Source organism: Rhodoferax sp. U2-2l (assembly GCF_020594515.1).
Lineage (GTDB): Bacteria > Pseudomonadota > Gammaproteobacteria > Burkholderiales > Burkholderiaceae_C > Rhodoferax.
Genome location: NZ_JAJCTH010000008.1, coordinates 1 through 113937 on the forward strand (window position 1 = coordinate 1; position 113937 = coordinate 113937).

A 113937-nucleotide genomic window follows, 5' to 3' on the forward strand; every position below is an offset into this window, starting at 1 on the left:
TCCACTTGCTCCACCACCGACAGCTTAAAAGCCAACGTGTAGTCGCGCTGTGTGCGCTTCACTCCTGTATCCATCACACCTGCCCTTTCTTGACGGCAAATGTGTCAACTTCTGGCAGGACGGGTCACGCCCAACAAAAAAAGCACCGGCTGCTATGTGGCGTAAAAGTGCTACTAATTGCGCGTGAGTGAGTAAATTCAATAACTTATCAATAGTAAGCATACTAATAGTCGCTGAGAAATCAGTGGCTATTTTTCTTTGGTGCGCCCGGCAGGGCGCACCTACTGGGAGACGAAAGTCCTCTACTCGCCCGGCAAGGAAAAGAGTTAGCCGACGGCAAGGGTTTCGCGGGCGACTGCGAGTCTGAAGGAAGCCGGATGGCAAAGCGCTGGCCTGACGAACAGGCAGCGGAAACGAGGCATCGCATCGGGGTGAGGTGTCCGAAATCATCAAAGCCCGAAACTTGCACGGAACGATGCGGCGTATAACCGACAGGTACAAGCGTGAAGGTGACCCAACGTGTCGCGCATCAGACTCTGAATCCGAGTGTCAGTTTGGCAACTGGTACATTAGATTGCTGCAAGCCAGTTCTTCGACGGAGATGCTGCAGAACCTGCCGGGGTACTTTTTGCCGGACATGGTTTCGAAGATTTCGGTGGGTATCGACTGATCTTCGAACATCTCGTGGCCTTGCCATACAGCACGCAGTCGCTCCATTTGCCAATTGCGGCTACCGTTGACGTGATCAGGTGTAACGATTTGCACTGAAATAAGTTTTGTGTTGCTGGCCTGCCCTGATTGAAGAAGTGGCTCAATGCTTTTGAAGTCACTCACGAGGATGGTGCTAACACGTGTGAATTCATCTTCAACATCCTCTATGACCCCCAGATTCACGACGAACCAGATTTGCTGTAGCGCGAGTTCGGCTGCATCCCATATTTGCTCGCCGCTGCTGGCGAACATGGCTGAGACGGGAGACTGGTAGGTGCTTCTGGTGATAAACATAATGTTAAGAAATGAACACTATAGATTGTAGCCCTATAGTATTCATTATTAGTTAATTGGAGGCATGACCAATGCTTCCCACCCCATCCATAACTTCGCCAAAGCTATTCGTCTCGTTCGCAGATCAAAAGGACTTAGCCAGGAAGATTTCGGGGTGATGTCGAGTAGAACCTATGTCAGCACCCTGGAACGAGGCTTGAAGTCGCCAACTCTGAGCAAGATTGACACCCTTGCCCAAGTCATGGAAGTCCATCCCCTAACCTTACTGGTATTGTCGTATGTGGAGGTCCATGATCCTGAGGCGTTGGGCAGGATGCTTGAGCTTATTGCCAGCGAGATTTCAGCTATCGAATAAACAGCGCAGTGCGCAGTCCGATGTCTATGACTGTTGGCACCGATTGAATTTCGACGGTGCAGGGGTGCGGCGGTGGAATTCTTGAACTACTTAGAGGTAGTTCATGTGGTGAAGCCTGGGCCTTTCAGCGCCCTAGTGAGTCACCGCTGCGAATTCCGCATGTATGGCATGCTCTTCTGACTCAAGCTGATGAAAGAAATTCTTGAACTGTTGCGACTTCAAGCGACGGAAGGCTTCCGACATTGATGCTGTACTTTATACCTGTCACCCCAAGTGGGGGAATGTAATCATCGGGAAGCCTGGGAAACGTGCCGGTGACCTCAAAAACATGCACATCTCGGAATGTGAACCTCAGTAGCGCGCCGGTCTGTCGCAGGCCTTCATGCCATCCTAGTTGCGCCAAGCGTGAATCGAAGACATCGAGCGCATGTCCATCCGATTCGAGCTTCTCCCGAATTTCATCGACGCGGTCAGCCAGGGTTTCTTCACCGCCCAGGCTTTTCTCCAGCATAACGCTGACGAACAGGAGTCGTTTGTTGATGGGTGGCTTTAGCTGATCGATGCGGGAAATCTCATGTCTCGGCTCAGACCGGGTGGTGGTTTTTACCTCGACATGAACTCCCTGCCCGACGAAATCGTGGCGTTCGCTTTCCGGGCCACTCCATAGATGGCAGACCCGCGTGCCGAGGGTTGGGAACATCACATTCGACAGCACCCAGAGTTCACCGAACAGGCCGATCTGCTCCGTCGTGCCGAGGTCGGGTGCGAGTGGGCGCAGCGCTGCGCGCATGTCGTCGATGATCCGTTCTACCGAGACCGCAGGATCGCGACCTTCGATGCGAATGGCATGGAGGACCTTGTTGGCAACGAGCGTCAGTAGTTCTTCGTGGTGGCTTCGGGCGGAGACATCGATCCATATCTGTCCGCCATCCAGGATGCGTACCTGAAGGCTTTGCAGATCTGGCGGCAGGGTGTGCGGGGCGACATCGATGGCCAGCAGCAGGTGCAGTCGTCCGTCGTCTGAAACACCTATCAGTGCAGCTTCGAGATCTTCGATCGCCTGTTCGTAGATATCCTCGTATGGAAGCCGCTGCTCGCGCAGGAGTGTCCAGCGTTCCGGTGTGATCTCACCCATGGTGGACCCCCCGGTTTACGACAAACGGCTGGTCGCCATCCGTTGTCCGGGGGAGAGATAGCGCGAGGCCCAGCACGGCCTGGGTCGGAGCGCGCAGCGGCTCAGGATCGAGAGGGTAGAGCAGTAGCAGCCCTTGTTGAGCAGGGCGCTCTTCGCGCATTGCCCGGGCATTGAAGCCTGACGCGGCGCGGTAGTTGTCCGGTCCGCCATTCAGATCTACGCCTTCGTGGCGGGGATCGATCAGGATCCCGATCGATTCATTGGCCTGTAATGAACGTCGCACAAGGCCGAAAGGCCTTCCGCCCAGAAGGACCTGCCTCTCCCGCTGCGGGTTGGCCACAAACACCGTCCAGTTGGTCAGCTCTCCCGCTTCGGCTCGCTCCAGGATCCAGTCGGCAATCTCGGCGCCCAGAAACGCAATGCTGTTTGGGTGTCCTTCGTAGCGCCGTAGGAACAGTGCGATGTCTTCTGCCGGCACATCGTGCGCAATGGCACCACCATAAGCATCCTGTGTTGGCGGATGCTGTCTCAGCAGCGCCGATGCCAAGTCAATGTTCCGCTCCAGCAGTTCCCTATCCTTCATGGGAAACAGGATGGTCTGCGGGTTCTCGCCAGACCATGACCGCGCGTCATCCGTCTGCATCTTGCTCTTGTTCTTGCTGGTGAGCAGGAGCTTTGAATGAGCGCGCATTCGGATGGCCATCTGGTCAGGCCGGCGGCCGGCCTTGTTTAGCGCTGTGATCGAGTCACGCAGAGACTCTTCAACCAGCGCCAGCTCCACAAACCATTGCGCGATGCCTTCAGTTGTCCAGATACGGATCAGGTCCTCGTATCCTGCGCGGAAGCCGTACCAGCGGGCCATCTGTAGCAAGGCGTCAGCCAGCGTCGTCGTACGCAGGAAGTAGGCTATCGTCAGGCCCTCAAGCGTCAAGCCCCGTGAGAGTCGATTGCCGCCGACTGCGACAAGCTGCCGGTCCGGCTTGGCGTCATATTCCAGTTCATCGCCCGTCGTGCTGTTGAGCACGACGACAACCAGACGGGCCAAGTTCGTCACTGCCTCTTCGAGGAGAACCTCTTCGCTGCAGGGCATATCGACCGATCCCAGTCCTGCGAGTGTTGACCGGAACATCTTTCTGAGTACGCCGGGTTCAGCGCTTTCGTGATGAAACCAGCCGCGGATCTGTTCTTCGATCGCTTCGCCTATGCGAAGCTGGTCCTGCTGAAGTTGCGATACGTGCACCAGCATCGTGTTCGGCTTGCCCAACTGTCCGCGTAGCAACCTGATGGCGCCGGCCAATGCAAACGTCAGAAGGGCATCGGCGAGCGATTGGGGCAGGTCCAGCGGCCCCCGTGCAACGATCGCCTCGCTCTTTTTGCGCTGCTTCGACTTCAAAGCCTTCACATCTGCAGGGTCGACAGGACGCAGCACATCGCGTCCTTGCGCGCTGGTGCCGAACAGCTCCTCGGTCCCTGTGTATCCGTCCGGTCGAGGAAGCTGGACAACGAAGTCCTTTGGGAACAGGTCCTCGCCGACTTGGTTGTCGCTGGCGTCGGGGTCGATGAGGATGTTTGCGAATGGTGTTGCCGTGTAGGCGATATATGTGGCCCGCGGAATCTTCCTGAGAATGTCGCGGATAAGTGCGTTGGTCAGTGACGGGGCCGTGTCTTCGTCCGGTGCAGTGTCCGCGTCGATACTTGGATCACTTCGATTGCCGCGTGTATTAATGGATGCCTGATCCGCTTCGTCATCGATCAGAAGAACTGGTACATCAGCGAGCCGGCCTTCGAGTTTGCTGAACCATTGATTGAGCCGCTTCAGGATAGGCGTGATCTTCTTTGCAACGATCAGGACGGTACCGGACGATGCAAATCCGTCGGCAACCTCCGGCTCGCGAAAGTCGGTGGCCTCGTCGGTCAGCGTGATCCAGTCGACGCCTGTCCCGGCCAGCTCCAGGTCCAGGCGCTTCTGCGTCTGGTTCCGCAGTGAATCGTGAATGCCGGACAGAACGATGATCAGGCGGTAGCCGACATCGGCTGCGCGTGCCGCCACAGCCGTGAAGTTAGCTGTCTTGCCAGACTGAACATAACCGACGACTAGACCGCGGCACTGGAACTCCGGGCGACTTATGGGTGTGGTCTTTGAGATGATTCGCAGCGACTCCTCGGCGACTGAGGCAATCTGATGCGGCTTCCATTTGGGCTGGGAGCGGAGATACGCTTCGTGCCGGGACCAGTTGGCCCAAGCGGTTCCGTCTGTCCACAGGGCCAGCCTGGGCTTTAGAGTGAGGGGCAGCGGAAGTCGGACCTGCATTAGGCCTTGTCCGTCAGTTGGTCTGGAACACCGGCCGCCTCCAGCGCGCGAAGGAATTCAGAGAGGGCGGCTTTGGCATCGGCATCTTTGTCGATGAGCTGCACGAGCGTCACCAGCGTCGGCATCAACGGGGTGACTTCGACTTCCTCCCCCTTGAATCCGGTCTTGCGCTGCCATGGCTTGTCGCCACTGCTGACAAGGCGGATCGAGGCCTTTTCCTTCTTTACTGCGGGGGATGGAGCACGGGGCGCCACAGTAGTGCCTCCTGATGCTGTCGTTGGCGGCACAACGCCATTAGGCGCCGGCGTGCCTGTAGTCGAAACATTCTTGTCACCGCCTGTCGGCACCGGCGCAGGTTTTTCCTTCTTGTTGTACCGGAGGCGGGCTGCTGCGCGAGGGGCCTTGATCAAGCCTTCCAGGGGCTTGGTGATCGCAAACGGCAGGCGAACGAGTTGCTTGCTGATATCTACCTGTAGTTGCTCATCTGCGAGCCTGTCGAAGTCAATGGCAACACGAATCAGCTTGGTGTGCTCATCTTTGGTGAAGAGATCCTCCCAGCCGCCCCATTTAATTAGGCGATCAAGGCGGTAGAAGTACAGGCCCTGGGTATCATTGGCCCGGCCGTTCAAGGTGTGCCGATCCCGTTCGATACGCTGCTCACGCGGAGGTAGTGGCTTGATGTACTCATCGAACTCTGCCTCGTTTGGCGTGACATACGCGCGGACATAGAGGGCCGGCGTCTTGTCCGGCGTGGGGCTCGGAAGCTCGATGCGGTGCTGGTCGTACTCCTTGGTCAGCGGATGCCCCATGGGATTGTTTGCGCGCAGAGTGTCATCGTTCAGCCTGATGATGACCTTCTCACGCCCGCGTGCCTTGCCTTCGAGGTACCGATGGAACACAAGTTCGAGGTGCGACTTGATTGCAGCAAGCTCCTGCGCATAGGGGGAGTCTGCCTTCCCCCTCGCCGGTTCCATCGAGGGACGCATCTGCGTGAGCAGCACGGCTGTGCCAGAGTCTCCGATGTGAACTGCCGCAGCATGCTCTTGAGCCACCGGGTCGTTCAGCAGCGCCCAGCGGCGCGTTTTGGCGAGGTGGTCCTTGTCCCAAGTGAGGGTCGTGCTCTGGTTTCCGGCAGCCTTCGACACCACAGTTAGGCGATCGGCTTGGGACCAAGCTGCACCCTTCAGTCCATAGCCAAACTTGCCCAAGTCGCCGTCGTCGTATTCACGCTGGTGTCCGATCTTCATTGCGTCGCGCAGGCCCGATGGAGTCATGCCCGCTCCATCGTCGCGGATGCACATCCACCGGCCGCCCGCATTGGGATTCGGGAACGTGATGTCGATCTCCCGCGCACCATGCGACAGGCTGTTGTCCACGAGATCGGCCACAGCGCTGGGTAGACTGTGGCCGGCACGCGCCAGGATCTTGAAAAGGCCAAGCGGATCCGGTGCGGCGTCATCGTCGTTGCGGTTGTTGTCGTTTTCTTTTGGTGACGTCACGAACACTGTATCTTCCTCCTTGAATAGCTTCGGGAAGTGATCCGAGAGCACTGCTTGGCAGTGCTGGCCCTCATCACCGTATAACGCGATCATTGCTGACTTACCAAGCCGTGCGCTTTCCCCGTGGCCAAGGATCGAAGAGCGGGCGGGGTGCTCTGCGGGAATGACAACCCATGAGGCCTTTGCCGGAGTTGTCGAAGCGTCAACAACCATTGCAAACAGCACACCGGGATCGACGAAGCGGTAGAAGGGACTTGTCGGGCAGTCGCCCTCAAACCTCCAGTTTTTGTGCTGCCGCTTGAGCCATGATGAAACCTCGACCACGGTGTGCTCGTCTTCGAGACGCTGGCAGTTGATGGCGATGGTGTCCCGGTCTTCTGCAGAAGGGAAAACCGTGTCTACAACGTCCCAGTCGAAATTGATGGAGCGCTGCTTTGCGCGTTCCTTACCCTGACGGCGGTACTCATGAAACATGCCGAGTTCGGAATGAGTCAGCAGTCGGAGAATTGTGAACTTCACTTCGTTCCCTCTGTTGTTTTGATCTGTGATGGCTTCAGGTCGAACAGCGTTACGCGCATGTCCGGCGTTTCCGGTGCACCCAGGCACTCTCTGATCCCGCGCGCGATGGCATAGGCGAAAAGTGGCGGTACGGCGTTACCGATCTGCTTGAATGCCGGGTTCATTGAGCCCTTAAAGACGAAGCCGTCGGGGAAGGACTGGAGCCGCGCAGCCTCGCGGACGGTGATGGTGCGCGCCTGTTCCGAGTCGAAATGGATGTGGGAATAGGAGTCCTTGCCGAGGTGGGCCATCAGCGTACGGACCGGGGCATCGGAACGGAGCTTCCACCACTTGTTCGGGAACTTTCCCGGGTCATAAGGAATGCGCCAGGCCGTGATGTAGGAGCTGACGTCCGGATTTCGCGGGTCAGTCGACAGGCCGCGCTTCTTGCGGTTTGCAAGCCAAGTCGCAATCTTCTGCTCGACATAGGCATGGACTTGCGGGTACTCCCAACCGGGCTCGATCTCGGCAAAGATCTTGTAATCCCGGGGGAGGTATCGAAAGACATGGCCAGTGGTGGACTTGGTCGCAAATCCCTTCCATTCGCGCATGAGGCGTGAATAGGCGGTTGTAGGCTCCGCAGTGGTGTACTCAACAGCTTCTGATGGATCCTTTGCGCCGCGACGGATGGCGCCAGTACGTAGGAGATCCATTGCAAACCGCGGCGGGAGATCGGCAAGGGCATCGGAGGCCGAGGTGGCTGTGGGCGAGTCGGGCGCAGGATCCGGGACCCAGCGATGGTGCGCTGAGCCTTCCGCTTTCAAGACGCGGCGGGCGGCATTCTTGGAGCTGATGTAGCCGGACGGCAGGACGAGATGATGCGTTGGCACGGGAAACTGCGGCTTGACGCCCGCAGCCCGATGGACTCCGACAAGAATCATCCGCTCCCGCATCTGCGGTACTCCGTACCAGGCGGAGTTCAGCAGCGTGTAGGCAACGTCGTAGCCTTCGTCGGCAAGGCTCTTCGAGACGAGCTCAGCAACGTTGGTTCCACCATGGTTGAGGATGTCTGGCACGTTCTCCATCAAGAGTGCAACAGGCTTTGTCGCCCGGATGAACGCGACATACCGTTCCCACAGGCTCACACGCCCGTCTACGAGGAACGCTTGGTCTGCCGTTACCTCTTCACGCAGTCGCGCCTGTTCACGGAGCTTGGCCCGGCCGACACGGGCGAACGCCTGACAGGGCGGACCGCCGACGAGGACATCGATCTGGTGGTCTGTGGCGCCCAGCAAACCGAGATCGCAAAAAACTGAGTCTGCGGTTTCGGTCACCGCATCTCGCGGGGAGTGGTGTGCGTCCTTGTCACCTCCGACAGAGCGCGAGCCGAAGTTTGCTCCGTGTGACTTTGCAGCCCACGGGTCCATTTCAATGGATGCCACGGGTGTAAATCCGGCGGTCAGGAAGCCCAGCGAGATGCCGCCACAACCGGCGAACATGTCCATATAGCGGATCTCGCCACCTTTCTGGATTCGCTGCAGCTTGTCGCGAATCAGCGTGTCATCGGAGGTCGAAGCGCGGAAGGTCTTACCGGGTGAATTTGGCAGGTCGTTGGCCGTGGAGTCAAGTATTTTGGCGGTCTTGCTGGATTGCAACTTGCTTAGAACGGGTTGGATGGACATCCGGAATCTCTCATAGGGAACATGCGCCAGGACCAACTGAACGGTGCGAAGCAGGCAGGCGTATCAAATATAGTCTTACCACACGACGCAGCCCGCTTTGACGAATAGTCAACTCGGCGCCACATGCTGCTACGTGGCACAGTGTAGTGGACGCTTCGGCCTACCTAGATATGTACCTGACGGGTACGCTGATTTTGCCGTCAGTCGGCGCGTATCAATTCTGTAGGGGCGACTTTTTTCTATTTGACCTTCTTGACCGTGGCATCGCTCTCTGCGCGAAGCGCCTTGTGTGCCATGAGACCGAGGGCAACCTCCGCGCCTTACTTAGGCACGACCGTCTGTACTCCCTCGGCGCCGCCCAACTGCGCCACAGGCTTGGTTGTCTCCACGATCCCGAGAATTTTGCCGATGGCTGTCAGGTAACCAATTTTGTAGATCGCCCGCCCCTTGGCGTTGAGAACTCGCCCGTAATCGTCCTGAGTCCAACCTTCATCCTGCAAGAATGTCTCGCTCACCGCATGCTGGAGTGCTTCCTTCTCCGAATCGGTCAGACCAGTGAAGGCAGGAAGAATCTGAATCTGCTCCTTGGACGTGTTTACATTCATCTGCCTTTGATCAATCACCACCTCGGTGTTGGCCTTGAGCAGATTCACTTCACCCCTTAGCTTCTTGTTCTCTGCCAAAACTGCGCCCATAACCGCCCGAACCGCTGGGTCGGCAATCTTGTCGAGCACCGCATAGACGGGGTTCTCGCTGACTTTGCGCACCTTGCGGGTGACACCACCGGCATGGTCGGCCCAGGCCTTGATCAAGCCCTTGAAGTCGTCGCCCGTCTTGTTGTGGATGGTGGACTTGACCGGTCCACCTCGTTCCTGAGCAATTTTCGAGATCGTGGCCACCGAGAAGTCACGGCTACCCCTCTCATGCTGCTCCCGGCACACGGCATAAATGAGATCGAGATTCTTTTGCTTGCGTGGATTGGCATTGGCCTTAAGTTGTTCCAGCAGTTCGTCAGGATTCATCTTTGTCTCCTTGGGGTCCGGGTAAGCTGCGGTTCTTGCGGGCTGCCTCAATGATCTGGCGTACCGGGGTACCGGCTACGCTCTGAGCAATCGCATCCCAGGTTTCATCCACAATGCCCAGGTCACGAAGGCGCCGCAGGCCTTCCACATAGTCCAAGGCCCCCTTGAGTGAACCGGTGCGTGCTTGAATGAGATGCATCACCGCATTGCCTGCCGCCAATTGCTGTTTGGGTTTGAGCTGGAAGAACACGGGCTTCATCTTGTTGAACTCCAGCATGCAGTCCAGCAACTGGCTGCGCTGTAGCACCGGCTTGCGGGCATCGATCTCGGGGTAGATCACTGCGTTCTCACACAGCACTTCGATCTGGTGCAATTCGGAAGGCGTCTCGATGAACCCAGCTTGAATGTCAGTCATCGCCCCGACAGCCACCAACTGCACACCCTGTTTCTGCTCGTCCTTGAGGATTTCCAGTGAACGCCCGATCAGGTGATAGGTCGCCTGAAGGTCATTGACCAGCTTGCCCATCGCCTCGGCCTCGGCCTCGTAGCGTTGCGAGAGGCTTTCCAGTTCCCGGTGTTGTGTGAACAAGCGGCCATTGCGCTCACAGTCGGCACGACGGTTTTCCATGAGGGTGACATCTTCATGCAGGTTGTTATGGCGCTCGGCGCGTTCGTGCGCCTCGTAGCTCACCGCATTGAAGTGGGCTTGCAGACCGGGCAGGAAGGCCGGGCCACTCAGGAAGAAACGGCAGCGCACACAATTGCGCTCGTGAGGGTAGCCAAGGACAGGGCCGAAATGGTTGTGTGAGTCGGATCCAATCTGAGCCCCTCCCACATCACACATCGACCCACCCACCGGACAGATGCCCTTGTCTTCAAACACCAAGCCTGCCGCCGACCTCTGCCCGACGGCGGCGTGCATGGCATCCCCACTGACGCTGGCAAAGCGCTGGCTGACCTGCTCCATGGTCGCGTCCAGCAGGAAGCGCCGATGGTTGGCCTCATCCGCCGCCAAGGTCTTGCGCTCGGCAATTTCCAGCACTTCCTTCATGTAGGCATACCCGAACTTGGTGTAGTACAGGGTCATGATGATGCGGGCGTGACCGGCAATCAGTTTGGAGACCACTACTATCGGCAGTTGCTGGTCCAGCACCAAGTAGCTGATCAGCGAGACGCGCAGGGCGTGAAGGGGGTAGTGCGTGTTGACGCTTGTGCCCTGTTGGATAAACTGGATAGGAGTGCCGTCGTCCAGGGTCTGGTTGCTCTCTGCGCAGCGTTTCTCCAGGCGGGCCAGGAGCAGATACCAAGGGCGATGGAGTGCAGTGCTAACTAGCGGTTTCTGTCGATCAACCCCCTTGGCTGCCGCATCCCTGAACAGGAAACAGGCGGTGCCGCGTGCTGCCAGCACCTCGGGGTGCGGTGGAGTATCCCCAAAGTGCTTTAACTCCAACGCACTCCACTCCATGGGCATCTGGATGGGGTTGTAGCGCTCCTGCCAGCGGCGCAGCTTCTCCAGCCAGTACAGCACCGTCTCGTGGGCCCAGGGAACCACATATCCTTTGGAGTTTTCTGGCTTATTGATGTCGGCCGTCTTGTTGGTGTTGATGAAGAGTCCCGCACCCACCTCATTGGCACTGCGGTGGAACACGCCACGCTGGTAGGGTCGAGTGGCGCTGCCAGTAGCCAGCGGTGAGTCGTTCAATTCGAAGCTCCCACCCTTCGGTCCATGGAGGTAGCGCCAAGTATCGGCCTCGCCAGAGTCCAACATGCGGACTTGAAACGTGCGTAGCGGCAGTTCCAACTTGAGGTAGAGCGCCACAGCACGAACTGGCGACCAGAGTTCGGTGACACGACTTGGAAGTTGGAGATTTTTCACATCATACTTGGTCGACGCTCGCTCGCGCCATACGCAGTCGGGGTCATCAGGATTCACCAACTGCGGGTCCACCACGAACCATTCCCCGCCACTATTCCCCCCCTCCATGGACTGTTGCGCCCATTTCCAATCTCGAAAGGTTGGCCCCTCAGCCAGCATGCCGCGCAGATCCCTGATGTAGCGGATCGATAACGAAGACTTGGTGGTTTCGGTGAGTGATCCCATGCCAGATTTGGTCAATCTCGCCACCGGGTTGTGGAGTTCATGGGGCACCAGCTTGTGCCCATGATCGTCCTCGATCGCGAGCTTTTCGGCGAGTACCCAATCGAGGAAATCGGCGACGCAGTTGTTGAGTGGCACATCTGAGCGGCCCAACAACCCAATAGAACCTTTGCTTTTGCCCTTTACAATCATGTCGCAAAAGCTTGGTTTGGGCGTGCTTCGTTGGAGCCACACTGCCGGGTGGCGCGACTGATTGCAGCCAACGAGGTACTGCACCAGAAACTTGTCCAGAGCCTTGAGGCGGGGGGACAAGCCTAGCTTCTGGGTACCCAACCACTCGGCGGCGAGTGTTTGCCAATGCACCATGCGCGGATCGATGGCCAGCACATGCGATAGCGTGATGTCGGAGCCCTTGCAGGTAGTTTGGCTCCGCATCCGGGGAAACGGGTTTCGCAGGTCCGCGGGCACGACCAAGTGACCCTCGGCATCGGGTCGCGCAAGCGTGGTGCGCAGAACCCAGTCGAGGAAATTGCTGATGATGTCGTGTTGAACTCTTCCATGATTTGAAGCAAGTTTCCCCAACTCCAATGTTTTCCAGAGATCGGGGAGAGGCGTTCTGGCATCAAACAAGCTGTATGGGTTCTTATCCAGCGACTGCCCGTGCAGGTAATGCACGAAGAAGGCACTGAGAGCAGTGGCCTTGGGGGAGTAATTCTTCTGCGGTGAGTACCACTCAGCGGCCAATGCCCGCCAGTCCTCAAAGGCCGGATTGATGGCCAGCAGGAAACGGAATTCGGGGTCAAAATTCTGATCGGTTCCTTTGATTCTTGCTACCATCAGTTTCTCCTTACCAATTTCGGATTCGGGCCGCTCATCAGGCCCAGCGGGTCCACGTCCTTGAAGCCGAACGCCAAGAAGTCGGGTGGCGGCAGCACCGTGCCAGCCTTTTCACGGTCAGTGGCGGCCTCCAGTGCCCGTACCAGCTTGGCCCGGTCGGGCTCGGTGTAGACCACCTGCGATTCCAGTGACTTGTGGTGCAGCGCCTTCTTGCGGAAGATCGGGTCAATCTCGGCATCGGCCAGTGCTTGGCCGTAGGCATGCCGGTGCCCATGGGGCGTGGTCCCCAAGGCCTTTGCCGCCTGCAGTCCGATGCGCTCCACCGCGCGGCGGTGCTGGTTTTCAAAGGAGTCAATACCGTAGGGCTTTCCTTCCTGCGTTACAAAGGCGAAGGGATGGTTACAGTTCATTTGCGCCCTCTGGGCCATGCACAGCACCCAAAGCTTCCAGAACAATTCGCCGGCCCACTGCGGAAACCAGTTGATCCACATGAAGTGGCTTTGGGAGTCCAGCGCGTTGCCCTTCCAGCCCGCATGCCATTGGTCGCTGCTGGCGTATTCATTTCGTGGGCGCATGGCGTACTTGCCGTGCAGGTAGGTCAGGCGGTTGCACTTGATGGGTTGACCCTTGGCATCGAGCCAGTCCGGTGGTGCTGCACCCAAACTGGGGTGGTAGATCCGCACCAAGGCCCGATCTGAATGGATGGGATCGGGCACCACGTCATGGACATACAGATGAAAGGGTTCGGACATCCGCAAGCCCCCATAGTGCATCAGCATGGTTATAAGGATGTCGCGTAGGTTCAGTCGCTCTTCCAGGCGCGGACTCTTTTGATTGCCCGGCACGATGAATCCCTTGAACAGCAGATCGTGTATTCGGTCATCGGGAAACCGCTTCACTGGCTCGTGGTCAATGACAGGGGTGCGCTTGAGCAGGGTGTTGCGTGCACGGGTCATGCTCAGGGATGATGTTTCGCGGTCCCAGGTATGCGCCAGAAAGGCTCGATCCCGCCTCTGATGCCATGCCGCCCAGGCCAGCATTTCTTCGCCACGGGTGGCCTCGCGCCAGGGATTGAGGGGCTTGGTGCCGGACTCCTTGGCCATCCAGTCCGAGAAGGCCGAAATGGCGTTGACCAAGACCCGCACGACCGGGGGATTGCGTCCCTGCCAATACAGTCCACTGGGGTCGTGACCGTCATTACCCACCGTGCCGGTGTACAACCGCTGGGTGAAGGTCTCAAACAAGTCCTTGGGGTCGTCAAAGCAAGAGTGGTTGGCCGCCATGTAGTCCAGCAGCAGACCCACTGCCTGTGTCACCTTGACCATCCACGCATGGCTTCGTACCTGTACATGGGCCAGCAGGTAGTCCACCAGCGGCATCAAGGGGCCATGCTCGGTCACGATGATGGGTATTTCCGTGACCACGCCGGTGTTGTCGCGGTGCAACTTGCCGCGAACGGTGGTGTGCTGCATCAGTCTTCCCCTTTCATCGTCGCCAACCCTTCGCTCAGTTCTGCGTCCAGCATGGCGCCCAGAGCGACATGCCTGCGCTCCGAATGGCGCGGTGCCAACACGGCCGCCTTGGCGGCGTGTACATCGCCCACCAGAATCACCTGTTGTTCTGCCCGCGTCACGGCGGTGTAGAGCAGAGTGCGGTCCAGAAGCTTGCTGTGGCGCACCGGGATGATGACCCGACCAAAGCCACTGCCCTGGGCCTTGTGAATGGTGATGGCATAAGCCAGCTCCAGATGGGCCAACAGATCGATCGTCAGGTCCCGCGTGCGCCCGTCGTCCCAGAGAACGCTTCCGATGCGGCTGCCTGGAGCCTTGTCGGGCGCGGCAATCTCGGCGGACAGCAGGACGCCCAATGAGCCATTCTGCAGGTCGATCTCCCAATCATTGCGCAGGCAGATGACGGGGTCACCCACCCGCAGTCCGGTACCCTGTGGCTGGTCGAACTCCAGGTTCCAGATCATTAGCGGCTCACCATGGTCGTTGATGCGCTTCTGGCAGAGCGCGTTGATGGCATTCATGCCACCGAAGGCCGCACTGCGCGTGGCGCACAGGATCTGACTGCCGCTGCGGTCCTGGTCGTACAGGCCCAGCACGATTTCGTTGATTTGATCCAGCGCACAGGGAACAAAAGCAATGTCGGCATTTGCATCATCGGCAAGTGAGGGCCACTCACCGCTGCGAATTAAGGCAGCAGCTTCGGCGATGGCACCACCGTAACGCTTGATCTGAGTGAGTTCCACCACCGGTAATCGGGGGTGATGTGCCAGTTCATGCAACAGCAGACCCGGACCCACCGGGGGCAATTGGTTGGGGTCACCCACCAGCACCACCCGATAGTGCTCTGGCAGCTGCCGCAGCACCCGGTACGCGGAGGGCAGATCCACCATCGAGGCTTCGTCGATCACCACCACCGCGTTTCGTGCGGCGTTGGCGTCGAAGTGTTTGAGAAAGCCGGCAATGGTCTGCGCGCTGTGTCCGGTCGCTTCACCGATCCGCTTGGCCGCCCGACCTGACAGCGCCATGGGGTACACGGTGTAGCCCGCCCGTTCGTAAAGCTGGAACATGCCTCGCAATACCGTGGTCTTGCCCGTGCCAGCACCTCCGGTGATGACACAAAACGGATGAGCATTGGCCAAGGCCAGTGCTTCGATCTGCTTGTGGTGCAGGGAAATGCCACCCTGGCCCTGGTAATCAGCGATGTGTGCGGCCAGTGAGCGCTCGTCCAGCAGGGGGAGCGCCTTGGATGCCCGAATGGCGATGGCTTGGGCCACGCCGCGCTCCATGACATAGGGACCCGGTGCGTGCAGCCGGTCACCTTGGCGAATGAATCGCACCAGGGATTCGGCTTGGAGGACTGCCGACTTGGCGAGATCACTGGATTGCAACAGCGAGCGTAGTCGTTGCAGGAGTTCCGCCTCGGGGATACAGGTGTGTCCGGCATCGAACGAAGCGTATAGGGCTTCTTCGACCGCACCAGCGAGTCGGCGGGGATCGGTGGCGACCAGGCCAAAGGTGTTTTGTGCGAGGGTGTCTACAACGGCCCAGTTAGCGGCAAAGCTCAGAAGCCGATAAGGATCGTCTTCAATACGCTTGGCCGCGTCTTTGCCATAGAAATCCAGTATCTTGCGACCCAGCGATACGGCAAAGCCCTTGGACTGCAGCCATTGCAAGGTAAAAGTGTTGCCCCATTGCAGCCAGGCTTCGGCCAAGCGTTGCGCCATGGCCCGTGGCATTACCGCTTCGAGTTGGTCCACGTCCGACTGGTCCAGCACGGCGAACAGAGTGTCCCCAAAATGCTCCCACAAGCGCCGCGCCTTGACTTCGCCGATCCCCTCAAAGGCATCACCCTGCGCGAGCAGGGTGATGATGTGCTCGCCCGAGGGGCGCAGCATTTCCATGGCGTCCGGTGTGATGGTGGATTCAGTCAGCCGGTAGCCATTGATAACGATGGTGTTGGGCTTAGATGGCCCGGTCACCCGCCACAGTTGGCCAGCTTCAACCGGGGCCAGCAGCAGTTGACTGGAGGCTTTGACTACATAGTGGGTCTTGGCGTCCACGCGCCAACCTCGATCATCCACTTCCACACCGGTAAAGATAGCACCGCCTCGCCCATACGGGTTCTGGCTGCGTACCGCACTGACCCGCAAGGTCATTACCGGTGGATTCATCGTGGCAGTCGTCCGGTGCTGCACAGCACATCGTCCATCAAACGAAAGCGCTCCAGATCACCGCGCACCAGAGAGAGCTCGGCACGCAGTGCGGCGTTTTCTGATTCCAGGCGCTTCATTAGCGCCTTGTCTGCTGATGCGCGTGGGTTGGGTGTTGTGGGTTCGGGAGCTTCGGCTGGACTTGTCTCGACCAAAGGGGGCAAGACTTTGCGCAAGCGAAGTTGTTCTTCTAGGTCACGCAGGGCGTCCTTGATGCGCGGGTTCTGCAGCAGCACCGACTTGGCAAATCCGCACTCGCGGGCAATCTCCTGGCGGGACAACTGGCCGCGCATGACCATCTCCCGGAAATCGGGGTCGGTCTTGCCGGCCACCCAGGAGACGAAAGCAGCAAGGTTTTGTTCGGAACGTTGTTGGCCGTTCATAGAAATAGTAAGCGTCTTACAATTGGTATTAATAATATACCATAGCTAGTTTATTTTCAGGTAAAAAAAAGCCACGCTTGAGCCCAAGAGTGGCAATTTAGTCGGTTAATAGTAACGTATAGCTACGCCATATAACCGAAGGTGCTTTTTTTGAGGACGCTGCAAGAAGCAGCGTGGTCAGAAGGCTTTAGGCCTGCTTGCTAACCGCAGCGGCAGCGCTGAGCGCTTGCTCGGTCACGGCAGAGACATTGCTCTCAGCCAGGGCCAGCGCCTTCTTGGCGGTGTTTTGAGCCGACTCGATGGCGCTTTGGCTGGAAGCCAGGGCGCTCTTGAGCACAGCCACAGCCGACTCGGTGCCAGCCGGTGCGTTCTTCACCAGGCTGTCAAAGGCTTGGGTGAAAGCCTTCTGGTTTTCAGCCGCCTTGCCTTCGAGGGCCTTGGTGAACTCGGCGCTGGTTTCCACCGCGATGCCATACACATGGCGGCCGTAAGCGGCGGTCTTTTCAGCCATGGGGGCGACCAGGCCGGTTTGCAGGGCCATCACTTGCTGCACGTCTTTGGCGGCCAGCAGGGCCTGGGCGTGGTCGAACGACTCGGTCATGATCGCTTTGGCGGCGGCCATGTTCAACTCAACCAGCTTCTCGAACCCGGCGAAGGACTGGTTGGACAGGCCGATGACGGCGTCCAGGTTGGATTTGCTGGTGGCGGTCATTTGGTCAATGGTCATGTTCATGGTGGTTTCCTTCAAGGTGGGTTACGGGGGCGGGGCACTTGCTTCACTCGTTTATGCTGCAGTGCAACATGAGCGAATTATAGGCAGGCAAATCGCCTTGGCAAGTTAAATTTGTTGCAGTGCAGCAAATTTCCTAGACCCACACCTCTAAATCGTGCATCAGCGCCACAGGATCAGGCCGGTGCCCGCCACCGTCATCACCGCGCCCAGCCATGCCCCCGGCGCAGGCGCGCGTTTGAGCTGGAACCACAACAGTGGCAGCACCATGATGGGCGACACCGACGACAGGATGGCCACCATGCCCACATCGCCCTTCTCCAGCGCCAGCAGCACCAGCGTCATGCCCACGCCCATGGCCACAAAGCCGTTCAGTGCGGTCTGCCCCAGCACCCGCAGCGTGGGCGCGGTGGTGGCCCGCGCCGCCTGAAAGCCGGTGAGCAGCAAGGCGCCGTGAGCTGCCGTGGCCACCGTGACCCGCACCGCCGAGGCCATCACCGGGTCCACCTGCAGCGCCATCACCGGCTTGGCAATGAGCGAGCCCAGCGCCTGGCACAGCGCCGCCAGCAGCGCCAGCGCCACCCCGGCACCCACATGGCCGTGATCGGCCTCCCAGGCATGGGTTTCGCCCTTGTGGCGCCCCAGCACGATGGCGATCATCACGCCGGCCAGGGTCAACACCGCGCCCAGAAAGGCCTGCAGGTTCATGCGTTCGTCCAGCAGCGCAAAACCCAGCGCGGCGCTGAAAGCGGCATGGGTGGCAAACAACACACCGGCGCGGCGCGGCCCCAGGCGGTTCATGGCGGCAAACAGCGCGGTGTCACCGACAAAGATGCCAATCAGGCCGCTGAGCGCCATCGCGCCCCAATAGCCCGTCTCAAACGTGCGCCAGCCGCCGGTGAGAGCGACCACCGTCCACAGCATCACCGCCACCATCGCCATGCGCCAGCGGGTGAAGGCAAACGCCCCCAGATGCCGCGACGGCGTGACCGACATGACACTGCCCAGCGCCCAGCAGGCCGCCGCGCCCAGCGCAAACAGATCGTAGGCAACCATGGGGAGAAATTAGCGCAGCGTGGGCTGCTGAATCAGCGTGTCGGGCGGCAGTTGGTCCATCTCACCCAGCAGCTGCGCCAAGGCGCGACCGGCAGCGTCCAGCAGGGCGTGGCCCTTGTCGGCGGTGGCGGCAGCGGCGTTGCCCACGGCACCCGCCGGGTTGTAGTCCTGCATCTGCCAGCCCAGCTTGGCGCTTTTGCCGTTGCCCAAAATCGAAAACTGCTGGGCGCGCGTTTGTGCGGCAGAGGCAAAGTGTTGCGCCTGGGTCATGTCCACACGTTCGGGCGCCAGCGCCAGCAGCATCGAGGTCTCGATGTCGCCCGCGTGGATGCCAAAACGGTGCTCCTCCAAGCTGAACAAGGCATTCACGTCCTGGCCCTGGGCATCGGTCAAAGGCAAATTGAACCAGCTCACGCTGTACACCAGCATGTCGAAGCGCGCGCGCAAATCCCGCGCCACGAGGTCCATCAGGCTCACGTTGCCGCCGTGGGTGTTGAAGATCAGCAGCTTGCTGATGCCCGCCGCGGCCACCGACTCGCCGATGTCGGTCCAGAGCCGCAGGATGGTCTCGGTTTTGAGCGTCAGCGTGCCGGGAAAACGCGCGTGCTCCGGGCTCAAGCCGACCGCCTGGGTAGGCAGCACCAGCACGTTCAAGTCGGTCGCCAGGCGTGGCAAGGCCGCTTGCAGGATTCCGTCCACCAGCACCGTGTCCACACTCAGCGGCAAATGCGGGCCGTGTTGCTCGGTGGCGGCCACGGGCAGCACAGCGATGGTGCGCGCCGCCTCGCCGCTGGTTTGCATCTGGGCAAATTCCAGCGCGGTCAAATCAGCCCAATAACGTGAGGTGGTGGTCATGGTGTCTGCGGCTCAGGCTTTTTTCATGAATTCGGCCTTGAGCATGAAGGCGCCCTGATCGGTTTTGCAGTCCACCTCATGGTCGCCCGCACCTTCGGGCAGGCGGATGCCTTTGATTTTGGTGCCTTTTTTCAGCACGATCGATGAGCCCTTGACCTTCAGGTCCTTGATCAGGATGACCGTGTCACCGCTGGCCAGCGGGTTGCCATTGGCATCCAGCACCGGGCCGTCCGCCGCGTCGCCTTCAGCAGCGGCAGCCGCCTGTGGCCACTCGAAACCGCAATCGGGACAGACAAAATTGTCGCCATCGGGGTAGGTGTTTTCAAGAGTGCATTGGGGGCAGGCAGGCAGGTTGGACATGGCAATTCACACAATTTGGAGAAGGCGGCAAGTGTACGAGGCCGCCTGGCCACGCAGGCGCAAGACACCGCCGTCGCGACAGCAACAGGCAGGGCTTCAGTATGATGGTCACATGACCCAAGACCTCTTTCGCCAGGACGCCTATCTGTTCGAGACCACCGCCACCGTGACCGCCATCACGCCCCAAGGCATCGTGCTGGACCGCACGGTGTTCTACCCGCTGGGCGGCGGGCAAGCGGGTGACAGCGGGGTGCTGGTACTGGCCGATGGTGCGCAGATGGACATTGTGGACACCCGCAAAGGCAAGGCCGAGGACGGTAGCTTCACCGCCGCCATTGCCCACCAGCCCGCGCCCGAGGTGCTGGCGAAGTTGCTCAGCCCTGACTTTGGCGCCCCCGTCGCACTGAAGGTGGGCGACACGGTAACAGCACGTATTGACGGGCCGCGCCGCCATCGGATGATGCGGTTTCACACCGCCAGCCACCTGCTGTGTCACATCGTGCCCAAACTGGTGAACGGCTGCTCGATCACGCCGGATTACGCGCGCATTGACTTCAACATGACCGAGGCGCTGGACAAGGAGGCCTTGAGCGCGGCCATCGCCGAGCTGGTGGCCGCCGCGTACCCGGTGACCGTCGGCGCCATCACCGACGCCGAACTGGACGCCAACCCCGCGCTGGTCAAAAGCATGTCGGTGCAGCCGCCACGCGGCAGCGGGCAGATTCGCACCATCCGCATAGGCGCCGAAACCCTGATCGACCTGCAACCCTGCGGCGGCACGCATGTCGCCAACACGGCCGAGATTGGCGCGGTGATCGTGACCAAGATCGAGAAAAAATCCGCCATGACCCGCCGGGTGGTGCTCGGCTTTGCCGCACCATGAGCCGTGGCCAGGTCAAAAACATCACCGGCGACAACTTCTTCGCCTGGGACGGCGACGTGCTGGTGGTCAACATCCTGGGCAAACCCAGCGCCAGCAAAGATGCCATCGGCAAACCGCACGGCACGCAGCTCAAGGTCAGCGTCACCGCCAAGCCCTTGGGTGGCCACGCCACCGACCACATGGTGCGTTTTCTGGCGCCACTGTTTGGCGTGAGCGTGAGCGCCATCGAGGTGGTGTTTGGCCAGGAAAACGTCAACAAACAGCTGCGCATCACCGCGCCCACCAAGTTGCCCGCCGTGTTCACCGGGCCCGCCTGAGCCCCGGCCCGCCTCGCGCTGCGCCCACCCACAACGAGTACGCCATGCCCCTGCAGACCCTGAAGCCCGGCGACCTGCGCCGCACCATCAACCCAGCCGCGTTTGACTTTGCCAGCACCGCCGAGCTGGTGCACCTGAGCCTGCCCTGGATTGGCCAGGAGCGCGCCGAAGCCGCCGCGCGTTTTGGGCTGACGATGGCGCAGCGTGACTACAACCTGTTTGTGCTGGGCGAGGTGGGCAGCGGCCGCAGCACCCTGCTGCGCCAGATGATGCAGGACGAAGCCCGGCGCCGCCCGGTGCCGCCCGACCTGTGTTACCTGCACAACTTTGATGCACCGGAGCACCCGCGCGCCCTGCGCCTGCCCAGCGGCGAGGGCAAATTGCTGCGCCAGCTGATGGGACAACTGGCCAAAACCCTGCAGTCCGACATCCCCAAGCGGCTGGCTGACCCGGGCTTCAGGGCCCAAAGTGATCGCCTTGAAAAAGCATCACAGCTTGAGGAGGACCGCGCCTATGCCGACCTGAGCGCCTTTGGCGCCGCGCGCAACTTTGCCCTGATGCGCGAGCAGGGCAACATGGTGTTCACCCTGAAAGACGCACAGGGTGAGCCCGTCACCTCGGGCAAGGCGCTGGCGCTCACCCCCGAGCAGCGCATGCACATCGATGCCGACGAAGAAGCCTTGCGCGTGGAAATCGGCCGCTATCTGACCCACACCAACGCCCTCAAACGCCAGTTGGCCGACGCGCTGGCCAGCTTGCGCAGGCGCACGGTCAAGCCCTGGCTGGAAGAACAGATCCAGCCCATTCGTGGCGCGCTGCGCAAGCAGATCAAGGACTCGGTGAAGCTCGGGCAATACCTGGATCAGGTGCAACACGATGTGCTGGAGAACCTGGAACTGTTTGCGCCCTGCGAGGACGAAGACGTGCGCCTGGAGGCGCTGGTGTCGCTGCTGTCGCGCTTTCGGGTGAATGTGGTGGTGGACAACCACGCGCTGCAGGGCGCGCCGGTGATGTTTGAGGACAACCCGCAGATCCGCAGCCTGTTTGGCAGCATCGAGTACGAGGCCGAAGACAGTACCTTGACCACCGACTTTTCCCGCATCCGCGCGGGCAGCCTGGTGCGGGCGCACGGTGGTTTTCTGATGCTGCACCTGCGCGACCTGCTCAGCGACGAGCCGGTGTGGGACAAGCTGCACCGCTTTTTGCGCAGTGGCCGGGTGCAGATTGAAGAGCCTGGCGTGATGTATGCGCCGATGGCTGCCGTGGCGCTGGAACCCGAACCGGTGGAGGTGGATGTCAAGATCATCCTGATCGCCTCAGTCGATGAGTATTACGCGGTGCAAGAAGGCGACCCCGAGTTTGCCCGGCGCTTTCGCTGCAAGGTAGACGTGGTTGAGAGTTTTCGCGCCAGCGCCGAATCGATGCAGGCCACCGCCATCTTTGCCGCCCACACCTGCCAGCGCCTGGGACTGACGCACCTGAACCCCGCCGCCGTAGCGGCACTGGTGGAAGAAACCCACCGCGCGGCGGAAGATCAGACGCGCCAGAGCGCCATCTTTGCCCAGGCCGAGGCGCTGGTGATGGAAGCCGCCAGCCTGGCGCGTGCCCGTGGCGCACCGCTGGTGGATGCACAGGACATGCAGACCGCCCGACAAGCCCGCATCCACCGCCACAACTACCCCGAGCAGCGCCTGCAAGAAACCATTCTGGACGGTGAGCGCCTGCTGGACGTGACCGGCGCCAAGGTGGCGCAAGTCAACGGGCTGACGGTGATTGACCTGGGCGACTACGAGTTTGGTTTTCCGGTACGGGTCACGGCCCACACCCATGCAGGCGAAGAAGGCCTGCTCAACATCGAGCGCGAGGTGGAGCTCTCAGGCCCGATCCACGACAAGGGTGTGCTGATCCTGCACAGCTACCTCTCCAGCCTGTTTGCCCACATCGCCCCACTGGCGATGAATGCGGCGGTGGTGTTTGAGCAGGAGTACAGCGGTGTGGAAGGCGACTCAGCCTCGTGCGCCGAGTTTTACGCGCTGCTCTCCAGCCTGTCGGGCCTGCCAGTCAAGCAGTCGGTTGCCGTCACCGGCGCGCTCAACCAGCACGGTGAGATGCTGCCGGTGGGCGGCATCAACGAAAAGATCGAGGGGTGGTTCAAAGGCTGCGAACTGCTCGGCCTCGATGGTGCGCACGGGGTGCTGATTCCCGCCCGCAACCAGCACCACCTGATGCTGGAGCCGCGCGTGGTCGAGGCCGTGGCGCAAGGGCGCTTTCACATCTACACCGCCCACAGCGCGAGCGAAGGCATGGAGCTATTGACAGGTGTGCGCTTTGGCAGCCGCGAGGCGGGGGCTTACCCGCCTGACAGCGTGCTCGGGCTGGCGCAGAAAACACTGCAAAAGTACCGCCAGGCGTGCGAGGGGCTGGAATCCCACCCGCCCGAACGCCGCCCACGCAAGCTCAACGCAGGTCGTACACCACGGTTTTAGCCACGGCTTATTTCAGCTTGCCCAGCGACTGGCGAATGGCTTCCAGCCGCGCCTCGTAATCAGTGGCGTCGCCATAGTCGAGAAACCGGTTGTAGCGGGCGTGGGTGCCCATGACCTTTTTGGCGTGTTTGATGGGACAGAAATAGGCCTCGGTGCGCGCCAGAATCTCGCGCATGTAGCCCATCAAGCCGTTGCCGTATTCGCAGTAGGTGCAGTGAAATTTCTCGATGAAGTTCAGGTAATGCAGCTGGCCGCGGTCAAACACCAGGTAATCTGAGCGGCGCACCTTGGTGATGCCATAGATCGGAAAACAGCTCCACTGGTAAAAGCTGACACACAGGTCCAGCAACAGCAGCGGAAAAATCATGCCGTAAATGATCGGCCCGGTGATCAGATTTTGCGGACGGAAACTGACCAGCCAGCGGAAAAAATTCATCTTCAGCTGGCGGTGCGCGGCCTTGACCGAGCTCTCGAACTCCACCCGTTTGCCCTTGATCTCGAAAAACATCCGGCTCTGCTGCTCATGGATGGCGGCGACCAGCTCCGCCTCCAGGGCGGCCATTTGCGCCAACAGCTGGCTGATCCGATCGTTCATAAAACTCCCTGTATGGTCGGGTGACATGGTGGAAAACGGCATAGGCAATATACAGGCACGCACCATGGCGTGCGTCCCGCGGGGTGCGATTCAATGTGATGTTGACCTCAGATGCGTCTATTGAGAGCAGGCTGATACCACGATGGTGGTTGAATCAGCCGGGTGATGCGCTTTGCTACGTGTCCCCCGCCCGCTACGCGGTCTCCTCCTTTACCTACGCAAAGCGCATCACCCGACTGATTCTGCGAGCGTTTTTGGTACGCTGGCAGGGGAAAGTCAAATCTTGCCTGTGGTGTTCCTGGCGCGAGTTGATGTGATTTGTTGATAGCCGAAATTCGGACCCAGACAGCGCCAAGCACGGTGATTGGGTGATGCGACCGGGCTTCGGGGTGAAAGGCGCGCGCCCACAGTAGCGGGCGTACTGTGCCCTCAGTCTCGCGCGTGATTTCACCCCGAAACCGCATGCGCATCACCCAGTCGCCGGGCTGGGTTTGACATGAGGCATCTTGAACACAAGAGATACCACGCAATTTGAATCACACCCAGCCCCCAAGGCCGCGTCAAGCGCCCATGGGACAATCCGGCGCATGTACTTATTATTTGAAGAAACCGGCAAATTCCTGGCCGGCCGGGCGCTCTCGGAGACCGACGCCTCCGCGCAGGTGGAGCTCGACAGCGGCAAACGTGTCAAGGTCAAGGCGACCAACATTCTGCTGAGGTTTGACAAACCCGAACCGGCCCAGCTGATGGCAGCCGCCCACACGGTAGCCAGTGGCATCGAGCTGGACATGGCCTGGGAGTTCGCCCCCGAGGACGACTTTGGTTTTGCCGAGCTGGCCCGCGACTATTTCTCGGAGCAGGCCTCCTTGAGTGAACAGGCGGGCATGCTGCTGGCGCTGTTTGAGGCACCGCACTACTTCCGCCGCGCGGGCAAAGGGCGTTTTCGCAAGGCCTCGCAAGACATCCTGGCGCAGGCGCTGGCCGCCATCGAGAAGAAAAAACAGATCGCCCTGCAGATTGAGGCCTGGGTCAAAGACTTGAGCGCAGGCACCTGCCCGCAGCCGATCCGCGACCAGTTGTACAAAATTTTGTTCAAGCCCGACAAAAACGCGCCTGAATACAAGGCAGTGGTGGAGGCCTCCCGCGCCACCCACCTGGGCCCGCTGGAGCTATTGATCAAGGCCGGCGCCATCGACTCGCCCTACCAGTTCCACTGGCGGCGGTTTTTGCTGGAAAACTTCCCCAAGGGCACTGGTTTCCCGAAGCTCGACGCGCCGCAGATCACCGAGGACCTGCCGCTCTCCAGCGCGCAGGCGTTTTCCATCGACGACTCGGCCACCACCGAGATCGACGACGCGCTCTCGGTGCAAGGCCTGGGCACCGGCACCGTGCTGCTGGGCATCCACATTGCCGCGCCGGGGCTGGCCATTTCACCGGGCAGCGCCATCGACCAGCTGGGCCGCGCCCGCCTGTCCACCATGTACATGCCGGGCTACAAGATCACCATGTTGCCCGACGAGGTGGTGCAGGCCTACACCCTGATGGAGGGGCAGGCCTGCCCGGCGGTGTCGCTGTATGTCACGCTGGATGAAGCCACGCTGGCCATCAAGAGCAGCGAAACCCGGCTGGAGCGGGTGCACATTGGCGCCAACCTGCGGCATGACCAGCTCGATGCGGTGGTCACCACCGAGTGGCTGCAAAACCCCGGCTTTGACCATGGCATTGACCCGCCGCCGCTGGCCCACCAGCGCGACAGCTTGGCCTTTTTGTACCGCCTGGCACTGGACCTGAAAGCCAAACGCGAAGTCGTGCGCGGCAAACCCGAGAACTTCAGCCGGCCCGATTACAACTACCGGCTGGTCGGTAACGACGGTGCCGAGCCCCAGGGCGATGAGCAGGTCGAGATCAGCGTGCGCCAGCGCGGCGCGCCGCTGGATTTGATCGTCTCCGAGGCGATGATCCTGGCCAACAGCAGCTGGGGCAGCTGGCTGGCCGAGCTGGGTGTACCCGGCATTTACCGCAGCCAGGCCAGCATGGCGCCGGGCGTGAAAGTGCGCATGGGCACCAAAGCCCTGCCGCACGCCGGCCTGGGTGTCAAAAGTTACGCCTGGAGCAGCTCGCCGTTACGCCGTTACACCGACCTGGTCAACCAGTGGCAGATCATCGCCTGCGCCCGCCACGGCAAAACCGCCGCGCTGGCGGCGCCGTTCAAACCCAAGGACGTGGACCTGTTTGCCATCATCTCCAGCTTTGACGCGACCTACGCGGCCTACCACGGCTTCCAGAACGCCATGGAGCGTTTCTGGATTCTGAAATACGTGCAGCAGCAAGGCATCACCGAAGTAGAGGCGACCCTGTTCAAGGACAACCTGGTGCGCGCCGACCACCTGCCGCTGGTGCTGCCGGTGGCTGGTGCCCAGAGCTTGCCGCGCGGTGCGCGGGTGCTGGTGCGCCTGGGCGACATTGACGAGGTGTCGCTGGACATCCATGGCACGGTCACCCAGCGGCTCGACGGTGGCGAGGACGACAAGGGCGGCGCCGCCCAGCAAGCGCTGGACGACGAGTCGGACGACGACACGCTGGCCGGCCCCATCGCCATTGCGGTGGACCTCAGCGAGGGCGATGCGGCACCCGGCACCACCGCCCCCGGCGATAATCCCGCGCCGTGAACCTGCGGTCTTTCAGCACCCTTCAAATCGCCCTGGGCGTGTCCGTGGCCGTGCATGCGGCCTTGCTGACGGTGCGTTTTGTCGACCCCGAGGTCTTCAACCGGGTGTTTGAAGACACCCCGCTGGAAGTGATTCTGGTCAACGCCAAAACCGACGAAAAACCCACCAAGGCGCGCGCCATCGCCCAGGCCAACATGGCCGGCGGCGGTAACCTCGACAAGGGCCGCGCCACCAGCCCGCTGCCCCATGCGATGGTGTCGATGCAAGGTGAGGTGAGCGAACAAGAACGCGAGCGCCAGGTGCGCGAGATGCAGGAGCAGCAAAAGGTGATGCTCTCCAAGGTCAAGTCCGCACTGGCCGCCATGCCGCCGACCGATCCGCTGCAAAAAAAGCTCAATCCCGATGAGGTCCAACGCGAAGAAAAGCGCCGCCAGCTCATTGAGCTGCTGGCTGAGATTGAGCGGCGCATCCAGATGGAAAACGAGCGCCCGAAAAAGCGCTACATCAGCCCGGCCACACGCGAGGCCGTCTACGCCATCTATTACGACCGCCTGCGCCGCGCCATCGAAGACAAGGGCACCGACAATTTCCCCGAAGCCAACGGCCACAAGCTGTATGGCGAACTCACCATGATCGTCACCGTCAACCATGACGGCCGGGTGATCGCCACCGAAGTGGTGCAAAGCTCGGGCAATGCGCTGCTGGACCGCCGCGCCCAGGCGATTGCCAAAGGCGCCGGGCCGTTTGGCGCGTTCAACCGCGAGATGCGCCGCCAGGCTGACCAGATTGCCGTGGTATCGCGTTTCAAATTCACCCGTGACGACACGCTGCAAACCCGGCTCAATGCACCCTGAGCGTGTTGGGCCAGCCAAGAAAGACACTTGTTTATGAGCACCGACCTCTACTGCGTCATGGGCCACCCGGTGGCCCACAGCCAGTCACCCTGGATCCACACCCGTTTTGCCGAACTCACCGGGCAAGACATTTTGTACACCAAGCGCGAGATACCGCTGGACCACTTTGCGGCCAGCGTGCAAGCCTTCTTTGATGAGGGTGGCCACGGCTGCAACATCACCGTGCCGTTCAAGTTTGAGGCCGCCGAGCTGGCCACCCACACCAGCGAGCGCGGCTTGTTGGCGCAGGCCTGCAACATCCTGACGTTCTCGGGCGGCAAGATCACCGCCGACAACACCGATGGCCTGGGCCTGGTGGACGACATCGAGCAAAACGCCGGGGTACCGCTCAAGGGCCAACGCGTGCTGTTGATGGGCGCCGGGGGTGCCGCCGCCGGTGTGCTGGGCCCGCTGATCAACGCCCAGCCCGCCCACATCAGCGTGGCCAACCGCACGCTGCACCGGGCCGAGCTGCTGACCGCGCGCCACCAGAGCCTGGCGGCCTTGCAAAACGTCGAGCTGCAAGCCCATGACCTCAAACACCTGGACGGCGCCTTCGACATCGTCATCAACGGCACCGCCAGCAGCCTGGGCGGCCATGGCGTGCCGGTGACTGCCCGGGTGCTCAAACCCGGTGCCCTGGCCTACGACATGATGTACGGCCCCGGGGCCCGGCCCTTCATGGACTGGGCGCGCGCCCACGGTGCGGTGCCGCGGGACGGGCTGGGCATGCTGGTGGGCCAGGCCGCCGAGGCGTTTTACATCTGGCGTGGCGTCATGCCACCGGCCGGTCAGGTGCTGGGTGAATTGCGGGCCAAACTGGCGGGCTGAGCCACCATGAGAACCGTCTGGCGCTGGGTTGTGCTGGTGATGGCAGCGGGCGTGCTGCTGCAGCTGTATTTTGTCGCGCGCATCGCAGCCATGGTGGTGATCGACCCGCAAAGCACCGCGTTCCAGCGCTCCGAGGCCTGGCGGCTGGTGGTGGACACCGGCAGCCTGCCCTGGCGCCAGCAATGGGTGCCCTACGAACAGTTGTCCAGCAACCTCAAACGTGCGGTGATTGCCAGCGAGGACGACGGCTTTGCCAACCACGACGGCGTGGACTGGGACGCGCTGGAAAAAGCCTGGGAGAAAAACGCCAAGGCCGAGGAACGCGCCGCCCAGGCCCTGGCGCTGGCCGAGCGCGCCCAAGCCAAAGCGGCGGCCAAAAACCCGGCCAAGGCCGCCGCCTCGCAGCCCAAGCCCGTGAAGGCGCCCAAGGTGATCGGTGGCTCCACCATCACCCAGCAGCTGGCCAAAAACCTGTTCCTGTCCGGCGAGCGCACGCTGATGCGCAAGGGCCAGGAGTTTGTGCTGACCCTGCTGCTGGAGGCGCTGCTGGACAAACAGCGCATTCTGGAGATTTACCTCAACAACGTGGAGTGGGGTGAAGGCGTGTTTGGCGCCGAAGCGGCGGCGCAGCGTTACTTCCGCAAACCGGCCAGCAAACTCAGCACCTATGAAGCGGCGCGGCTGGCCGTGATGCTGCCGCGGCCCAAGTATTTCGAAAAACTGCCCAACTCCAGCTATGTGGCCGCTCGCGCGTCGGTCATCGCGCGACGGTTGGAAAGCGCCGAGCTGCCATGACGCACGGCCACACCACCTGGGCACGGAGTCAGCCATGAAGCCCTTGTTGCTCGACTGGGCAGCCGCCGTGGTGAGTTATTTCCTGCTCGGGTTGATCCGCATCCTGACCGGTTCGCAGGCGCGCTGGTGGGGCTGCCCGCCCAAGGCCTTGCAGCGCATCTACTTTGCCAACCACCAAAGCCACGCCGACCTGGTGATGATCTGGGCCGCCCTGCCCAAAGAGTTGCGCCGCCGCACCCGCGCCGTGGCCGCGCGGGACTACTGGGGCAAGACGCCGTTTCGGTTGTGGCTGACCACCGCGGTGTTCAACGTGATCTATGTCTCGCGCACCCGCCAAGCCGACGAAGACCCGCTGGGGCCTCTGGTGGACGCGCTGCGCGGGGGCGATTCGCTGATCCTGTTCCCGGAAGGCACGCGCGGTTTTGCCGATGAACCCCAGGCCTTCAAGGCGGGCTTGTACAACCTGGCGCGCCAGTTCCCCGACGTGGAGCTGGTGCCGACCTGGATCAACAACGTGCAGCGCGTCATGCCCAAGGGCGAGGTGGTGCCGGTGCCGGTGCTGTGCTCGGTCACCTTTGGCGCGCCGATGCAGGTGCTGGACGGCGAAGACTGCCACGCGTTTTTGCAGCGCGCCCGCGCCGCCGTGATCGCCTTGCGCCACGTTTGAGGGGCAGCCCCATGTACCAAGCCCTGCGAAACATGCCTTCCACCCAGCAGATCGGGGCCTTGTTTGTCATCCTGTTTGGCATGTTGCTGCTGGCCGGGCTGGTGATTTTTCTGCGCTCGATGCGCGAACATGACGACCCGGATCGGCAAGCGCGCCACCTCGACGAGATGGACAACCTGACGCAGCTGCTGAAAACCAGTTCGCTGCTGTTTTTGGTGTTCTGGGTGGCCTGGATGGCGGGCGACACCTCCCGCCTGGTGCTGTTTGGCGTGGGCTCGTTTTTTGCGCTGCGCGAGTTCTTGACGCTGTCACCCACCCGCCACGGCGACCACCGCAGCCTGGTGCTGGCGTTTTTTGTCATTTTGCCGATGCAGTACTGGCTGGTGGGCACGGCGCAGTTCAACCTGTTTGTGGTGTTCATCCCGGTGTATGTGTTTCTGGCGCTGCCGGTGGCCAGCGCTCTGGCCAACGACCCGCAGCAGTTTCTGGAGCGCAATGCCAAGCTGCAATGGGGCATCATGGTCTGCATCTACGGCATGAGCCATGTGCCGGCCCTGCTGCTGCTCAAGTTCCCCGGCTACGACTCGAAAGACGCGTTTCTGGTGCTGTTCCTGGTGCTGGTGGTGCAAACTTGCATGCTGGTCCAGCATCTGGTGTCGCGCCGCCTGATCGAGCTGGGCAAACGCCCCTCGGTGCCCCTGATCAGCCAGAGCTTCACCTGGCGCGCCTGGTGGTCAGGCATGGTCTCGGGCAGTGTGCTGGGGGCGCTGCTGACCGGCATCACCCCGTTTGCGGCAGGGCAGGCGTTTTCGCTGGCCTTCATTGCCTGCGCCGCCGGGACCATGGGGCATCTGGTGATGAAGGCGCTCAAACGCGACCGGGGCATCCCGATGTGGCAAGGGCGGGACAAAAGTGTCACCGGCGCGGGCGGCATGCTCGACCGCATTGACGCCCTGTGTTTTGCGGCGCCGGTGTTCTTTTATTCCGTGCGATGGTATTTTGGGCTTTAACGACATGATGCCGACCTGCCTGCCATGAGAATCCTCGGCATTGACCCCGGCCTGCGCACCACCGGTTTTGGCGTGGTGGATGTGGACGGTGCCAACCTGACCTATGTGGCCAGCGGCACCATCAGCACCATCCACATCGAAAAAGACCAGTTGCCCGCGCGCCTGAAGGTGTTGTTTGACGGTATCCGCGAGGTGGTGGCGCGGTATGAGCCCGATGCCGCCTCGGTCGAGATCGTGTTTGTCAACGTCAACCCGCAGTCCACCCTGCTGCTGGGCCAGGCGCGCGGTGCGGTGATCACGGCGCTGGTGTCGGCAGATTTGCCGGTGGCCGAATACACCGCGCTGCAGATGAAACAGGCGGTGGTGGGCTACGGCCGGGCCGACAAAACGCAAATTCAGGAGATGGTGCGGCGTCTGCTGGTGCTGCCGGGCCTGCCCGGGCCGGACGCCGCCGACGCGCTGGGCCTGGCCATCACCCACGCCCACGCGGCCACGTCGATTGCCCGGCTGGCGCAGGCCAAAGGCGTGGGTGGCGCGCAGAACCAGACGCAAAAGGCGGCTTACAAAGGCGGGCGCAGCCGCTGACTGTCTGGCCCAAGCCGCACGATGTGGCTGCTTGTGGTGCGTGGCGCAGCCCAGTCAGCTTAGGCCAGCCGCTCCAGAATCAGCACCGCAAAAAAAGTCAGCGCGGCCAGCACCGTCCACTTGATGATTTTCAGACCCCATTGCTTGTACCGCGCCTGCCCAGTGCCGATGTAAAACACAAAACAGGCCACCGCGCCCAGCAGCAGCATGAGGATGATCCATCGAGCCAGCAACATGGCAGGGGGCGCCAGTCCTACCAGGCGCGCGCCAGTTGCGCAAAACCCTGCGGCGCCAGCTTGTCGTTGTCGAAGGTGACCACATCCCAGGCGTCGGGGTGGTTGAGCAGCTCGCGCAGCAGCAGGTTGTTCATCGCGTGGCCGGAGCGAAACGCGCTGTAGGCGGCCAGCAGCGGTTTGCCCAGCAGGTACAGGTCGCCCATGGCGTCGAGAATTTTGTGTTTGACGAATTCGTCGTCATACCGCAGGCCACCGGCGTTGAGCACCTTGTAGTCGTCCATGACGATGGCGTTGTCCATACCACCGCCCAGCGCCAGACCGTTGGCGCGCATCATCTCCACGTCTTTGGTGAAGCCAAAGGTGCGGGCGCGGGCAATGTCCTTGGTGTAGGAGCCGGTGCTCATGTCAAACACCACGCGCTGGCCGGTCGAGTCCACCGCCGGGTGGCTGAACTCGATCTCGAAACTGAGCTGGTAGCCGTGGTAGGGCGCCAGCCGGGCCCACTTGACGTTGGCACCTTCGCCCTGGCGCACCTCCACCGGCTTGAGCAAGCGGACAAAACGCCGGGGGGCGTTTTGCATCTCGATGCCCGCGCTTTGCAGCAAAAACACGAACGACGACGCCGAGCCGTCCAGAATCGGCACCTCTTCGGCGGTGATGTCCACATACAGGTTGTCCACGCCCAAACCCGCGCAGGCCGACATCAGGTGCTCCACCGTGTGCACCTTGGCCTGGCCGTGCGAGATGGTGGAGGCCATGCGGGTGTCGGTCACCGCCAGGGCGGAGACCGGAATGTCCACCGGCTGTGGCAAATCCACCCGGCGAAAGACGATGCCGGTGTCAGGCTGCGCCGGGCGCAGGGTGATTTCCACCCGCTGGCCGCTGTGCAGGCCCACGCCCACGGCGCGGGTCAGGGTTTTGAGGGTTCGTTGTTTGAGCACGCGGCGATTTTACTTTTTCCATGGTCACCGCGAGATCGCCCGTGCGGTGTGTGGACTCAGACCACCCGACGGGCCGGGCAAGCGCCTTCAGCCCCCGCAAACCGGCGCGGCTCAGGCGCCTGCGGGCGGCGTGAACATCAAAAACAGCGCCTCATCCTCTGCCGCCACATGCTTGGCCAACTCGGCCAAAAAGGCTTGCCAGCCCGCTTTCACAGCGGCCAGCGTGGTTTGCTGGGCCGGTGGCACGACCAGGGCGTTCAAGCGGGCGGTCATGCCAGCGGTGTCCAGGCTATGGCGGGCATGCTCTTGCATCATGTCGTCGATGAGCAGCCCGATCAACGTGTTGCCGCCCTGCGCCATCATGGGGAACAGGCGCATTTCTTCCTTGAACATGTGCGCCTCCAGCTCCACCATCAGGGCCTGCAGCTCGTCGGCAAAGCGGGTGCCCTCCGGGCCGGCAGGCAACTGTTGGGCCAGCGCGATCAACGCGGGCAGGTCCTGCCGGTGCTTCTCATGGAATTCACTCAGGATGTAATCCATCAGGTCTGGGGCAGTGGTGGGGAGTGTCTGGGTCATGGCGTGAAGTCCATCAAAGAAAAAAACAGGGGATGCCGTCGCAGCGGTGCTAACCCAGGCCAAGCCAGTAGGCCAGCAGGATCAGGCTGGTCACCGTGATCAGCCAACCCAGCATCAGGCGGCGCCACCCTACCGGGGCGTGGCGAAGTTCCATGAAGTCGTTCATCACCCAGACACCCTTGAACACAGCCAGGGCAAAGATGGCCAGCACCGGCAGCATGCCACCTCGGCCTACCTGCCCTGACTCGCCCAGCCACCAGGTGATGGCGGTGGCCACAAGCAGCATCGCCCAGATTCGATTCACCGAAAAAAAACGCAGGGTCACGGGCCAGTCCTTCCCTACCGCATCACATAAATCAGCGGAAACAGCACGATCCACAGCAGATCCACCATGTGCCAGAAGGCAGCGCCGGTTTCCAGCGCGTGCACGTCGCCCGGCCCGTAGCGGCCGCGCAGGGTTTGCACGGTCAGGATGGCGAGAAACACCATCGCCGCCAGCACATGAAAAAAGTGAAAGCCGGTCAGCAAAAAGTAAAACATGTAGAAGGTGTTGGTGGACAAATCCACGCCTGCCGCCCATTTGGCAGCGTATTCCATCAGCTTGATGGCCACAAACCCGCCGCCGCCCGCCAGCGCGGCCAACAACCAGGCGGCGCCGCGTGGCACAGCGCCGCGCTTGACCGACTGAATGGCCCGCACCACGCACCAGCTGGCCGTGATCAGCAGGGCGGTATTGAGGCCGCCATAGGTCAGGTCCAACGTGCTTTGTGAGGCATTGAACAGCGGCACATCTTGCAAGCGTGCAAAAGCGTAAGACACAAAAAAGATGCCAAACGTCAGCAGTTCGGCCAGGATGATCAACCACACAGCCAAGTCACCCACCAACCGGGGCGCGGTGGCGCCTTGCGTGGCGCGTGGGGTGCTCGCGGTCGGGGCTGTGACAAAACTCATGGGGCACGATTGTCCCGGCCCGCGCCGTCACTGTCCTTGTTTTGGTTCAAGTTTGGCGCACCGCCCTGGGCAGCCTGACCTGACAACGCTGCCGTTGGATGCCGCGCCGCGCAGCGCGTGCACGTTGTTGGAGATTGGCTTTTTATTGAACCGGTTCAAGGTCAACGCGGGCGCCAAGGCCTACGCTCCCGGCGTGCCCAGATCACGATTCGCGCTTGGTCTGGCGGCACGACATGACGGAGCACTCAGGATGTCACCCCCGAAAAAATGCGTTTGTTTCACCCCCGCCGCCCAGGCGATGGCGCTGATGCTGATGGCCAGCGCCCCACTGCAGGCCCAGCCCCTGCCGCCAGAGGCGGTCGGGCAGCTCAAAGAAGTGGTGGTGAGCGCCAGCCGCAGTGTGCAGGCCATCGCTGACCTGACCGTGTCGATGGCGGTGGTCGGCCCGGACACGCTGGAGGCCCAGCAGATCAACGACATCCGCGATGTGGCCAAAACGCTGCCCAACATCAGCGTCAAGCGGGCCCCGGCGCGCTTTACCGTCACCGGGCGCGGCAACCCCACCGGGGCGGACGGCAATGCGGGCTTCAGCATCCGCGGGCTGGGCGGCAACCGGGTGCTGATGCTGGTGGACGGCGTGCGCGTGCCGCGCAGCTACATCAACGGCAGCAACGCTTTTGGCCGCGACACGGTGGCCCTGGGGCTGGTCAAGCAGGTGGAACTGATCCGCGGCCCAAGCTCGGCGCTGTACGGCTCGGACGGGCTGGCCGGGCTGGTCAACTTCATCACCCTGGCCCCGGCAGACTATCTGGTCACCGCCGACGGCCAGGCAAAAGACAGCGGCGGCAAAGCCTGGGCCAGCTACGGTGGCGACGACGAAGGCCTCACGCTGGGTGCCACGCTGGCGCGCCGCGCGGGTGACCGGGCCGAATGGTCCCTGACCGCCGTCACCGAACGCGCCCATGCGCTCGACAACTGGGGCAGCGTGGACGCACCCGACACCCGCCGCACCACCCCCAACCCACAGACCAGCACCGGCCAAAGCCTGCTGGCCAAGCTGGTGCTGCGCCCGGTGGCGGGCCAAACGCACACCTTCAGCGCCGAGCATGTGCGCAAAAGCAGTGATGTGGAGTTGCTGTCCAGCCGGGCGCAGACACCCACACCGCTACCCTTGAACTACAAAAGCCAATCTACAACCGACAAGGCGACCGCCCTGGCTGCCTCCATCGTGGGTGAGTCATCGGACTACACGCTGGCGCGCAGCCGGTTGACCTGGGACGCCAGCTACCGCCTGAATACCGCCGTGGCTGACCGGCTGACCACCGTGCTGAGTTGGCAAGACAGCGCCGCGCTGTCCGATGGTCAAACCCGACTGCAGACCCTGTGGCCCAACGACGGACGGCGGTTGCGCCGCACCTCGTACGACGAGCGCAGCTTGCAAGCCAATGTGCAGGCTGAAAAAGTGTGGCATCTCTCCGCCGATTGGGGCCACAAGCTGACCTACGGCCTGGACGTCGCGCAAACCGATGTGTCGAGCTATGCCGATGGCAGCGACCCGTCGCCGCTGCCAGTTTTCACACCCAAAAAGTATTTCCCGGACACCCGCGACACAGCGCAGGCCATCTACCTGCAAAGCGAATGGCTCAGCGAGCGCTGGAGCATCACGCCGGGCGTGCGGTTTGACCGGTTTTCGATTGACGTGCGAAGCCAGGACGGCTACTTCCCGCCCGCCGCAGCACCTGGCAGTTCGCTGTCAGGCTCAGCGGTGTCGCCCAAACTGGGGGTGTTGTGGCGTGCCACACCGCAATGGTCGCTGTACGGCAATTACGCCACCGGCTTTCGGGCACCCGAGGGCCAACAAGTCAACAGCACGCTGGAAGCATCAACCGCCAAGCTGCTGGCCAACCCCGATCTGAAACCTGAAAAAAGCCGCACACTGGAATTTGGTGTGAAGGGACGTTGGGATCGGTTGGCGTTGGACATGGCCCTTTTCACCAGCCGCTTTGACGACCTGATCCAGGAGAAAAAGAACCTGGGCACCGCCAACGGCTTGACCGCCAGCAGCGCCAACCCGACGCTGTTCCAAACCGTCAACATCGACCAGGCCAGCATCAGCGGCTTTGAAATTCAAGGCCAGTACCACTGGGGCCAGGTGGCTGGCGGGCAACTCTGCACACCGTTCAGCTATGGCCGCGCGCGTGGCACCAACGATGTGACCGGTTTGCCGCTCAACAGCATCGACCCCGCCACCCTGAGCCTGGGCCTGAGCTACCGCCAGCCCGCATGGGACGTGCAACTGACCCTCAACCACAGCGAAGGCAAACACGTGGACGACCTGGACAGCCCTTACGTTGCTGCCAACACCACACCCCGCCCGCCCAACCCGCAATTCCTGCCCGCGGCCACCACCACACTGGACCTGCACACCCAGTGGCGACCACGCCGGGGCGTGCGCCTGAATTTCGCGGTGATCAACCTCACCGACCGCCGCTACTGGGCCTGGTCTGACGTGCAAGGTGTGGCCAGCAACGCCACGCCCTTGCTGGTGGACGCCTACACCCAGCCGGGGCGGCATGTGAACCTCTCCTTGGTGATGGACTTTTGAGACGCTCAAGTGGCTGATTTCCATGACGACTTTCGAGCAACTTCTCAGCCCTTGGCAAGGGCCAGCAGGGGTACTTTGGCATGAAGTTGCACATCGGCATGACCAGCAGACGTGGTCTGAGCCACCACGCGGTGGTGACTGCGGCCAACGTGCATGACAAACTCCCGCTGCCTGAGTTGTTGCATGGCAAAGAGCAACGCGTCTATGGCGACAGCGCCTACGCCAGCCAAAATCCAGAAGTCGTTCACACGTGTGGCACATGTGTTTGCTGTGGTCAAGCGCCTGTGGGGTTTTGGCAAGGTGCGTTCACGTGGGTGCCATTTCGGCAATTTTGTTCCACCTGGACCACAGGGCGCTGCTTCAACAGCACTTGATCAACCTTGCCTAAAAGCTATTGGGTTGTCGCATCTCAGGGCACGGCGTCATCTGCCAGGCCGTCATCGACACACATACCGGCATGACCGGTGGGGTCACGTCTAAGGCTGGCAGCAGCAGGACCCGCCCCGCCGCTGACCCCACCACCTGCGCCGCCGACAGCCGGTAACCGGGCGGCACGCCCAGGCGGGCACGTGCGCGGCGAATGTCCAGGTTGATCACCTGAACCTGGCCGCCTGCTTCACCCCGGGCCCAGCGGGCGCGGCCCAGCACATGCGGGCTGGCACGGTCCATCCAGAAGTCGTCCAGCGGCTGATCGAGCCGGGTGGCGCGAACGCCTAAAAAGCCGGGGCGCGGCAGCCCTTCTTTCAAGCGGTAGTCGTGCACCAGGCCGTCATAAATCACGTCCGCTTGCGGGTTGTAGGAAATCTCCCACAGCACCTCGGCACCGCCAAACGCCACCACAAAGCTGCGTCGCAGCGGGTGGTCTTGCAAGCGCACCGGGGTCAACACCTCGTTGGCGGGGATGGCAGCGCTGACCTCCGGCCAGGGGTAACGGCGCACCGGCCTGCCCAGCGCGTCTTGCAGCAGCAGCGTGCGGGTGAACGGCTCGGCCGTCAAACGCCACAAGCCGTCCTGAGAGACGGCTTGTGTTTCAACAGGCAGCGCCCAAACGCTGCCACATACGCCCAACGCGGCGAGCACCGCCACAAAAAGCGTGCGCTGCCGCATCTTGCGTCGGGCCCGGACTACAGTTTGAGAATGTAGTCCACCACGGTGGCCAGATCAGCGTCACTGATCTTGTCGGGGCCGTTGGGAATCATCGGGATCGGCCCGTAAACACCCTTGCCGCCCAGGCGCACTTTTTCGGTCAGCAGCGCCTTGGCGTCTTGCCCTTTGTATTTGGCAGCCACCACTTTGTAAGCGGGCCCGACCGATTTTTTCTCAAGCTGGTGGCAAGCCAGACAGCCGCTCTTGGTCAAAATTTCGTCCGGGGTGGCTGCCTGGGCGCTCAGCGATAGCGCCATGGTGGTGACCATGGCGGTCAATAACAATATGGTTTTCATGGGGGTCACCCGTCTTTGAATGTGGCGATGAAAGCCATGGCGGTCAGAGCCGCCATGGTGGTTTGGAGGCGTGATCAATACACGTCGTGCTGGGTGTTGTGCACGTTGAAGTGGCCGGTGGGCGTGATCAGGCGCGGGTCTTTGATGACGGCCTTGAGGGTGAGTGTTTTGTCATCCACCACCACCATGGCGCTTTGCTTGTCCTTGGCTGACCAGACCGAGATCCACACCTCGTCACCCGCTTTGTTGAAGTCGGGCTGCAGTGCGCGCATGGCACCCCCGTCGGTGATGCCCGCCCACTTGGCAATCGGCAACACGGTGAAGCCCTTGTCCAGGTTCTTGATGTCAAACACCGCGATCGACTGCGACACCGCCGGGTCCGGGTTCAGCGCCGTGTCCACATACAGATGCTGGGACTTGGGATGGCTCTTGATAAAGAGCGAGCCGCCGCCCTGGCCGGCCAGGTCGGCCACCTTCTTGAAGGCAAACTGTTTGTGTTTGACCGGGTCGGTGCCAATCAGCGAGATCGACTCGTCACCCAGGTGGCTGGTGGCCCAGACCGGGCCAAAGGTCGGGTGGACGAAGTTGGCGCCCCGGCCCGGGTGCGGGGTTTTGCCCACATCCACAATCGCGGCGAGTTTGTTCAGCTTGGCGTCAATCACCGTGATCTTGTTGCTGTTGTTGGCAGCCACCATGAAATAGCGCTTGCTGGCGTCCCAACCGCCGTCGTGCAGGTAACGCGCCGAGCCGATTTCGGTGGTTTTCAGCGCGTTGATGTCGGAATAATCCACCAGCATGGTTTTGCCGGTTTCCTTGACATTGACCAAAAACTCCGGCTTGTACTCGGACGAGACGATGGACGCCACGCGCGGCTCGGGATGGTATTCCTGGGTGTCGACCGTCATGCCGCGGGTGCTGACGATTTTGAGCGGCTCCAGCGTGTCGCCTTTCATGATCACGTACTGCGGCGGCCAGTAATCACCGGCAATGACAAATTTGTCTTCATAGCCCTTGAACTTGGAGCTCTCCACCGAGCGCGCCTCCAGGCCCACGCGAATTTCGGCCACGGTATCCGGTTTTTCCATCCACAGGTCGATCATGTTGACCTTGGCGTCCCGCCCGATGACAAACAGGTAGCGCCCGGACGCCGAAATACGCGAGATGTGCACCGCGTAGCCGGTTTTCAGGATGCTGATGATCTGCTTGGAGTCGCCATCAATCAGCGCCACCTCGCCCGCGTCGCGCAGGGTGGTGGAGAAAATGTTGCTGATGTTCAGCGAGTTCATCTTTTTCTTGGGCCGGTCCTCCGGCTTGATCAGCACCTTCCAGGTGCTTTTCATATCGGCCATGCCCCACTCGGGTGGCTGGGGTGGGTCTTGCTGGACATAGCGCGCCATCAGGTCCACCTGCGCTTCGGTCAGGTCACCGGAGGTGCCCCAGTTGGGCATCCCAGCGGGCGAGCCGTAGTTGATGAAGGTTTTCAGGTACTCGGAGCCCTTGGCAATGGTGATGTCTGGCGTCAGCGGTTTGCCGGTGGCGCCTTTGCGCAACACGCCGTGGCAACCGGCGCAACGCTGAAAGTAAATGTCGCGGGCCTCGTCAAACTCGGCACGGGTCATTTTGGGGGCGTTGGGGTGGGTGCTTTGCACCATGGGCACGTTGGCCAAGGGTGACGGCGCGGCCTGGTAATTGGCCTCACCTGGGGTGACGCCCTTTTTCTCCTGGGCAAAAGCCACCAGGGACAGGGTGGTCAGCACCACTGCAGCGACCTGCGTCAAGCGTCGGTTCTTCATGTTGTTATCTCCAGAATAGGCACAGCCAAATGCAAGGAGGGTGACCTCTTGACTCGCCGAAGGCTGCAGCTACTAGAGGCGAGTAGCGGCATTGTTGATCTGGGGTTGGGGCGCGTCCTTGAAGCAGATTAAGAGAACGCGAGCGCGATGGCCCGCATGGGGGTCCGCGCCAACCCGGCACGACGCCAGCATGGGCAGGCCCCATCTACAGGGCTGGCGGTGGTCGCTGTGGCGCGACAGCCCCGTGGGGCGATTCAGGGTGGGGCGACTGGTGGACCGCGCTAGCTACCAGCCAATTTGGGCGATATCGCCCGCAAAAAGCGCGAGGGCGCCAGCCACCCGGGTGGCTGGCGCCCTCGCATTGACGACATCAATCCGCCTGTTTGCGCAAGAACGCCGGGATCTCGAAGTCATCCATGCCGCCGCTGGACAGCGCATCGACCTTGGCCGCTGCGGTGGTGCGGTCGCGGGTGCGCCAGACGCTGGGGGTGGCCATGGCGCCGTAGTCGGGCTGACTGCGGCCCAGCGGGGCGCTGGTCATCAAACCGGTGACCTGGCCGGCATGGGCCTGGGTGTCCAGCGTGGGCATGTTGAACGGCACGTCATGGGTGCCGGTGCGCAGCTGCACCTGCGGCTGCGGCGGGGCCACCACCAGCTTGGGGCGCGCACCCTGGCGGCTCAGGCCGGTGGCCACCACGGTGACGCGAATCTGGTCGCCCAGGTTGTCGTCATACGCGGTGCCGTAGATCACATGCGCGTCAGGTGACGCATAAGCGCGGATGGTGTTCATGGCCAGCTTGGACTCGGACAGCTTCAGTGAGCCCTTGGCGGCTGAAATCAGCACCAGCACACCCTTGGCGCCCGAGAGGTCAATGCCTTCGAGCAGCGGGCAAGCCACGGCGTGTTCGGCGGCGATGCGGGCGCGGTCCGGGCCGGCAGCCAGCGCGGTGCCCATCATGGCTTTGCCGGGCTCGCCCATCACGGTGCGCACGTCTTCAAAGTCGACGTTCACATGGCCGGGCACGTTGATGATCTCGGCAATGCCGCCCACGGCGTTTTTCAGCACGTCATTGGCGTGGGCAAAAGCTTCGTCCTGGGTGGCGTCTTCACCCACCACTTCGAGCAGCTTCTCGTTGAGCACCACGATCAGCGAATCGACATTGGCTTCGAGCTCGGCCATGCCGTTGTCGGCGTTGGCCATGCGGCGCGGGCCTTCAAACTCGAACGGCTTGGTGACCACCCCCACGGTGAGGATGCCCATTTCGCGCGCCACGCGGGCAATCACTGGCGCGGCGCCGGTGCCGGTGCCGCCGCCCATGCCGGCGGTGATGAACAGCATGTTGGCGCCGTCGATGGCTTCGCGGATGTGTTCGATGGCCGACTCAGCCGCATCACGCGCCTTGTCGGGCTTGCTGCCTGCGCCCAGGCCGGTGGTGCCGAGCTGGATGACGCGGTGCGCGTCGCTGGTGGACAGGGCTTGCGCGTCGGTGTTGGCGCAGATGAATTCCACGCCTTGCACGGCGCTGGCAATCATGTGGGCCACGGCGTTGCCGCCGCCGCCGCCGACACCAATCACTTTGATCTGGGTGCCCTGGTTGAAGGCTTCTTCGTCGATGAGTTCAATGGTCATGGTGTGCTCCTTGGGGGTTCAATGGGTAAAAAATCAGGGTTAAAAAAGATTCGGGACAAAGGGGGCGCCGGTGGCGGGTCAAAACATCGCCATCGGCCCGGTGGACTTGCGGATTTGGCCCCCACGCTTGCCGCTTCGCGTGCTGCGCTGCCCCCCGAGGGGGCCTTCGCGCCTTGGGGCGGCCCGGCGGCGCTCATGTCGATGCTCTGTTGGTTCATGTCAGAAGTTCCCCACAAACCAGTCCTTGATGCCGCTGAAGGCGGTTTTCATGGAGCCGTTTTTCTGCGCCACCTTGAAGCCGCGCATGCGGGCCAACCTGGCTTCTTCGAGCAGGCCCATCACGGTGGCAGCACGCGGCTGGGCCACCATGTCGGACAGGGCGCCGGTGTATTTGGGAATACCGCGGCGCACCGGTTTCAAAAAGATGTCTTCGCCCAGCTCGACCATGCCGGGCATGACACAGCTGCCGCCGGTGAGCACGATGCCGCTGGACAACATTTCTTCAAAGCCGGACTCTCGCATCACTTGGTGCACCAGGCTGAAAATTTCTTCGACACGTGGCTCGATCACCCCGGCCAGCGCTTGGCGGCTGAGCATGCGCGGGCCGCGGTCACCCAGGCCGGGCACTTCCACCTGCGCCTCGGGGTCGGCCAGCAGCTGCTTGGCCCAACCGTTTTCGACCTTGATTTCTTCCGCGTCTTTGGTGGGCGTGCGCAGCGCCATGGCGATGTCGCTGGTGATCAAATCTCCGGCAATCGGGATCACCGCGGTGTGGCGGATGGCGCCACCGGTGAAGATGGCCAGATCGGTCGTGCCCGCGCCAATGTCGACCAGCGCCACGCCGAGTTCGCGCTCGTCCTCGGTCAGCACCGACTGGCTGCTGGCCAACGGGTTGAGCATGAGCTGCTCCACCTCCAGGCCACAGCGGCGCACACATTTGATGATGTTTTCTGCCGCACTCTGCGCGCCGGTGACGATGTGCACCTTGGCCTCCAGGCGGATGCCACTCATGCCGATCGGCTCTTTCACGTCTTGCCCGTCGATGATGAACTCTTGCGGCTCCACCAGCAGCAGGCGCTGGTCGGTACTGATGTTGATGGCCTTGGCGGTTTCCACCACGCGGGCCACATCGGCGGCGCTCACCTCGCGGTCCTTGATGGCGACCATGCCGTGCGAATTGATGCCGCGGATGTGGCTGCCGGTGATGCCGGTGTAGACCCGCGTGATCTTGCAGTCGGCCATCAGCTCGGCCTCTTTCAGCGCCTGCTGGATGCTTTGCACGGTGGCGTCGATGTTGACCACCACGCCGCGCTTCAAACCGTTGCTGGGCGCCACGCCCAGGCCGGCCAGCTTGAGCTCGCCGCCGGGCATGACCTCGGCCACCACCACCATCACCTTGGCGGTGCCGATGTCCAGACCGACAATCAAATCTTTGTACTCTTTTGCCATGATGTCACCTGTTGTCCTGCATTACTGTTTCTTGATGTCTGGGGTGTCGAGCGTGGTCACACCGTCGAGCCGAATCGCATAACCGTCGCGGTGCCGCAAGTCCACCGAGGCCAGTTGCTCTGGCGTGCGCTGGTAACGCGCGGTGACCTGGGTGGCGGTCTGAACGAATCGATCCAGCCGCGCCAGCAACTCTGGCGCGCCGCCACTGCCCAGCGCGACCTTTGTTCCGGTGTTGAGTTGCGCCTGCCAGCCGCCGCGCGGCGACAGTTCCAGGGCCTCCACACTCAGGTCCAGCGGGTCCAGGGTGGGTTGCAGCGTCTGGTACATGGCCAGCACCGTGGCCGACTGGCCGACCGGGCCACTCAGGCGTGGCAGGTTGTCTTGGTCCAGCTCACCCGCGTTGGCCTCGAACACTTCGCCAAAACTGTTGACCATGCTGGAGCTGCCGTCTTCACCCCAGAACGCCACCGCCTGATGCTCCTGCAAGTGCACCTTCAGCCGGTTGGGAAACTCGCGCCGCACCACGGCCTGGCGCACCCACGGCATGGTCTCGAACACCTCGCGCGCCGCCGTCACATCGAGCGTGAAAAACGTGCCTTGCAGACGCGGCATCACATTGGCGCGCAGCGTGATGGCGTTGTAGTGTTTGACATCACCGGTCACGCTCACCCCCTGGATGGCAAACGCCGGCGAGCGCGCGCCCCAGCCCAGCCCGGCGCCCAGCAGCAACAGACCCGCCGCGACAAACAGCAGCGTGGCCAGCCCATTCATCAGGCGGACATCCAGCGGCAGGGGCGCGGCAGGTTTCATGCGGCGGCGTAATCCAGGGTGGCGGATTGCAGGATCTGCAGGCACAACTCGGCGTAACCGATGCCTGCGGCCTTGGCCGACATGGGCACCAGCGAGTGGCTGGTCATGCCCGGGCTGGTGTTGATCTCCAGCAGATACGGCTGGCGGGTGACGGCGTCGATCATCACGTCGGCCCGCGCCCAGCCGCGGCATTGCAGGCTGCGGAACGCTTTGAGCACCAGTGCCTGGATCGCGGCTTCTTCGCCCTCGGGCAGGCCGCAGGGCACCAGGTACTGGGTGGTGTCGGTGAAGTATTTGTTCTGGTAGTCGTAGTTGCCATCAGGCGCCACGATGCGGATCACCGGCAGCGCGCGGGCCTGCGCGCCGCTGCCCAGCACGGGAATAGTGACCTCGTCACCTTGGATGAATTGTTCGCACAACACTTCATCGTCCAGGCCCGCAGCCAGCGCGTAGGCTGCCGCGCATTGGTCGGCGCTGGTGACTTTGGTCAGGCCCAGCGTGGAGCCTTCGCGAGCGGGTTTGACGATCATCGGCTGACCGGGTCGGGCCAGCTCGGCATAGGCTGCGAGCGTCTCCTGGGCGCTGGTGACGTTGCGCCAGGCGGGTGTGGGCAAGCCATCAGCCCGCCACAGACGTTTGGTCATGATCTTGTCGATGGCGATGCTCGAGGCCATCACGCCGGGGCCGGTGTACGGGATGCCGAGCAATTCGAGTGTCCCCTGCACCGTGCCGTCTTCACCAAAGCGGCCATGCAGGGCGATGAAGCAGCGGGTGAAGCCGTCTTGCTTCAGCTCGCTCAGCTCACGCTGGCTGGGGTCAAAGGCGTGCGCGTTGACGCCCAGCGACTGCAGCGCCTGCAACACGCCGTTGCCCGACATCAGCGACACCTCGCGCTCGCCCGACTGGCCGCCCAGCAGCACGGCCACCTTCTCGGAATGGATATCCAATGGATGCATAACCTCTATTCCCCTTGCGCTTGTAGCTCTTTTTTGGAGAGCAGTTCAACCACCTTGGCGCTGACCGCGCCAATCGAGCCTGCGCCCATGCACAGCACCACATCGCCACCGCGCGCGTTGTCCGCAATGGTTTGCGGCAGGTCGGCCACGGCATCCACAAACACCGGCTCGATCTTGCCGGCCACGCGCAGCGCACGCGCCAGGCTGCGGCCATCTGCCGCCACGATGGGCGCCTCACCGGCGGCGTAGACCTCGGTCAGCAGCACGGCATCGGCCTGGGCGATGACCTTCACAAAGTCGTCAAAACAGTCGCGGGTGCGGCTGTAGCGGTGCGGCTGGAAGGCCAGCAGCAGGCGCCGCCCGGGAAAGGCGCCGCGCGCTGCTGCCAGCGTGGCCGCCATCTCGATGGGGTGATGACCGTAGTCGTCCACCAGGGTGAAGCTGCCGCCGTCTGCGGTGGGCATCTCGCCATAACGCTGGAAGCGTCGGCCCACGCCCTTGAAGTTGGCCAGCGCACGCAGCACCGCGTCGTCGGGCAGGCTCAGCTCCACCGCCACGGCAATGGCTGACAAGGCGTTGAGCACGTTGTGCCGACCCGGCAGGTTCAGCACCACGTCCAGATCGGGCATCACCAGGCCGTTGCGCCGCTGCACGGTGAACAACATCTGCCCGTCCACCGCACGCACATCCACCGCACGCACCTCGGCACCTTCTTCAAAGCCGTAGCTGGTGACCGGGCAGGTCACTTGTGACACGATGGAACGCACCGCCGCGTCGTCGGTGCACAAAATGGCGGCGCCATAAAACGGCATGCGGTGCAGGAAGTCGACAAAGGCCTTTTTCAAGTTCTCAAAGTTGTGACCATAGGTTTCCATGTGGTCAGCGTCGATGTTGGTCACCACCGCCATCACCGGCAGCAGGTTCAAGAACGACGCATCTGACTCGTCGGCTTCCACCACGATGTGGTCGCCCTGCCCCAGCCGCGCATTGGCGCCAGCGCTGTTCAAGCGCCCGCCAATCACAAAGGTCGGGTCCAGCCCGGCCTCGGCCAGCACACTGGCGACCAGGCTGGTGGTGGTGGTTTTGCCGTGGGTGCCGGCAATGGCAATGCCTTTTTTCAGCCGCATCAGCTCGGCCAGCATCAGCGCACGTGGCACCACCGGGATGCGGCTGTGCCGGGCCGCTTGCACCTCGGGGTTGTCGGCCTGCACGGCGGTGGACGTGACCACCGCATCGGCACCATCGACATGGCTGGCGGCATGGCCGACAAACGTCTGGATGCCCAGGCTGGCCAGGCGCTGCAGCGTGGCGCTGTCGGACTGGTCGGAGCCGGAGATGGTGTATCCCAGGTTGAACAAAATCTCGGCAATGCCGGACATGCCAACGCCGCCGATACCGACAAAGTGAATGTGTTGAATAGCGTGTTTCATCGGGCGAGTTCCTCACACGTGGCCACCATCTGGGGGGTGGCATCGAGTTTTTGCATTTTTTTGGCGGCCAGCGCTGTGTTCATCAGGGTCGGGCGGGTCATGTTGGACAGCCTGTCGGCCAGGCTTTGGGCGCTCAAGTCGCGCTGCTGCACCAGCCAGCCCGCGCCCTGGTCGACCAGAAAACGCGCGTTGTGCGTCTGGTGGTCGTCCACGGCCGCGGGGAACGGCACAAACAGCGCGGCGGCACCGACAGCGGCGATTTCGGTCACCGTGCTGGCGCCAGCGCGGCAGATGATCAGGTCGGCATCGGCAAAGGCTTGGGCGGTGTTGTCGATGAACGGCGTCAGCTCGGCGGCCACACCGGCTTGCGCGTAGTTGGCGCGCAAGGCATCAATCTGCTTGGCGCCGCTTTGATGCACGACGTTGGGGCGCTGCCCGGCGGGCATCAACGCCAGCGCCTGCGGCACGATCTCGTTGAGCGCTTTGGCCCCCAGACTGCCGCCCACCACCAGCAGCTTGAGCGGCCCGCTGCGCGTGGCAAAGCGCTCGGCCGGTGTAGGCAGGTTCAGAAACGCCGCGCGCAGCGGGTTGCCGACCCATTGGCCGCCTTTGACCACGTTCGGAAAGGCCGTGAAGACCCGGACCGCCACCTTGGCCAGCACCTTGTTGGCCAGGCCTGCCACCGAGTTTTGTTCATGCAGCACCAGCGGCTTACCCAGCAGCACCGCCATCAGCCCGGCCGGGAAGGTGATGTAGCCGCCCAGGCCCACCACCACATCGGGCTTGACACGACGCAGCACCTGGAGGCTTTGCCAGAAGGCTTTGAGCAGACGCAGCGGCAACAGCGCGAGGGTGCGCAGGCCCTTGCCACGCAAGCCACCAAAGTCAATCGACTCAAAAGCAAAACCTTGCGGCGGCACCAACTGGCTTTCCATGCTGGGCGCGCCCGGCTGGCCACGGCCCCCGAGCCAGTGCACGCGCCAACCTTGTTCGCGCAGCGCCTGCGCCACCGCCAACCCCGGGAAGATGTGCCCGCCCGTGCCGCCAGCCATGATCAGGGCGCACTTGCTCATACACGGCCTCCGTGCATCAGCCAGGCCGCTGCCGCGCCCTGCGGTGCTACGCACCGGGTTCCATTTTGGTGAAACAGAACCCTCATACACGGCCTCCGTGCATGAGGGTTCTGTTTTCCTGATCAATCCGCAGCACCACCGCGATGGCAGCCAGGTTGATCAGGATGGCCGAGCCGCCATAACTCATCAGCGGCAAGGTCAGGCCCTTGGTAGGCAAGGCGCCGAGATTCACGCCCATGTTGATGAAGGCCTGAAAGCCGACCCACACCGCCACCCCCTGCGCCACCAGCCCGGCAAACACGCGCTCCAGCGCAATCGCCTGGCGGCCGATGTACATCATGCGGCGCACCATCCACAAAAACAGGCCGATCACCAGGATCACCCCGACCAGACCAAACTCCTCACCCAGCACCGCCAGCAAGAAGTCGGTATGCGCCTCGGGCAGCCAGTTGAGTTTTTCCACGCTGCCACCCAGGCCGACACCAAAAATCTCACCCCGCCCGATGGCAATCAGCGAGTGGGTGAGCTGGTAACCCTTGGCCAGCGCATTGGTCTCGCTCCACGGGTCCAGGTAGGCAAAAATGCGCTCGCGGCGGAACTCGCTGGTGGCAATCATGGTGCCAAAGGCCACCAGCAGCACCGCCACGATCAGGAAGAACATGCGGGCATTCACGCCGCCCAGGAACAAAATGCCCATGGCAATGATCGCAATCACCATGAAGGCGCCCATGTCGGGCTCGGCCAGCAGCAGCACCCCCACCACCGCCACCGCCACGCCCATCGGCAGCACCGCGCGCAAGAAGCGCTCTTTCACGTCCATCTTGCGCACCATGTAATTGGCGGCGTAGAGCAACACGGTGAACTTGACCAATTCAGAGGGCTGAAAACTCACCGGCCCAACGCTGATCCAGCGCCGCGCGCCATACACCTTTTTGCCAATACCGGGCACCAGCACCAGCACCAGCAGCACCAACGACGCCACAAACAACCACGGCGCGACCTTTTCCCAGGTGGACAGCGGCACCTGGTAGGCCAACAAGGCTCCGACGCTGGCGATGCCCAGCCACATCGTGTGCCGCACCAGAAAATAAGTCGGCGTGTACTGGGCAAAACGCGGGTTTTCCGGCAAGGCGATGGAGGCCGAATAAACCATCACCAGCCCCCACAACAGCAGCGTCACGGTGACCCAGAACAGCGGCTGGTCAAACCCCTGCGCGCGCAGCGGTGAGGCGCCCGTCGAAGCCAGGTGGGTCGCGCCCAGGCGCACCGGCAGCACGTCCCCCCCCGGCGCGGCCAACAGGCCACCACCGGCCCACTGCCGTAGGCGTTGCAGGAACGGGAGGCGTTCGCCGCTCACGCCTGCCCCTCCAGCACCACACCGGCGTCCAGCGCCAGGTCAGTCACGGCCTGCACAAACATTTTTGCGCGGTGCTCGTAGTTGTCAAACATGTCAAAACTGGCGCAGGCCGGGGACATCAGCACCGCGTCGCCCGCTTGCGCCTGGGCGGTCGCTTGTGTCACGGCGTCAAGCATCGAGGTGGCATCAAACAAGGGCACGCCAGTCTCAGCCAGCGCGGCGCGGATCAGCGGCGCGTCACGGCCGATCAGCACCACGGCGCGCACATACCGGCACACCGGCTCAGCCAACGGGGAGAAGTCCTGACCCTTGCCCTCGCCACCCAAAATCACCACCACCTTGCGGTCCGCACCCAGGCCCGTCAGGGCGGCCACGGTGGCGCCCACATTGGTGCCTTTGCTGTCGTCGAAATACTCCACCGCGTTCAGCGTGCCGATCGGCTGCACCCGGTGCGGCTCACCGGTGTATTCGCGCAAACCGTACAACATCGGGGCCAGGGCGCAACCCGCGGCACTGGCCAGCGCCAAGCTTGAGAGGGCGTTGATGGCGTTGTGGCGACCCCGAATGCGCAACGCGTCGGCGGGCATCAGGCGCTGGACGTGTAGCTCTTCAGCCACCTCGTTGCGCTTGCGTTTGGTCTCATCGGCGTCCAGCGCGCGCACCAGCCAGGTCATGCCGTTGACGGTCTCGATGCCAAAGTCGCCCGGGCGCTGCGGCATGTCGCCACCAAACAGGATGCAATGGCGTGGCTGCGGCTTTTGGCCTTTGACTTTGGTCACTGGCGGCAACATCCGCATGACTTCGGCATCTTCGCGGTTGAGCACCATCAGGCCACTCTGGCCAAAGACGTGGCGCTTGGCCAACACGTAGGCTGCCATGGAGCCGTGCCAGTCCAGGTGATCCTGGCTGATGTTGAGCACGGCACCTGCCGTGGGCTCGAAACTGGTTTCACCGTCGAGCTGGAAGCTCGACAACTCCAGCACCCAGACATCGGGCAGGTCGTTGGCATCCAGGTGTTGGGCCAGGGTGTCGAGCAAGGTGGGGCCGATGTTGCCCGCCACCGCCACCGTTTTGCCCGCGCGCGCCACCAGTTGCCCGGTGAGCGAGGTCACGGTGGTTTTGCCGTTGGTACCGGTGATGGCCAGCACGGCGGGGGCGTAGCCACGCTGGGCTTTCAGGTGCGCCAGCGCTTGCGCATACAAACCCAATTCGCCGGCGGCCCACAGCCCCATGGCTTGCGCCGCTTCAAACACGGGCGCCACGTCCGCCGGACTCAGCCCTGGGCTCTTGAACACCGCGCGCACATCACTACCCACGACCAACGCCGCGTCGAACGCACCACCCACAAAACGTGCGCCAGGCACCTCTGTCTGCAATTTGCCCAGTTGCGGTGGCGCGCTGCGCGTATCGGCCACCGTGACCCGGGCACCACAACGCACGCACCAACGCGCCATCGCCAGGCCGGAGGCGCCCAGACCCAGGATCAGCACGTGTTGGTCTTGCAGGTAGTTCATGCCGTCGCCGGACTGCGCCAAAACGACGTCACCCCCCTCGGGCGGCGGCGTGGTCGATGGCACGGGAAACGTGGGGGTCGTCATTTTTTCAACGCAGCTTCAGGGTGGTCAGGCCCACCAGGCACAGCAGCATGGTGATGATCCAGAAGCGCACCACCACTTGCGTTTCTTTCCAGCCGGATTTCTCAAAATGGTGGTGCAGCGGCGCCATCTTCAGCAGGCGCTTGCCGCTACCAAAACGTTTCTTGGTGTATTTGAAGTAGGTCACTTGCATCATCACCGAGATGGCTTCGGCCACAAAAATGCCGCCCATGATGGCCAGCACAATCTCTTGGCGCACGATGACCGCAATGGTGCCCAGCGCACCGCCGAGCGCCAGCGCCCCCACGTCGCCCATGAACACCTGCGCCGGGTGGGTGTTGAACCACAAAAACGCCAGCCCGGCGCCGCTCATGGCCGCGCAAAAAATCATCAACTCACCCGCGCCTGGGATGTGCTGCAAAAACAGGTAGCGGGCAAATACCGCGTTGCCGGTCACGTAGGCAAAAATGCCCAGGCAGGCCCCCACCATCACCACCGGCATGATGGCCAGGCCGTCCAGCCCGTCGGTCAGGTTTACCGCGTTGCTGGACCCCACAATCACCAGATAGGTCAAGATGACAAAGCCCAGCACACCCAGCGGGTAGCTGATTTCCTTGAAAAACGGCACCATCAGCCCGGCCTTGGGCGGCAAATTCAAATCGAAGCCGGACTGCACCCAGCTGAAAAACAGTTCCAGCACCCGGGCGTTGGAGTTTTCGGAAATCGAGAACACCAGGTACAGCGCCGCCACCAGGCCAATCAGCGATTGCCACAGGTATTTTTCCTTGGACGGCATGCCTTCGGGGTCTTTGTTGACCACCTTGCGCCAGTCATCCGCCCAGCCAATGGCACCAAAACCCAGCGTCACCAGCAGCACGATCCACACGAACCGGTTGCTCCAGTCAAACCACAGCAGGGTCGAGAGGGCAATGCTCAGCAAAATCAGCACCCCACCCATGGTCGGCGTGCCGCTTTTGACGTGGTGCGACTCCATGCCGTAACCACGGATCGGCTGGCCGATCTTGAGCGCGGTCAGACGGCGGATCACCCACGGACCCGCGGCGATGCCCATCAGCAGCGCGGTCATGGCGGCCATCACCGCACGGAAGGTCTGGTACTGGAACACGCGCAAAAAGCCCAGATCGGGCGAGAGCGTTTGCAGCCATTGAGCCAGCCAGATCAGCATGACGCCTCCTGCCTGGCTTGCGCGGCGGCAACAACGGCGTCCACCACCCGCTCCATTTTCATGAAACGCGAGCCCTTGACCAGCAGACTGGCCACAACGGGCAATTCAGCCAGCACGGCCTGTTGTAAATCAGCCATCTCGGCACATACCTTCACATTGTCAAATTTCATCGCTGCCCGCGCGGATTCCACGCCAGTCACAAACACGTGTTCGATCCGTTGCGCTTGCGCCTGGGCCAGCGCCTCGGCATGGAACTGCGGCCCCTGGTCGCCCACCTCGCCCATGTCGCCCAGCACCAGCAGGCGCGGCCCCGGCAGCGCCGCCAGCACATCGATGGCGGCACGCACCGAGTCGGGGTTGGCGTTGTAGGTGTCGTCCACCACGGTGAGGCTGCGACCCGCCAGCGTGACCTGCAGCGCCCGGCTGCGGCCCTTGACTGGCTCAAAGCCGCTCAAACCTGCGGTAATCGCCGCGGGAGCCACACCGGCCGCCAGCGCACAGGCCACAGCCGCCAGCGAGTTTTTGACGTTGTGTGCGCCCGCAATGTGCAGGCGGTAGCGCAACTCGCCAGCAGGCGTGGCGGCGCACACCTGCCAGGCCGCGTCTTGCCAATCGGCCTGTAAGGCGTACACCTCGGCATCCGCCCGAGCCGTCTCGGCAAAACGCAGCACCCGGCGCGGGCCTGCCAGCTCAGTCCAGACCGCGCTGTACGCATCGTCTGCCGGGAACACCGCCACACCATCAGTCGGCAAGGCGCTGATCACGGCACCGTTTTCCTCGGCCACCGCCTGCACGGTCTGCATGAATTCGAGGTGCTCGCGCTGTGCGTTGTTGACCAGCGCCACGGTGGGCTGGGCGACAGCGGCCAACGTGGCAATTTCACCGGGATGGTTCATGCCCAGTTCCACCACCGCGAGGCGGTGCTCAGGCGCCAGGCGCAGCACCGTCAGTGGCACACCAATGTCGTTGTTCAGGTTGCCTTGCGTGGCCAGCGCCGCATCACCCTGCGCGGCACGCAGGATGGCCGCGATCATCTGCGTCACCGTGGTTTTGCCGTTACTGCCGGTCACGGCGATCAGCGGCAGGGTGAACTGCGCGCGGTAATGGGTGGCCAGCTGCGCCAGCGCCAGCCGGGCATCGGGCACCACCAGACCGGGCAAACCGGCTTGCGCCAGCTGCGCGGCCGCGTTGTCGCCCTGGCCAATGGCTGCCACGGCGCCTTTGGCTTTGGCTTCAGCCAGGAAGGCATTGGCGTCAAAACGCTCACCGCGCAGCGCCACAAACAGGTCGCCTGGCTGCAGCGTGCGGGTGTCGGTGTGCACACGGTCGATCGCCAGTTCGGGCAGATCATCCAGCCCGACCGGTTGCGCGGGGGCCAGCCAGTGGGCAACTTGCTGGAGGGTCATGCGGGGACTCATGCCGTCGCTCCGCTGGCGGTGCGCCGGGCCAGCGCCTGCCTGACTTGCGCCATGTCCGAAAACGGCAAACGTTGACCAGCGATCTCCTGGTAATCCTCATGGCCCTTGCCTGCCACCAGCACCACATCGGCCGCAGCGGCTTGCGCCACCACCTGCGCGATGGCCGCGGCACGATCGGACTCCACCATCACCGTCGGCACGCCGGTCATGCCCAGCAGGATCTGGCTGATGATGGCGTCCGGTGCCTCGCTGCGCGGGTTGTCGCTGGTCACCATCTGGCGCTGGGCGTGCCCGGTGGCCATGGCGCCCATCAGCGGGCGCTTGCTGGTGTCGCGGTCGCCGCCGCAGCCAAACACACACCAGAGCTGGCCGCCGCGCTGAGCAGCCACTGGCTGGAGTGCGTCCAGCGCCTTGGCCAAAGCATCCGGGGTGTGGGCGTAATCCACCGCCACCAGCGGCTGGCCCGGCACATGGACACACTCCATGCGCCCCGGCACCGGCGTCAGGGCTGAACACGCATCCGCAGCGTCCTGCAGCGGCACGCCCAGTGTGCGCATCGCGGCGATCACCCCCAGCAGATTGGACACGTTGTAGTCACCCAGCAGCTGGGTGGTCAGTTGTACGGACTGGGCGCCCTCCACCACCTGGAAACAGGCACCGCCACGGCTGTAATCGACCGACTGCGCCTGCAGCCGCGCCCGGTTGCCGGCGCCCGCTTGCATCGACACCGTCCAGACATCCGGCGCCTCTTGCTGGGCACGCCCCGTCAGACTTTGCGCCAGCTCCAGACCATACGGGTCGTCCACGTTGATCACCGCAGCGCGCAACCCCGGCCAGGCAAACAGCCGGGTCTTGGCTTGCCAATAGGCTTCCATACTGCCGTGGTAATCCAGATGGTCTTGCGTCAGGTTGGTCAAGACGGCGGTGTGGATCTGCGTGCCGTCGATCCGGTGTTCCTCGATACCGATGGACGAGGCCTCCATCGCACAGGCGTGGACACCTCGCGCCACAAATCCGGCCAACCCGGCCTGCAAGGCCACCGGGTCGGGCGTGGTCAGGCCGGTGCTCACCACCTCGGGCGGGATGCCAATGCCCAAGGTGCCCACCACCCCGCACGGCATGGGCGCCGGGTGCTTCAGGTTGGACAGCGCCTGCGCCAGCCACCATGCGGTGGAGGTTTTACCGTTGGTGCCGGTCACGGCCAGCAGGCGCAGCGCCTGGCTGGGCTGGCCAAAGTAGTGACTCGCCACCGGCCCGCTGGCGGCTTTCAAACCCGCATAAGTGGCCACACGCGGGTCGTCAAAACCAAACGCTTCCACACCGTCCTGCTCCACCAGGCAGGCGGCGGCACCGGCGGCCAGGGCCGCCGCCACGTGGGCACGGGCATCCACCGCGGCCCCCGGCCCGGCCAGAAAACCGTCACCCGGCTGCAGCTTGCGGCTGTCGGTGCACAGGGTGCCGGTGACCTGGGTCTGCAGCCAGTGGGCGGCTTCCAACGGGGTAGGCAATTGCAGCATCAGAACGACTCCTCGACCAACTCGGTCACCACCTGGGGCACCACCGTCATGTCCGGGGCAATGCCCAGCACCCGCAGCGTTTGCTGCACGGTTTGGCTGAAAACGGGGGCCGCCGTCACGCCACCAAAATACTTGCCATTGCTGGGCTCGTCGATCATCACCGCCACCGCAATGCGCGGCGCGTCGATGGGTGCCAACCCGGCAAAAACGCCGCGGTACTTTTTGGAGGCATAACCTTTGCCTTCCTGCTTGTGGGCGGTGCCGGTTTTGCCACCCACCGAATACCCCATGGTCTGCGCCATGGTCGCGGTGCCGCCAGGGAGGGTGACCAGGTGCAGCATGTGGCGCACATCGCGGGCCACTTTGGCCTTGAAGACGGGTTGGCCGACGGGCGGCTCGGTGACTTTGAGCATGGACAGCGGCACCAGATCGCCGTCGCGGCCAAACACGGTATAGGCATGGGCCAGCTGCATCAGGCTCACCGACAGGCCGTAGCCGTAGCTCATGGTGGCCTGCTCGATCGGCCGCCAGGCCTTGTAGGGCCGCAGCCGCCCACTCACCGCGCCGGGGAAAGGCACCTGCGGCTTCTGGCCAAAACCGACACTGCTGTACATCTCCCACATGGCGCGCGCGGGCATCTGCATGGCGACCTTCACCGTGCCCACGTTGCTGGACTTCTGGATCACCTCGGTCACGCTGAGCGTGCTGTAGGCGTGCGAGTCTGAAATGGTCGAGTTGCCGATGCTGATGCGCCCCGGTGCGGTTTGAATGGGGGTCTGTGGTGTGACCCGCCCGCTGTCCATGGCCAGCCCGATGATGAAGGGCTTCATGGTGGAGCCGGGCTCAAAACTGTCGGTCAAGGCCCGGTTGCGCAGCTGCTCACCACTGAGGTTTTGCCGTTTGTCGGGCACATAGCTGGGGTAGTTGGCCAGCGCCAGCACCTCGCCAGTGACCACGTCGAGCACCACCACGCTGCCAGCCTTGGCCTTGTGTTGCAACACCGCCTCTTTGACGGTCTGGTAGGCGAAAAACTGCACCTTGCTGTCGATGCTGAGCTGCAGATCGCGACCGTCCACCGGCGCAATCTCATCCCCCACGGCTTCCACCACCCGGCCCATGCGGTCCTTGATGACGCGGCGCGAGCCGTTGCGCCCGCCCAGATCGGTGTTGAAGGTCAGCTCCATCCCCTCCTGACCCTTGTCCTCCACATTGGTGAAGCCCACCACGTGGGCCACCGCCTCACCCTCGGGGTACTGGCGCTTGTATTCCTTGCGCTGGTAGACGCCTTTGATCTTCAGCGCCTCAATCTGCTTGCCGACCGACTCGTCCACCTGGCGTTTGAGCCAGACAAAGGTCTTGTCCTCGTCCTGCAACTTCTTGTTTAACTCGGGCAGCGACATGCCCAGCAGCTTGGCCAGTTTTTGGAGTTGCTCCGGGTCACGGTCCACATCTTCGGGGATGGCCCAGATGCTGGGCACCGGGATGCTGGACGCCAAAATCACACCGTTGCGGTCCAGAATGCGCCCGCGGTTGGCCGGCAGTGCCAGCGTGCGGGCAAAACGCACCTCACCCTGGCGCTGGAAAAAATCGTTGCCAATGACCTGGATGTACACCGCGCGAGCGGCCAAGCCCACAAAGGCCAACGCAATGGCGGCCACGATGAACTTGCTGCGCCACACCGGCGTCGGGCTGGCCAGCAGTGGACTGGAGTGGTAGGCAATGCTGCGGCTCATTTCACCCGCCCCATGCTCACGGGGTTGGCCGCGGCCACGGCGTCCGCAGGACCGGTCGCACCTGGCGTGTAGGCCACATAAGCGGTGATGGCCGGGTTGGCCGGGCGCATCTGCAGGCGCGATTTGGCCAGGCCCTCAATCCGCGCCGAGGTTGCCTGGGCCCGCTTTTCCACCTGCAGGCGTTCGTGGTCCACTTCCAGCTTGTGGGCTTGCGCCCGCGCCCGGTCCAACTCAGAAAACAGGCGGCGCGACTCGTACTGCACATTCACCAGGTACAGCGCGCTGAGCACCACCCCCAACAGCAACACCAGGTTCATGCGCATCATGGCGACGGCTCCCCCGTTGACGCGGTGCGCTCGGCCACCCGCATGATGGCGCTGCGGGCACGCGGGTTGGCCGCCACCTCGGCTGCACCCGGACGCACACGCCCCAGCGCCTTGAGTTGCATCACCTTCGGGGCCGCAAACGGCGCGCGCCGGTCATACACCTCTTTGGCGTGCTGGGTGATGAACTGCTTGACGATGCGGTCTTCCAGCGAGTGAAAGCTGATCACCACCAGCCGCCCGCCGGGTTGCAAGACCTTAAGTGCGCCTGCTAGCGCCTGTTGCAGCTCCTCAAGCTCGGCGTTGATGAAAATCCGAAAAGCCTGAAATGTGCGCGTTGCAGGGTTCTGGCCCGGCTCGCGGGTTTTGACCGTGTCAGCCACGAGCTGGGCCAGTTCAGTGGTGGTGTCAAGGGGGCCCCGAGCCTGTCGGCGCGCAACAATCGCCTTTGCAATGGCGCCAGCAAACCGTTCTTCACCATAGTCACGAATCACCTCCGTTATTTGATCGACTTCCGCCTGGGCCAGCCATTGCGCCACCGAGGTGCCGCGGGTGGTGTCCATGCGCATATCCAGAGGCCCTTCGAACCTGAAACTGAAACCCCGCGCCGGGTTGTCCACCTGTGGCGAGCTGATGCCCAAGTCCAGCAACACACCCGCCACACTGGCGGGCGGCAATTCGCCCAGATGCTTGAAGCCTTGATGCCGAATGGAAAACCGCTCGTCGGTGATGCGGGCGGCTTCAGCCAGTGCATCGGGGTCTTTGTCAAACGCGATCAGGCGAGAGTCTGCGGCCAATCGCGACAGGATCAGGCGGCTGTGACCACCCCGGCCGAAGGTGGCATCCACGTACACCGGCGCCGCATGAGGTGCTGCGCTCGCGTCAGGTGTGCCAAGCAAAGCGTCGACCGCCTCGCCCAACAACACGGTGGTGTGTGTCCATGCGTTGTCCACCGCCAGCCTTCAGAACGCAAAGTCTTTGAAAACATCGGGCATACCGCCCTGCATGGCCTCGGCCTCTTTGGCATCGTAGGTCGCTTTGTCCCAGAGCTCAAAGTAGCTGCCCATACCCAACAACACCGCCTCCTTGGTGATACCGGCGGCCGCGCGCAGTTCGGGCGATACCAGCACACGACCGGTGGCATCGATCTCCACATCCATGGCATTGCCCAAAAAGATGCGTTTCCACCACTGCGCCGACATCGGCAGCGAGCCAATGCGTTCGCGAAACTTCTCCCACTCGGGCCGCGCAAACACCATCAAGCACCCGTCCGGGTGCTTGGTGATGGTGAGCTGGCCGCTGGCGGTGGCACTCAACACGTCACGATGCCGGGTCGGCACAGATAGCCGACCCTTTGCGTCCAGACTGAGTGAGGAAGCCCCTTGAAACACTTGAAAAACCTTTGTTGGATAAACCGGCCTGAAAATCGGCAGCAAAAAGCACTTTTCACCACTAAATTGCACTTTTTTGCACTGTATCAGCAAATGAATAGCCTGCAAACACGGTTACAACAAATTCTTACAATGAAATCAAAGACTTAGAAGCGATTTTGAAGGCTGGCGCGCGACAAAATCGTTCTATATGAAGCACTTAGCGCACGCACTGAAAGTGATGCCTAAGGATGCCAAACACCCCATCAGGCGGGATGCAAAGTGACCGGTTGACGACCGGTCGTTGTTACACCGTTACAGGATGTAACGGCTCAAATCTTCGTTCTTGCTGAGCTCGGCCAGACGCGACTCGACGTAGGGCGCATCCACCAAAACCGTCTCGCCCGCGAGGTTGCTGGCGTTGAAGCTCACCTCATCAAGCAGGCGCTCCATCACGGTGGATAACCTGCGCGCGCCGATGTTTTCGGTGCGCTCGTTCACATCAAAAGCAATCTGCGCCAGGCGCGTGATGCCCTCGTCGGCAAACACCACGTTGACCCGCTCGGTCGCCAGCAGGGCCTGGTACTGCTTGACCAGCGAGGCATGGGTTTGCGTCAGGATGGCCACAAAATCCTCCACCGACAGCGAGGTCAGCTCGACCCGGATCGGGAAGCGCCCCTGTAATTCCGGAATCAGGTCGCTGGGTTTGCTCAGGTGAAACGCCCCGGAGGCGATGAACAGGATGTGGTCGGTTTTCACCGTGCCGTATTTGGTGGAGACCGTCGTGCCCTCCACCAAGGGCAGCAAATCACGCTGCACGCCTTGGCGCGACACCTCGGCACTGCCGCTCTCGGCGCGTGAGGTCACCTTGTCAATCTCATCAATGAACACAATGCCGTTTTGCTCCAGCACCTGCAGCGCCTGGGTCTTGATGTCGTCGTCGTTGACCAGTTTGGCGGCTTCCTCGTCGGCCAGCAGTTTCAGCGCCTCATTGATCTTGAGCTTGCGGGTCTGCTTTTTGGTCTGGTTGAGCTGACCGAACATGCCACGTAATTGTTCGGTCATTTCTTCCATGCCCGCCGGGCCCATGATCTCCATGCGGGCCGGTGCCTGGGCCACGTCAATTTCAATCTCGCGGTCATTGAGCTGCCCTTCGCGCAGTTTTTTACGGAAGGTCTGACGTGCGGCGCTCTCGGGCTCGTTGGCCTCCATCACGCCAAACTCTTTGCGTGGCATCGGGATCAGGATGTCCAGCACGCGGTCTTCGGCCACATCTTCGGCGCGCGCGCGCACCTTGAGCATCTCGCTCTGGCGGGTTTGTTTGACGGCCACATCGGCCAGGTCGCGGATGATCGAGTCCACATCCTTGCCCACATAACCCACTTCGGTGAATTTGGTCGCCTCGACTTTGATGAACGGCGCATCGGCCAGACGCGCCAGGCGGCGGGCGATTTCGGTCTTGCCGACACCCGTGGGGCCAATCATCAGGATGTTTTTCGGGGTGATTTCGCTGCGCAGGTCGGTGTCGACCTGCTGGCGGCGCCAGCGGTTACGCAAGGCGATGGCCACAGCGCGCTTGGCCTGGTGCTGGCCAACAATGTGTTTGTCGAGTTCGGCGACGATTTCCTGGGGGGTCAGAGATGACATGGTGCTGATCAGTTCAAGGGGATAGACATCCGACGGTGTATTGGCAAAAGGGAAAATTTGCTCCGCAAATCTTGGTCTGTCCAACAAGGTGGACAGCCAACATCCGACGAAGTGTTGGGGACAGAGCAAGGTTCACTGCGTGTAACTCTTGGTCTGTCCCACAAGGTTTCACAACGTCTCCACGGTGTGGTTCATGTTGGTGTAGATACAAATCTCACCGGCAATTTCCAGCGATTTTTTGACCATCTCGGTGGCCGACAGGTCGGTGTGGTTGAGCAAAGCAATCGCCGCAGCCTGGGCGTAGGCACCGCCTGAACCAATGGCCACGATGCCGTTTTCGGGTTCCAGCACATCACCGTTGCCGGTGATGATCAGCGAGGCCTCTTTGTCAGCCACTGCCAGCATGGCTTCCAGGCGGCGCAGCACCCGGTCGGTGCGCCAGTCTTTGGTGAGCTCGATGGCGGCACGCACCAGGTGGCCCTGGTGTTTTTCCAGCTTGGCTTCAAAACGCTCGAACAGCGTGAAGGCATCGGCGGTGGCGCCGGCAAAACCCGCCAGCACCTTGCCGTGGTAGAGCTTGCGCACCTTGCGTGCGGTGCCCTTGACCACAATGGTGCCCAGCGTCACCTGCCCGTCACCGCCAATGGCCACCTGCACACCCTCGGGCGTCTGGCGGCGCACGCTGATGATAGTGGTTCCGTGAAATTGTTCCATACCGTTACAGCTGTCCTAGTTGGTGCGGGTCGTGACCCGCGCGTGTTCATTGATACCTATCAAGTTGAAAAAGGCCGCCACCAGATGGGGCAATCGGCAAAATTCGATCTTTTTCCCAGCCGCCTGCGCACTGGCAACCCAGTTCAAGATGCTGCCTGCCGCTGAAAAATCAACCCGCACCAGGCTGTCGGCAACGACCAGCACATCACCCGGGCCCTGCAAGGCAGCCTGCAAGGGGCTCAAGCCGACGGCCGTCGCGCCTAAAACCTCACCTGCGAGTTCCACCCGGCTGGCGTTGTCATCCAACCATGGACTCAGCTCGGCCAGCGGCATCCGGGTGGTGTGGTCCGGTCCGGCAGCGCTGTCCGACGCCTTGGCCCTGGCGGCTGCGCGCGGACCCGGCGCGCCATGACAGCGGGGACTTTGCCAGGTGGGCGGTGACACGTCATAGGTGACACAGTAATCCATCGAGACCAACTCGAACTCGTCCTGCGACCCCAGCACCCGCAAGATGTTCAAACGCAGCAGCCACCAGAACCGGGCCACCTGCCGGTCACCGACCGGGGTCTGGGCACGCAGCAGGGCATCCAGAACGTCCAGATGGTCCCATTGCAAGGTCAGCGGCTGCTCGCACCACTGCGCCATCATCCCGGTCAAGGCCACTGCGGCCTGGGGGGTGATGGTTGTCAAAGCGCGCCAATCCAGACAGGCATGGTTGTGCCCGGTCGCCACGCAAGCCTGCAGCCGGGCCAGCGCTGCGCTGTCAAGAACGGCTGGCGACTGCCAAACGGTGACATTCGTCGCGCCCATGTCAGGCAACGCCGCCCCTGCCGTTGGCGTCACAGGCCAAGACGGTTGGCGGGATGCCTCGGGGCGTCTCCCCACCGGGTCGGTACGCTGGACGAAATCCAGGGCCAGACGCTCGTAACTGGCCAACTGGCCGGTGGATCGGTACATGTCCAGCAGGGCCAGGGTCCAGGTGTCTTTGGACGCCGGCGTGGCCCCGTTGCCGTTGATCGCCACCAGCAACACCGCTTCGGCACCCGCGTCATCGCTGTTGGCAAAGCGGATGGCGGCATCTTCCAGCACGGGGTCCGACAGCGTCTGATCCATGTCGATCGACACGATCTTGGAACTGGAAAACTCACTGTAGCCAGTGTTGTCGCTGTAGCGGGTGGGCGCAAACGCGACCTGGGAGGACTTTGGTGCGACCGGTTCACCCAAATTCGTGGGCAGGGTCGGCGCAAAGGTGTTGCAGGTGACCACCTCTGACTCTGAAGCCGGGGCGCCTGTACCCGGTGTTGACCGTGCGGGCGCAGGCGCGGCCGCTGTGGCATTGTCGGCGCTGACGCCCTGGTGACCTTTCCACCACTGTTTGGACATCTGGGCTTCGATCTCGTCGATTTTCTTCAGCGTGGTGGCACGCTCCTCCGACACCGGGAAACTCGAACTGTCCAAGTAGAAGGAGGCACGCGCGGCCATCTCTGACAACGCCGCAGGCGACGCCGCGCGCAGCTTGCGCAGCTGACTGAACTCGCGATGACGCACCGCGTCGTTGTGGGCCCGGCGTTCGATCATGCGCTTGATGGCCTGCTTACCGCTGTCGCCATCTTCCTGGCCTTCAGCCAACTCACGGGCAGGCGCGTCAGCCGGGCTGCGCACAAAATTGGCGACACGTGCCAACAGGCCGGGCTGAGTGTCCTTGGTCGCCATCACCACACCTGATACGAAGCAGCCCCCGCGCTGGGTGGCGTCAATCGCCAAACATCTTTTGCTTGAGTTCGCGGCGCTGCTGCGCCTCCAGCGACAGCGTGGCGGTGGGCCGCGCCAACAGCCGCCCCACGCCAATGGGCTCGCCGGTTTCGTCGCAGTAGCCATAGTCACCGGCGTCAATGCGGTTGATCGACTGCTCGATCTTCTTGAGCAGCTTGCGTTCGCGGTCCCGGGTGCGCAGCTCCAGGGCGTGCTCTTCCTCGATCGTGGCGCGGTCGGCTGGGTCGGGCACCACCACGGTGTCTTCGCGCAGGTGTTCGGTGGTTTCACCGGCGTTGCTGAGGATGTCGTTCTTGAGCGCCACCAGCTTCAGGCGGAAAAACGCCATTTGCGTATCGTTCATGTAGTCATCGTCCGACATGGCGATGACTTCCTCGTCGGTCAACTCGGCCACCGGCTTTTTCTTCCAGTTGTTGGCCAGCTTGGGGTCTTTTTTGATGGCCGAGGCCAGCGGCGACACGATGGGTTGCACCGCCGTCATCTGGGTAAAACTGGCTTTGGCCGCAGTGGAGGCCACCGACTGCGCCATGGAAGGCACAGTCAGCTGCGCCAGCCGTGAGGAAGGACGGCCCGAGCGCACCGGCACACCCAGCGGTGTGAGTTGCGCCACAGCGGCTGGTTTGACCGCAGCCGCGGACTCTGTGGGTTTCGGGGCTCTGGTGAATTTGGGAGTGGAAGTCACGTTTTCAGTTTGATCGAGAGTGGTCACGGATAGAGGCTTCTTTGGGGAACGGGATGGAATGGGTTGCGGCACCGCAGTTGCTTTGGCAGGCTCCGCCTTTTTGACCGCTTCCACTTTTTTGGCAACCGCTGTTTTGGCAACGGCGGGTTTCGCCGCTGGCTTCACATGGGCAACAGGTTTATCTGCTGGTTTGGCAACCGGTTGGCCGACTGATTTGACAGGGGTTGCTGGAGACGCGACCTCACCCTTTTTGATTGGAGCCGCTTGAATGGCTTTGGCAGCAGGTGCTGGCTTGGCGGCAATAACCGCTTTGGCGGGTACAGCTTTCTGTTTCACGACTGGCGCTTTCACAGGTGGTCTCCTGGCGGGTTTTTTATGAGCTTTTGAAGAAGAAGTGGGCGCTGGCGCCGCTGCTTGCAACCTGGTTGCGCCGGTTGGCGCTTTCTCATCGGCGCGCGAGTGTACTGGCGCAGCCTTCGAAAAACCCATCAGTTGCAAAAGCGAGACAAACATCACTCTTCCTGGGTGCGGTTAAAAGACAGGCTCACACAAGGCTTTGCTCCATACCTTGCAGAAAAATGTCTTGTGGCAGGTCGATACCGATAAACACCATTTTGCTACAACGTTTTTCGTCCGGACCCCAGGCCGGGCCCAGGTCGCTGCCCATCAACTGGTGGACACCTTGAAAAATCACCTTGCGGTCGGTGCCCTTCATATAAAGAACACCTTTGTAACGCAACATGCGCGGGCCGTAGATGTTGACCACCGCGCCCAGAAAGTCTTCGAGTTTGGCCGGGTCAAACGCACGGTCCGAGCGAAAGACAAAACTTTTCACATCGTCGTCATGCACGTGGTGATGGCCGTGCTGGTGCGACGGGTGGTTACAGGCCTCGCCCGGCGCATGGTCGTGACCGGCGTGGTCATGGCTGTGGTCGTCTTCTTTCAGGAAGTCCGGGTCGATGTCGAGCTTGGTATTGAGGTTGAAACCGCGCAGGTCAAACACCTCGCTCAAAGCCACCTCGCCAAAATGCACCGCCTTTTGTGGCGCGCGCGGGTTCATGTGGCTCAGCCGGTGCTGCAGTTCAGCCACGTCCTCGGCGGGCACCAGATCGGTCTTGCTGATGAAAATCTGGTCGGCAAAACCCACCTGGCGGCGCGCTTCCTGGCGGTCGTCCAGCTGCTGGTTGGCGTGTTTGGCGTCCACCAGCGTCAGGATCGAGTCCAGCAAATAACTCTCGGCGATCTCGTCGTCCATAAAAAACGTCTGCGCCACCGGACCGGGGTCGGCCACGCCGGTGGTCTCAATCACCACCCGGTCAAAGTCAATCAGGCCCTGGCGCTTTTTGGCGGCCAGCAGTTGCAGCGCCTGGCGCAAGTCCTCGCGGATGGTGCAGCAGATGCAGCCGTTGCTCATCTGGATGATCTGCTCCTTGGCGTCGGTCACCAGGATGTCGTTGTCGATGTTTTCTTCACCAAACTCGTTTTCGATCACGGCAATTTTCTGGCCGTGGGCCTCGGCCAACACACGTTTCAAGAGCGTGGTTTTGCCGGAACCGAGAAAACCGGTGAGGATGGTGGCAGGAATCAGTGACATGGTGCGCAGGCGGGTTGGAAGGCAGCGAGTGTAACGACCCAGCCCAGCGCGCCTACTTACGCATGACCACCAACCCTTTGAGGTACTCACCCTCGGGAAAATGGATCGTCATCGGGTGATCCGGCGCACCACCCATGCGCTCGTGGATGTAGCCATCGACCCCGGCATCACACCCTGCCGAGGCGACAATTTTGTGGAACAGATCCGCACTGATGCCGCCCGAACAACTGTAGGTGAACAACACGCCACCCGGCTCCAGCAGCTTGAAAGCCAGCCGGTTGATGTCTTTGTAAGCCCGCGCGGCGCGCTCGGCATGCGCTACGGTGGGGGCAAACTTGGGCGGGTCGAGCACGATGGCGTCAAACGTGCGGCCCTGTTCGACGAATTGACGCAGCGAGGCATTCACATCGGCGTCCATGAAACTGGCGCGCTCGGGCGCCAGGCCGTTGAGCGCCACATTGGCCGCTGCCTTGGCCAGCGCCGGGCCGCTGGAGTCGATCGAGGTGACATGGGCCGCGCCGCCTTGCAGAGCGGCCACGGTGAAACCGCCGGTGTAGCAATAACAGTTGAGAACGCGCTCAACTTTCAGCCGTTGGCAGTAGTTAAAAAAGCGTTTGCGGCTGTCGCGCTGGTCCAGGTAAAAGCCGGTCTTGTGGCCTTCAGCGATGTTCACCGCGAGCTGCCAGCTGTGTTCCTGCAGCAGCAGGTCAACCGGTCCGGTGCCGCGCAGCCAGCCCGTGGCTTCGGGCAGACCTTCCAGGGCACGGCTGCTGGCGTCGCTGCGCTCATACAGCTTGGTCAGGCCCGTGGTGGCCAGCAGCGCGTCCGCGATCACGTCTTTCCAGCGCTCGACCCCGGCGCTGGTGAACTGCGCCACCAGCGTGTCGCCGTAGCGGTCCACAATCAGCCCGGGCAGCCCATCAGATTCACCGTGGATCAGGCGCACGCCGTTGCTTTGGATGTCAAACCGCGCTCTGGCCTGGACCGCCTTGGCACAAGCCGCTGCAAAAAACGAGGCATCGATACGTTGGGCCTCATCAAAACTCCAGATCCGGGCGCGAATCTTCGAGCTGGGGCTGAACGCTGCCCAGCCCAGAAACTGCCCCTCGGCAGATTCCACACGCACGGTTTCGCCCGCATCCCCACCGCCTTTGGCGATGGCTGATTCAAATATCCAGGGGTGCCGACGCAGAAGCGAACGCTCCTTGCCAGCGCGCAAACGGATCGATTTCAAGGTAGGCAATCAGTTGGGGACAGAGCAAAGTTCGCTTCGCGTAACGCTTGGTCGGTCCCGCATTTCGAAATCGGTTGGGGACAGAGCAAGCTCACTTCGTGTAGCCTTGGTCTGTCCCAAAAAAAATCAGTAGGTGATCGCCATGGACGGCACGTCCACGCGGATCATCGGTTTGCCCAAAGCGGCACTGACCGCGGCCACATAACCGGCGACCCATTGGGCGTCATTGAACAGGGTGGTACCAGCGGCCTGCGTCACCACCAGCACCTTGTCGGCGGTGAGCACCTTGCCGCTGGCGCGCAGCGGCTCGCACTCCAGCTCGATGAATTGTTTGTCGAGCCAGGCCCGGGCGACATCGTGGGCCAGCGGCACGCCCTCGGGCACATGAAAGGCAAATTCGACCCCCTTGTCCAACACCACGCTGATTTGCTTTTGCATAAGGTTCCTGTAGATGTAATTGACGAACAGACCGCTATTTTGAACCACCCGGCTTGAGGCGCGCGCGCGGGTGCGCGGCGTCATAGGCTTGGGTCAGGTGGCCAAAGTCCAGCCGGGTATATATCTGGGTGGTGCGAATGTTGGCGTGGCCGAGCAATTCCTGCACACCGCGCAGGTCACTGCTGGACTGCAGCACATGGCTGGCGAACGAGTGGCGCAGCATGTGCGGGTGCACCGGCGCCGCCAGCCCGGCTTGCAAACTGCGCGCACGCAAGCGTTTCCAGACCGACTGCGCCGACAAGCGCGTGCCGTTGCGACCGATAAACAGCGCCGGTTGCGGCGCCACTACGGGCCCAGCAACGCTGTGGCCGGACGGGTTGGTCACCGTTGGCAGGCCCTGCCCACGCACCACCAGCCAGCGCTGCACCGCCAGCACCGCCTGCGTGCCCACCGGCACGATGCGCCGCTTGTTGCCCTTGCCCAGCACGTGCGCCTCACCGGCCTGCAGGTCCAGCCAGCCACGCGCACTGGCGCTGGCCGCCACGTCCAGCCCGGTGACCTCGGCCAACCGCAGGCCGCCGCCGTACAGCAACTCGACCAGCGCCGCGTCACGCGCTTCCAGCCAGGGGTTGGCGCGCTCGTCCTCGAAATTGGCGAATTGCACCGCCTGCGCCACCGCCAGCGCTTTGGGCAGCGGTTTCGATGCTTTGGGGGCCCGCACATCCAGCACCGGGTTGCTGGTAACCAAGCCCTCACGCCCCAGCCAGGTGTAAAAACCGCGCCAGCCCGACAGAATCAGCGCGATGCCCCGGCCACTGCGACCGCCACTGTGCATCTGCGCCACCCAACGGCGGATGTGGCTACTCTGCACCTGCTGCAACGCCACCCCGGCCAACGCAGCGTTGTGGGCCAGCTTGTCGAGATCCAGCGTGTACAGCGCCACGGTGCGTTCGGCTAGCCGCTTCTCAAAGCGCACATGGTCCAGGTAACGCTGCACCAGCGGGTCGGTCATGGGACGGCCAGACTTGTTTAGCGCAGGCGTGACAACGCGGCGCTGGCCAGTTCGGCAATCCGTGCCAGAAACTCGGTGCCCATGGTGCTGTTGAAGCGCTGCGCATCCGGCGAGGCCAGCACCAGCAGACCAAACGCCGGGGCCAGCCCGCCGTGTGCCCCGGTCGCTTCCGGCACACCACGCAGCGGCAAAATCGCCAGTGACACCGCTGCCTGCGGCTCGGGCAGCCAGTTGATGGCTTCCAGCCCGGTGTTGACGCCACAGAACGGCTCGGTCAGCGAGGTGGCAAACGATTTGGCGTCGTCACTCACGCCCCCAGCAAACGCGTAGCCCTGGTAAGGCGGCGCCACGCCCCAGACCTTGATACCGACTTGCGGCACCGAAAACTGGTCGGCCAACTCATCGGCGATCAGTTGCGGCAGCGCCTGCGGGTCGGTGTTGAGAAACAGCGTGCGCGCCCATTGCAGCAGCTTGTCGGACAACACCATGTTTTCATTGACGTTGCGGATCATGTCCATGATGCGCTGTTCCAGCATACGAATTTTCTCGCGCAGCAGCGTGGCCTGGCGCTCCTGCAGGCTCACCGCGCGCTGGCTGTGCGGGCTGGACAGTTGCACCGCGGCCAGCAATTCGGCATGGCGCTCAAAAAAGTCGGGCGTGTTGGCCAGGTAGTTGGCAATGTCGTCTTCGGTGATGGGGCTGCCGATGGCGCTGGGGAATTGGGTGAAAGTGGTCATGCTTGTCTTCAGTTGGGGAGTTCAATATCGCCGTCAAACACCACGGTGGCCGGGCCGGTCAACATCACCGGGGCGTGGCCGCCCTGCCAGGAAATCGTCAAGGTGCCGCCGTGGGTGACCACATCCACCGTGGCATCGAGCAGCCCCAGGCGGATACCCGCCACCACCGCGGCGCAGGCGCCGGTGCCGCAAGCCAGGGTTTCACCCGCGCCGCGCTCGTAAACACGCAGGCGGATAAGGCTGCGGTCCAGCACCTGCATGAAGCCGACATTGACACTACGCGGGAACGCGGGCAGCTGCTGGATCAACGGGCCGTGGGTGAGCACCGGCGCGGTGTCCACATCGTCCACCAGCGTCACCGCGTGCGGGTTGCCCATGGACACCAGCGCCACTTTCACAATAACAGCCTGCCCTTGCAAATCAACAGCCAACGGCCACTGAGACCAGGCGCCAGAGGGTTCTGCCTGCCAACCGCTGGCTTCAAACGGCAGGTGGGCCAGTTCAAAGTCCGGCGCTTCCATGTCGACCGTGACACGACCGTCAGGCTGCATCTGGAGTTGCAACACGCGGTTCATGGTCTGCACGGTGACCAGGTCTTGGGTGCTCAAGCCCTGGCGGCGCACAAAGGCCAGGAAACAACGGGCGCCGTTGCCGCAGTGCTCCACCTCGCCGCCGTCGGCGTTGTGGATGACGTAGGAAAAATCGATGCCCGGGGTGGTGGAAGCGCGCACGGTCAGGATCTGGTCGGCACCGACACCAAAGTGGCGGTCGGCCAGAAAACGGTAGTGTTCGGGCGTGAGGCCGTAGCGGGTTTGTGTTTCGTCCAGCACCACAAAATCGTTGCCGGCGCCTTGCATTTTGGTAAAGGGGATGCGCATGGCGGCATTATCTATGGTGCGTTGGGGCTGGGTGGCCACTTGCGGGGGTGTCGTATCCAGCCGATCCGTTTGAAACGCACGCTTTTAACACCTGGCATTTCGGCTTTGACCCGGGACGCGGGCCGGGCAGATGCCGGGGGCTCATGACGCTTCGCTTTTTGAAATCGCCCCCGACCTCCGCCCAACCCACGTCCCTGGCGCTTCGGGTGTGCGGCTCGCCCACGCCATGCCGTATTGCGTTTCTTCATGGATGGTTGCCACGCATTCCTGCAGGTCGACTGCGCCGCCACCTCAGTTCTTCGCTGTTGTCCCGTCACAGCGTCTCGCTATCATTTGCCCATGCCCCGTCCCGCCCAACAACTTCACCCCGCCCGCGAGCCCGCCCCAGCGCGCCTGGCCGCCACTGTTTTGCTGTTGCGCGACACACCCGATGGACTGGAGTTGCTGATGACGCGGCGCTCGGCCACGGCCAGTTTCGTGCCCGGTGCTTATGTGTTTCCTGGCGGCGGGGTGGACGCTGCCGATGCCCAGCACCATCACCTGGCCACGCGGCGCCCCGGCCAGAGCGACAGTCATCTGACCGAGGCCATCGCCGCCATCCGCGAAAGCCTCGAAGAGCTGGGTGTGCTGCTGGCGCGCCATACCGATGGCCGCTGGGTCGACCAGACCGACATTGACGCGATGGACCGCCAACGCGACTTTTTCACCCAATGCGCCACACGCGGCCTCAGCTTGGCGGCGGACGAGGTGTTTGTCTTGGCCCGCTGGATCACCGACCGCGACCTGGCCAAACGCTTTGATGTGCCGTTTCTGGTGGCGCGCATGCCCGAGGGCCAACACCCGGTAGCCGATGAGTCCGAGCAGTTCGAGCCGGTCTGGCTGCGCCCGGCAGATGCCCTGGCGCGGCATGCGGCGGGCAATTTCTTCATGATTTTCCCGACCATCCGCACATTGGAGCGCCTGCTGGCCTTTGACAACGTGGCGGCTGTGTTGCAGGCCTGCGCCGAGAGTGAAGAGCCGCTATGGACCAGTTGCCCGCGTGCCGGGCTGATGGGTGGACGCGAGGTGCGCTACATGGAACACGAGATGCCCTTTGGCGAACTGGCGCTGGTGTGCCCGCACGGCCAGATCGTGCACCCGCTGGACTGGCAAAGTGAGCGCGCCGTGCCGCTATTGAAAAACGTGCAGCGCCTGACCGCACCCAACCCCGGCGCCATGACCGGCCCGGGCACCAACAGTTATCTGGTGGGCGACCCGGCCACTGGTTACATCGCGATTGACCCCGGCCCGGCCGATGCCGAGCACTTGGAGAAACTCTGGCGCGCAGCGGGTGGCGACATCCGCATGATCGTCTGCACCCACTCGCACCCGGACCACGCGCCCGGCGCACGGCCCTTGCAGGCGATGTGCCTGGTCAGCGCCCAGGCAGCGGGTCGCAGTGCACCCCCGATACTGGGGCTGGCCAGCGCCCCGACCGCACGCGCCGCCAGCGCCTTCACCCCGGACCGCGAACTGGCCCAGCACGAAACCTTGCACCTGACAGCGCCCGGGCTGGACGACATGGACGCCGCGGCCACCGGGCACACGCTGCAAGTCATCCACACCCCGGGTCACGCCGCCAACCACTTGTGTCTGGTGCTGCTGGAAGACGGTTTGCTGTTCAGCGGTGACCACATCCTCAACGGCAGCACCACGGTGGTCGACCCGCCCGATGGCGACATGAACGACTACCTGGACTCGCTGGATCTGCTGAGCCGCCATTGTGTCGAGCTCGGCGTGAAGTTCATCCTGCCCGCCCACGGCTATGTGATCGGCGGGCCGGATGACGAAGCGCTGGCAGCCATCGCCCGCCTCAAAAGACACCGCCTGCAGCGCGAGGCCCAAGTGATGGCGGCCATGCAGGCGCTGCCCGATGGCACGCCCGACGACTGGCTGGCGCTCGCCTACGCCGATGTGCCCGAGCGCATGTGGCCGGTGGCCAAACGCTCGCTGCTGGCGCACTTGGCACGCATCGCCTCCCCGGCTCGCTACTGACCGCGGTCTGCCCGCACCGGCATGTCACGCGGGTTAACATGCCCGCATGACCCAGCCCCGCCCTCCGCGCACCCCACCCGCAGCCCCCGCACGCCCGACACTGCGGGTCCCGACCCGCGCGCCTTCAAGCACCCAAGCGCCCCCAAACCAATCAGCCAACGCCCCCGCTCGCGCGTCGGCACCCACGCCCACGCGCAGCGAGCCACCCCGGCGTGGGCAACCGCCTGGCCCAAGCACCGCATCGGCACCGGCCCGCGCCACACCCAAAGTGCGGGCACGGCCCAGTCCCAATCAGCGGATGGGGCCGCGCCCTGTCGCGCCTGTCACGAAGCCCGTGCCGGTTGGCGAACGCCTGGCCAAACGGGTCGCCGCACTGGTCAACTGCTCGCGCCGCGAGGCCGAGCAAATCATCGAAGGCGGCTGGGTGCAGGTCAACGGCCAGGTGGTGGAAGAACCCATGGTGCGGGTGCTGGACCAAACCGTGCGGGTCGACCCGCAAGCCAACCCGATGGCGCTGGCTGAGGTCACCCTGCTGCTGCACAAACCACCCGGCTGGGAAGCGATGGCGCCACCGGGCGCCGCCAACCAACGCGTCAAACCCGCGCAGACCTTGCTGCAAGCCGCGACCCACTGGGCGCAAGACGAGTCCGGTGAGCGGGTGCTCAAACGCCACTTTGCCAAACTGAGCGCGGGCGTGCCGCTGGAAACCGCCGCCAGCGGGCTGGTGGTGTTCACACAGGATTGGCGCGTGCTGCGCAAGCTGACCGAAGACGCTGCCGTCATCGAGCACGAATTTATGGTGGAGGTGCAGGGCGAGGTGTCGGCTGAACAGTTGCACCGTCTGAACACGCCGGTAGCCAGCGCGCGGGACACGCTGCCGCCGGTCAAGATCAGCGTCAACAGCACCAGCGAGACATCGACCCGGCTGCGTTATGCGGTGAAAGGCGCGCACCCCGGGCTGGCGGCTTATGTGTGTGAACGCGCCGGGCTGCAGATTGTGAGCATGAAACGCCTGCGCATCGGCCGCGTCACGCTGGCGCATCTGCCGGAGGGGCAGTGGCGCTACCTGCAGACCCACGAGCGCTTTTAGCCGCTATTTGAGCAGCGCCTCACCCTCCACCTCGTCACTGAGCGGCGGAAAACGGCAGGGGTCGGGCAGGTTGTAGTGCCACCACTCATGCGGGTGGTGCACCCAGCCCGCAGCGGTCATCACGTCCAGCAGCAGGCGACGGTTGTGTTGCGCCAGCAAAGGGATGTCGGTGCAGCCGTGGCGGGATTGTTCGGTCATCTCGTCAAACGCGGTGCCCATGTCCAGCGGCGTGCCGTCGGCGTGGTTCAGCGTCAGATCGACCGCCACGCCACGCGTGTGCATCGAACCGATGCGCGGGTCGGCCACAAACCTCGGGTTGGGCAGCGCCCCCCACAAGCGCCACTGCGCGGCCGACGGTCGGTAGGCATCCAACACCCGCAGCCGCAAGCCTTGCGCCACCGCCAAGTCGGCGGCGCACACCAGCGCGGCCAGGGCGTCCTTGTGCAAAAAGGCGATGGCATGGTGGTAAATGACCTGCCCGGTAAGGTTGTCGGGCGTGGCATACCGCAGGTCGATATCGATCGCTGCGTGCTTTATTTTTTCTAGCGGCATACGTTTGCTCTGTATTTTCTGGGGGTCGATTAAACACTGAAGAGTTGACCACGTGCCGCATCGGTGATGGCCAGCACACAGGGGTGGGTGATGCGGCGCTCCACCGACACCGCATAAAACTCCTCCACCAGCTCGTCGGTGCGCCCCATGCACACCACGCCAAATTGCGCACAGGTCTCGTCGTCCAACACGCTGGGCGTCATGAACACACCCTGGCCTTCACGGCCAAAAGCCTTCATCAGCGCCGCGTCGTCAAACTCGCCCACCACCACCGGCGCCAGTCGATGCCGCGCAAACCAGCCCTCCAATTGCCGCCGCACGGACGAGGATGCCCCAGGCACCAGCATCGGCATGCCATCCAGACAGGCCGGAAAGTGGCCATGGATGCGCGACTTGAGGCCCGGCGCGCAGAAAAAACTCATCGCACTGCGACCCAACGAATGGTTGAACGCTTTGACACTGACCCGCCGCGGCATCGGTTCATCGGCAATCACCAGATCCAGCCGGTGCAGTGCCAGCGCAGCCAGCAACTCATCAAACGTGCCCTCGCTGGCCAGCAGCTTGATCGGCTGGCCAATGGCAAACGCGGGCTCCAGCAGCCGGTAAGCGATGGATTTGGACAACGAGTCGGCCACGCCCACCCGGAAGTCCAGCCGCTTCTGGGTGCTGCGTGTCTGGCGCAGCGCAGTCTCCAGGTCTTGCCCAAGACTGAAGATCTGGTCCGCATAGCCGAGCGCCAGGCGGCCATGTTCGGTGAGCTCCAGCTGGCGCCCGTTTTTGCGAAACAGCGCCCGCCCCAGCCAGTCTTCCAGCAGCTTGATCTGGCCTGAGAGCGTCTGCGGCGTGGTGTGCAGCTGCTCGCCCGCGCGCATGATGCCACCGGCACGGGCTGTCACCCAGAAATAGTAAAGATGCTTGAAGTTCATGGAACAGACCTCATGTGCGACGCTGATTGTTCGTATTAATCGAAGTTTAAATGTCTTAAATACGAATTTACGCGAAGTGAGTTGAACTTTATAGTTCGAACCGTGTCACTTTGACAGACACTGACAGGAGTAATAAAGATGCGTTTAAGTACCAAAGGTCGTTTTGCCGTCACCGCCATGATTGATGTCGCCCTGCGCGAAAAACTCGGGCCCGTGCCGTTGTCCGACATTTCGGCACGCCAGCAGATTTCTCTGTCTTACCTGGAACAAATGTTCAGCAAGCTGCGCCAGCAAGGTCTGGTGCACAGCACCCGCGGCCCCGGCGGTGGGTACACGCTGGGCCACCGCACCGACGCCATCACCGTGGCCGACATCATCAGTGCCGTGGAAGACCCGGCGCCCAAACTGCAGGGCGAGGAAGCTGCAGCCAAAGACATGGCGCAGGATTTGTGGGACTCGATGAACGCCAAGGTGGCCGAATTCATGCAGTCCGTCACGCTGCGCAGCCTGGTGCTGGAGCAATTGGCCAAAGGCGTGAAGATCGAGCAAAAGCCGGCGCCCAACCGCGGTGTGTTCAAAAAACCCAGCCTGCAAACCGTGCGCACCAACGCGCCGAACTCGGTGTTTGCACTGGGCCAGTCGCTGCTCGCACGCGGCTGATCGGGCTACCGCCCCATAGCGCCCGGGCCAGGCGCTACGAAAATAAAAGTGTGAAGCCCACCGATAAGCCGGATTCTGTGCGTCCGGGTTGCCCCGGACGTGACTGCCATTAATCTGGGCCACTGATCACTCAGTGGCTCGGTGCTACCTACCCGCCAACTCCGGGGGCCCCGTCAACGTTGGCCTACTTGGTATTGCTGCGCGTAGAGATTGCCCGTTTCACCCGCAACAGGTTGCCCCGTTGCGACTCGTCTCTGTTGCTCTGATCCTCACCTTATAACCTTGCGGTCTTTCAGTGGACAGCCGTTAGCTGCTACGCTGCCCTATGCAGTCCGGACGTTCCTCCAGTGCTCTGTTTCCAGAATTGCACCAGCGACAGTCTGGCGGGCTTCACGATGGGATTATCGGGGCAATCGGGCCCAAGCCGTGTCCACCTGACGGCATAAGCATATAACCCGATGGACAGAACAACTGGTTCAAAATAGCTGTATCCACCCCCACCGCGTGACTTTTCAAGGAGCCCTGATGAAAACCGACAACGTCCTGCAAACCATTGGCAACACGCCCCACATCCGCATCAACCGCCTGTTTGGCAACAGCCACAAGGTGTATGTGAAGTCCGAACGCGGCAACCCGGGGGGCTCCATCAAAGACCGGATCGCCCTGGCCATGGTGGAAGCGGCCGAGAAATCGGGTGACTTGAAACCTGGGGCCACCATCATCGAGCCTACGTCGGGCAACACCGGTGTCGGGCTGGCGCTGGTGGCGGCTGTCAAGGGCTACAAGCTGATTCTGGTGATGCCCGACAGCATGAGCATCGAGCGGCGCCGCCTGATGCTGGCTTATGGCGCCAGTTTCGATCTGACCCCACGTGAAAAAGGCATGAAAGGCGCCATTGCCCGCGCCCAGGAGTTGGCCGCGGCCACCCCCAACAGCTGGATTCCGCAACAGTTTGAAAACCCGGCCAACATCGAGGTGCACGCCCGCACCACAGCGCAGGAGATTCTGGCCGACTTCCCCGAAGGCATTGACGTGATCATCACCGGCGTGGGCACCGGCGGCCACATCAGCGGGGTGGCGCAAGTGCTCAAAGCGAAATGGCCACAACTCAAGGTGTACGCGGTAGAGCCCTCGGCCTCACCGGTCATCTCGGGCGGTGCGCCGTCGCCGCACCCGATCCAGGGCATCGGCGCTGGCTTCATCCCCAAAAACCTGAAAACCGAGCTGCTGGATGGCGTGATTCAGGTGGACGCCGAACCGGCGCGCGAATACGCCCGCCGCAGTGCGACTGAAGAAGGGCTGCTGGTCGGCATCTCCAGCGGCGCCACCTTGGCGGCCATTGCACAGAAACTGCCCGAGATTGCCGCAGGCGCCACCGTTCTGGGGTTCAACTACGACACTGGCGAGCGCTACTTGTCCGTCGAGGGCTTTTTACCAGGCTGACCAACGCAGCACACTGACACGGGCGCCTTGGCGCCCCACTTTGGTTCTTTCTTTGCGTCATTTTTTCGTCATGCACCGAGAAAGAATTTTTAAGCACCAAAAATAGTAACGCCTCGGTGTGAACAGTGGGGTTTTTTATAATGACATGCACTTTTATGGAGCATGATTTATGAAATACCCCTCATCACACGCCTTTTTGACACAGCTTGAACGGCGCAGCCCGGGCCAGCCCGAATTCTTGCAAGCGGTCACGGAAGTGATGGACAGTCTTTGGCCCTTTATCTCGACCCACCCGAAATATGCCGACCAAGGCCTGCTTGATCGTCTGGTCGAACCCGAGCGCACCATCATTTTCCGGGTGTCCTGGATCGACGACCATGGCACGGTGCAAGTCAACCGGGGTTACCGCATCCAGCAAAGCATGGCGATTGGTCCGTACAAAGGCGGCCTGCGTTTTCACCCCTCGGTGAACCTGTCGATCCTGAAGTTTCTGGCCTTCGAGCAAACCTTCAAGAACGCGCTGACCACGCTGCCCATGGGTGGTGCCAAGGGCGGTGCCAACTTTGACCCCAAAGGCAAGAGCCCGACGGAAATCATGCGGTTCTGCCAAGCCTTTGCGACCGAGTTGTTCCGTCATGTCGGGTCTGACACCGACGTGCCGGCGGGTGACATTGGCGTGGGTGGGCGTGAAGTGGGCTTTATGGCCGGCATGGTCAAAAAACTCAGCAACCGTGCCGACTGTGTGTACACCGGCAAAGGTTTGTCGTTTGGCGGCTCACTGATCCGCCCGGAGGCCACGGGCTACGGCACGGTTTACTTCGCCGAAGAAATGCTCAAGCTCAAAGGCATGAATTTTGACGGGCTGCGCGTCAGCGTGTCGGGCGCCGGTAACGTGGCCCAGTACGCCATTGAAAAAGCCATGTCCCTGGGCGCCAAGGTGGTCACGGTGTCGGACTCCAGTGGCACTGTCATTGATGAGGATGGCTTCACCCCGGCCAAGCTGGCTGAACTCATGGAAGTCAAAAACGAGCTGTATGGCCGGGTGTCAGACTACGCCGACCGCATCAAGGCCCGTTTCGAGCCGGGTCGTCGCCCCTGGGGCGTGCCGGTGGATGTGGCGCTGCCCTGCGCCACGCAAAACGAGATCAACGGTGACGACGCCCAGACGCTGGTGAAAAACGGTGTCAAGTGTGTGGCCGAAGGTGCCAACATGCCTTCCACGCTGGAAGCTGTCAAGGTGTTTGAAGCAGCCGGGGTGATGTACGCCCCCGGCAAGGCCAGCAACGCCGGCGGTGTCGCCACCTCGGGCCTGGAGATGAGCCAGAACGCCATGCGCCTGAACTGGCCGCGTGAAGAAGTGGACGCCCGCCTGCACAGCATCATGAAAAACATCCACGAGGCCTGCCTGCAACACGGTCGCCGCGCGGACGGCAGCGTGAGTTATGTGGACGGCGCCAACATCGCCGGGTTCGTCAAGGTGGCCGACGCCATGCTGGCGCAAGGCGTGATCTAAGCACCACCGTATCGCCGCCGCTAGCGCGGCGGCGCTTTATCATCGGCGGCTTGCTTGATGAACACGAGCCCGCCATGATCAGACTCTCCGAACTCAAACTCCCCCTGTCCGCCTTGCCGGTGGTGACCCGCCGCGCCGCCGATGCCCCGGCAGAAACCGACGCCGACCGCGCACCCATCATCCACCCGTTTGAGGCCCTGACGCGAATGAGCGCCCAGGCGCTGGGTGTGGACCAGGCCGCCATCACCCATTTACACGTCTTCAAACGCAGTTTTGATGCGCGCAAGGCCGAGCTGCTGGCGGTGTTCATCGTCGACGTCACACTGAACGATCCGGCGCTGGAGGCCCGGTTGCTGGCCCAGTTCCAGGGCAACTCACACATCCAACCCACACCCGACATGGCTTACAAGCTGGTGGCCACCGTGCCCGCCAATCTGCCGCTGCGCCCGGTGGTGGTGGGTTTTGGCCCGTGTGGCATGTTTGCCGCGTTGGTGCTGGCGCAGATGGGCTTCAAACCGATCGTGCTGGAACGCGGCCGCAAGGTGCGTGAACGCACCAAGGACACCTGGGGCCTGTGGCGCAAACACGTGCTCAACCCCGAGAGCAATGTGCAGTTTGGTGAAGGCGGCGCTGGCACGTTTTCGGACGGCAAGTTGTGGAGCCAGATCAAGGACCCGCGCCACCTGGGCCGCCAGGTGATGACCGAGTTTGTCAACTTTGGCGCGCCGCCCGAGATTCTGGTGGAGGCGCACCCACACATCGGCACATTCAAACTGGTCAAGGTGGTGGAGAACCTGCGTGAACGCATCATCACGCTCGGTGGCGAGATTCGTTTTGAGCAACGTGTCATGGATGTGGAAGTCGACACGTCCAACGGCCAGCGCCAACTGCGTGGACTCACCGTGCTGGACCAGCCCAGCGGCCAAACTTACGACTTGCGCGCCGACCAGGTGATCCTGGCGCTGGGCCACAGCGCACGCGACACCTTTGCCATGTTGCATGGGCGCGGTGTGGCCACCCAGGCCAAACCGTTTTCGGTCGGCTTTCGGATTGAACACCCCCAAAGCCTGATCGACCGCGCCCTGTGGGGCCGCCACGCGGGCAACCCGGTGCTGGGCGCCGCCGCCTACAAGCTGGTGCACCACGCGCAAAATGGCCGCGCCGTCTATAGCTTTTGCATGTGCCCAGGCGGCACCGTGGTAGCAGCCACCAGCGAACCAGGCCGCGTGGTGACCAACGGCATGAGCCAATACTCACGCGCCGAGCGCAACGCCAACGCCGGGCTGGTGGTCGGCATCGAACCCGTCGACTACCCACAGGACAGTGCCGCGTTTATTGAGGCTTTTGGGCCTGTGACCGGCGGACAATATGCGCAGGAAGCTCTTGAATTGAGAGCATTTGATCCGAAAGCCGTGCACCCGCTGGCAGGCATCAACCTGCAGCGCCAGCTCGAAGCCAATGCCTATGTGCTGGGCGGCAGTAACTACGAAGCGCCCGGCCAGTTGGTGGGTGACTTCATCCGGGGTGAAACATCGAGCCAGTTTGGCAGCGTGTTGCCCTCGTACAAACCGGGCGTCAAGCTCGGTGATTTGCACCCCGCCCTGCCCGACTACGCGATTGCCGCGCTGCGTGAGGCGCTGCCAGTGTTTGGCAAAAAGATCAAGGGCTTTGACCTGCCCGACGCGGTATTGACCGGGGTTGAGACCCGCACCTCGTCCCCCTTGCGCATGCCGCGTGGGGATGATTTCCAGAGCATCAACACCACCGGTCTGTATCCGGGTGGTGAGGGTGCCGGTTACGCCGGGGGCATCCTGTCGGCGGCGGTGGATGGCATCAAGCTGGCTGAGGCTTTGGCGCGGCGGGTGGTTGGGTAGTTATTGGTCGAATTGGCCTGTAGCCCTTATTCTTCGAGGGCTTGTAGCTATCGTTTTTTGGGATTGCTTGGTGCGCGTGGCGCCAGGCGAGCAGCGGGGTAACCGTTCTCCGGCCCCCTCGCGGGAGACGGCTTCAGTTAGCCACTGGCCTGGGTGTCACGTCTGATGGTGATGCACCAACAGTCTCATCACGCGAATGGGTTCTGCGCCCGGTTACCCCACCACTCGCCTTCAATGGTTTGGGATGCGCTGTTGGGGTCAGATATTTGGGCTCTCGGTTCGCGCTTTGACACAGCTTTTTTTGTGGAAAAAATCTATGCATTTGGCTAGATTTTTTGCAAATTCAGCCGCATACATCAACAATCTATGCATTTGGATATATTTCTCACTAACAACAGCGGGGCAACTTAGAATCTACTCGCTTGCATATATTTCAGGAGGGCCGCCATGCTGTTACCCGTGACGACAGTTGCTGAGCTTGGCATGCTCTTGCGCGCCACGCGCAAGTCCCAGGGTGTGCGTCTGGACGATGCGGCGGGCGCCGCTGGTGTTGGCCCGGTGTTTGCCGGTGAGTTCGAACGTGGCAAAGAAAGTGTGCAGTTCGATTTGGCGCTCAAACTTTTGCAGGAGCTGGGTTTGCGGCTCCAAGTGGATGTGCCGGACTCGGCCCTGCCCCTGTTCAAGCAGCTGCAGGAAACTGGCCTGAGGCCGCTGCCCAAAAGAACCTCCCGTAAACCAGCCAAGGATGCCGCATCATGACCAGCACGGCAGCGCGGATGCTGAATGTCTTCGTGAATGAGCGCCTGGTCGGGCAGCTTCGCGCGGCAGATGACATCTGGTCCTTTGAATACGCGACCAGCTGGCAACAAGACCCGGAGGCGTTCAGCCTGGCGCCCGGTTTGCCCAAGGAAACCACCCTGCACACCGACGGCTCATCGATGCGGCGCGTGCAATGGTATTTTGACAACCTGCTGCCGGAAGAACTCTTGCGAGATGTGCTGGCCAAGGAGGCCAACATCGACACCTCCGACGCATTCGGCCTGCTCCAGCACTTTGGTGCAGAGTCTGCGGGCTCGCTGGTGCTGCTGGCGCCGGGGGCCGAGTCTACCGAAAAGGGTCGCAAGCCACTGACCCGTGCCGAGCTACAAAAACGTATAGCCAACCTACCGCATGCCAGCTTAAGCAGCGATGCCCCCAAGCGCATGTCGCTGGCCGGTGCCCAGCACAAAATGGTGGTGATCAAGGCGGGCAACGAGCTGTACGAGCCTTTGGCGGGCACGCCGTCCACCCACATCCTCAAGCCAAACGCGCTGTCGCCAGACTACCCCTCGTCGGTGATCAACGAGTTTTTTACCATGCGCTTGGCCCGTGCCGTGGGGCTGGAGGTACCTGATGTTGACCGCTTCTACACACCGGCGCCGGTGTACCTGGTGGCGCGGTTTGACCGCACAAGCAGCCCGAACGTGCAGCGGCTCCACATCATTGACAGCTGCCAGTTGCTCGACAAATCCCGCGCCTTCAAGTACCAGCAAGCCAACCTGCAAACCCTGGGTGAAACCATCCGGCAATGCCGCGCCAAGACCGTCGCCCGGGTGCAGCTGTATCGCTGGCTGCTGTTTAACGTGATCGTTGGCAACGGTGACAACCACCTCAAGAACATCTCGTTCAGAGTGAGCAGCGCAGGCAGCGAACTCGCCCCTTTTTACGACCTGCTCAGCACCGCAGTCTACGCCACGCCAACCTATGCCCACCAAAACGCCACCTGGCCCCGGGTGGAGATGGCGGTGTCCATTGAAGGCGCTCACCATTTCAACGACATCACCCGCGACAAGTTGCTCCAGGCCGGAGAGGCTTTGGGACTGGCGCCAGCCACAGCCGCCCGCGAACTCAGCACCATGGAACGCGACCTGCCCAAAAAGGCTGACCTGCTTTTTGACGAGATCACCCAAACCTTTGAATCACTCATTCAAGAGAGCCCATCACCAGACGCCGTGCGGCAAGTTCAAGGTGGAGAGTTGATGCTGCTGCGGGCGATCCGAAAAATCGTCATGCATGACATGCTGGAGCGCATTCAAAAGCGTTGAACTCGCCAACCTTGCCTGACCAGTTGCTTCTTCACGATGAGAACTGGCGTGGCGCTGATATGGCAATTGGTCGGATGGTTTTTGGTCAAATTAGCCTGAAGCCCTTGTTTATCAAAGGCTTGTAGCTATCAACTATGTAGTTCTTGATGGACTTGGTTCGCGTGGCGCCAGGCGAGCGGCGGGGTAACCGTTCTCCGGCCCCCTCGCGGGAAACGGCTTGGGCTAACCGCTTGCCTGGGTGTTGCGTCTGAAGGTGGTGCGCTACCTGTCTCATCACGCGAATGGGTTCTGCGCCCGGTTACCCCACCACTCGCCTTCAACGGTTTGGATACGCTGTCAAGGAAAGCAGGTCCGATTGAACCCCAGAGCTGCCAGTCAAATCTCCTGGCAACCGGGATCCAATCTGCTGGATTTGGATATAACGGTTAGCCATGCCTTTTTACCTGCATGTAATGAGCGGCTGCGCGAACAGCCAAAAGTAAAAACGCCGGAGCAGTACAGTGAAACAGAACTATCCACCCATAACTGAATAGTGCATTGGCGAACAGGTAGGGATTCTGGTGAATTGGGTTTAATGCGTATACGGCAATAGCGAACAGCGGAGCGATGAATACAGAAGCGGCGACGCTTTGAACCGTACGTTGGACTGATGTTGAAGCCAAGGCTGCGGGAATCAGGCAAAGCAGCGTCAGATATGCGGGAACATTAATGGGGCTCGGTAGGAGATTCGCCCACTCCGGAAGACGAACGGTCTTAGAAAAATTGAAGATCTCAGCCCATATGACCATAACTGTCGACAGGAGAGCCAAACTTGTCAGCATGGATATGCGATCACGGTTCACGATGGGATAAATTGAATGGCTAACGTTGGAGGCCACTGGCGCACAACACATGTCGAGAGGCGGCATCTTGATGTTGTGTGACCGCGTCCATCACTTCCGACGTTGCGTTGGTCTTGTTTGGTTCGCTGGGCAATGGTTTCATTGCTGATAGATTGAGCCTCTGGATGCGAACTCCAACAAAACTACTTGCTGATCTGCTAGAACAGGTTCATACACAAGTCGGTATTCTCCGATGCGATATCGCCACAGGCCTTTGAATTCGCCCGTGAGTGGCTTCTTTGTGTCTCCTTGTGCAGTGAGAGGATCCTGTGATAGGTTGGATATAACTTCCAGAATGCGTCCTTGAAGCTTCTTGTCGATGTCCGCAACAGACTTTCGAAAGTCTGAAGTGAAGGCGATCGACCATGCCATAGGTCGAGGTCGTGCTCTAGAAAATCGAATTCCAGAATCAAACTCATCATCAGACTCCTCAAGCGTGCTTTCTGGCTGAGGTTCATGACGAGACCATAGTTCACGCAACTCAGCAAGGTACTCGTACTCATATGCGAATACCTCAAGGGCAACTGTTTGGTCTCGAAATAGCCGCATGATTGTGCGTCCTATGCTCATATGAAATGGCCTAACGTTCCGCTGCCGAACTTCTATCTTGGTTGCCCCAAACCAAACGACGACATAAGTGGGAGCTGCTGGGGTCCAAGCACTATAGCCAGCGCATCACCGGGACAGACCCGCGTCGGGCGAAGTTTTTCTTTCGGTGGCGCGGGCGCAACGGTTCTAAGTGGTGGAGTGATGCATCGGCGCGGGTCCATGCCCATCTCACCCCTCGACGCATTGACACAAAAATGCCTCTAGCCCTCATGAATCAAGGGGAAAAAGCTATCAATACCATATCAACCTAGTCACACTTGCGGGATGGCGTGTTGGCTTTGGGTCAGGCCGTTTCCCCTGCCTCCAGCCACAGCAGCAACTCGTTCGCGTCCACAAACTGGTCCTCGCTAAAGACCCTGATACCAGCGCTTTCCAGCAAGGCTACCAACACACCTTGCTCGGCCACCCGCACGCCTGCGAACGTGCCGTCGTAGATGTAGCCCGAGCCGCAGGATGGGCTGCCTTCCTTGAGCACGGCCACGCGGATGTCTTGGCTTTGGGCTTGCAGCAGCACGTGCTGGGCGCCGGAGATGAACGCATCCGACACGTCCTGGCCCTGTCGGTCAAACACCCTGGCTTGCCCCAACAACACTCTGGCGCCACCGGCACCTGCAGTGATCTCTGCGGGTGGGCGTGGCACGGGCAGGCCGCCCGAAACCTCGGGGCAGACTGGGATCACGCGGCCTTGCGCGAGCCATTGCGCCAGCACCTCACTCTCGCAGCGTTTGTGGATGGCGTTGTAACGCACGGGCTGGCCAAGCAGGCAGGCGCTGACCAGCACAAGCGGCATCGGTGCCGGCCAGACGCTGGGGTGCGAGGCGGCGCTGCTCATCGCTGCATCAGTGCAAACACGCCCCAGCCCAGATAGTCACGTGTGTTGGTGGCGTAACGCGTGGGCTCGGCGTTCAGCTGGGCGCGCACCTCGGGCGCGAATTCGTCGCCCGGGTTGGCCTCCAGCCAGCGGCGCATGGTGAGCCATTTGGCGGCCTCGTAGCGGTCCCAGCCGTCCTGGTCGGCCAGCACCATTTCCACCACGTCGTAACCCAGCTGGCCAAAAGATGCCACCAGTGCTGGCAGCGTGAGGAAGTCGCTGATGGCGTGGGCCAGGCAGCCTTTGGCCACCTCTTCTGTCGGCGGCAACTGGCGCCAGAACGGCTCACCAATCAGGATGATCCCGCCGGGGCGCAGGCTCTGCGTCAGCAGCGCGATGGTGCCGGCAACGCCGCCAGCGATCCAGGTGGCACCCACACAGGCGGCCACATCCACCTTCTGCTCAGAGACAAAACCCGCTGCATCGCCGTGGATGAACTTGACCTGGTGGGCCACGCCGAGTTCTTCGGCGCGATGTTGGGCTTGCTCGGTGAACAGCTGGCTCATGTCGACGCCGGTGCCGGTGACACCGTGGTCGCGCGCCCAGGTGCACAACATCTCGCCCGAGCCGCTGCCCAGGTCCAGCACACTGGCCCCGGGGGCCAGCCGCAATGCCGCGCCCAGGCTGGCAAGTTTGTCGGCGGTGATCGGGTTGTGGATGCGGTGTGCGCTCTCAGTGATGGTGAAGATCCGAGGGATGTCCATGGTGGAGAGATTCCTGAGGGGTGTGAGGCGATGTGGCGACGGCCTGTGTGATGTTGCCGTTTACATAACGATGTACACCCTCGTTGCAGCCCACGCTCGATTGACTAAAACCTCTATAAGAAGCTCAATTATCGACCGGCGGCAACAGCCCCCACGGCAATGGCGCGCACGGCATCTCCGCCTGAACTGCAAAGTCCGAAGTCAGGCAGCGTTGCCAGCACTTCGGACCGCTCTCCAGTCACGCGATGGCGATGATCAGATGTTCCAGACCGATGCTTTTCCGCGGCGCAATACCGCGTCCACCGGGTTGCGACGGGCGACCAACTCGGCTGAGCACGATGCTGCGACGAATGTCAGGTCAGCGTTATCGCCCACCTTTGGCCAGACCACTTTGCCCTGGTCGTCCAGCGGCGCCACGCCGCGTGTGATGTACTTCAGCGCGCGGTTCAGGCTGTACTCGTCGTCCCAGCCATTGATCTCGCCCAGGCGGCTGGCACGTTCGATCATGCTGCCGCTGCCGTAAGCCGACCAGTGGTCATTGATGCAATCGGTGGCCAGGTGCAGCATGATGCCCTTGCTGGCGAGTTCTTTGACGGGCGGGGCCGGCGTATCGATGGGCGCGGTCGAAATGACTTGCATTTTCACAGCCGCCATGCGACTGAGCACCTCATCGAGGATCGGGTTGCCCTTCAGTTGCCCCAGGCAATAGGCATGGCTGACGGTGACCCGACCTTGCCAGCCGGCGTCTTCGGTCAGTTTGGCCAGGCGCGAGATCACAGAGGCGCCTTGGGCACCCGGTTCATGCAGGTGCATGTCGATCGGGGCGTTGTGTTTGACCGCCAGTTCCATGGTCGTGTTCAGCGAGCGCTCGACATCGCCGTCGATGGAGGTGGGATCGAGGCCACCGACGATGTTGAAGCCATTGCGCATGGCCTCGTCCATCAATTTGACGTGCTTGAGCAATCCATGCTGCGGGAAAGCCACCATGTCAAAGTCAATCTTGTCTCGATACGCGGTCAGCGCCTCCAGGACCTTGTCCTTGTTGCGCAAACCCTGCACCGGGTCGACGTTGCACTGGACACGCATGTGGGTGGTACCAAAACTGGTACTGAGGTCAATCAGCGCCTTGGCCTTCTTGGGGGTGTCGGCCAGAAATGGCACCAGAAAACCCTCCTCCTCCTTGATGCGTTGTGCGACGCTGACAAACGGCACGGCGGCCTTCCATGGCCCGCCGTAATGGCCTTTGTCCAGATGGATGTGCATGTCGGCAAATGAGGGAAGTGCCAGACTCTGCTTCATGTCGTACTGGGGCAAGCCGTCAGCGGGTCGTGATTCAGCGATGGACATGATCTTGCCGTTTTCAATCAGCAAATGGGCCTTTCGTGTCTTGGTTGACAACACCTGGTTCTCGGCGCCCCGCTCAAAGCCATCTTCCAGTGTCACGTTGGTCAGCCAGAAGCGCGCTTCCTTGGGCTTGGCGCTGCCGCTGGCAGGCTGACGGGCTGGGTTCTGGCCCGCCTGTGCAGTCGCCGAAGCGAGGGTTAGCGCGCCCACGGCGGCGCTTGCTCCGGCCTGCATGATGCGGCGGCGGTTGACGTTCATTTCAATGCTGTTGAAGTGTTGCATTTAGCGTTTCCTTTTGGTTTGAACCAGTGTGCTGTTCGAAAGACCCATGGATGCCACAAACGTCGTCCCTGCCGTTTCGACACCATCAGCGGCCCGGCTAGTTGGGCACCGATCATGAAAAAACGTCATCGATTCCGTTTGTGCAGAAATTCTCCAACCGAGGTACCGAAAGAAACTGCGTCAAGATCAAGCCATCACACCTTCTCAACAATGCCGCTGTGATTGTTCGAATAGGTGTCGCAATCCCGGGTTTTCCAAAGGCCACGCAGATCTTGTTGGCAACAACGTCCGCCAAAGCGGACGTTTTAATTCAGCACTTGGCGATTGAAAGAGGGTGACGTGAAGAAACCAAAACCCCGTGGGCAGCGCGCGACGGGGTGGATACTGGATGGGTGGCGATGGACGACCCGGCGAGCTGACGAGCCTGAGGCGTGCAAGCGGCAGGGCCCATGCGTGCACGGCTGCGCCACGCCACGCCCGTCAAGGCGCTACCTGCCAGCTACTCACCTTGTCTAAGCATGGATGCCGTGGCGGTGACAGGCTTGACAAACAAACTGCCCACAAAAAAGAAGATGGCGGAAGAAACAATGCCACAGGCAACAACTGAGAGTTCAGGGGCATAAAAATTGACCACCAGGGCAACGGTCGATGCCAAGCCCCAGGCACCAAAGGCCAGCGGCCGCCAGGTCACGGCACCCTGCGCATGGTTGGCTAACTTCTTGTGCAGAACCAGCCGATCCATGATGATGATGGTGGCTATGGGCGGAACAATCAAGCCCAGCAGATTGAGCCAGTCCTGAAAAGCGTTCCAAATGCCAGTCATGGCAACCAGGACACCAATAGAACCCAAAATCAGGGTGAGCGACCGCATTTTTCCACCCGTCATGTGGGACCAGCCCACTGCGCCGTTGTACAGGCAGTGGGTGCAGCCCACGCCCAGATTGATAAAAACAAAAATCACAGCCAGGATGGAAAGCAGCGTGCCTTGTCCCGACAGGATCGAAATGAAGTCACCACCATTGAGTTCAGGAGACAGCACAACGCCGGTTGCGACAATCACGGCACCAATCATTTCCGCCATGAATTTGGCGAACGGAAAAGCGGTGAACGCTGCCAAAAAGCCTTCACGACCATTGCGCGCCCAGCGCGTAAAGTCTCCGGTCATCGTGCCAGAGTCGGAAAAGGTGGCAAACACCAAAGTCACCGCCGCGCCAAACGACATGGCCCCCGCCGTTGCAATAGGCTGGTAATTGAAGATGTCGGCATTGCCGGTCTTCAGTGCGATCACGACCGACACACCGCCCAAAATAACGTACAAAGGTGCGGCGATCCAGCCCAAAATAGCCAGTGCCTTGATGCCGATGAAGGTGGCGCCGATGTAGAGGACGCCGCCCAGCAGCGTCATCAACAGCAGGTTGGCACCAAACGCACGAAACATCGTGTCGCCGGTGAGACCCACCATGAGGGCAAACCAGCCGATGACCACCGTGGAAAGCAAGCCCGAAACAACGTAATAGCCAAATCGCCCAAAGGTCTTTTGGGCGGTAATGGCAAAGTTTTCTCCAGTCTTGCCCGCCAGGTAGCTCAAGGCGCCGACGATGACGCAAAGCATCATGTTGCCCGTCAGGATGGCTGCCGCGCCCACTTTGAATCCAAGCAAGGCGGTCACGATGCCGCCGATGACCGCGCTGGTCAGAACCATGGGAAAGCTGTACCAGACAGCCGCCACCGAAGCAAATGGTTTTCGATGCGCCAGTGGCACCGGGGTGTGCTCGAATTCCGGATCCAGCAACGAGCTCTCTACGTTTTGACCTGACATATCTGACCTTCCTTTTAAAAAATGCTTGTTCCCATGACCGCGCCTGTGGCCCTACCTGCCGTCTCGAAAAAAATCAGCGGGCCGGCTGTTTGTGCGCTGAACATTCGAAATGTGTCGTCGCTTCAATTGGTGCAGAAATTGTCCAAGCGTGGTCAAAAAGGCAAGAGCGCAGGCGTCAAGCGCAAGTCACTTCTCATCAATGCGGTCTTGATTGTTGAAAAATGCATCACCCACTCTGGCTGGCACCATGGCGCGAAACCATCAGAAAAAGCCAACCGTGGACGAGCCACTTCGTGGCCTGCAGATGCGATGGTCGGTGAAGAGATTTGCCCCGCTTTTGAGAGCGCAGCGCTGGGTGAGGAGACGGCGTTGACCCGATCGGCCACGCTGTAAACCATGAACTTTGGCGGCGCCAAAATCGTCGATCTGGCTGGCTTTGTGCGCGAACCGGCCGTCGTTTTGGGATGAATCTGGGTCCAGATTCACACCAGCATGTCGGGGACAATCGCGCCTCACGTCTTAAATGGCCCGCGCTAACGTGCCTGAAGGGGTGAGCAGGACAACGCGCATACCGCCACAACATGCGCCCGCTCGATCTTCGTTCCCGTCCATTCTTTTGCCATTTCGCCGATGCAACTCAACCGAAAACAACTCGTACTCCTGGCTTTGCTGACCCTGGTTTGGGGATTCAACTGGCCAGTGATGAAGTTGGGCGTGACGGACTTCCCGCCACTGACCTTTCGCAGTCTTTGTCTGTGGCTGGGGCTGCCGGTGGTGGTGGCGGTGATGGTGACGCGCAAGTTGCCATTCAAGGTGTCACGGCAAGACTACCGCGAGGTGTTCTGGCTCGCCATGACCAATCTGGTGATCTGGAACGTGCTCATTATTTTGGCTATCAAGTACCTCAGCAGCGGGCGCTCGGCCATTTTGGGGTACACCATGCCGATCTTCTCGGCGCTGCTGGGCGCCTGGTTTTTCGGCACACGGCTGCGGCTGCGCAATTGGATCGGCGTGGCGGCGGCAGCGCTGGGCGTCGGGCTGCTGCTGTGGAACGAAATGGCCAACCTGTCGGGCCAGCCGCTGGCGGTGTTGGGCGCGCTGGCGGCGGCGGCCACCTGGGCTTACGGCACGCAGCTCATGCGCAATACCCGATTGGTCGTGCCGACCCTCACGCTGGCGTTTTGGATGATGTTGATCACGGCGCTGACGATGACGGTGCTTTGTGTGGCGCTGGAATATCCGCAGTGGCAGATGCCGTCGGGGCGGACTTGGTTTGCCATTGCTTACAACGCGGTGCTGGTGTTTGGCTTTGCGCAGGCGGTCTGGCTGACGCTGGCGCGCACGCTACCGCCGATTGCCTCGACGCTGAGTGTGATGATGATTCCCATCCTGGGTGTTTTCTCGGGCGCACTGGGGCTGGGCGAACAACTGCACTGGCAAGACTGGACGGCCGTCGGGTTGATGGTGGTGTCCATGGTCTCAGTGCTGGCGCCCAGCCGTGCGATGGCCAAAGCCTGATGGCATTTTGATGTCATGGCGAGCACGGCATGACGATCTAGCGACCCTGCCGTCGACAAGTGGCGTGCTTGAGCCTTGGTCAGCAGGGCATGGTGTGGTGTAGCCGGGGCGTTTTTATGAGGGGCCACCAATCGCGCCACCGTCGAAGGCTAGCGGGAGCGGCTGGCGCAGTACCTGCCGTGTTGGTCCACAGCGAGGATACGACGCCAGGCCACCCAAGGCCGTGGCGACACTTACTTGCCCGCGCGAATCTTCTTCAACTCAGCCTGGGTTTCGTTCCACAGGTCCATGCCGATGTCGGCGCCGATGCTGGCGTACACCTTGGTCAGCTTGTCGCGCATGCGGGCGGATTCGGCGGGAGACAGCTCATTGATCTCCATGCCCTTGGCTTTGAGGTCGCCCATGGCTTTGGCGGCTTCGGCGCGGGTGTCTTTGCGCTCAAAGTCGCGGCTGGTCGTGGCAGCGTCCATCAGCACCTTTTGCTCGTCTTTGGAGAGTTGGTCCCACCATTTTTTGCTGACCGTCACGATCCACGGGCTGTAGACGTGGTTGGTCACCGTCATGTACTTCTGCACTTCGTAGAACTTGCTCGACAGGATGGTGTTGAACGGATTTTCCTGGCCGTCCACGGTTTTGGTTTCCAGCGCGGTGAACAACTCTGAGAACGCCAGCGGGATCGCGTTGGCACCCAGCGTCTGGAAGCTGTTCAAAAACACGTTGTTCTGCATCACACGCAGCTTGATGCCCTGCATGTCTTCCATCTTGGTGATGGCGCGTTTGCTGTTGGTCAGGTTACGGAAGCCGTTTTCCCAATAGACCAGACCCACCAGGCCTTTTTCCTGCAGTTTGTTGCGCACCTTGTCGCCAATCGGGCCGTCGAGCAGGGTGTCGGCTTCTTTCACGTTGCTGATCAAGAACGGCGTGTCCCACAGCGCCATTTCCTTGGTGATGCCCACCAGGGTGGCAGTCGACCCGACCATCATCTCTTGCGCGCCACCAATCAGCGCCTGTTGCATCTGGTTGTCAGGCCCCAAGGCGGCGGCGCCAATGGCGCGCACCTTCATCTTGCCACCCGAGAGTTTGGCCACCTCGTCGGCAAACACCTTGGCGGCGCGGCCCTGGTTGCTTTGTTCGTTGAGGCCGTAACCAAAACGGATCAGGCGCGGTTTGATGTCTTGCGCTGCAGCCGCAAACGAGGCACTGAGCAAGGCCACGCTGGCGGCGGCGATGAGGGTTCTGCGAAGAAATGTCATGAAAATCTCCTGGGGTTGTGGGAAGTTGACGGGCGAAAAAACTCAGCGCATCCACGCCACGGGCGCGGTGACGATCTGCGGAAACAAGACAAAAGCGAAGAGGATCAGGGCGTAGGTGAGCAGGAACGGGTTCACCCCCTTGATCACCTGATGCATGGACAAGCGCCCGACACCGGCCACGACATTGAGCACGGTCCCAACCGGCGGGGTGATCAGGCCAATGGCCCCGTTGAGCACAAACATCAACCCGAAATAGACCGGGTCAATGCCCGCCTTGACGGCAATCGGCAGCATCACCGGGGCAAAGATCAGGATGGTGGGCGTCAGGTCCAGGGCGGTGCCAATCAGCACCAGCACAATCATCATCACAAACATCAGCGTTCGGGGGCTGTCCACCAGCGGCCCCAGCCAGCCGGTCAACACCGTGGGCAGGTCAGCCAGGGTGATCATGTAACTGGCCACCTGCGCGCCGGCGCACAAGAACATCACGATGGCGGTGGTTTTGGCGGCCCGCACCAACACACCATGCACCTGCCCAATTTTCATTTCCCGGTGGACGAACAGCGAGACCACCAGCGCGTAAAACGCCGCTACCACCGCCGCCTCGGTCGGTGTGAAGATGCCGGATTTCAGGCCGCCAATGATGATGATCGGCATCAACAGCGCCCAAAAAGCCTTGAACGTCGCCTTGATGCGCGCTGACATGGGCAGCGGCGTGCCTTGTGGCAAGTCCATATCACGCAGCACCAGCTTCCAGGCAATGATCAAACCCGCGCCCATGATCAGGCCCGGCACGATGCCTGAGAGGAACAGCAGCGAAATCGAGGTGTTGGTGGTGACCCCGTAAATGATGAACGGCATGCTGGGCGGGATGATCGGGGCGATGATGCCGCCCGAGGCAATCAGGCCCGCCGAGGTCTGCATCGGGTAGCCCTGCTGGCGCATCATGGGCAACAAAATGGTGGCCAGCGCGGCGGTATCGGCCAGCGCCGAGCCACTCATGCTGGCCATCAACACGGCCGCACCAATCGCCACAAAACCGAGTCCGCCGCGGATGTGGCCAACCCAGGCCTGGGCCATGATGATGATGCGCTGGCTGATGCCACCGGCATTCATCAACTCGCCCGCCAGAATGAAAAACGGCACCGCCAGCAGCGGAAAGCTGTCCACCCCGGCCACCAGGTTTTGCGCCAGCAGCTGCGTGTCCCAAAAATCCAGCACCCAGGCCATGCCGGCACCTGTGAGCACCAGCGCCAGCGCCATGTTCAAGCCGATGCCCATCAGGCCCAGCATGCCAAACACAAAAACCAGAAACGCCAAACCTTCGTTGCTCATCATGTCACTCCACGTCAAAGCCGTGACCGAGGTCCAGCGGGCTGCGTTTGATCAATTCGACCAAGGCCATCCCCCCAATGGCCACGGCACACAGCAGGGCCGGCAAGGGCAACAGCGCCGTCGGGTAGTGCAGCACGACCGATTGGCTGTCCAGCCCCACCACCACCTGCTGCCAGGCACCTCGCCCCACCAGAACACAGGCCAGCAACACCAGCAGGCGCACCAGCACAGCGATGGCCGCCATGATCTTCGGGCGCTTCCTGTAGATGCCCACCAGACTGGTGAACGCCATGTGTTCGCCCGCCGGGTAGGCGGCCGTGGCACCAATGAACACCATCCAGACAAACAACAGACGCGACAGTTCCTCGCTGGCGGCGATACCGCTGCCAAAGCCGTAGCGCAGGACGACGTTAATGAACACCGACACGGCCATCACCCCAAGGCAGATCGCCATCAGGGTGCTGCTCACCCGCCGAAAGAGGCTCTCTGGCCGGGCTTGGTTGGCATCGGCACTCATGTCAACGCCTTGTCCATCATCCAGGCGGCAACCTCGGCCTGGAGTTGTTGCAACGGTTGGGTGGCGTCCAGCGTCAACACGCCCGCCTCACCTCTGGGGTCCTGCAGGGTCGCGAACTGGCTGTCCACCAGGGTGGTCGAGAAAAAATGCGCATCGCGCGAACCCACACGTGCCTGAGCCTCGTCGCGGCTGATCTGCAAAAAGCCAAAACGCAGCCCCGGTGCGGCTTGACGCAGGCGATCCCGATAGGCTTTTTTCAGCGCCGAGCAGGTCAGCACCATGCCGCCTGGGTGCAGGCGCAACTGGTCGGACAAACGATCCAGCCAGCCTGCACGGTCATCGTCGGTCAAGGCGATGCCTTGGCTCATTTTTTGACGGCTCTCAGGGCTGTGAAAGTCATCCCCCTCCACCAGCGGCAGCTGCAACGCCTGGGCCACCGCTTGCCCCAGACTGGATTTGCCGCAACCGGCCACACCCATGATCACGATCGAGAGGTTCATATTGGTTTGGATAGCGCTATCCCATTGACATCAATAAAAAGTCATGTCAAGCACCGCAGGCCATGGGAACCGCTACAGCAGCCGGTCACAATGACGGTTTGAACTTGACGATGACACTTGGATAGCGCTATCCTACACCCATCAAACTGACCGCGTATAGGTACAAACCCTTTGTCTCAGCCCGCTAAATCATCCCGCTCACGCGCCACGGGGCGCGTCACTCTGGCCGATGTGGCGCGTGCCGCCGAGGTCAGCCCCATCACCGTGTCACGTGCACTGCGCGGTGAACGCGCGGTGGACGCACAGCTGGTCGAGCGTGTGCAGGCTGCGGCCAAAGCGCTGGGTTATGTGCCCGACCCGGCGGCCCGCGCCCTGGCCTCGCGCCACAGCGCGCAGGTGGTGGTGCTGGTGCCGCTGCTGTCCAACGCCTTGTTTGTGGATGTGCTGGAAGCCGTGCAGCGCACCCTGCGCCCGGCGGGCTACCAGATGCTGATGGGGGTGACCCATTACGACCCCAACGAAGAGGAATATTTGCTGCGCGAGTTGCTGCAGCACCGCCCGGCGGGCCTGTTGGTCACCGGCTTTGAGCGCAACGACGCCACCCGCACCCTGATGGCGCAAAGCGGTGTGCCCTGTGTGCACCTGATGGAAGCCTCTGCCGCCGAGGGCGTTTACAGCGTGGGGTTTTCGCAGACCGATGCAGGTGCCGACATGACCCGGCACCTGCTGGCACGTGGCAAACGGCGCATTGCCTTTGCCGGTGCCCAACTCGACCCGCGCACCCTGCAGCGCCTGGCAGGCTGGCGCCAGACACTCACCCAAGCCGGGCTGTATGACCCCAAGCTGGAATGGCTGAACCCCGCGCCATCGTCCATGGCGCTGGGTGGCGAGATGCTGGCGCAAATCCTGCAGGCGCAGCCCGAGGTGGACGCGGTTTTTTTCTGTAACGACGACTTGGCGCAGGGTGCCTTGCTGGCGGCGCTGCGTCTCGGGCTGACCGTGCCAGAGCGGGTGGCGATTGCCGGTTTCAACGACCTGACAGGCAGCGACCAGATGCTGCCCACACTCACCACCGTGCACACGCCGCGCAGCGAAATCGGCAGTGCGGCGGCCGCCATGCTGCTGGCACTGATGAACCGCGAGCCGGTGGCCTCCCCGTGTGTGGACCTGGGTTACCGGCTGGTGGTGCGGGACAGCACCTGAGCCAGGCATTTAAATAAGCCGCTGAACGTGACAGACCACGGGCGAATCGCCATGTCAGCCACGGCAACCTGAAGGCGGACAACGCCCTTAGGCAGCGCGCTTGAACAGCGCCAGCAGCGACCCAGCCACCACAAACAAGCTGCCAAACACCCGGTTCATGGCGCGAATGTGCGACGGCTGCTTGAGCGCCCCAAGCACCCGCGAAGCGAGTGCGGTGTAGCCCGCCATCACCACCATGTCGGTGAACGCCAGCGTGGCACCAATGATCAGGTATTGCGGCAACAGCGGCTGTGCGGTGCTGATGAACTGCGGCACCACCGCCAGCAAAAACACCGTGCCTTTGGGGTTGACCACGTTGATCATCCAGGCTTTCAGGATCAGCGACCGCTGTGTCACCACCTCGCCGCTGTCAGACGCTGCCACCATCGGCCGCGCCGGTGCCCGCCATTGCTGGATGCCCAGCCACACCAGATAGCCCACGCCCAACCACTTGACCACCACAAACGCGGTGTTGGAGGTGGCCATCAGCGCCCCCAGCCCGACGCCGACGATGGCCAGCTGCGTCCAGATGCCCAGCACCAGGCCAAAGATGGTGACGTAACCGTATTTGAAACCGTGGTTGAGCCCCGCGCTCATCGACGCGATGGCGCCCGGGCCGGGTGAAATGCTGATGGCCCAGGAGGCCGCGAAGAAGGTGAGCCAGGTTGAAAGTTCCATTGGGCAAGTCTAGCGGTTATGCGGGAACCAATCCCTTGCCATTGGGTACTCGCCGAGGACACTGGGGTAAATGGTTACGCGAATGTCCCCCGACCTGCGGTCTCCTCCTTGATTTCGCTACACCATTCACCCCAGTGTCCTCGGTGGCCAACAGCGTGCGAATTGCGGATTGAAGACAGGGATCTCCACATCGAATGCCAACCACGGTGCGGACTCGGGACGGCGTGGTACTCAGCGCAGCGGCATCAAGGAGGAGGCCCGCAGGGCCGGGGGACAGCCGCGGAGCTGAGTGCCGCGTCGTCCCGAGTCTTGTGAGGACGTCACCAGATGCAGGAAGGCCAGCCCATAAAAAAACCCCAGCGTGGACCAACCACGTCTGGGGCTGAAATACCCGAGAAACTCAAAATACGGCGTGCTTTAACCCTGTGCGTTTTGCAAGGCGGCAATGCGCTCTTCCAACGGCGGGTGGGTCGAAAACAACTGACCGATGCCGCCAGCGATGCCAAACGCCGCCACGCTCTTGGGCAACTCACCTGGCTGCATGCCACCCAAGCGGGCCAAGGCATTGATCATCGGCTGCTTGCGCCCCATCAACTGCGCGGCACCGGCATCGGCGCGGAACTCGCGGTGGCGGCTGAACCAGGCCACCACAATGGCCGCGGCAAAACCCAGCACGATGTCCAGCACGATGGTCGTCACCATGTACCCGATGCCCGGGCCGGTGTTTTCCTGGTCACCCTTGCGCAGAAAACTGTCCACTGCGTAACCGATGACGCGGCTCAGGAACACCACAAAGGTGTTCATCACGCCCTGGATCAACGTCATCGTGACCATGTCGCCATTGGCAATGTGCGCCACTTCGTGACCCAGCACCGCCTCGATTTCGTCGTGTTTCATGCCCTGCAGCAAACCAGTGCTCACCGCCACCAGCGCCGAATTCTTGAACGCACCGGTGGCAAACGCGTTGGGCGCGCCTTCAAAAATACCCACTTCAGGCATGCCGATACCGGCCTTCTCCGACAGCTTGCGCACGGTTTCGACAATCCATGCCTCGTCGGCGTTGGACGGCTGGTCGATCACCCGCACCCCTGAACTCCACTTGGCCACCGGCTTACTGATCAGCAAGGAGATGATGGCGCCACCAAAACCCATCACCAGGGCAAAGCCCAGCAGGGCGCCCAGATTCAGGCCATTGGCGGCCAGGTAACGGTTGACCCCCAGCAAACTGGCCACGATGCCCAGCACCACGACCACAAGGACATTGGTGAGAACAAAAAGAGCGATGCGTTTCATGATTTCCCTCTAAAAAAGAGCGGCGCACCAACGGGTGGACCGCCACGAGCTGCGAATGGTAAGGGTGCGCATCGCAATTTCAAGCCAATTCGGTGTCAATTCCCCACGCGGTCTGGCGATTTGGCAGCCGCCAACGCCGTCGTCCGAGCGGCCCTGAAAACAGTCGGATCGTCATAAAACCCCGGCACGTCGTTGTCTGGCCACCAGTGCGGCACGCCCAGCACCGGCAAATGGGCAAACGGTTTGGTCGCCAGCTTGTCCGCTGTCAGGTCGTTTGCCAGCCAGGTATCCAGGTCTGCCAGCGTGTCTGCCGCTGGAAACACCCGGTACACATGGGCGGTGATCGATTTTCTTGGGAACACCAATTTTTCCAGCAAGGCATGGCCAAACAGCACCAGGCTGGCCTGCTGCCACAACGGACGCAGTTCGCCAAACACCTGCTGCCAGTCTTTGGCTACCAACGCGTCCCACAAGGCGTCCGGGGCGCGCAACAGGGCGGCGTTTTCGTCAAACACGGTGAGGGCGTCACGCGCCGGGCCACGCACCGGGGCAATGCCGCTGTGCGCGATCTGGGCCATGTGCAAGTGGTTCAGGCGGCGCTTGGTCTGCGGAAACACCAGCCAGGCCAAGCCGTTGAAAAAGTCGTGCAAACCCTCACGCGTGGGGCACTGTTGGCCGTCAAAAATAAACTGCTCGTAAGCGGTGCCTGGCGGTAACTCGGACTGCGGCACAAAGCGCACCGGGGCGGGTTCGGCCACTGGCCAATGGATCAAGCAAGCGGCGTTCAGAGCTTGCGGCTGCGGTACACCCGCCAGCACCTGCCGGGCTGCGGGCTCGCCTGCCGCACACCACGGCGCCAACCAGGCTGCGCGCCAGTCGATGGCGCCCAGGTCAGCGGCGAGCTGCGGGCTCACGATGCGCCGGGCAAGCGGTAGCGCACCAGGTTCGGTTTGCCAGCGGGCAGCAGCTCAAAGGCGTCCGGAAATTTGCCCAGCAGCTTGGGCGAGGCGGCGTTCGGGCCGAGCATTTTTTGATCCCGCAAGGCTTTGGCCACCACATTGATGGGCAACTGCTGCCCGTTTTGCAAGGCTGGCACAGCCGCCAGAATGGCAGCCACGTCCAGCACGGGGGCGGGATTCACCCTCGCAGTGGTCGGCTTGGTGGCCTCGGTCACCTCGGGCGTGGTGGTGGTCGGCTTGGCTGGCGCCGGGGGACTGGCGTCTGCAGCTTGGTCGGCTGGCTGGCGGCTGGCACTGGCTTTGGGGCGCGGGGCCGTTTTTTTGGCTGCTTTTTTGGCCGGTGCCGCGACGGCAGGCGCGGCTTGCGGCGCCGGGTTGTCCACTGGCACCGCGCGGGTCGTGGCTTTTTTGGCGACGGTTTTACGTGCTGTCTTGCGCGCCGGGGCGGTGCGGCCATCTGGCGCTGCGCTGTCCTGCGGCACATGTTCTGGCCCGACCAGAATCACCCGATCGTAAGCAGGCACGGCTTCGCGGCCCATTTTGCTGCGCTCGGATACACACACCACGCGGATACCGCGCTCGCGCAGGCGCACCACCAGCGGGGTGAAATCGGCATCGCCCGATCCGATGATGATGCGTTGCGGCGCGGGCACCTGGCACGCCAGTTCCATCGCGTCCACGGCGAGCGCCATGTCAGTGGTGTTTTTGGTGAGCGCCAGATTCACAAATGGGCGCACCGCCCAGGCACGCAAGGTGTCGGCCAGGGCCTTGAGGTTCTCCGCGCTGCCGTAGGCACGGCGCACCGGCAAGGGGCCCTCCGTTTCCGCCAGCACCCGAAAGGCTTCATCCACCCAGGCGCCTGAATTCAGGTTGTCCGCGTCGATCAGAAAAATGTTCATGGGGTTTCCTTGTGTTGCACGCGGGCCTGACGTGAAGCGGCGAGATCAGGCCACCAGCCGCCAGGCCAGGGCTTCACCGCCAGCGAGCGGTTTGAGTTCGGCCTGACCAAAGGGGTAACTGGCAGGCGGCGTCCAGCTGTCACGCTGCAAGGTGATTTGGTCGATGTTGCGCGGTAGGCCGTAAAAGTCGGCACCAAAAAAGCTGGCAAAACCTTCCAGCTTGTCCAGCGCGTTCACCGAATCAAAGGCCTGCGCATACAGCTCCATGGCCGCGTGGGCGGTGTAACAACCGGCGCAGCCTGTGGCGTGTTCCTTCAGGTGCACCGCGTGGGGTGCGCTGTCGGTGCCCAGGAAAAACTTGGGGTCGCCGCTGGTGGCGGCGGCCAGCAGCGCCAGGCGGTGGGTTTCACGTTTCAGGACCGGCAGGCAGTAGTAATGCGGGCGGATGCCACCCGTGAAGATGGCGTTGCGGTTGTAAAGCAGATGGTGCGCAGTGAGCGTGGCCGCCTGAAAGCGTGCGTCTGCCGCCTGCACGTACTGCACCGCCTCGGCGGTGGTAATGTGCTCCATCACGATCTTCAACTCAGGGAAATCGCGGCGCAGCGGGATGAGTTGCGTGTCGATGAACACTGCCTCGCGGTCAAACAGGTCGATGTCGGGCGAGGTCACCTCGCCATGCACCAGCAGTGGCAGGCCCGCGCGCTGCATGGCTTCCAGGGTTTGGTAGGTTTTGCGGATGTCGGTCACGCCCGCGTCGCTGTTGGTGGTGGCACCGGCGGGGTAGAGTTTGAGCGCGACCACACCGGCGGCTTGGGCGCGGGCAATTTCATCAGCGGGCAGGTTGTCGGTGAGATACAGCGTCATCAGCGGCTCAAACGCCATGCCCTGCGGCACGGCCGCCAGGATGCGCGCACGGTAGGCCTGCGCCTGCGCGGCGGTGGTCACCGGCGGGCGCAGATTGGGCATGATGATGGCGCGGGCAAACTGGGCGGCGGTGTGCGGCACCACGGTGGCCAGCGCGTCGCCGTCGCGCACATGCAGGTGCCAGTCGTCCGGGCGGGTCAGGGTGAGGGTTTGCAGGGGGGTGGGCGTGGAGGTCATGGCGCCTATTGTCCCCAAAAGGCGGGTCAAGCTGGCGGGGCCTGGCGCTGCAGCGCCACACGAATGCGGGCAATGGTGTCTTCCACCGGGGCTTTGGCGGCCACATCCAGGCCCAATCGGCGTGCAATCTCGTTCACCCGGGCCGCGTTGAGCGGGATGCCGCCGGCGTCGATGGCGGCAATCAGCGCCTGGGCGCGCTGGTAATCGGTGGGCGGCGTTTTGGCGCCCAGCAGCGCCGTCTTCAAGCGGCCCAACAGACCCGGCGCGGGCATTCAGACCCCGACCAGAGCGCCGTACGCCTTGCGCGTTTGCGGTGCCACCGAAGCCAGCACCTGGGCATAGGGGCTTTTGTGCCGCGCCATCAGCCGGGCCGAGGCCACCATCTTGGAGCGGCAAAACCAGTGGCAGGTGTGTTGCATCAAAAACAGCTCGGCCATCATGGTGAAGGCCTTCTGTTTGGGCGAGGTGGCCTCCCCCGCGCTGGCCGCCTGGGCAATGGCGTGGGCATGGATGCTGAGCGCCTTGCGTGCATCAAAGGTGTAGCCCGGCAGCCACTTGGCGGTGTGCGGCAGGGCAAACGGCAGCTTGCTGATGCGCGCCTGCGGCTCGGTCACTTTGGCAAACGCCAGCGCAAACGCGTTGAACTGCACCACCAGCTCGGTCTCGGCGGTTTTCAGCATGCTCCAGATGGCGTCCTGGCGCTCTTTGTCGGTTTCGCCCAAGGCGCGCAAATAACCCTGGATCAGGTTTTCCATCAGCTTTTCGATCTGGTAGCGGGCCAGAAAGGTGCCCAGCAGGGCAATGCGCACCTGCTGATCGCGCTGGGTGAACGAGTGCAAACCCCAGCCGATGATGAAAACCGAAATAAATATATCCATAGACGACTTCCAGCCCTTGTTCCGTATGTGCTTGTTGCTATTTAATCAATAGTTTCTGACAGGCCTTGTTCAGCCGCAGGGACGCATGCCAAAATAAACCATGACCGAGCCCGCAGCCTCTGCTGACACCGCCGCCTCGCTGGACAGCTCGCCAGCGATGGCGATGCCCACCTTGCATCGCGCGGTGATTGGCCCCATTGGTAATGATTATTATCTGCCCATCTTCCACCGGTTTGAAGCCGCCGGAGAAGCCACTTTGTCGTGGAACTGGTCGGCCTGCGTTTACAACCTCCACTGGATGATCTTTCGCGGCCTATGGGGCGCAGCGCTGGTGTTTGCGGGCAGCCTGCTCGGCCTCGCGCTGCTGCTGGTGGCGCTGGGTCAAGTGGTGTTTGACTGGCCCCCCGAGGGGGTGTACGGCCTGCTGGCCACAGGCTTGGCCCTGGGTTGTCTGGTGTCGGGGGCCTGGGGCAACGCCCTGTTCTTCAACCACAGCCGCCAGGCGATGATGGACGCCATCCAGGCCAACCCGACACTGGCGCTGGCCTGCGCCCAGCTGGAGCGACAAGCCAGCTCACGCCAACGTTTCATCACACTTTTGACGGTGAACGCGCTGCTGCTGGCGCTGAGCGCAAGTGCCTATCTGCTGTTGGCGGAGGCTGACGCCGCGCCCGAGACACTGCCACCCATGTCGCCCCCCACTGCGGCGGCTGTGACGTCAGCACCCGAGCCTGCACTTGTCAGCGTGTCCAGCCCGGCCAGCGCCCCGGAGCCAATGGCCTTGACCGCTGACCCAGCCGCCTCAGCTGGGGAGCCTGCCGCCCAAGACCTGCCCGCAACGCCGGTGCAGGCCGGTGCGTCCGAGGTGTCCACGCCGCTGACCAGCGTTGCACAGCCAGTGGCCGCGCTGGCTTCAGCCTCTGCGCCCGTTTCTACCGCCTTGGCGACAACCCCGGCACCCGGTTCCGAGATGGCGCCAACCGCAGCGCCCGCACCAACGCAGGCTTACTACATCAACGCCGGGTTGTTTGCCAACCCGGACAACGCCAACAACACGCTGGCCAAATTGAAAGCCGCCGGTCTGCCCGCCTTCAGCCAGACGCTGGCCACCGCGCAGGGGCCGCGCACCCGGGTGCGGGTGGGCCCCTTGACCCGACGTGCACAGGCCGAGGCCACCGTGCAAAAGATCAAAGCCCTCAAACTGGATGCCGCGCTTGCCAAAGCCGGTACTTGAGGGTAGATTCAATCTCTGTCGCCCCTCTGCCAAGAAGCACCCCATGGTTTCACTCTCCTCCATCGCCCTGTCGGGCATGCATGCCGCCCAGACCCAGTTGCGGGCGTCGGCCCACAACGTGGCCAACCTCAACACCGAAGGCTTCACGCGGCAGCAGGTGACCCTGCGGGCGCAAGCCGGGGGCGGTGTATCGGCTGGTTTGACCTCTGCCGTGCAGCCAGGCCCCGCGCTGGAAAGTGATGTGGTGGCTCAACTGCAGGCCAAAAACGCCTTTCTGGCCAACCTGGCGGTGTTCAAGACCCAGGACAAAATGGCAGGCGCCCTGCTGAATCTGACCGCTTGAACCCGGCGCACCCACCGCTTGGGCATCGCCTGAGCACAGCCCGCCCGACAGCAACTTGGCTGCCTTGATGGACGCGGGCTTCAGCCAAGAAGAGTCCTGCGAAATCATCGCCGTGATTGATCTGGCGACCCTGTTCAAGGTCTACACCCGCGCCCTGCGGCTGGATCTGGCCGCCCAGTGCGGCGCCATCCTCTGACCCAAGCCGGTGCGGGCACGCCTGCCTGACACACCGCCATGCTGTCCGACACAGCTCGATGACACCACCACCCGGCAGCGGCTGCAACAGCAGGCCACGCATGACGCGCTGACGCCGTTGCTCAACCGTGACACCATCATCCAGGAACTGGCCACCCAACTGGCGCTGGCCAAACGCACCGGGCAACCGCTGGGCGTGTTTATGCTGGACCTGGATTTTTTCAAGCACATCAACGACCCATACGGACACCCGGCGGGCGACGCCGTGCTGGGTGAGGTGGCCGCCCGAAAGGCTGGCAACTACTCCGAACTCTGCTGCAGCGCCCACATCTGCGCATAACGCCCGTTGGCGGCCAGCAGCGCTGCGTGGGTGCCGCGCTCCAGGATGTGGCCAGCTTCCATCACCAGTATTTCATGGGCATCGACCACGGTGGACAGGCGGTGGGCAATGACCAGGGTGGTCTTGTTCTGCGCCACGCTTTGCAACTCGGCCTGGATGGCGCGTTCGTTGGCGCTATCGAGCGCGCTGGTGGCTTCGTCAAAGATCAGGATTGGCGGGTTTTTGAGCAGCGTGCGGGCAATCGCCACGCGCTGTTTTTCGCCGCCAGAGAGTTTGAGCCCACGCTCACCCACCATGGTCTCGTACCCCTTGGGTGTGGCGGCGATGAAGCTGTGGATGTGTGCGGCGCGGGCGGCAGCTTCCACCTCGGATCGGCTGGCGCCGGGGCGGCCGTAGGCGATGTTGTATTCCACCGTGTCGTTGAACAGCACCGTGTCTTGCGGCACGATGCCAATGGCCGCACGCACGCTGGCTTGGGTGACCTGTTTGATGTCTTGCCCGGCAATTTGAATCTGGCCTTGCTGCACGTCGTAAAAGCGGAACAGCAGTCGCGCCAGCGTGGATTTACCCGAACCCGACGGCCCGACCACCGCCACGGTTTTGCCCGCCGGTATGTCAAAGCTGATGTCGTGCAGGATCGGGCGCGCCGGGTCGTAGGCAAAACGCACGTTCTGGAAACGCACACTGGCATTGCTGGTGGTCAGCGCCAGCGGCGGTGCGCCCGGCACATCGGCAATCTCACGCTCGCGCTCCATCAGGCCGAACATTTTTTCCAGATCGGTCAGGCCCTGCTTGATCTCGCGGTACAACACGCCCAGAAACCCCAGCGGAATGTAGAGCTGGATCATGAAGGCGTTGACCATCACCAGGTCACCCAGCGTCATCCGGCCATCCACCACACCCTGCGTGGCCCGCCACAACATGGCCACCAACCCGGCGGCAATGATCAGTTGCTGGCCGGTGTTCAGAAAGCTCAGCGTGCTCTGGCTTTTGAGCGCGGCCTTGCGGTAGCGCTCCAGGTTGTCGTCGTAGCGTTTGGCTTCAAAGTCTTCGTTGTTGAAATACTTGACCGTCTCAAAATTCAGCAGCGAGTCGATGGCGCGACTGTGGGCGGTGGAATCCAGCTCGTTCATCTGTTTTCTGAACTGCGTGCGCCACTCGGTGACCACAATGGTGAAGGTGATGTAGAACACCAGCGCGATGATGGTGATGCCGGCAAACCAGACATCAAACTTGACCGCCAGGTAACCCAGCACCAAAGCCACTTCGATCAGCGTCGGGAAAATGCTATACAAAGAGTAGCTGATGAGCGAATGCACGGCGCGGGTGCCGCGCTCGATGTCACGCGTCATGCCACCGGTCTGGCGCTCCAGGTGAAACCGCAGGCTTAACGCATGCAGGTGGCGAAACACCTGCAAACTGATGCTGCGCGAGGCGCCTTCGGTGGCTTTGGCAAAGATCAGCTCGCGCAACTCGGCAAACAGCGTGGTCGACAGCCGCAGCAACCCGTACGCCAGCAGCAGGCCAAGTGGCACCACCAAGAGCGCGCTGGCATCCATGCCGCCCTTGGTGTTGGGGTTCATGGTGTCGATCAATTCCTTGAGCAGCACCGGCACACCCACATTGGCCACCTTGGCCCCCACCATGAAGGCCAGCGCGGCGATCACCCGCCACTTGTATTGCCACAGGTAGGGAAACAGACGCTGCAGCGTCGACCAGTCAGACCGCGCGGCCTCTGGGTGGGTGGCATTCGGGGGCAGCGTGCCGCTGGACAGGGCAGAAGAGTGGCGGCGCATAAGGGAAATCTCGGGGGACAATCCGGGTCAATACATCAACCCAGGATTGTGCCCATGTCTGACCACCCCAGCACCCACGCGCCCGCAAAACCACTGCCGGAAACAACGGCGCCCAAGGTGCAACTGCCCCTGGATGAAAAACTGGTGCTCAAAGTGATCCCGATGCCGCGCGACGTGAATGCCAATGGCGACATTTTTGGCGGCTGGGTCATGGCCCAGGTTGACCTGGCCGGTGCAGTGATTGCCGCCCCTTATGCCAACGGGCGCATGGCCACGGTGGCGGTGAACGAGTTCATCTTCAAACAACCGGTGCGCGTGGGCGACATCCTGAGCTTTTACGGCAAGCTGGTGCGCATTGGCCGCACCTCGATCACCGTCAAGGTCGAGGTCTATGCCGAGCACTTCCGCGCCCAGGGCAGCTACACCAAGGTGACCGAGGCCTCACTGACCTACGTGGCGCTGGACGAGCACGGCAAGCCGCGTGAAGTGCCCAAGCCAACGGCCAGTTAAAGCGACTTGTCTGGTCAAGCGCTGTGACGCCCCTCGGGCATGACCCAGGCGTCGCGCACCTGCAGGCGCAGCACATCACCCCGGCGGGGTTGGGCCTCCAACGGCAGCACCAGGCTCAAAGGCTCGGCCACCACGCCTTGCAGCACGGCGTCAACCGCGTACGCGTTGCCCTGAAAAAACACATGCTCCACCCGCGCGGACAAACCAGGTAGACCCGGCTCAACCCGGGCCATGGCGGTGGGCGCCAGACACAGGCGTACCTGCGCCTGGCTGCCCAGGCTGGCATCGCGCGCTTCGAAGCTGTAGTCACCCACCGCCACCGGCGCCAGCCCATCACGCGCAGCCCCCACGCGCCGACCCGACAGCAGGTTGCCTGAGCCAACAAACCGGGCCACCCGCTCGGTCTGCGGTTCGCGGCACAAGCGCACCGGGGTGTCGATCTGTTCAATGTGGCCGTCAAATAACACCACCACCCGATCCGCCAGCGCCAGCGCTTCTTCCTGGTTGTGCGTGACATACATCATGCTGCTGTCTGGGCGGCGCAGCTGGTCGATGTGGCGCATCATGTCGCGGCGTAATTCCACGTCCAGGCTGGCCAACGGCTCGTCAAACAGGACCACCCGCGGGTTGGCCACCATAGCCCGGGCCAGCGCCACCCGCTGTTTTTGCCCGCCCGACAACTCGCCAGGGGTGCGCTGTGCCAGGTTTTGCAACTCCACCTGCGCCAGCGCTTCCATCACCCGCGGGCGCGCCTGCGCTTCGTTCAGGCCGGACTCGCGCAGCGGAAACAACACGTTCTCAAACACCGTCATGTGCGGCCACAGCGCGTGGCTCTGGAACACCACCCCCACGTTGCGCCGCTCGGGCAACACATGGCGCCCGGGTGCGGCCACCAGATCGTCGCCAATCTGGATCTGGCCGCTGTTGATCGTCTCCAGCCCGGCCACGGCGCGTAGCAGCGTGGTTTTGCCCGAGCCCGACGGCCCCAGCAGCGCCACAAACTCACCCGAGGGCATCTCCAGCGAAACACCGCGCAGGGCATGAAATGCCGCTGCACCCTGACCGTAGTGCTTGTGAACATCTTGGAGTTTTATGCGCGCCACGGCAACACACCTTCAGGTAAACGCCGCCCCAGCCGCGAGGCCAGCAGCATGCAAATCAAAGTCAGCAGGATTGAGATCACGCCCACCGCCGAAGCCGCAGCCGACTCGCCGCCCTGCTCCAGCCCGAACACCAGCACCCCCAGCGTCTCGGTGCCGCTGGCCCACAGCAGGGCCGACACGGTGAGTTCGTTGAGCGACAGCAGCATCACCAGCAAGGCCCCGGCGGTGACCGAGGGCAACATCAACGGCACGATGATGCGCCGCATACGGCTCAGCAGCGAGCCGCCAAACACCTCGGCGGCTTCCAGCATGTCGCGCGGCATTTGCATGAAACCGCTGAGCACCGGGCGCAGCTGGATCGTCAAAAACCGCGCCAGGTAGGCAAAAAAGATGATCCACAAGGTGTTGTAGAACGACCAGCCCAGGATCGGCAACGGCTTGAGGTATAGCAGGATCATGGCAATGGCCAGCACCACGCCCGGAATCACATACGGCACCTCGATCCACGGCAGCAGCCGACGCAGCAGCACACTGCGCCGGTACTCCATCTGGTACGCCAGAAACAGGGACGCCCCTGCCAGCACCACGGCACTACCGACCGACAAGCTGACGCTGTTGACGAAGGCGCGCAGCGTGGCGTCGTTGTGCAGCAGCACATAGCTGTAGTGGTCAAGCGACAGGTTGCTCAGGGTGAGCGGAATGCCCAGCCCAGGCGACACCGACTTGGCCAGCAGCGCCAGCAAGGGTGCCAACAGCAGCAGACTGACCCACACCGTCAGCACCAGCGCCACCGGCTGTTGGGCATGGCCCAGATGAAACGGCGCCACTTTGAGCCGCGCAGCGATCACGTCAAAACGCCCGCGTTTTAAGAACACCCGCTGTAACACCATGCCCAGCGCCGCCAGCAGCGCCACCACGGCGGACAGCACCAGCGCATTGGGGATGGCGGCCGGGCCGAACCCCGACAGCTCCCGGTAGATCAGCGTCGGCAACACCAGGTAGTCGCCCGGGATGCCCAGAAACGCGGGAATACCGAAATTGCCGATACACGACACAAACGCCAGCGCACCACCGGCCACGGTGGAGGGCAGCACCAGCGGCAAAATCACCCGCCGCAAAATGGTGCGCGGTGAGGCGCCGCAGACCCGCGCCGCCTCAATCACCTCGGGCGACAGGTTCAGCAGCCCGGCGCGCACGGTCAAAAAAACCAGCGGCGCGTAGTGGATGCCCAGCAGCAAGATGATGCCTTCGCGCGACTGCAGCGGGTTGCTGATGGCCTGCCAGCTGTCCCAGCCCTGGGCAATCATCATGTTTTTGAGCGGCAGCCAGAGCTGCGTCCAGGCCAAGGCCACCACTTGCGGCGGCAGCAGCGCCTGAATCACAAACGCAAACACCAGCCACTGGCGCGGCCGCGCCGGGGTGAGCGTGACAAACAGCGCCAACACCAGGCCGTACAGCAGCGCCAGCAGCGTGCCGCCCAGCCCGACTTCCAGCGTGTGGCGACTGGCACGCCAAGCGTCAGCGGAGGTCAGCGTGGCCCACACCGCCTCGCGCGTGGGCCCAAGCAGCGCCAGCCCGGTTTGCACCGCCAGGTACACCGCCGGCAACAACGTGAATAAGCCTAAAAACAGCAGCGCCAGCCCCAGCAGAGCGCGCTCCTGCGCGCCCGACCCCGACACCACTGACCTGCGACCCGCCAGAAGACTCAAACGATCAACCGCCAAAAATGTCCGAGAAACGTTTGCGATCGGCCTCGGCGCCCTTCAGCAAGGCGTCGGCATCAAACGGCAGGAAGCGCAGGCTTTCCACCTTGGGGTAACCCGCAGGCGCGGCGGTGTTGCCCTGCAGCGGGAAATAACCCAGCGTGGTGGAGAACTTCTGCCCCTCGGGCGACACCAAAAAGCTCACAAACGCCTGCGCTGCGGGCAAATTGCTGGCGGTGTTCAGAATGGCGGCGGGCTCCGTCACGTAGGTCAGCCCTTCTTTGGGCGTGATGAATTCGACCGGCGAGCCCTTGGCCTTGGCGTTCAACGCCATGAAATCGACCAGCACACCGACCATCTTCTCGCCAGTGGCCACTTGCTGCAGCACCGCGCCATTGCCCTTGACGGCGATCATCTTGTTGGCTTTCAGGCCTTCAATGAACGGCCAGCCCAGCTCGGGCGCGCGGCTCCAGGCACCGATGGTGAGCGCCGCCGCGCCCGAATACAGCGGGCTGGGCATGATCAACTGGCCCTTGAGCGCCGGGTTCAGCAGCTCTTTCCACGACTTGGGTTTGAACGCCGCCTTGCTGTTGACGACGATGCCGGTGCTGATCAGCTTGGTGCCGATGTAGGTGCGCTCGGCGTCAAAGTAGCGCGCGGGAATCTGCTGGGTGTTGAGGTGCGTCATGCGCAGCAGGCGGCCTTCGGCCTTGAGCGACTCCATCGAGATGGCGTCGGCAATCAACAACACGTCGGCCCGCGGGCTGCCCGCGGCAATCTCGGTGCGCAGGCGGTTCATCACCTCGGTGGTGCCGGAGCGAAACACGTTGACCTTGACGTTGGGGTACAACGTATTGAACGCTTCAATGGTGCCACGCGCATCCCGCTCGGGCTGCGAGGTGTAGAGCGACAGGTTGCCCGACACAGCGCCCTGCGCGTGCAACAGCCCCTGCGGCAGCAGGCTGCCACCGAGCGCCGTCAAACCCACAGCGGGGGCCATGCCAAGAACCCGGCGACGGGAGAGGTGAGGTAGAGACATGCAAAAACTCCAGACAGATGAAAAGCCAACGACCCGCCACTATGCACCGCTTGTCGTGTCATCTTGATGACATAAAGCAGACATCTTTCAGGATGCCGCACCGGCCTTTTCAGGAGACGATATACGCCGCCGCTGCGGTGGACAGCAGCTTGCCGTCGCCGCCCAAAAATTCCATGCGGGTGGAGGCCACGCGCGAGCCCAGGCGCATCACCTCGGCGCGCAACTCAAACCACTCACCAATGCCCGGGCGCAAATAGTCCACACGCAGGTCAATGGTGCCCAATTTGGAGAAGCGCTGCAGCCGCTGCGGCACCGATTCATCCATGTGCCGCGCGCCAATGGCCACCATCACCGCCAGCCCGCCCATGGCGTCCAGCCCGGCGCTGATGACGCCGCCGTGGATGCGGTTGTAGGCGTAGTGGCCGATAAGCTCATTGCGCATGTCGATGCGGGCGGTGACGCGCTCGGGCAGCACGCTGGTGATCTTGAGACCCAGCAGCTGGTTGAAGACGATCATTTCTTCAAACACTTTTTTCACCCCGGTGATGAACTCTTCCTCGAAGACGATGGGGGCAACGGGTTTGATGGTGTGGGGCATGAGTGTGACGGTGTGGGTACGGCCAGGTTCAGCGCTTGAGCAGCGACGACCTGGCCGGGGTGAGTCGGAAGGTTTTTGAAATGAGTTGGAGCGATGCCGGGCTGTCCCATTCGCGCGCGCCCACCACTTTGTGCAGCACGCGGCCCTGGGCATCCACCAGCACGGTAAGCGGCAGCCGGTCGGCGCCCAGCATGTTTTCCAGCACCAGGCGCTGGTCGATAAAGTGGTTCAGGGTGGCCTGGCTTTTGCGCAGGAAACCTTTGGCGGCCTCTGGGTAGTCGTCGGTGGAGATGCCAATCACCAAAAATTGCTGCCCGGCATCACTCCAGGCCAGGCGCTCCAGCGAACCCATCTCGGCAATACATGGCGGGCACCAGCTGGCCCAGACGTTGATGATGAGCGGCCTGCCGCGAAAGTCAGACAGCTTGCGGTCCGGCCCATTGAGCCCGCGCAGGGTGGCTTCACGCAGCACACTACCCACCGGCACCTCGCCGGGTGTGGCGGCGTGGACCGGCGTGGCGGCCAGGCTCACCCACGCCAAGAGGACCAGCAGAGCCAGCTTCAGTCGCGTCAAAAACATACCGGGACTTCTCACAAACACCACCTTGATTCCCATGCTGGCCAAATCAGCCACGCATCGTGAAAGACAACTGTTTTGTTGCTCTCACTGCGGGCCCCATGGGCGTTGTGGATTCCGGGTCCAGCCCGGGATGACGCCCCATGGCACAGGGGGACAGCCGAGACATGCCGCGTTACAGCTTGGAGAAATCCGGCTTGCGTTTGCCCAGAAAAGCGCTGAACGCTTCTTTGCTGGCGGGCTCACCCAGCATGCGGCCAAAAATCACGGCCTCTTCGGTCATGCGCTGCTCGACAGCGCTGGCCTGGCTGAGCTTCATCAGGCGCTTGGTTTCCAGCACCGCGGTGCGCGGCTTGGCCACCAGCCGCTGCGCCTGGCGCTGCGCCAGCGCGTTGGCTTCAGTAGGCGGCACGATGCGGCTGACCAGGCCCATCTCCAGCGCGGCCTCGGCGGTGAACGGGTCGCCCAGCAGCAGCGCCTCGGCCGCACGGCCATATCCCATGCGCTGCGGTGCCAGCAGGCTGGACGCGGCCTCGGGGCACACACCCAGGTTGACAAACGGCATCGAAAACGCGGCGTTGTCGCCAGCGTAAACCAGGTCGCAATGGAACAGCAGCGTGGTGCCAATGCCCACCGCCGGGCCACAGACCGCCGCGATCACCGGCTTGGTGAAGGCACTGACGTTGCGCAGAAAGCGAAACACCGGCGCATCCAGCGCGGTGGGCGGCGCCTGCAAGAAGTCGGCAATATCGTTGCCGGCGCTGAACACGGTTTCATGGCCCTGGAACACCACCACGCGGATGTTGTCGTCCAACTGCGCATTGGCCAGCGCGTCGGCCATGTCAGCGTACATGGCCGTGGTGAACGAGTTTTTTTTGTCCACGCGGTTGAAGGTGATGGTCATCACCTGGTCAGTGGTGTCAATCAAAAGGTCAGTCATGCGGTGTCCTGATTAAAGAGGTTGGGATTCTGGCATAGACGTCTTTGTCATAGCCATCGTACTTTTTGTTGCGGCCGCATCTTTTTGCGCGGCCGCTTGGGCGGGTTCTCTGGACTTGGTTCTTACCCGCAAGACAGGCCCTTGGGGCGACTTCCTCATACTGGGGTACCAGAAATCGTCAGCCACCCCAAGGGCCTGTCTTGCTGGCGATGGTGACCAAGAAGACAAGGTGGCGGCGACAAGCAAGACCGCCTCCCCCGGTCTTCAAACCCCGCATCACCGTCCAGAACATCAGCGCGGTAGCCGCTTGGGGTGGCCCCCGATTTCTGGTACCGCAGTATGAGGGGGACGCCCCAACCGGCTGCCGCGCAGCGACGTGCCAACCACATCGCGCCGATCACGCACACCCTGCGGGAAAGGCCACTGTGAGGCAACGCGCCAACGGCATCACACCGACCCCGTCAGCAGCAAGAAGCGTCAAACCCGCTCAAAAATTCCCGCCGCACCCTGCCCCATGCCGATGCACATGCTGACCATGCCGTACTTGAGCTGTTTGCGTTGCAAGGCATGGATCACCGTGGCGGCGCGGATGGCGCCGGTGGCACCCAGCGGGTGGCCCAGGGCGATGGCGCCGCCCATGGGGTTCACCTTGGCCGGGTCCAGCCCCAAGGTGTTGCTGACCGCCAGCGCCTGGGCGGCAAAGGCTTCGTTGAGTTCGATCCAGTCGATGTCCGAGAGCGTCAGCCCCGCGTTGCGCAAGGCCACCGGAATCGCCTCGATCGGGCCAATACCCATGAACTGCGGCGGCACACCCTTGGCGGCAAAGCTCACAAAACGCGCCAGCGGTGTCAGGCCGTATTGCTTGAGCGCCTTCTCGCTGACCAGAATCAGCGCGCCCGCGCCGTCTGAAGTCTGGGAACTGTTGCCCGCCGTGACCGAGCCACGCGCGGCAAACACCGTTTTGAGCTTCGCCAAGCCTTCCATGGACGTATCGGCACGTGCACCTTCGTCCAGGCTGACCACACGTTTTTTCTCGATGACTTCACCGGTGGCCAGATTGGGCGCGCGGTCAATCACCTCAATCGGTGTGATCTCAGCGGCGAAGTCACCTGCAGCTTGCGCGGCCAGGGCGCGGCGGTGTGACTCCACCGCAAACGCGTCTTGTGCCTCGCGGCTGACCTTCCACTGGTTCGCCACCTTCTCGGCAGTCAGGCCCATGCCGTAGGCGATGCCAATGTTCTCGTCGTTGCCAAACATGGCCGGTGACATGGACGGGGCGTTACCCATCATCGGCACCATGCTCATGCTTTCGACCCCGGCGGCGATCATCACATCGGCCTCACCCACACGAATGCGGTCGGCTGCCATCTGGATCGCACTCAGGCCCGAGGCACAAAAGCGGTTGACGGTGACCCCGCCCACGGTGACCGGCAGCCCGGCCAGCACCGCGCCGATACGCGCGATGTTCAAGCCCTGCTGACCTTCGGGAATGGCACAGCCGCAGACCACGTCCTCAATGGCCTTGGGGTCCAGCCCCGGCACTTGGGTCAGGGCCGACTGCAGCACCTTGACCAGCAGGTCATCGGGCCGCGTGTTGCGGAAAAACCCGCGATGCGACTTGCCAATGGGCGAGCGCGTGGCGGCAACGATGTAGGCTTCTTGAACTTGTTTCATGTTGATCCTCAAATGATCAGAAAAATAGGTTGCTCGTGCTGAGGCAGTTGTGCGCGGTTGATGCAGTCGAGCATCTGTTCGTGGTTGAGCAAGCGTAGCGAGGAGTCGTCAGGCTAGGCGCGGGTGCCCGAAAACAACCGGAACGTACTTCCTGTACGTGAGGATTGTTTTGGGGCTGCAACGACGCATGGCGGCTCCGCAGTAGCTTGATCAATCACGAACTCAATTACGAACCGGCTTGCCGGTTGACATCATGCCCATCACCCGCTCCTGGGTCTTGGGATGGTTCAGCAGCGAGCAGAAGGCTTGCCGCTCCAGCATCATCAAATACTCTTCGGTCACCAGGCTGCCTGCGTCGACATCACCGCCGCAGACCACGTTGGCGATCAGGCTGGCGATGTGGAAGTCGTGCTGGCTGATGAATCCGCCGTCGCGCATGTTGACCAGCGAGCCCTTGATGGTGGCCACACCACTGCGACCCAGCACCGCAAACGTGCGTTTGTGGGGCGGGCGGTAACCGGCATTGGCCATGGCCTTGGCCTCGCTCAACGCCACGTAGAGCAGCTCGTCCTTGTGCGGCACGATCACGTCGCCATCCAGCAAATAGCCGAGTTTGCGCGACTCGATGGCGCTGGTGCCGACCTTGGCCATGGCGGCGGCTGTGAAGCCTTCGGTCAGGAATGGCAGCAGATCCTTGCCAGTGGAAGTTGCTGCGTTTTCTGCAGCGCGCCGGGCAATGTAGGTGAGGCCCCCAGCGCCGGGCACCAGGCCCACGCCAACTTCCACCAGGCCGATGTAACTCTCCATCGCGGCGACGCGTTTGGCACTGTAGACGGCCAGTTCACAGCCACCACCCAGCGCCAGGCCACGCACGGCGGACACCACCGGCACGCTGGCGTAACGGATCTTGAGCATGGCGCGCTGCATTTCGGCCTCGGCGCCGTCAATGGCTTTGGCGCCGCCCATCATGAACGCTGGCAGCATGGCCTGCAGGTCAGCCCCGGCGGAGAACATCTCGTCGTTGGACCAGATCACCACTCCCTTGTAGCTGGCTTCGGCCAGGTCCACGGCTTGCACCAGACCTTCGACCACATCGGGGCTGATGGCGTGCATCTTGGTCTTGATGCTGGCAATGACAATTTCGTCGTCCAGCGTCCACAGGCGGATCGCATCGTCTTCGAACAGCGTCTTGCCAGCGGTGGCGGCGGACGGTGCCTGGGCGCCCAGCACACTCTCGGGGAAGTGTTGACGTGCATACACCGGCAGCGAGCGCACTGGCACAAACTGGCCAGTGGTGGGATTCCAGGAGCCTTGGGGGGTGTGCACACCACCCGCCTCGGCCACCGGGCCGCTGAACACCCAGTCGGGCAGCGGTGCGTTGCACAGGGCTTTGCCCGCGTCAATGTCTTCCTTGACCATGTTGGCCACGGTGAGCCAACCGGCTTCCTGCCAGAGCTCAAACGGGCCTTGTTTCATGCCAAAGCCCCAGCGCATGCAAAAGTCCACATCACGCGCGTTGTCGGCCACCTCGGCCAGATGCACTGCGGCGTAGTGGAAGGCGTTGCGCAAAATGGCCCACAGGAACTGGCCCTGCGCACCTTCGCTGTTGCGCAGCAGCTGCAGGCGCTCGGCGGCGGGTTTCTTGAGCATGCGGGCGTAGACCTCGTCGGCCTTCTCGCCACCTGGCACATAGGTTTTGCTGGCCAGATCAAACCGCAGGATGTCTCGCCCGACCTTCTTGAAAAAACCGGCCTTGGTCTTCTGGCCCAGGTTGCCCATCTCGAGCAGGGTTTTGAGCACCTCGGGGGTGGCAAAGCTGGCGTAGAACGGGTCAAACTTGCCAGGCCCTGCGGCAGCGTCCCCGCTCAGCGTATCCTGCAGCGTCTTGATGACGTGGGTCATGGTGTCCAGACCAACCACGTCAGCGGTGCGGAAGGTGCCGGAGCTGGCGCGGCCGAGCTTCTTGCCGGTCAGGTCGTCCACCACGTCGTAAGAGAGGCCAAAGTTCTCGACCTCTTTCATGGTGGCCAGCATGCCGGCCACACCGACGCGGTTGGCGATGAAGTTGGGGGTGTCTTTGGCACGCACCACACCCTTGCCGAGGTTGCTGGTGACAAAGGCTTCGAGGTCGTCGAGGATTTGCGGCTGGGTGGTGGGTGTGTTGATCAATTCCACCAGCAGCATGTAGCGCGGCGGGTTGAAGAAGTGGATGCCACAAAAGCGCGGCTTGATTTCTTCGGGCAGCACTTCGCTCAGTTGGGTGATCGACAGGCCCGAGGTGTTGGAGGCGACGATGGCGTGTGGCGCAATGAACGGGGCGATCTTTTTGTACAGATCGAGCTTCCAGTCCATGCGCTCGGCAATCGCCTCGATGATCAGGTCGCAGTCACGCAGCTGCTCCAGGTGCTCTTCGTAATTGGCCTGGCCAATCAGCGCGGCATCTTCGGCCACGCCCAAGGGCGACGGTTTGAGTTTTTTGAGGCCATCGACCGCGCGGCTGACGATGCCGTTTTTGGACGGGGATTTGTTATCGGGCAGGTCAAACAGGATGACCGGCACCTTGACATTGACCAGATGCGCAGCAATCTGCGCACCCATGACCCCTGCGCCGAGTACGGCGACTTTTTTCACATTGAATCTTGACATGT

The 113937-nt window shown here is 62.2% G+C and carries 104 protein-coding genes, 1 other RNA gene and 1 pseudogene; 29 read left to right on the forward strand and 77 right to left on the reverse strand.

Features of this window, described 5'->3' with window-relative positions:
• Nucleotides 1-549 precede the first annotated feature (549 nt).
• Nucleotides 550-1005 (reverse strand): hypothetical protein, encoded by a 456-nt coding sequence (locus tag LHU53_RS08775; protein WP_227332268.1) that lies wholly within the window; start codon nt 1003-1005, stop codon nt 550-552.
• A 64-nt stretch (nt 1006-1069) separates the two neighbouring features.
• Between LHU53_RS08775 and LHU53_RS08780 the strand changes: the two genes are divergently transcribed.
• Complete coding sequence (locus tag LHU53_RS08780; RefSeq protein WP_227332269.1) at nt 1070-1360, forward strand: helix-turn-helix domain-containing protein; 291 nt, start codon at nt 1070-1072, stop codon at nt 1358-1360.
• 181 nt (nt 1361-1541) lie between these two features.
• On the opposite strand, the gene LHU53_RS08785 is transcribed toward LHU53_RS08780, so the two are convergent.
• The 13 genes from LHU53_RS08785 to LHU53_RS08845 form a co-directional block, all read right to left on the reverse strand.
• On the reverse strand, nt 1542-2495 hold the full coding sequence (locus tag LHU53_RS08785; RefSeq protein ID WP_227332270.1) for a PD-(D/E)XK motif protein: 954 nt from the start codon (nt 2493-2495) through the stop codon (nt 1542-1544).
• Nucleotides 2488-4806, reverse strand: a complete 2319-nt coding sequence (locus tag LHU53_RS08790) for a Z1 domain-containing protein (protein ID WP_227332271.1) — start codon at nt 4804-4806, stop codon at nt 2488-2490. The genes LHU53_RS08785 and LHU53_RS08790 overlap by 8 nt, the downstream gene beginning before the upstream one ends.
• Nucleotides 4806-6824, reverse strand: coding sequence for an ATP-binding protein (locus LHU53_RS08795; RefSeq protein ID WP_227332272.1), 2019 nt, complete (start codon nt 6822-6824; stop codon nt 4806-4808). The genes LHU53_RS08790 and LHU53_RS08795 overlap by 1 nt, the downstream gene beginning before the upstream one ends.
• Complete coding sequence (locus tag LHU53_RS08800; protein WP_227332273.1) at nt 6821-8485, reverse strand: DNA cytosine methyltransferase; 1665 nt, start codon at nt 8483-8485, stop codon at nt 6821-6823. The genes LHU53_RS08795 and LHU53_RS08800 overlap by 4 nt, the downstream gene beginning before the upstream one ends.
• A gap of 320 nt (nt 8486-8805) precedes the next feature.
• Nucleotides 8806-9507 (reverse strand): gamma-mobile-trio protein GmtX, encoded by a 702-nt coding sequence (gmtX, locus tag LHU53_RS08805; protein ID WP_227332274.1) that lies wholly within the window; start codon nt 9505-9507, stop codon nt 8806-8808.
• Nucleotides 9497-12442, reverse strand: coding sequence for an integrase family protein (locus LHU53_RS08810; RefSeq protein ID WP_227332275.1), 2946 nt, complete (start codon nt 12440-12442; stop codon nt 9497-9499). The genes gmtX and LHU53_RS08810 overlap by 11 nt, the downstream gene beginning before the upstream one ends.
• Complete coding sequence (gene gmtY, locus LHU53_RS08815) at nt 12442-13914, reverse strand: gamma-mobile-trio recombinase GmtY (protein ID WP_227332276.1); 1473 nt, start codon at nt 13912-13914, stop codon at nt 12442-12444. Before gmtY ends, LHU53_RS08810 begins: the two co-directional genes overlap by 1 nt.
• Entirely contained in the window at nt 13914-16109 is a 2196-nt protein-coding gene (locus LHU53_RS08820; RefSeq protein ID WP_227332277.1) for an ATP-dependent RecD-like DNA helicase, read from the reverse strand. Before LHU53_RS08820 ends, gmtY begins: the two co-directional genes overlap by 1 nt.
• Before the next feature lie 11 nt (nt 16110-16120).
• Nucleotides 16121-16546, reverse strand: coding sequence for a VPA1267 family protein (locus LHU53_RS08825; RefSeq protein WP_227332278.1), 426 nt, complete (start codon nt 16544-16546; stop codon nt 16121-16123).
• A 187-nt stretch (nt 16547-16733) separates the two neighbouring features.
• Nucleotides 16734-17279, reverse strand: coding sequence for a TIGR01841 family phasin (gene phaP, locus LHU53_RS08830; RefSeq protein WP_227332279.1), 546 nt, complete (start codon nt 17277-17279; stop codon nt 16734-16736).
• Between the two features lie 159 nt (nt 17280-17438).
• Nucleotides 17439-18332: a DMT family transporter gene (locus tag LHU53_RS08835; RefSeq protein WP_227332280.1), complete on the reverse strand. Its 894-nt coding sequence runs from the start codon at nt 18330-18332 to the stop codon at nt 17439-17441.
• A gap of 9 nt (nt 18333-18341) precedes the next feature.
• Nucleotides 18342-19187 (reverse strand): creatininase family protein, encoded by an 846-nt coding sequence (locus LHU53_RS08840; RefSeq protein ID WP_227332281.1) that lies wholly within the window; start codon nt 19185-19187, stop codon nt 18342-18344.
• Between the two features lie 12 nt (nt 19188-19199).
• Complete coding sequence (locus LHU53_RS08845; RefSeq protein WP_227332282.1) at nt 19200-19547, reverse strand: zinc ribbon domain-containing protein YjdM; 348 nt, start codon at nt 19545-19547, stop codon at nt 19200-19202.
• A 112-nt stretch (nt 19548-19659) separates the two neighbouring features.
• Here LHU53_RS08845 and LHU53_RS08850 point away from each other — a divergent pair, with 112 nt between their 5' ends.
• From LHU53_RS08850 to LHU53_RS08860, 3 genes are read left to right on the forward strand one after another with little or no spacing between them, the layout of a single operon-like run.
• Nucleotides 19660-20430: an alanyl-tRNA editing protein gene (locus LHU53_RS08850; protein WP_227332283.1), complete on the forward strand. Its 771-nt coding sequence runs from the start codon at nt 19660-19662 to the stop codon at nt 20428-20430.
• A complete protein-coding gene (locus tag LHU53_RS08855) occupies nt 20427-20747 on the forward strand; it encodes a DUF167 family protein (RefSeq protein WP_227332284.1) in 321 nt (106 codons plus the stop codon). The genes LHU53_RS08850 and LHU53_RS08855 overlap by 4 nt, the downstream gene beginning before the upstream one ends.
• Nucleotides 20748-20791: 44 nt before the next feature.
• Nucleotides 20792-23233: a Lon protease family protein gene (locus LHU53_RS08860; RefSeq protein ID WP_227332285.1), complete on the forward strand. Its 2442-nt coding sequence runs from the start codon at nt 20792-20794 to the stop codon at nt 23231-23233.
• A gap of 7 nt (nt 23234-23240) precedes the next feature.
• Here LHU53_RS08860 and LHU53_RS08865 read toward each other — a convergent pair whose 3' ends face one another.
• On the reverse strand, nt 23241-23828 hold the full coding sequence (locus LHU53_RS08865; RefSeq protein WP_227332286.1) for a hypothetical protein: 588 nt from the start codon (nt 23826-23828) through the stop codon (nt 23241-23243).
• Between the two features lie 587 nt (nt 23829-24415).
• Between LHU53_RS08865 and LHU53_RS08870 the strand changes: the two genes are divergently transcribed.
• From LHU53_RS08870 to ruvC, 7 genes are read left to right on the forward strand one after another with little or no spacing between them, the layout of a single operon-like run.
• The gene (locus LHU53_RS08870; RefSeq protein ID WP_227332287.1) at nt 24416-26497 is read left to right on the forward strand and encodes a ribonuclease catalytic domain-containing protein; all 2082 of its coding nucleotides are present in this window, start codon (nt 24416-24418) and stop codon (nt 26495-26497) included.
• A 2-nt stretch (nt 26498-26499) separates the two neighbouring features.
• Nucleotides 26500-27351 carry an energy transducer TonB gene (locus LHU53_RS08875; RefSeq protein WP_227332418.1) on the forward strand — a complete coding sequence of 284 codons (852 nt, stop codon included), beginning with the start codon at nt 26500-26502 and terminating at the stop codon, nt 27349-27351.
• A gap of 33 nt (nt 27352-27384) precedes the next feature.
• Nucleotides 27385-28221: a shikimate dehydrogenase gene (gene aroE / locus LHU53_RS08880; protein WP_370632261.1), complete on the forward strand. Its 837-nt coding sequence runs from the start codon at nt 27385-27387 to the stop codon at nt 28219-28221.
• A 6-nt stretch (nt 28222-28227) separates the two neighbouring features.
• On the forward strand, nt 28228-29016 hold the full coding sequence (locus LHU53_RS08885; RefSeq protein WP_227332289.1) for a transglycosylase domain-containing protein: 789 nt from the start codon (nt 28228-28230) through the stop codon (nt 29014-29016).
• Nucleotides 29017-29050: 34 nt separating this feature from the next.
• Entirely contained in the window at nt 29051-29683 is a 633-nt protein-coding gene (locus tag LHU53_RS08890) for a 1-acyl-sn-glycerol-3-phosphate acyltransferase (RefSeq protein WP_227332290.1), read from the forward strand.
• Nucleotides 29684-29694: 11 nt separating this feature from the next.
• Entirely contained in the window at nt 29695-30693 is a 999-nt protein-coding gene (locus LHU53_RS08895; protein WP_227332291.1) for a phosphatidate cytidylyltransferase, read from the forward strand.
• Nucleotides 30694-30717: 24 nt separating this feature from the next.
• Nucleotides 30718-31278: a crossover junction endodeoxyribonuclease RuvC gene (ruvC, locus tag LHU53_RS08900; protein WP_227332292.1), complete on the forward strand. Its 561-nt coding sequence runs from the start codon at nt 30718-30720 to the stop codon at nt 31276-31278.
• A 59-nt stretch (nt 31279-31337) separates the two neighbouring features.
• Here ruvC and LHU53_RS08905 read toward each other — a convergent pair whose 3' ends face one another.
• From LHU53_RS08905 to LHU53_RS08925, 5 genes are all read right to left on the reverse strand, one after another.
• Nucleotides 31338-31514, reverse strand: a complete 177-nt coding sequence (locus LHU53_RS08905) for a hypothetical protein (protein WP_227332293.1) — start codon at nt 31512-31514, stop codon at nt 31338-31340.
• A gap of 17 nt (nt 31515-31531) precedes the next feature.
• Nucleotides 31532-32455: a UDP-3-O-acyl-N-acetylglucosamine deacetylase gene (lpxC, locus tag LHU53_RS08910; RefSeq protein ID WP_227332294.1), complete on the reverse strand. Its 924-nt coding sequence runs from the start codon at nt 32453-32455 to the stop codon at nt 31532-31534.
• 111 nt (nt 32456-32566) lie between these two features.
• Nucleotides 32567-33031, reverse strand: a complete 465-nt coding sequence (locus LHU53_RS08915; protein ID WP_227332295.1) for a hemerythrin domain-containing protein — start codon at nt 33029-33031, stop codon at nt 32567-32569.
• Nucleotides 33032-33080: 49 nt separating this feature from the next.
• Nucleotides 33081-33356, reverse strand: a complete 276-nt coding sequence (locus LHU53_RS08920) for a cytochrome C oxidase subunit IV family protein (RefSeq protein WP_227332296.1) — start codon at nt 33354-33356, stop codon at nt 33081-33083.
• Nucleotides 33357-33370: 14 nt separating this feature from the next.
• Complete coding sequence (locus LHU53_RS08925) at nt 33371-33982, reverse strand: cytochrome c oxidase subunit 3 (RefSeq protein ID WP_227332297.1); 612 nt, start codon at nt 33980-33982, stop codon at nt 33371-33373.
• 250 nt (nt 33983-34232) lie between these two features.
• Between LHU53_RS08925 and LHU53_RS08930 the strand changes: the two genes are divergently transcribed.
• Both LHU53_RS08930 and LHU53_RS08935 read left to right on the forward strand, forming a co-directional pair.
• Nucleotides 34233-36587 (forward strand): TonB-dependent hemoglobin/transferrin/lactoferrin family receptor, encoded by a 2355-nt coding sequence (locus LHU53_RS08930; protein WP_227332298.1) that lies wholly within the window; start codon nt 34233-34235, stop codon nt 36585-36587.
• A 56-nt stretch (nt 36588-36643) separates the two neighbouring features.
• Nucleotides 36644-36902 (forward strand): annotated as a pseudogene (locus LHU53_RS08935) (transposase); the annotation flags it as partial.
• 69 nt (nt 36903-36971) lie between these two features.
• Here the strand turns inward: LHU53_RS08935 and LHU53_RS08940 are convergent.
• The 28 genes from LHU53_RS08940 to dapF form a co-directional block, all read right to left on the reverse strand.
• Nucleotides 36972-37694: a hypothetical protein gene (locus tag LHU53_RS08940; protein WP_227332299.1), complete on the reverse strand. Its 723-nt coding sequence runs from the start codon at nt 37692-37694 to the stop codon at nt 36972-36974.
• A 17-nt stretch (nt 37695-37711) separates the two neighbouring features.
• Nucleotides 37712-38029 (reverse strand): c-type cytochrome, encoded by a 318-nt coding sequence (locus tag LHU53_RS08945; protein ID WP_227332300.1) that lies wholly within the window; start codon nt 38027-38029, stop codon nt 37712-37714.
• Between the two features lie 74 nt (nt 38030-38103).
• Nucleotides 38104-39822 (reverse strand): cytochrome D1 domain-containing protein, encoded by a 1719-nt coding sequence (locus tag LHU53_RS08950; RefSeq protein WP_304621929.1) that lies wholly within the window; start codon nt 39820-39822, stop codon nt 38104-38106.
• A gap of 370 nt (nt 39823-40192) precedes the next feature.
• The gene (gene ftsZ / locus LHU53_RS08955) at nt 40193-41452 is read right to left on the reverse strand and encodes a cell division protein FtsZ (protein WP_227332301.1); all 1260 of its coding nucleotides are present in this window, start codon (nt 41450-41452) and stop codon (nt 40193-40195) included.
• A 219-nt stretch (nt 41453-41671) separates the two neighbouring features.
• Nucleotides 41672-42901 (reverse strand): cell division protein FtsA, encoded by a 1230-nt coding sequence (gene ftsA / locus LHU53_RS08960; protein ID WP_227332302.1) that lies wholly within the window; start codon nt 42899-42901, stop codon nt 41672-41674.
• A 21-nt stretch (nt 42902-42922) separates the two neighbouring features.
• Nucleotides 42923-43711 (reverse strand): cell division protein FtsQ/DivIB, encoded by a 789-nt coding sequence (locus LHU53_RS08965; RefSeq protein ID WP_227332303.1) that lies wholly within the window; start codon nt 43709-43711, stop codon nt 42923-42925.
• Nucleotides 43708-44667: a D-alanine--D-alanine ligase gene (locus tag LHU53_RS08970; RefSeq protein ID WP_227332304.1), complete on the reverse strand. Its 960-nt coding sequence runs from the start codon at nt 44665-44667 to the stop codon at nt 43708-43710. Before LHU53_RS08970 ends, LHU53_RS08965 begins: the two co-directional genes overlap by 4 nt.
• 5 nt (nt 44668-44672) lie before the next feature.
• The gene (gene murC, locus LHU53_RS08975) at nt 44673-46097 is read right to left on the reverse strand and encodes a UDP-N-acetylmuramate--L-alanine ligase (protein WP_227332305.1); all 1425 of its coding nucleotides are present in this window, start codon (nt 46095-46097) and stop codon (nt 44673-44675) included.
• Entirely contained in the window at nt 46094-47170 is a 1077-nt protein-coding gene (gene murG, locus LHU53_RS08980; protein WP_227332306.1) for an undecaprenyldiphospho-muramoylpentapeptide beta-N-acetylglucosaminyltransferase, read from the reverse strand. Before murG ends, murC begins: the two co-directional genes overlap by 4 nt.
• An 82-nt stretch (nt 47171-47252) precedes the next feature.
• The gene (ftsW, locus tag LHU53_RS08985; protein ID WP_227332420.1) at nt 47253-48503 is read right to left on the reverse strand and encodes a putative lipid II flippase FtsW; all 1251 of its coding nucleotides are present in this window, start codon (nt 48501-48503) and stop codon (nt 47253-47255) included.
• A gap of 20 nt (nt 48504-48523) precedes the next feature.
• On the reverse strand, nt 48524-50125 hold the full coding sequence (murD, locus tag LHU53_RS08990) for a UDP-N-acetylmuramoyl-L-alanine--D-glutamate ligase (RefSeq protein WP_370632262.1): 1602 nt from the start codon (nt 50123-50125) through the stop codon (nt 48524-48526).
• A 4-nt stretch (nt 50126-50129) separates the two neighbouring features.
• Nucleotides 50130-51308: a phospho-N-acetylmuramoyl-pentapeptide-transferase gene (mraY, locus tag LHU53_RS08995; RefSeq protein ID WP_227332307.1), complete on the reverse strand. Its 1179-nt coding sequence runs from the start codon at nt 51306-51308 to the stop codon at nt 50130-50132.
• A complete protein-coding gene (gene murF, locus LHU53_RS09000; protein WP_227332308.1) occupies nt 51302-52714 on the reverse strand; it encodes a UDP-N-acetylmuramoyl-tripeptide--D-alanyl-D-alanine ligase in 1413 nt (470 codons plus the stop codon). The genes mraY and murF overlap by 7 nt, the downstream gene beginning before the upstream one ends.
• An 8-nt stretch (nt 52715-52722) precedes the next feature.
• Complete coding sequence (locus tag LHU53_RS09005; protein WP_227332309.1) at nt 52723-54243, reverse strand: UDP-N-acetylmuramoyl-L-alanyl-D-glutamate--2,6-diaminopimelate ligase; 1521 nt, start codon at nt 54241-54243, stop codon at nt 52723-52725.
• Complete coding sequence (locus tag LHU53_RS09010) at nt 54243-55976, reverse strand: penicillin-binding protein 2 (protein ID WP_227332310.1); 1734 nt, start codon at nt 55974-55976, stop codon at nt 54243-54245. Before LHU53_RS09010 ends, LHU53_RS09005 begins: the two co-directional genes overlap by 1 nt.
• Nucleotides 55973-56302: a cell division protein FtsL gene (gene ftsL, locus LHU53_RS09015; RefSeq protein ID WP_227332311.1), complete on the reverse strand. Its 330-nt coding sequence runs from the start codon at nt 56300-56302 to the stop codon at nt 55973-55975. The genes LHU53_RS09010 and ftsL overlap by 4 nt, the downstream gene beginning before the upstream one ends.
• Nucleotides 56299-57252 (reverse strand): 16S rRNA (cytosine(1402)-N(4))-methyltransferase RsmH, encoded by a 954-nt coding sequence (gene rsmH / locus LHU53_RS09020; RefSeq protein WP_227332312.1) that lies wholly within the window; start codon nt 57250-57252, stop codon nt 56299-56301. The genes ftsL and rsmH overlap by 4 nt, the downstream gene beginning before the upstream one ends.
• A gap of 9 nt (nt 57253-57261) precedes the next feature.
• Nucleotides 57262-57690 carry a division/cell wall cluster transcriptional repressor MraZ gene (gene mraZ, locus LHU53_RS09025; RefSeq protein ID WP_227332313.1) on the reverse strand — a complete coding sequence of 143 codons (429 nt, stop codon included), beginning with the start codon at nt 57688-57690 and terminating at the stop codon, nt 57262-57264.
• Nucleotides 57691-57984: 294 nt separating this feature from the next.
• A complete protein-coding gene (gene hslU / locus LHU53_RS09030) occupies nt 57985-59316 on the reverse strand; it encodes an ATP-dependent protease ATPase subunit HslU (RefSeq protein WP_227332314.1) in 1332 nt (443 codons plus the stop codon).
• A 168-nt stretch (nt 59317-59484) separates the two neighbouring features.
• The gene (gene hslV, locus LHU53_RS09035; protein WP_227332315.1) at nt 59485-60030 is read right to left on the reverse strand and encodes an ATP-dependent protease subunit HslV; all 546 of its coding nucleotides are present in this window, start codon (nt 60028-60030) and stop codon (nt 59485-59487) included.
• A 15-nt stretch (nt 60031-60045) separates the two neighbouring features.
• The gene (locus tag LHU53_RS09040) at nt 60046-61743 is read right to left on the reverse strand and encodes an STAS domain-containing protein (protein ID WP_227332316.1); all 1698 of its coding nucleotides are present in this window, start codon (nt 61741-61743) and stop codon (nt 60046-60048) included.
• Nucleotides 61744-61783: 40 nt separating this feature from the next.
• On the reverse strand, nt 61784-62512 hold the full coding sequence (gene dksA / locus LHU53_RS19865) for an RNA polymerase-binding protein DksA (protein ID WP_227332317.1): 729 nt from the start codon (nt 62510-62512) through the stop codon (nt 61784-61786).
• 517 nt (nt 62513-63029) lie between these two features.
• Complete coding sequence (locus LHU53_RS09050) at nt 63030-64079, reverse strand: GTP-binding protein (RefSeq protein ID WP_227332318.1); 1050 nt, start codon at nt 64077-64079, stop codon at nt 63030-63032.
• Between the two features lie 52 nt (nt 64080-64131).
• On the reverse strand, nt 64132-65313 hold the full coding sequence (locus LHU53_RS09055) for a class I SAM-dependent rRNA methyltransferase (protein ID WP_227332319.1): 1182 nt from the start codon (nt 65311-65313) through the stop codon (nt 64132-64134).
• A 126-nt stretch (nt 65314-65439) separates the two neighbouring features.
• Nucleotides 65440-65751, reverse strand: coding sequence for a hypothetical protein (locus LHU53_RS09060; RefSeq protein ID WP_227332320.1), 312 nt, complete (start codon nt 65749-65751; stop codon nt 65440-65442).
• A 34-nt stretch (nt 65752-65785) separates the two neighbouring features.
• Complete coding sequence (locus LHU53_RS09065) at nt 65786-66763, reverse strand: tyrosine recombinase XerC (RefSeq protein ID WP_227332321.1); 978 nt, start codon at nt 66761-66763, stop codon at nt 65786-65788.
• Between the two features lie 17 nt (nt 66764-66780).
• A complete protein-coding gene (locus LHU53_RS09070) occupies nt 66781-67500 on the reverse strand; it encodes a DUF484 family protein (protein WP_227332322.1) in 720 nt (239 codons plus the stop codon).
• Between the two features lie 8 nt (nt 67501-67508).
• Nucleotides 67509-68378 (reverse strand): diaminopimelate epimerase, encoded by an 870-nt coding sequence (dapF, locus tag LHU53_RS09075; RefSeq protein WP_227332323.1) that lies wholly within the window; start codon nt 68376-68378, stop codon nt 67509-67511.
• Between the two features lie 339 nt (nt 68379-68717).
• Between dapF and LHU53_RS09080 the strand changes: the two genes are divergently transcribed.
• A complete protein-coding gene (locus tag LHU53_RS09080) occupies nt 68718-70412 on the forward strand; it encodes an MBL fold metallo-hydrolase (RefSeq protein ID WP_227332324.1) in 1695 nt (564 codons plus the stop codon).
• A 334-nt stretch (nt 70413-70746) separates the two neighbouring features.
• Nucleotides 70747-71502 (forward strand): RNA pseudouridine synthase, encoded by a 756-nt coding sequence (locus LHU53_RS09085; RefSeq protein WP_370632263.1) that lies wholly within the window; start codon nt 70747-70749, stop codon nt 71500-71502.
• Between the two features lie 3 nt (nt 71503-71505).
• Here LHU53_RS09085 and ddpX read toward each other — a convergent pair whose 3' ends face one another.
• A complete protein-coding gene (gene ddpX, locus LHU53_RS09090) occupies nt 71506-72054 on the reverse strand; it encodes a D-alanyl-D-alanine dipeptidase (protein ID WP_227332326.1) in 549 nt (182 codons plus the stop codon).
• Nucleotides 72055-72083: 29 nt separating this feature from the next.
• A complete protein-coding gene (nhaR, locus tag LHU53_RS09095) occupies nt 72084-72980 on the reverse strand; it encodes a transcriptional activator NhaR (RefSeq protein WP_227332327.1) in 897 nt (298 codons plus the stop codon).
• Nucleotides 72981-73118: 138 nt separating this feature from the next.
• On the opposite strand from nhaR, the gene LHU53_RS09100 reads away from it, so the two are divergent.
• Complete coding sequence (locus LHU53_RS09100; protein WP_227332328.1) at nt 73119-73640, forward strand: Rrf2 family transcriptional regulator; 522 nt, start codon at nt 73119-73121, stop codon at nt 73638-73640.
• A gap of 48 nt (nt 73641-73688) precedes the next feature.
• On the opposite strand, the gene rnpB is transcribed toward LHU53_RS09100, so the two are convergent.
• Nucleotides 73689-74032: RNase P RNA component class A (gene rnpB / locus LHU53_RS09105), an RNA gene on the reverse strand.
• Between the two features lie 133 nt (nt 74033-74165).
• Between rnpB and cysK the strand changes: the two genes are divergently transcribed.
• The 5 genes from cysK (at nt 74166) to LHU53_RS09130 (ending at nt 80554) form a co-directional block, all read left to right on the forward strand.
• A complete protein-coding gene (cysK, locus tag LHU53_RS09110; RefSeq protein WP_227332329.1) occupies nt 74166-75083 on the forward strand; it encodes a cysteine synthase A in 918 nt (305 codons plus the stop codon).
• Nucleotides 75084-75252: 169 nt separating this feature from the next.
• The gene (gene gdhA / locus LHU53_RS09115) at nt 75253-76596 is read left to right on the forward strand and encodes an NADP-specific glutamate dehydrogenase (protein ID WP_227332330.1); all 1344 of its coding nucleotides are present in this window, start codon (nt 75253-75255) and stop codon (nt 76594-76596) included.
• Nucleotides 76597-76670: 74 nt separating this feature from the next.
• Entirely contained in the window at nt 76671-78470 is a 1800-nt protein-coding gene (locus LHU53_RS09120) for an NAD(P)/FAD-dependent oxidoreductase (RefSeq protein WP_227332331.1), read from the forward strand.
• Between the two features lie 447 nt (nt 78471-78917).
• Nucleotides 78918-79229, forward strand: coding sequence for a transcriptional regulator (locus LHU53_RS09125; protein WP_227332332.1), 312 nt, complete (start codon nt 78918-78920; stop codon nt 79227-79229).
• Nucleotides 79226-80554: a HipA domain-containing protein gene (locus tag LHU53_RS09130; RefSeq protein ID WP_227332333.1), complete on the forward strand. Its 1329-nt coding sequence runs from the start codon at nt 79226-79228 to the stop codon at nt 80552-80554. The genes LHU53_RS09125 and LHU53_RS09130 overlap by 4 nt, the downstream gene beginning before the upstream one ends.
• A gap of 425 nt (nt 80555-80979) precedes the next feature.
• Here LHU53_RS09130 and LHU53_RS09135 read toward each other — a convergent pair whose 3' ends face one another.
• The 6 genes from LHU53_RS09135 to LHU53_RS09160 all read right to left on the reverse strand — a co-directional run bounded on the left by LHU53_RS09135 (nt 80980) and on the right by LHU53_RS09160 (nt 87064).
• Nucleotides 80980-81375, reverse strand: coding sequence for a hypothetical protein (locus tag LHU53_RS09135; RefSeq protein WP_227332334.1), 396 nt, complete (start codon nt 81373-81375; stop codon nt 80980-80982).
• Nucleotides 81376-81534: 159 nt separating this feature from the next.
• Nucleotides 81535-82005 (reverse strand): type II toxin-antitoxin system RelE/ParE family toxin, encoded by a 471-nt coding sequence (locus LHU53_RS19870; protein WP_370632264.1) that lies wholly within the window; start codon nt 82003-82005, stop codon nt 81535-81537.
• 322 nt (nt 82006-82327) lie between these two features.
• The gene (locus tag LHU53_RS09145; protein ID WP_227332423.1) at nt 82328-82834 is read right to left on the reverse strand and encodes a DUF523 domain-containing protein; all 507 of its coding nucleotides are present in this window, start codon (nt 82832-82834) and stop codon (nt 82328-82330) included.
• Between the two features lie 38 nt (nt 82835-82872).
• A complete protein-coding gene (locus LHU53_RS09150; RefSeq protein ID WP_227332335.1) occupies nt 82873-83619 on the reverse strand; it encodes a cyclopropane-fatty-acyl-phospholipid synthase family protein in 747 nt (248 codons plus the stop codon).
• Nucleotides 83620-83874: 255 nt separating this feature from the next.
• Nucleotides 83875-85245, reverse strand: a complete 1371-nt coding sequence (locus LHU53_RS09155; protein ID WP_227332336.1) for an amidohydrolase — start codon at nt 85243-85245, stop codon at nt 83875-83877.
• A 499-nt stretch (nt 85246-85744) separates the two neighbouring features.
• Complete coding sequence (locus LHU53_RS09160; protein ID WP_227332337.1) at nt 85745-87064, reverse strand: cytosine permease; 1320 nt, start codon at nt 87062-87064, stop codon at nt 85745-85747.
• Between the two features lie 33 nt (nt 87065-87097).
• Between LHU53_RS09160 and LHU53_RS09165 the strand changes: the two genes are divergently transcribed.
• Both LHU53_RS09165 and LHU53_RS09170 read left to right on the forward strand, forming a co-directional pair.
• Nucleotides 87098-87457: a hypothetical protein gene (locus LHU53_RS09165; RefSeq protein WP_227332338.1), complete on the forward strand. Its 360-nt coding sequence runs from the start codon at nt 87098-87100 to the stop codon at nt 87455-87457.
• 237 nt (nt 87458-87694) lie between these two features.
• A complete protein-coding gene (locus LHU53_RS09170; protein ID WP_227332339.1) occupies nt 87695-88582 on the forward strand; it encodes a DMT family transporter in 888 nt (295 codons plus the stop codon).
• Between the two features lie 233 nt (nt 88583-88815).
• Here the strand turns inward: LHU53_RS09170 and LHU53_RS09175 are convergent, their stop codons facing one another.
• From LHU53_RS09175 to LHU53_RS09190, 4 genes are read right to left on the reverse strand one after another with little or no spacing between them, the layout of a single operon-like run.
• Nucleotides 88816-89835: a TRAP transporter substrate-binding protein gene (locus LHU53_RS09175; RefSeq protein ID WP_227332340.1), complete on the reverse strand. Its 1020-nt coding sequence runs from the start codon at nt 89833-89835 to the stop codon at nt 88816-88818.
• 42 nt (nt 89836-89877) lie between these two features.
• Nucleotides 89878-91170: a TRAP transporter large permease gene (locus LHU53_RS09180; RefSeq protein ID WP_227332341.1), complete on the reverse strand. Its 1293-nt coding sequence runs from the start codon at nt 91168-91170 to the stop codon at nt 89878-89880.
• A gap of 4 nt (nt 91171-91174) precedes the next feature.
• Nucleotides 91175-91687: a TRAP transporter small permease subunit gene (locus LHU53_RS09185; protein ID WP_227332342.1), complete on the reverse strand. Its 513-nt coding sequence runs from the start codon at nt 91685-91687 to the stop codon at nt 91175-91177.
• A complete protein-coding gene (locus tag LHU53_RS09190; RefSeq protein WP_227332343.1) occupies nt 91684-92187 on the reverse strand; it encodes a gluconokinase in 504 nt (167 codons plus the stop codon). The genes LHU53_RS09185 and LHU53_RS09190 overlap by 4 nt, the downstream gene beginning before the upstream one ends.
• Nucleotides 92188-92358: 171 nt before the next feature.
• On the opposite strand from LHU53_RS09190, the gene LHU53_RS09195 reads away from it, so the two are divergent.
• Nucleotides 92359-93390: a LacI family DNA-binding transcriptional regulator gene (locus tag LHU53_RS09195; protein ID WP_227332344.1), complete on the forward strand. Its 1032-nt coding sequence runs from the start codon at nt 92359-92361 to the stop codon at nt 93388-93390.
• A gap of 87 nt (nt 93391-93477) precedes the next feature.
• Here the strand turns inward: LHU53_RS09195 and rhtB are convergent, their stop codons facing one another.
• From rhtB to LHU53_RS09230, 7 genes are all read right to left on the reverse strand, one after another.
• Nucleotides 93478-94107, reverse strand: a complete 630-nt coding sequence (gene rhtB, locus LHU53_RS09200) for a homoserine/homoserine lactone efflux protein (protein WP_227332345.1) — start codon at nt 94105-94107, stop codon at nt 93478-93480.
• 417 nt (nt 94108-94524) lie between these two features.
• Entirely contained in the window at nt 94525-95400 is an 876-nt protein-coding gene (gene htpX, locus LHU53_RS09205) for a protease HtpX (RefSeq protein WP_227332346.1), read from the reverse strand.
• Nucleotides 95401-95495: 95 nt separating this feature from the next.
• On the reverse strand, nt 95496-96314 hold the full coding sequence (locus tag LHU53_RS09210) for a DUF3025 domain-containing protein (RefSeq protein ID WP_227332347.1): 819 nt from the start codon (nt 96312-96314) through the stop codon (nt 95496-95498).
• On the reverse strand, nt 96311-97258 hold the full coding sequence (locus LHU53_RS09215; protein ID WP_227332348.1) for an NYN domain-containing protein: 948 nt from the start codon (nt 97256-97258) through the stop codon (nt 96311-96313). Before LHU53_RS09215 ends, LHU53_RS09210 begins: the two co-directional genes overlap by 4 nt.
• 45 nt (nt 97259-97303) lie before the next feature.
• The gene (gene pyrC, locus LHU53_RS09220; RefSeq protein ID WP_227332349.1) at nt 97304-98359 is read right to left on the reverse strand and encodes a dihydroorotase; all 1056 of its coding nucleotides are present in this window, start codon (nt 98357-98359) and stop codon (nt 97304-97306) included.
• Nucleotides 98360-98385: 26 nt separating this feature from the next.
• Nucleotides 98386-98631: a hypothetical protein gene (locus tag LHU53_RS09225; RefSeq protein WP_227332350.1), complete on the reverse strand. Its 246-nt coding sequence runs from the start codon at nt 98629-98631 to the stop codon at nt 98386-98388.
• Nucleotides 98632-99237, reverse strand: a complete 606-nt coding sequence (locus tag LHU53_RS09230) for a hypothetical protein (protein WP_227332351.1) — start codon at nt 99235-99237, stop codon at nt 98632-98634.
• Nucleotides 99238-99337: 100 nt separating this feature from the next.
• Here LHU53_RS09230 and LHU53_RS09235 point away from each other — a divergent pair, with 100 nt between their 5' ends.
• From LHU53_RS09235 to LHU53_RS09250, 4 genes are read left to right on the forward strand one after another with little or no spacing between them, the layout of a single operon-like run.
• Nucleotides 99338-100471: an SPOR domain-containing protein gene (locus tag LHU53_RS09235; protein WP_227332352.1), complete on the forward strand. Its 1134-nt coding sequence runs from the start codon at nt 99338-99340 to the stop codon at nt 100469-100471.
• A 43-nt stretch (nt 100472-100514) separates the two neighbouring features.
• Nucleotides 100515-100814: a flagellar basal body protein gene (locus LHU53_RS09240; RefSeq protein ID WP_227332353.1), complete on the forward strand. Its 300-nt coding sequence runs from the start codon at nt 100515-100517 to the stop codon at nt 100812-100814.
• Between the two features lie 55 nt (nt 100815-100869).
• Nucleotides 100870-101010: a hypothetical protein gene (locus LHU53_RS09245; protein ID WP_227332354.1), complete on the forward strand. Its 141-nt coding sequence runs from the start codon at nt 100870-100872 to the stop codon at nt 101008-101010.
• 9 nt (nt 101011-101019) lie between these two features.
• Nucleotides 101020-101349, forward strand: coding sequence for a GGDEF domain-containing protein (locus LHU53_RS09250; RefSeq protein ID WP_227332355.1), 330 nt, complete (start codon nt 101020-101022; stop codon nt 101347-101349).
• On the opposite strand, the gene LHU53_RS09255 is transcribed toward LHU53_RS09250, so the two are convergent.
• Nucleotides 101310-103145 (reverse strand): ABC transporter ATP-binding protein/permease, encoded by a 1836-nt coding sequence (locus tag LHU53_RS09255; RefSeq protein ID WP_304621930.1) that lies wholly within the window; start codon nt 103143-103145, stop codon nt 101310-101312. The genes LHU53_RS09250 and LHU53_RS09255 overlap by 40 nt on opposite strands.
• Nucleotides 103146-103199: 54 nt before the next feature.
• Here LHU53_RS09255 and LHU53_RS09260 point away from each other — a divergent pair, with 54 nt between their 5' ends.
• Complete coding sequence (locus LHU53_RS09260; protein ID WP_227332356.1) at nt 103200-103655, forward strand: acyl-CoA thioesterase; 456 nt, start codon at nt 103200-103202, stop codon at nt 103653-103655.
• Nucleotides 103656-103669: 14 nt separating this feature from the next.
• Here the strand turns inward: LHU53_RS09260 and LHU53_RS09265 are convergent, their stop codons facing one another.
• From LHU53_RS09265 to LHU53_RS09300, 8 genes are all read right to left on the reverse strand, one after another.
• Nucleotides 103670-104758, reverse strand: a complete 1089-nt coding sequence (locus tag LHU53_RS09265) for an ABC transporter ATP-binding protein (RefSeq protein WP_227332357.1) — start codon at nt 104756-104758, stop codon at nt 103670-103672.
• Complete coding sequence (locus LHU53_RS09270; RefSeq protein ID WP_227332358.1) at nt 104746-106482, reverse strand: iron ABC transporter permease; 1737 nt, start codon at nt 106480-106482, stop codon at nt 104746-104748. The genes LHU53_RS09265 and LHU53_RS09270 overlap by 13 nt, the downstream gene beginning before the upstream one ends.
• A complete protein-coding gene (locus LHU53_RS09275) occupies nt 106472-107500 on the reverse strand; it encodes an ABC transporter substrate-binding protein (protein ID WP_227332359.1) in 1029 nt (342 codons plus the stop codon). The genes LHU53_RS09270 and LHU53_RS09275 overlap by 11 nt, the downstream gene beginning before the upstream one ends.
• 109 nt (nt 107501-107609) lie before the next feature.
• Nucleotides 107610-108098 (reverse strand): thioesterase family protein, encoded by a 489-nt coding sequence (locus LHU53_RS09280; protein WP_227332360.1) that lies wholly within the window; start codon nt 108096-108098, stop codon nt 107610-107612.
• A 28-nt stretch (nt 108099-108126) separates the two neighbouring features.
• The gene (locus tag LHU53_RS09285; protein WP_227332361.1) at nt 108127-108678 is read right to left on the reverse strand and encodes a TlpA disulfide reductase family protein; all 552 of its coding nucleotides are present in this window, start codon (nt 108676-108678) and stop codon (nt 108127-108129) included.
• 172 nt (nt 108679-108850) lie between these two features.
• The gene (locus tag LHU53_RS09290; RefSeq protein ID WP_227332362.1) at nt 108851-109615 is read right to left on the reverse strand and encodes an enoyl-CoA hydratase; all 765 of its coding nucleotides are present in this window, start codon (nt 109613-109615) and stop codon (nt 108851-108853) included.
• A gap of 477 nt (nt 109616-110092) precedes the next feature.
• Nucleotides 110093-111289: an acetyl-CoA C-acyltransferase gene (locus LHU53_RS09295; RefSeq protein WP_227332363.1), complete on the reverse strand. Its 1197-nt coding sequence runs from the start codon at nt 111287-111289 to the stop codon at nt 110093-110095.
• Between the two features lie 222 nt (nt 111290-111511).
• Nucleotides 111512-113935: a 3-hydroxyacyl-CoA dehydrogenase/enoyl-CoA hydratase family protein gene (locus LHU53_RS09300; RefSeq protein ID WP_227332364.1), complete on the reverse strand. Its 2424-nt coding sequence runs from the start codon at nt 113933-113935 to the stop codon at nt 111512-111514.
• Nucleotides 113936-113937: the final 2 nt, after the last annotated feature.

What these genes read in the sequence shown, in the direction of transcription:
- LHU53_RS08775 (WP_227332268.1), bottom strand. Translation starts at nt 1,005, where the DNA reads ATGTTTATCACCAGAAGCACCTACCAGTCTCCCGTCTCAGCCATGTTC.
- LHU53_RS08780 (WP_227332269.1), top strand. Translation starts at nt 1,070, where the DNA reads ATGACCAATGCTTCCCACCCCATCCATAACTTCGCCAAAGCTATTCGT.
- LHU53_RS08785 (WP_227332270.1), bottom strand. Translation starts at nt 2,495, where the DNA reads ATGGGTGAGATCACACCGGAACGCTGGACACTCCTGCGCGAGCAGCGG.
- LHU53_RS08790 (WP_227332271.1), bottom strand. Translation starts at nt 4,806, where the DNA reads ATGCAGGTCCGACTTCCGCTGCCCCTCACTCTAAAGCCCAGGCTGGCC.
- LHU53_RS08800 (WP_227332273.1), bottom strand. Translation starts at nt 8,485, where the DNA reads ATGTCCATCCAACCCGTTCTAAGCAAGTTGCAATCCAGCAAGACCGCC.
- gmtX (WP_227332274.1), bottom strand. Translation starts at nt 9,507, where the DNA reads ATGAATCCTGACGAACTGCTGGAACAACTTAAGGCCAATGCCAATCCA.
- LHU53_RS08810 (WP_227332275.1), bottom strand. Translation starts at nt 12,442, where the DNA reads ATGGTAGCAAGAATCAAAGGAACCGATCAGAATTTTGACCCCGAATTC.
- gmtY (WP_227332276.1), bottom strand. Translation starts at nt 13,914, where the DNA reads ATGCAGCACACCACCGTTCGCGGCAAGTTGCACCGCGACAACACCGGC.
- LHU53_RS08820 (WP_227332277.1), bottom strand. Translation starts at nt 16,109, where the DNA reads ATGACCTTGCGGGTCAGTGCGGTACGCAGCCAGAACCCGTATGGGCGA.
- LHU53_RS08825 (WP_227332278.1), bottom strand. Translation starts at nt 16,546, where the DNA reads ATGAACGGCCAACAACGTTCCGAACAAAACCTTGCTGCTTTCGTCTCC.
- phaP (WP_227332279.1), bottom strand. Translation starts at nt 17,279, where the DNA reads ATGAACATGACCATTGACCAAATGACCGCCACCAGCAAATCCAACCTG.
- LHU53_RS08835 (WP_227332280.1), bottom strand. Translation starts at nt 18,332, where the DNA reads ATGGTTGCCTACGATCTGTTTGCGCTGGGCGCGGCGGCCTGCTGGGCG.
- LHU53_RS08840 (WP_227332281.1), bottom strand. Translation starts at nt 19,187, where the DNA reads ATGACCACCACCTCACGTTATTGGGCTGATTTGACCGCGCTGGAATTT.
- LHU53_RS08845 (WP_227332282.1), bottom strand. Translation starts at nt 19,547, where the DNA reads ATGTCCAACCTGCCTGCCTGCCCCCAATGCACTCTTGAAAACACCTAC.
- LHU53_RS08850 (WP_227332283.1), top strand. Translation starts at nt 19,660, where the DNA reads ATGACCCAAGACCTCTTTCGCCAGGACGCCTATCTGTTCGAGACCACC.
- LHU53_RS08855 (WP_227332284.1), top strand. Translation starts at nt 20,427, where the DNA reads ATGAGCCGTGGCCAGGTCAAAAACATCACCGGCGACAACTTCTTCGCC.
- LHU53_RS08860 (WP_227332285.1), top strand. Translation starts at nt 20,792, where the DNA reads ATGCCCCTGCAGACCCTGAAGCCCGGCGACCTGCGCCGCACCATCAAC.
- LHU53_RS08865 (WP_227332286.1), bottom strand. Translation starts at nt 23,828, where the DNA reads ATGAACGATCGGATCAGCCAGCTGTTGGCGCAAATGGCCGCCCTGGAG.
- LHU53_RS08870 (WP_227332287.1), top strand. Translation starts at nt 24,416, where the DNA reads ATGTACTTATTATTTGAAGAAACCGGCAAATTCCTGGCCGGCCGGGCG.
- aroE (WP_370632261.1), top strand. Translation starts at nt 27,385, where the DNA reads ATGAGCACCGACCTCTACTGCGTCATGGGCCACCCGGTGGCCCACAGC.
- LHU53_RS08885 (WP_227332289.1), top strand. Translation starts at nt 28,228, where the DNA reads ATGAGAACCGTCTGGCGCTGGGTTGTGCTGGTGATGGCAGCGGGCGTG.
- LHU53_RS08890 (WP_227332290.1), top strand. Translation starts at nt 29,051, where the DNA reads ATGAAGCCCTTGTTGCTCGACTGGGCAGCCGCCGTGGTGAGTTATTTC.
- LHU53_RS08895 (WP_227332291.1), top strand. Translation starts at nt 29,695, where the DNA reads ATGTACCAAGCCCTGCGAAACATGCCTTCCACCCAGCAGATCGGGGCC.
- ruvC (WP_227332292.1), top strand. Translation starts at nt 30,718, where the DNA reads ATGAGAATCCTCGGCATTGACCCCGGCCTGCGCACCACCGGTTTTGGC.
- LHU53_RS08905 (WP_227332293.1), bottom strand. Translation starts at nt 31,514, where the DNA reads ATGTTGCTGGCTCGATGGATCATCCTCATGCTGCTGCTGGGCGCGGTG.
- LHU53_RS08915 (WP_227332295.1), bottom strand. Translation starts at nt 33,031, where the DNA reads ATGACCCAGACACTCCCCACCACTGCCCCAGACCTGATGGATTACATC.
- LHU53_RS08925 (WP_227332297.1), bottom strand. Translation starts at nt 33,982, where the DNA reads ATGAGTTTTGTCACAGCCCCGACCGCGAGCACCCCACGCGCCACGCAA.
- LHU53_RS08930 (WP_227332298.1), top strand. Translation starts at nt 34,233, where the DNA reads ATGTCACCCCCGAAAAAATGCGTTTGTTTCACCCCCGCCGCCCAGGCG.
- LHU53_RS08940 (WP_227332299.1), bottom strand. Translation starts at nt 37,694, where the DNA reads ATGCGGCAGCGCACGCTTTTTGTGGCGGTGCTCGCCGCGTTGGGCGTA.
- LHU53_RS08945 (WP_227332300.1), bottom strand. Translation starts at nt 38,029, where the DNA reads ATGAAAACCATATTGTTATTGACCGCCATGGTCACCACCATGGCGCTA.
- LHU53_RS08950 (WP_304621929.1), bottom strand. Translation starts at nt 39,822, where the DNA reads ATGAAGAACCGACGCTTGACGCAGGTCGCTGCAGTGGTGCTGACCACC.
- ftsZ (WP_227332301.1), bottom strand. Translation starts at nt 41,452, where the DNA reads ATGACCATTGAACTCATCGACGAAGAAGCCTTCAACCAGGGCACCCAG.
- ftsA (WP_227332302.1), bottom strand. Translation starts at nt 42,901, where the DNA reads ATGGCAAAAGAGTACAAAGATTTGATTGTCGGTCTGGACATCGGCACC.
- LHU53_RS08965 (WP_227332303.1), bottom strand. Translation starts at nt 43,711, where the DNA reads ATGAAACCTGCCGCGCCCCTGCCGCTGGATGTCCGCCTGATGAATGGG.
- LHU53_RS08970 (WP_227332304.1), bottom strand. Translation starts at nt 44,667, where the DNA reads ATGCATCCATTGGATATCCATTCCGAGAAGGTGGCCGTGCTGCTGGGC.
- murC (WP_227332305.1), bottom strand. Translation starts at nt 46,097, where the DNA reads ATGAAACACGCTATTCAACACATTCACTTTGTCGGTATCGGCGGCGTT.
- murG (WP_227332306.1), bottom strand. Translation starts at nt 47,170, where the DNA reads ATGAGCAAGTGCGCCCTGATCATGGCTGGCGGCACGGGCGGGCACATC.
- murD (WP_370632262.1), bottom strand. Translation starts at nt 50,125, where the DNA reads ATGACGACCCCCACGTTTCCCGTGCCATCGACCACGCCGCCGCCCGAG.
- mraY (WP_227332307.1), bottom strand. Translation starts at nt 51,308, where the DNA reads ATGCTGATCTGGCTGGCTCAATGGCTGCAAACGCTCTCGCCCGATCTG.
- murF (WP_227332308.1), bottom strand. Translation starts at nt 52,714, where the DNA reads ATGACCCTCCAGCAAGTTGCCCACTGGCTGGCCCCCGCGCAACCGGTC.
- LHU53_RS09005 (WP_227332309.1), bottom strand. Translation starts at nt 54,243, where the DNA reads ATGCTGCAATTGCCTACCCCGTTGGAAGCCGCCCACTGGCTGCAGACC.
- LHU53_RS09010 (WP_227332310.1), bottom strand. Translation starts at nt 55,976, where the DNA reads ATGAGCCGCAGCATTGCCTACCACTCCAGTCCACTGCTGGCCAGCCCG.
- ftsL (WP_227332311.1), bottom strand. Translation starts at nt 56,302, where the DNA reads ATGATGCGCATGAACCTGGTGTTGCTGTTGGGGGTGGTGCTCAGCGCG.
- hslU (WP_227332314.1), bottom strand. Translation starts at nt 59,316, where the DNA reads ATGTCATCTCTGACCCCCCAGGAAATCGTCGCCGAACTCGACAAACAC.
- hslV (WP_227332315.1), bottom strand. Translation starts at nt 60,030, where the DNA reads ATGGAACAATTTCACGGAACCACTATCATCAGCGTGCGCCGCCAGACG.
- LHU53_RS09040 (WP_227332316.1), bottom strand. Translation starts at nt 61,743, where the DNA reads ATGGCGACCAAGGACACTCAGCCCGGCCTGTTGGCACGTGTCGCCAAT.
- LHU53_RS09050 (WP_227332318.1), bottom strand. Translation starts at nt 64,079, where the DNA reads ATGTCACTGATTCCTGCCACCATCCTCACCGGTTTTCTCGGTTCCGGC.
- LHU53_RS09060 (WP_227332320.1), bottom strand. Translation starts at nt 65,751, where the DNA reads ATGCAAAAGCAAATCAGCGTGGTGTTGGACAAGGGGGTCGAATTTGCC.
- LHU53_RS09065 (WP_227332321.1), bottom strand. Translation starts at nt 66,763, where the DNA reads ATGACCGACCCGCTGGTGCAGCGTTACCTGGACCATGTGCGCTTTGAG.
- LHU53_RS09070 (WP_227332322.1), bottom strand. Translation starts at nt 67,500, where the DNA reads ATGACCACTTTCACCCAATTCCCCAGCGCCATCGGCAGCCCCATCACC.
- dapF (WP_227332323.1), bottom strand. Translation starts at nt 68,378, where the DNA reads ATGCGCATCCCCTTTACCAAAATGCAAGGCGCCGGCAACGATTTTGTG.
- LHU53_RS09080 (WP_227332324.1), top strand. Translation starts at nt 68,718, where the DNA reads ATGCCCCGTCCCGCCCAACAACTTCACCCCGCCCGCGAGCCCGCCCCA.
- ddpX (WP_227332326.1), bottom strand. Translation starts at nt 72,054, where the DNA reads ATGCCGCTAGAAAAAATAAAGCACGCAGCGATCGATATCGACCTGCGG.
- nhaR (WP_227332327.1), bottom strand. Translation starts at nt 72,980, where the DNA reads ATGAACTTCAAGCATCTTTACTATTTCTGGGTGACAGCCCGTGCCGGT.
- LHU53_RS09100 (WP_227332328.1), top strand. Translation starts at nt 73,119, where the DNA reads ATGCGTTTAAGTACCAAAGGTCGTTTTGCCGTCACCGCCATGATTGAT.
- cysK (WP_227332329.1), top strand. Translation starts at nt 74,166, where the DNA reads ATGAAAACCGACAACGTCCTGCAAACCATTGGCAACACGCCCCACATC.
- gdhA (WP_227332330.1), top strand. Translation starts at nt 75,253, where the DNA reads ATGAAATACCCCTCATCACACGCCTTTTTGACACAGCTTGAACGGCGC.
- LHU53_RS09120 (WP_227332331.1), top strand. Translation starts at nt 76,671, where the DNA reads ATGATCAGACTCTCCGAACTCAAACTCCCCCTGTCCGCCTTGCCGGTG.
- LHU53_RS09125 (WP_227332332.1), top strand. Translation starts at nt 78,918, where the DNA reads ATGCTGTTACCCGTGACGACAGTTGCTGAGCTTGGCATGCTCTTGCGC.
- LHU53_RS09130 (WP_227332333.1), top strand. Translation starts at nt 79,226, where the DNA reads ATGACCAGCACGGCAGCGCGGATGCTGAATGTCTTCGTGAATGAGCGC.
- LHU53_RS09135 (WP_227332334.1), bottom strand. Translation starts at nt 81,375, where the DNA reads ATGCTGACAAGTTTGGCTCTCCTGTCGACAGTTATGGTCATATGGGCT.
- LHU53_RS19870 (WP_370632264.1), bottom strand. Translation starts at nt 82,005, where the DNA reads ATGAGCATAGGACGCACAATCATGCGGCTATTTCGAGACCAAACAGTT.
- LHU53_RS09145 (WP_227332423.1), bottom strand. Translation starts at nt 82,834, where the DNA reads ATGCCGCTTGTGCTGGTCAGCGCCTGCCTGCTTGGCCAGCCCGTGCGT.
- LHU53_RS09150 (WP_227332335.1), bottom strand. Translation starts at nt 83,619, where the DNA reads ATGGACATCCCTCGGATCTTCACCATCACTGAGAGCGCACACCGCATC.
- LHU53_RS09155 (WP_227332336.1), bottom strand. Translation starts at nt 85,245, where the DNA reads ATGCAACACTTCAACAGCATTGAAATGAACGTCAACCGCCGCCGCATC.
- LHU53_RS09160 (WP_227332337.1), bottom strand. Translation starts at nt 87,064, where the DNA reads ATGTCAGGTCAAAACGTAGAGAGCTCGTTGCTGGATCCGGAATTCGAG.
- LHU53_RS09165 (WP_227332338.1), top strand. Translation starts at nt 87,098, where the DNA reads ATGACCGCGCCTGTGGCCCTACCTGCCGTCTCGAAAAAAATCAGCGGG.
- LHU53_RS09170 (WP_227332339.1), top strand. Translation starts at nt 87,695, where the DNA reads ATGCAACTCAACCGAAAACAACTCGTACTCCTGGCTTTGCTGACCCTG.
- LHU53_RS09175 (WP_227332340.1), bottom strand. Translation starts at nt 89,835, where the DNA reads ATGACATTTCTTCGCAGAACCCTCATCGCCGCCGCCAGCGTGGCCTTG.
- LHU53_RS09180 (WP_227332341.1), bottom strand. Translation starts at nt 91,170, where the DNA reads ATGAGCAACGAAGGTTTGGCGTTTCTGGTTTTTGTGTTTGGCATGCTG.
- LHU53_RS09185 (WP_227332342.1), bottom strand. Translation starts at nt 91,687, where the DNA reads ATGAGTGCCGATGCCAACCAAGCCCGGCCAGAGAGCCTCTTTCGGCGG.
- LHU53_RS09190 (WP_227332343.1), bottom strand. Translation starts at nt 92,187, where the DNA reads ATGAACCTCTCGATCGTGATCATGGGTGTGGCCGGTTGCGGCAAATCC.
- rhtB (WP_227332345.1), bottom strand. Translation starts at nt 94,107, where the DNA reads ATGGAACTTTCAACCTGGCTCACCTTCTTCGCGGCCTCCTGGGCCATC.
- htpX (WP_227332346.1), bottom strand. Translation starts at nt 95,400, where the DNA reads ATGAAACGCATCGCTCTTTTTGTTCTCACCAATGTCCTTGTGGTCGTG.
- LHU53_RS09215 (WP_227332348.1), bottom strand. Translation starts at nt 97,258, where the DNA reads ATGAACATTTTTCTGATCGACGCGGACAACCTGAATTCAGGCGCCTGG.
- pyrC (WP_227332349.1), bottom strand. Translation starts at nt 98,359, where the DNA reads ATGACCTCCACGCCCACCCCCCTGCAAACCCTCACCCTGACCCGCCCG.
- LHU53_RS09225 (WP_227332350.1), bottom strand. Translation starts at nt 98,631, where the DNA reads ATGCCCGCGCCGGGTCTGTTGGGCCGCTTGAAGACGGCGCTGCTGGGC.
- LHU53_RS09230 (WP_227332351.1), bottom strand. Translation starts at nt 99,237, where the DNA reads ATGGATATATTTATTTCGGTTTTCATCATCGGCTGGGGTTTGCACTCG.
- LHU53_RS09235 (WP_227332352.1), top strand. Translation starts at nt 99,338, where the DNA reads ATGACCGAGCCCGCAGCCTCTGCTGACACCGCCGCCTCGCTGGACAGC.
- LHU53_RS09240 (WP_227332353.1), top strand. Translation starts at nt 100,515, where the DNA reads ATGGTTTCACTCTCCTCCATCGCCCTGTCGGGCATGCATGCCGCCCAG.
- LHU53_RS09255 (WP_304621930.1), bottom strand. Translation starts at nt 103,145, where the DNA reads ATGCGCCGCCACTCTTCTGCCCTGTCCAGCGGCACGCTGCCCCCGAAT.
- LHU53_RS09260 (WP_227332356.1), top strand. Translation starts at nt 103,200, where the DNA reads ATGTCTGACCACCCCAGCACCCACGCGCCCGCAAAACCACTGCCGGAA.
- LHU53_RS09275 (WP_227332359.1), bottom strand. Translation starts at nt 107,500, where the DNA reads ATGTCTCTACCTCACCTCTCCCGTCGCCGGGTTCTTGGCATGGCCCCC.
- LHU53_RS09280 (WP_227332360.1), bottom strand. Translation starts at nt 108,098, where the DNA reads ATGCCCCACACCATCAAACCCGTTGCCCCCATCGTCTTCGAGGAAGAG.
- LHU53_RS09285 (WP_227332361.1), bottom strand. Translation starts at nt 108,678, where the DNA reads ATGTTTTTGACGCGACTGAAGCTGGCTCTGCTGGTCCTCTTGGCGTGG.
- LHU53_RS09290 (WP_227332362.1), bottom strand. Translation starts at nt 109,615, where the DNA reads ATGACTGACCTTTTGATTGACACCACTGACCAGGTGATGACCATCACC.
- LHU53_RS09295 (WP_227332363.1), bottom strand. Translation starts at nt 111,289, where the DNA reads ATGAAACAAGTTCAAGAAGCCTACATCGTTGCCGCCACGCGCTCGCCC.
- LHU53_RS09300 (WP_227332364.1), bottom strand. Translation starts at nt 113,935, where the DNA reads ATGTCAAGATTCAATGTGAAAAAAGTCGCCGTACTCGGCGCAGGGGTC.